Below are 115343 nucleotides of genomic sequence, written 5' to 3' on the forward strand. Positions count from 1 at the left end.
GAAGCAGATGAAATATTATTGGCGAGATTTTCAAGTCATGACAGCTGATAAAATAGAGCAATGGGTGGAGAAAGTATCAAACCAATTCGGAAAAGAATACATGTTTACTTTTTAATGACAACTTATAGTCTGATAAAACGTGCTTATGTTATTGCTAGTTCCAAAAATCAAGAAAACTTAGTAAAAGAAATTATTGACCTAGCTATACAAATAGAATCTCAAATTGCTGAAGATGACTTATGTAGAACTTGGGGACTCTGCTTTGATCTTTTTATAGTAGGGAAAAGCAAATATTTAAATAAAACACTTAAACAGAAAATTATTGATGAGATGTTCGATCGATTAACTCGTCTAAAACAGTTAAGTGTGAGTGAAACGCCACTAAGAGGTACTGAACCTTATGTAAGCGAACAAGCCGTGAATTTTCTTTTAAGCTATTACCGAAGTATTGACGATCAATCTAAAATTACTGAAGTATTAGCTATATTTGCCGAAATTGTAAAGCTCAGAACTAAAAACAAAAATGTTCTACTCCAAGTTAGTGACTATGAGATTTTATATGGTCAATATATAAAAAATAGTAGGAAGGCCGAAGCATCTGTGATTATGGAAAAAATTCAAAGAATATCTCCTCAACAAACGCAACTCTTACAGAAAATATCTATTCCAGTCAGAATTCCTTACCATTTAATCGATCAGTTAATGATTCAACTCAAATCAGATAACTTGATAAAATGTTTGGACAATACACTTTTGTTTTTTATCCCTAAAAAACACCAAACTGAAAGCAATCTACAAAATAAAATAAGTGGCTCTTTTTTTCAGCAGTTGTTTTTTCAAAATAAAATTTACTTAGATCATAATGGAAGAAAGGTGGCGACTGTGAAGTCATTGGAAGAAGATCCAAATGGAAATCTATTTCAGCAACAGGCTGAAGATATTGCTGCTCCAACAATTTCCATTGCATTACATACAGCTATAAATCAATTAAAAGAAGATCATCTTAAAGATACAGATTCATTTTTAGATCATTTATATACTCTTCCTTTATTTACAGAAGACAATAAAGAAATCTTGAGATTGGGTATAGATGCATATTATAGAGAGGATGCAATCACATTTATACATTTAATAATTCCTCAAATTGAATTCCTAGTCAGGAAAATTTTAGTGAATTATATTGATGTTTTTGAATCCAATAATCATACAGGTGGATACAACTTAAAAACATTAGATCGATTATTAGCTAATGCTAAATTTATAGAAATTTTTGGAGATGATTTTTCATTTTATTGCAGAACTGTTCTTACGGACCAAAGAGGTTGGAATCTTAGAAATGATATTTGTCATGGAATAAGCACGAACAAGTTTACTCAAACATCATCTGATAGATTAATCCATATTTTATTATTAATTATTTATCAATATGATAAATATTTAAAAAAGACCGCCTAAGCGGTCTTTTTTTCCTATATCATCAAGCCACAGGCGCCAAGGTAAACAACACCTGCCCCGTTTTCACCGTCTGCCCTTTTTCAATGGTAATTTCAGAAACCTTCATACGTTCAGGCGCAATAATGGGGATCTCAATTTTCATCGCTTCAATCACAGCAAGTGTTGCACCTTCTTCAACAATATCACCTGACTTGCATTCAATTTTCCAAATACTGCCCGGCATGTGCGATTCCACTGCACAGCCACCATCAGGTATTTGAATATCGCTATCATCAGTTACAGCATCTAAACTTTCAGAAATATACTCTGCAAGCCCTGCTTCATGCCAACGGCGACGTTCTTCATCAAAATTGGCTTGTTGGACATATTTAAATGCTGAGATAGATTCGGCATTTTCAGTCAAAAAGTCATTGTATTCTTTTAGGTTCAGCACACCTTCTTCTACACGCAGTTTTAAGCGACCTGCTTTAAAGTCCTCACGCATTTGCATAAGTTCAGACTCAGAAACTTCATAAAACTTAATTTGATCAAAAAAGCGTAATAACCACGGCATACCTTGCTCAAAGTCAGGGTTTTTACGGTAACGAGACCACATTTGCGTAGTACGACCCACAAATTGATAGCCCCCCGGACCTTCCATCCCATAGACACACATATATGCACCGCCAATACCGACAGCATTTTCAGGTGTCCATGTCCGTGCAGGATTGTATTTCGTCGTCACTAAACGCTGGCGAGGATCAAGAGGTGTTGCCACAGGTGCGCCTAAATACACATCGCCCAAACCCATGACCAAATAACTCGCGTCATAAACCACATCTTTGACCGCTTGTTTGTCTTTTAAACCATTAATACGACGGATAAACTCAATATTGTCAGGACACCACGGTGCATCTGGACGCACGGTTTGCATATAGCGTTCCGTTGCCAATTGCGTTTGCGAATCTTCCCAAGCGAGTGGCAGATATACGGTACGTGATGGGACTTGCATTTCAGTCACATCAGGCAGTTCAGCTTCAGCGACTTGTAATAAACGCAGTAAATCAATTTGATTAAGTTTGATTGAATCAAAATGGATTTGTAGCGAACGTATTCCCGGTGTCAGGTCAATAATGCCGGCAATATTTTGCTTTTGAACCCATTGCATTAAGGCATGAATACGGAAACGTAAGTTCAGATCTAGCACCAACTCGCCATATTCCACCAACATGTAATTATTGCCAGCAGGACGATACACTACATCAGGCGCACCATTTTCACCTTTTAAGGTAGCGAGAACTGCATTTTTCAGTGTTGATAGCTCAGGATAGAACGACTCATCAAATGCCACCGCTTCTGTATCTAAAGCTTCTAATTGCACATGATATTTTTCATTTAAAAGTTTCGCTTGATGATAACTCACAGGTATAAATTTGACTTTGTCTCCTGCTTTCAATTGACCGAGTTTCCAAAGCTCAGAATTAATCACCACGGCAGGACAAACAAAGCCTCCTAAACTTGGACCATCTGGACCCAAGATAATCGGCATATCACCCGTGAAATCAATCGCACCAATCGCGTATGCATTGTCATGAATATTGGATGGATGCAGACCGGCTTCACCGCCATCCTCACGTGCCCATTCAGGTTTCGGACCAATCAAACGAATACCGGTACGGCTTGAGTTAAAGTGAATCTCAAAAGTATTGGCAAAGAAAGTATCAATGTCATTTTTGGTGAAGAAATCAGGCGCACCATGTGGGCCATACATCACCGCAATTTCCCATTCATGGCTAAATGACGGCACTTGTTCAGGCGCAAGCGCTGTCACTTGTACAGATGTAAATGCCGTGATTGGCAACATATCTCCAATCAATAAATTACGACCGGCATGACCACCAAACTGACCCAAGGTGAAGGTTGCTTGTGAGCCGAGATATTCAGGTACATTTAAACCGCCTTTAATACCAATATAGGTACGGCAACCTGTCGCAATTTTGCCACATTTGAGCACCTGACCTTTACGCACATTCACGGTTTGCCACATTGGCACAGACATACCATCAAGGGTTGATGGCATATCACCACCGGCAAGCACGATTTGACTGTCACAATGGAATTTTAAACTTGGCCCTTGTAGCGTACATTCCAAGCCTGCGGTATTAAATGTATTACCTAATAATTGGTTAGCCACATTTAAAGACAATGGATCAATCGCACCTGATGGAGGCACCCCGACATCCCAATAACCCAAACGACCTGTCACATCTTGCACAGAAGTTTGAATGCCTGATTGCAACACTTCAATTTTTTGGGTTTTCCACTCAAATGTATTTAAGAATCGTGTGGTTTGCGTACCAGCTTTAAATACATCGCAGTCGATAATATTTTGTAGATATTCAAGATTGGTTTCGATACCTGCAACCGATGTTTTGCCGAGTGTTTCGGTCATTGCAGCAATTGCCAAGTCTCGATCATCCGCTGTCACAATGATTTTCGCAATCATCGGGTCATAAAATGATGAGACATTTGAACCCGTTTCAACCCAAGTTTCATTACGTGCATTCGCATCAAAATCAACATGCGTTAAAAGCCCTGCACTCGGTTGGAAGTTTTTGATTGGGTCTTCAGCATATAAACGCACTTGAATTGAATGACCTTTCGATTCAAGTTGTTCTGTTGGGGCAATCCAATCGCCACTGCCTAAAGTAACCATCCATTCCACAAGATCTACACCAAAGACTTGCTCCGTCACGCCATGTTCAACTTGCAGGCGGGTATTCACTTCTAAGAAATAGAATTCTTGTGTGTCGGTATCCATCACAAATTCTACTGTGCCTGCCGAACGGTAATTCACCGACTGCATCAACCCAATCGCAACCGATTGAATATAGGCACGTTGATCATCATTGATATGCGGTGCTGGGGTTTCCTCAATCACTTTTTGGTTTCGGCGCTGCACCGAACAATCACGCTCACCGAGTGCTAAAACTAAGCCATTGCCATCACCAAAAATCTGCACTTCGATATGACGGGCATTTTGTACGAATTTTTCGAGGTACAAGCCTGCATCTTTAAAGTTGGCTTGGGCAAGATATGAAACCGTAGAATAAGCATCTTTCAACTCTTCTTCATTCCACACCAAACGCATACCAATACCGCCACCGCCTGCGGTACTTTTCAGCATCACAGGATAACCAATACGTTTAGCTTCCGTTAAGGCTTCGGCTTCATCTGCCAAAAGCTGACTGCCCGGAAGAAGTGGTACATTGGCTTGAATTGCAAGTTCACGTGCAATATGTTTTAAGCCAAATGATTTCATTTGTGCCGAATTTGGCCCTAAAAATACTATGCCTTGAGCTTCACAGAGATCACAAAATTCTGCATTTTCAGACAAGAAACCATAGCCCGGATGAATCGCTTCTGCACCTGTTTGTTTTGCGACTTCTAAAATTTTATCGACATTTAAATAGCTTTGGCTGGCAGGACTATCACCAATAAATACTGCTTCATCCGCCAAGGTCACATGCAAAGAATCACGGTCTGCTTCGGAATACACAGCAACAGATTGAATGCCTAATTTTTTGAGTGTACGGATCACTCGACACGCGATTGCACCACGGTTGGCAATGAGGACTTTATTGAACATGGTATTACTCCTCACCGTCACGGATGATCAATTGAATTTTTGTTGGGTTATAGGCATTACATGGGTTATTCAGTTGCGGACAATTGGAAATGAGGACAATGAGATCCATTTCAGCTTTAATTTCAACATATTTACCCGGTGCAGAAATACCGTCATCAAACTTTAGATGACCATCCGCAGTCACAGGTACATTCATAAAGAAGTTAATATTTGGACCGATGTGACGCACGTTTAGGCCGTGTTTTTTGGCAATTGGATGCTGAGACAGTGCAATCATGAAATTGTTACGGCAACTATGCATTGGATAATTGTCATGTGCATAACGAACCGTGTTACTTTCACATGAACAAGCACCGCCTAAAGTGTCATGGCGACCGCAATTATCATCATGAATGGTGGCAATTTTGTTGCCAAAGTTGGTGTATAAGGGTGTACCTTTTTCTAAATAGATTTGTTGATTAATCGCTAAGGTATCGGTTGCGCTATAACGCTCTTCAGGGTTTGATGTCGAGATAAAGAGCGTATCCACCGCTTGGTTGCCTTCTAAATCCACAATACGGAAATATTGTCCTTTTTTGACTTCGCACATCCATGCTTCACCGGCAGAACATACTTCGCTTAACACTGATTTTTCAGAATGTTGTGTTGGATTTACTAATGCAGTCATGATCATTCCCCTCAAGCCGTTAAAGCGTAATAGCGTTTATTATTTTGAAAAGCACGTTGATTTTGCGGACATGAATCTCGGCAAACGTCGCTATCGCCTAAAGGTAGTGCTTTAAACAGTGAAAGTTGAATATCTGCAGGTGCATACACTGTGCTGTTATCCAAGCCATGCGGTGCGGCAGATAGAAAGACTAAACAATCCATTTCAAAGCGAAGTTCAATAATTTGATTTGTATTGTTCGATGCAACATAACTTAAGTTGCCATTGTCATCAGGTTGAACTTTAGAGAATAAATTTAAGGTACTGCTCAGGTCGGTTGCAGATAAACCAAATTTGGTCATTTCAAGCAGCAAGCTATCCTTACCACTGCGGTACATATCGTTACGGGCATCTTGGAAAGTTTTTGAACCAAATTGTTGTTCGATTTGTTCTGCTGTACTTGGTGCACAAAAAGCATCATTCCAAGCGTGATCATCTTTCACAATAGAAACCATAGCACGACCTAAATCTGATGCCAAAATATGACCCGTACTTAAATATGCCGTATGCTGCCCTTTAAGGCTGTCTGGCATGTTGTAGCGCTCAAGCTTATCTTCACTATTTACACAGTACAGCGCCACATTGGCATTTTGCCCTAGCGATTTAAGCTGTAATACTGCCCCACGCTGAATACGCGCTGACCAGTGGTGTCCACCCGGTAAAAGTTCAGTCCATAGTGCTTTATCGTCATGATAATGTGTTGTGCTCATTGCAGCCTCTGCCTAATTCTTAACTGTTTACCTCCCGGGCTTTTATCCCTCCGTGCAGCTTTGCTTTGAATTAAAACGAAGCCGTGAACTCTCGGTCGCGGTCATACATAGAAATGTATCGGAACCCTAGATCACTTTATGATATAAGTAGAAAAGCAAAGGCTATGCCAAAACAGTAATACGATTTATATAACTGGTAATACTGCTAATTCGGGAAGTTTGGCAAAGAATCAAAAGAGGCCTGAAACTTTCAGGTGCAGAAAATGCGCTTTGCCTGCAAAATGCACCAAAATAAACAGATGCGCCAACAGGCAAACAGAAATGAAAAAAGCCCAGATAGCATCTGAGCGCTTATATATGGTAAGGAAACCGCTTATTCAGCTTGATCTTTCGGTGAGGAAGTCTTCAGTAATCCGCGTTATTTACGGTCTGCATCTTTGAACCGGTTGATCCATCTTACTGCAGGGGGAAATCCGCTTGCTGCGGCTTGACGGTAATAGCTTGCAGCCAGCGCCGGATTTTTTTCGACCCCCATGCCCTCATAATAGGTCATCGCTAATTCATGCTGCGCTTCTGGAACACGTTGAGCGGCTGCCGCTTCAAAATAAGCCAGCGCTAATTTATGACTAGCAAACAGACTGCTGTCAGATGCGTCCTTCGCAGCCGGTACATATTCACGTGAATAGAGCCAGCCTAACTTATAAATGGCATGGGCATTTCCTTGCGCAGCTGCTGCTTTAAATAGCTTTTCCGCTTCTGCATAATCTTGCTGCAAATATTTAAAACCTTCGGATCTAAATATCGCCAGCTTATACTGCGCCGATGCGCTTCCGCGCTGCGCTTGCTCGGTCAGCTTTTGTATGCCTGCTTCTGTATAATCTTCCTCAGTCAATTGATCCCTCGGCTGTGTCTTTACCCAGCGCTGAAAGGCTTCAGGCCCTATATTTTCTTCTGGATTGAACCAGCCGGGTATATCAATCGTGTGTCCAGAGAGCAGCGCGGCATAATTCATGGCGCGGCTGTCCCCTTTGCGCGCTGCGCTCTCAAACAGCGGAAGCGCTTTTGCTCTGCTGACCGCGTCATTTTGATCGAGATACAATCGGGCTAAACCAAACTCAGCCAAAGTAAAGCCTTGAGCGATAGAAGCCTGATACAGCTGCACTGCCTGCTGCAGGTCTGTTTTTACACCCAGCCCGGTTTCATATTTTTTAGCCATATTGAATTGGGCAGCCGGATGCTTTAATTTCAAAGCCAAAGCAAAATAATGATTAGCCAAATCACGATTTAAAGCTACCCGCGTAGCGGTATTTTCCAAGCGCTTTGAATCGGTTAAAGAGGATCTGTAATGCTTAATCGCCTTGTAATAACCCGGATCAAAATTTTTAGCTATGAACTCGCCGGAACCGTCATACAGCACAGCTAAATTATTCATCGCTTCAGGCAGCTGCTGTTTTGCAGCTTGCTCAAACCAATAGAGCGCCTGCTGTGAATTTTTTTCAGTTCCAAATCCGATCGCATACATATAGCCCAAATCATTTTGCGCTATGGCGCGGCCTTGCTTGGCGCGTTCCAAATTCCGCTGCAGCATTTGCGGCGCCTCTGTTTTAACTGCAGTCAGGTAATAGCCGAATGCAGAAGGCAAGTACATTTCAACGCCAATGCCTTGCTCAGACATTACCCCCAAGTTGTAGTGCGCATCTGAAAGGCCTGTTTGGGCAGCTTTGCCGAATAATTCATAGGCTTTTAAAGTATCCTTTTTTACCCCCATGCCGCGAAGATACATCTTGCCTAAATTATTTTGCGCTTTTGGATTGTTTTTTGCTGCGGCTGCATTGGTCCATTCATAGGCCTGACGCAGATCTTTTTGAACAAAATCTCCTTGCAGATACATTTGCCCCAGATTGACCTGTGATGGTGTATGGCCTTCTTTTGCCCATTGTGTCAGCTGGTTGATATAAGGCTTCTGTTTGCCGGATGGCGCATTTTTCAGCTCATCCATCGTCTGATCAAACTGCCCCTGTGAAGGCAAAGCATAGACCGCTGCCGGCGCGGCTAAAACCAGCATACTGATCGCAAGCGGAATGATTTTCTTTGAAAATATGTGCATTTTTAGTGATACATCCTGTAATTCAAATTTATGCAGGCTTTAGTAGCTCGAATCTCTTAAGCGTGAATCAAGGTCATCAGCCTGTATTTTTTCTTCCGCTGCGGCGGATGGCGTTCTCGCTTCTTCTGCGCGGGGCGCCGGATTTGCGCGTGTTTCAGCAATAACCGGCGGCGGATTCTGCTCTCCGCGCTTCGGCTGCAGTATTTGTTCTGCTGCCGGCTGCTGCTTCGGTTTTTGCACCGCAGGTTCGATCAATTGGACCGCTGGCGCGGGCCGTTCTGCTTCCGGCCGCTCAAGGCTTCTCGGGCGGTTTTCCCAAAAATCATCCTGCTGCTGTGTCCGCTTCGCCGGCTTTTCATCCGACCATTTCAGTTCTGCCTGAGGCTGGTCTGAGGATGCGTCCGTTTCTGCACGGCCCCGAGTGTCCGCGGTGCTTTGATGCAAAGTTTCACTGACAGCGCTTTCGGTTTTTTTGCTCATCATTTGGATGAAAATATTCCCGATTTTTTGCCATGCGGCTGGAATAAGCAGCAGTGATGCAAGAAACACTATCGGCCAAAATTTACTCAGCGCCGGCTGCCGGCTGCTGCGCGGGGGCTTTATTTGCGCCGGCCGCTTTTTCACCTGCAGCGGCGCTGCTGTATCCGGCACAGCTTTAGGCGTTAAATATGCATGCGCAACAGCATCAACCGGCGGTTTTGGCTGCCATTCATAGGGCATTAAGTTCATTTTGCCCATCAGTTCGGACACCCACTGCTGCTCTAAGCGGATACCAGCGCTTTTTTTAGCCGCAAAATATGCGCTGCAATGCGCGATATCCGTAATGCCCATCCACTTCCGGGTTTTTTCACTCAGCTGATCTTCGACATCTGTTAATGCCGTAAACACCGTGACGGCGCCGATATGCCCCAGTTCACAGCGGCTGAAAGCCGGTTCATTGCTTAAAAAATTCAGCAGGGAAAATTTATTATTGCGCAGCTGGCGGTAAGGGTTGAACTGATTGCCGCCTTTGACTTCAATCAATTCGTTATTATGATTCAGCAGCTTCCAAGGGCCGTTCTCACCGGCTGTCAGTGCGCCGGTATAGCTTTTAAAGTCGCCCACTATAATTGAAAAAGGGCTAAAACAGACAAAATCTACATCCTGCCCATTCCACATGGCGTTATAAACGATATAAATCCATTTTTCTGGACCATCCCAGTCCAGCTGCAGCTGTGATAAAAAATTCTGAAGCATGCGCTCTTCATGGGCATGATCGGCTTGATTCCCATAAAAGCAGTAAATCATAAACAGTGAACCCCTAAACCCCAAAAAGTAATAAATAATTGTAAAATGCAAAGCTAAAACAGCATCTTATTATGCATATTTCTTATAAATAAGAAAAGTTTAAATCAATACAGTAAATAAGCTTGCCTGCCTGCAGCCGGAGCGGAGTAGGCAGCAAACAGAATTCGCCGGCGCAGCTATTTCACTAAGATTTCATGGAACATATGACGCAGCCATTGATGGCTGGTTTTATGATGGCAGGACATATGCCAATATTGCTTCACGCCATAGGTTGGAAATGCAATCGGTGCGTCAAATATTTTTAAGTTGCCGCGCGAAAGCAATACTTCACTCAAGTAGTACGGCACAGTAGCAATCGCATCAGTGTCTTGCACAACCAAGCCCACACCTAAATAACTAGGTAATCGCATCAAAATATCACGTTTTAAATCAAGGTTAAGCAACTCATTTTCAATATGGTAGTGCCCCATCCCAGCATCAATATCAATATGCGACTCTGATAAATATTGCTCAGTTGTAATGGTGTCACCCGTTAATCGTGGATGATCCTTAGCTGCAATCACCACATAATATTGCTCAAACAGTTTTTGCTGATAAAAGCCGCTTTCCAAATGCGGTAAAAACCCCAGTGCTAAATCAATTTCACCATTCGCCATCTGATAACTGGTTTCAGTGGTAATCGGGCGTACATTCAGACGTATTTGTGGCGCGTGTTTTTTTAGATATTGGCTGATTTTGGGCAATAAAACCAAATGCGAAACATCGGTCATGGCCAAAGTAAATTGTTGATCTGAAATGGCTTGATCAAAATTAATCGTAAAATTATTAATAGCTTCGACTTTACTCAAGGCTTCGCTGACTAAAGGAAATAATTGACGCGATAACTCCGTAGGCACCATTTCATTGCCGATACGTAAAAATAAGGGGTCGTTATAATGCTGTCGTATTTTATTTAAAATATTACTGACTGTAGGCTGACTCATCTGCAAGTGTTCAGCAGCTTGCGACACATTTTTGTACTTATAAACATGAAAAAAAATGCTAAGAAGTTTACAGTCCAATTCAAACACGAAAGATTTAGTCCCTAATTAAATATTGCAAGTTATGCTGTGCATCATCTGCTGAATTATACAAAAAGCCAATAACGAAATATTACTTTTATTGCAGATGAAACGCCAGTTTAGCCTGCTCAGTTGCATTTGGCTTTTCAACACTCCAATCAGTCCGCATAATAGATACAGCTCGAATTTGGATATAAACATGCTTCAAGGAAAAAAACTGGTTTGTTTTGATTTAGATGGCACACTTATTGACTCTGTTGGCGTGTGGAATCAGGTCGACGCAGATTTGATTCAACAGTTAACTGGACAAACCATCCAACTGGGTTTAATTCAACGTGAACGTGACATTCAGCTGCAATTATTTAAAAACACACCAGACCCTTACTTAATGTACTGTAACTATCTAAAAGATACTTATAATATTGAACAACACACAGCAGATCAAATCAAACAGCAACGATATGCCATTTCACAGCATTTTTTAGAACATATCATCTTGCTTAAACCACATGCAGCATTATTTGTTCAACAGCTCATTCAGCAAGGCATTCAAGTGGCAATTACCACCACGACTAGCCTGCAAAATATTTATCGATATCAAAAAAATATCAACATTTATCCAAAGCTGCATTTTGAAAATAGCTTTGATCTGATCCTGACCCGTGAAAATGTCAAAAATATTAAGCCGCATCCAGAAGTCTATTTACTGGCGATTCAACATTTTGCCGTTCAACCTGAAGAATGTTTAATTTTTGAAGATTCACTCATTGGTGTAGAAGCCGCAAATGCCGCAGGTATTGAAGTGGTTGCCGTGTATGATGCATATTCAGAACACGAAATTGAGCAAATCAAAAATAAAGCGGATTATTTTATCCATGATTTCTCTTCGGTTTTGAACTAAGTTAAAGCAAAAAACATTCGCTTTAAAGTTAAAAAAGCAGCCCAATTTAGAGGCTGCTTTTGATATTTTTGCATCAATAGATAATTGATCTATTTTACTTTTTTATAAATGGATCCAGACCCGACTAAATTTCCTGTTTTTTCGTCAATTGCAAATTCAACAGCACCTGTACCAGAGTTTACAGCGAGTAAACCAGATTCAGCCACAGATGCAGGTACTGGATTTTTCTTTTCAGATTTACCACTTTGTTTATCTTTTAAAGTATTGGTAATGAAATAGTTTTCACCATTTTTACTAATAATCAGCGCATTTTCAAGTTGCGGATCTACTGCGGTATTTTGCCATGTTCCTGCATAATCGGGCGCTGGGCTTTGTTTACATGCAGTGAGGAGAGCTGCGAGCAACATCGCAGAAAATAATTGAATCTTTTTCAAAATACTGACCTTCTTTGTCAATGAATTTTGCATTATAGAAAGCCTTAAATCGAACTTAAGAGCGTTCGTGTTGTGCAAAAGTTGCAAACCAAGTCCTGCTGTTTTTCTTTTGTCATGTTTTGAAACATTTGTAGTCTTTCATAATAAATAAGCCCACTTGATCGTGGGCTTATTTAAATATTTTCAATCTTTAGATTTATACGATTTGACGCATTGAACCTGTTTCTTCAAAAGTGGCATGCCAAGACAAGGCCTCTTTTAAAATATGCGGCGTTTGACCACCACGCTCACATGCACGTTCAAAGTAGCTCAACAATGCTGCGCGATAATCTGGATGCGCACAGATTTCAATGACTTTACGTGCACGCTCACGTGGTGAAAGACCACGTAAATCTGCCAAGCCCTGCTCTGTAACCACGATATCAACGTCATGGTCAGTATGGTCGGTATGACTCACCATTGGGACTACAGATGAAATCGCACCGCCTTTTGCAATCGACTTGGTTACGAAAATGGCAATGTGCGCATGACGAGTAAAGTCTCCAGAACCACCAATACCATTCATCATTTTGGTACCCGTCACATGGGTCGAATTTACGTTTCCGTAAATATCAAACTCAAGCGCCGTATTAATCGCGATAATGCCTAAACGTCGAATGATTTCAGGGTTATTGGATAGCTCTTGTGGACGTAACACAATTTTGTCTTTGTACTGATCAAAATTGTTCATCACGCGCTGTGCGCAAGGCTCAGACAACGTCATTGAACAGCCTGAAGCAAATTTCATTTTTCCAGAATCAATTAGCTGGAAAGTACAGTCTTGTAGTACTTCTGAATACATTTCCAAATCATGAAAATTAGAATGCTCAAAACCTGCGAATACAGCATTGGCAATCGAACCCACACCTGACTGTAGCGGGCCTAAATTTTCAGGCAAACGCCCTGCTGCCACTTCACCTTCAAAGAAATCAATCAGGTGCTGAGCAATCGCTAGGGTTTCAGCATCAGGTTCATCCATTTTAAACTGGGTATCTGGCAGATCATTCAACACAATAGCTGAAATCTTATCGGGGCTGACATTGATCCCAATTGTACCAATACGTTCACCGACCTGAGTCAGTGGAATTGGCCCACGGTTTGGTCGCGCTTTCGGAACATATATATCATGTACACCTTCGAGCACTGGGTTAATCGTGTTATCAATTTCAATAATTACATGATCTGCCATTTCAATGAAATTTGCTGAGTTACCACATGAACCTGTCGGAATAATTTGACCATCTTCGGTAATTGCAGTCGCTGCAATAACTGCCACATTAATGCGCGGTAAATTATGATGACGAATATTATCGGCCATTTCAGACAAGTGTTGGTCAATATACATGACCTCGCCAGCGTTGATGGCTTTACGTAAACCTGGATCTGCCTGATACGGATAACGACGTTCTATCGCATGTGCCGCATTGAGACGACCATCGATACTATTTCCTAAACTAGCACCCGTTGCCAAAGTGATACGAAGAGGATGTGAAACTGCATGATCTGCAAGCGCCAAAGGAACCGTCTTTGCCTCACCTGCACCACCAAAACCACTTAAACCAACCACTGAACCATCTTGAATTAACTCAATCGCTTTTTCAGCAGACATCACTTTGTCGCGAAGGGAGAGTAAGCGAATGCGATCTAAACCATTCATAATTAAATCTCAAAAAATAAATATCTCAAAATAAACATCTTTTTTCGCCATCCCAGCGAACTGAGATAGCGTTTGTTATTGCTTATCTAAAAACGTACTTATCTAAAAGCTTACTTATATAAATTGAGGCAAATTAAATCAGTTCAACCGCAATTGCAGTTGCTTCACCGCCACCAATACACAGTGCTGCGACACCTTTTTTACCGCCAGTGCGTTTTAAGGCATGAATCAGCGTCACAATAATACGTGAACCTGATGAACCTAGTGGGTGACCAAGTGAGCAAGCACCACCATGAATGTTCACTTTTGCTTCATCTAAGTTAAATCCATCAATCGCCAGCATTGTAACCATAGCAAATGCTTCATTGACTTCCCACAGGTCAACCTCTTGTGCATCCCAACCCGCTTGTGCAAGCACTTTCTCAATAGCACCGACTGGAGCAATCGTGAACTCTGACGGATGCTGTGAATTTGTGGCATAAGCAACGACTTTTGCTAGTGGTTTTAAACCACGTGCTTGAGCCGTTTCTTCTGATGTAACCACCAAAGCAGATGCACCGTCAGAAATTGAGCTGGCATTGGCAGCTGTGATCGTGCCGTCTTTTTTGAATGCAGGACGCAGTGTTGGGATTTTTTCAGGCTTAGCACTTAATGGCTGTTCATCTGTGTCAACAACGACGTCACCTTTACGGCTTTTAACAGTAACTGGCACGATTTCATTTTTGAAGAAACCGCCTTGAATCGCGGCAACGGCTTTATTGAGTGAGTTGATGGCAAAAGCATCTTGCTGTTCACGGGTATAGCCTTTTTTATCTGCCATATCTTGTGCCAGAATACCCATCGATAAACCTGTCTCAGCATCTTCTAAGCCTTCTTGGAACATGTGATCTGTGGTTTTACCATGACCCATACGATAGCCTGAACGCGCTTTTTCAAGTAAATATGGCGCATTTGACATCGACTCCATACCACCAGCAACCACAATATTAGCAGAACCGGCTTTAATCGCATCAGCTGCTTGCATCACCGCCTTCATGCCTGAACCACAAATTTTATTAATCGTGGTGGCACCCGTTGTATCTGGTAAGCCTGCTTGACGCATCGCTTGGCGTGCAGGACCTTGTTTAAGACCAGCCGGTAATACACAGCCAAAAATAACTTCGTCAATATCTGTAGGTTCTAAACCTGCACGTGCAACAACAGCCTGAATCGCTGCAGCACCTAAGTCTGGGGCTGTACAAGATGAAAGTGAACCCTGAAAACCACCCATCGCTGTACGTACGCCATCTACAATTACAATCATTTCTTATTTCATCCTGTTTTAAATCTTTTAACCCCAAGGAACCATGACTGGTTCCTCAGATTTTCCATCTTAATGTTTTTCACAGTGGTTTCGATGAAACCTTAAGATTGAGCGGTGAAGTATTCTTCAGATAGCTGCATGATAAGTTCAGAACCTGCTTTAATGCGTTGAGCACGGGCAGCAAGGTCAGGTAGAACTTTCTCAACATAGAAATCTGCGAGTACCAGTTTGTTTTGGAAGAAGCTCTCTGGTTTTGCAGCAGCAGCTTTGCTAATACGCGCAAACATATACACAAAGCTGAGTAAACCAACAGCGTGCAGGTAATCGACTGCCACCGAACTGCTAAAGTCTGGGGTGGTCTTAGATTGTTCAATAATGAATTGCGTTAATGCTTCAACTTCGTCAGAAACTTGCAATGCTGCAGATTTAACTTTTGAATCAGCCATGGTTGCAGCAAAGTCACGAATTTCAGCAATGTATTCGGCAATAAATGCACCATTACATTTCGTGGTTTTGCGTCCAATTAAATCAATCGCTTGTACGCCATTTGTGCCTTCGTAAATCTGTGAAATACGTAAGTCACGAATGCATTGCTCCATACCCCATTCACGGATATAGCCATGACCACCAAAGCACATTTGCGCTTCTAAAGTAGCTTGTAGGGCTGTATCTGTTAGGTAGGCTTTTGCAATAGGTGTCAATAAAGCCACGCGGTCATTGGCTTTTTTCACAGCAGCTTCATCAGTTGAATATTTTGTAATATCCAGTTGCTGACCAACATACACAGCAAATGCACGAGATGCTTCGTTGTTGGCGCGTACATTCAACAACATACGACGTACATCACCATGTACCAAAATAGAGTCTGCTGGTTTTTCAGGAGATTTCACACCTGTCGCAGAACGACCTTGTAGACGATCAGTCGCATACTGTGCAGCATTTTGGTAAGCAAATTCTGCAGCACCAATCCCTTGGATACCCATCGATAAACGTTCATAGTTCATCATGACAAACATCGCCGCAAGACCTTCGTTTTCTTTACCAACGATATAACCTTTGGCGCCATCAAAGTTCATGACACACGTTGCAGAACCTTTAATACCCATCTTGTGTTCAATTGAACCCGCTGAAACAGCATTGCGTTCACCGACTGAGCCATCGGCATTGACATGGAATTTTGGAACGATAAACAATGAAATACCACGTGAACCCGCAGGTGCATTTGGCGTTTTTGCTAACACAAGATGGATGATGTTTTCACACAGATCATGTTCACCACTGGTGATGAAAATTTTCGTGCCTGTAATGTTAAATGAACCATCTTCATTCGGCTCTGCTTTGGTTTTAATGATCCCCAAATCAGTCCCTGAATGTGGTTCAGTTAAACACATAGTGCCTGACCATTCACCCGTATAAAATTTTGGAAGATAGGTTTCTTTTTGCTCTTGCGAAGCACGGTCATTAATCGCCATACCTGCACCCACAGTCAGTAGTGGATACAACATAAATGATGGATTGGTACTCCAAATCATTTCGTCAGCAAGTACCGTCAACATTTTCGGCATGTTTTGGCCGCCCCATTCTTCAGAAGCGCCTAAACCAACCCAACCACCTTCGGCGAATTGTTTAAAAGCGTCTTTAAACCCTGTAGGCGTAGTAACAACACCATTACTAAACTGCGCACCACCTTCTTCATCGGCTGTACGGTTCAAGTCTAGAATAACGTTTTTAGAAAACTTAGCCATTTCTTCTAAAATAGCATTTGCAGTCGCCATATCAATATGAGCTAAGTTTTCATTTGACTGCCAGAACTCATCTGCATTGAATACATCATTTAAGATGAAGTCCATGTCCTTTAACGGCGCATTGTATATTGGCATTGTACTTTCCTTTTCTACAGGCTTTGTCAGCGTCTTTGACAAAGTACTTTTTTAAAGTTGCACGCTCCCGCACAAAATCATCAAATCAATTTTGTGTGGATTTTTTAAAGATCTGTTTTTTCAGATAGATATCTAAAAAGAATATAGATAATGTGTTTTTACCGACAAGTGAAAAATAACCACCTGATATTTTGAGCAGCATTATTTTATTACACTTAAATAAATTTATTGAGTTGACTAAATTTATAATTGGTAATTGATTAAAACCAAACATAATAGTACCCATAATCATGTTTAATTTAGGTTGTATTAATAACATAACAACCAAGACCGTTTTGTTAAATGCTGCTTTTGTTGTAAAAGCGAAAAGACAATAAATTAAAAAAAATAAAAATGGAATTTTATTTCAAAAAAATGACCTCAAGGGTTCAGTTTTATTGACATTAATTTTATGCTATGAATTCTATATGCTTTACGCACTCTACTAATGTGTTTATTTTTAAACCAATTTATGTAATATTTGAGACCATAGTGGAATGTAAGATTCACAAGATTTAGCTTAAGCTAGGCTTGTTCACCCTCAAGCTGTTTATGGAACAGGTATCATGAGTTCAGTACGCCAACAAAATTTTATCCTTCGCAAGGAAAAAATTTTAGCCATGGCAGAAACCCTGCTATTAGATAATAATCAAGACATCACCTTAAGTGAGTTAGCTTGTGAACTAGATATTGCCAAAGGCACGATTTATAAACATTTTAAAAGTAAAAACCAATTATATTTAGAACTGATTATCTTAAATGAAAAACGATTATTAGAAATTTCAAAAAAATATAATCATGATATTAAAACTTATGTTTCACAATATATGCTTTATAATATGTTGAATTCTAATAGAACTATATTATTACATGTCATTGAAGAACGCTTAACTAATAATGAACGTAAATTAAAAGAGTTATTTGAAGAGCTCTATCGTGTTCGTGAAGAACGTATTATTGAAATTAAGGATATGACCAGTGATTATTTAAAATCACTTGAAAGCGCAATGTCGATTCGTGATTATTTATCCTATATTTGGACGGTCACTTATGGTGCGTCCCTACTCCTCAATTCAACGCATTATCAAAAATCAATCGGTTCACGTGAACGTTTAATCAAGCTATATATTAATCAGGCGCTGATGACGCCAGATAAAATTTCAGCCGTATAAAATTGATTTATAAATAAAAAAATCCGAACAATTGTTCGGCTTTTTTTATACATTAGACAATATCTAAGTTATGCAATCACAGGTGGGAAACCATCTTCGGTTAAAGCGCTAATCAATTGCTCTGCACTGGCACTGGATTCAACCTCAACTAATTTAGTGGCTACATCAATAGTGACCGTTGCATTTTCATCTAAGTCTTTAATCGTTGCTGTCACGCTACGTGCGCAACCACCACATGTCATATTATCAATACGAAATTTCATGCTGTTCATCCTTCTTTTCTAATAACAACACTATAAACCTTGCCACGATTGTAAGGTCAAGCGGGTTTAAATCTTTGCTGTATGGCAGCACTCAGCCATGCCCGTTTCGATTTGATTTAAAATCGTACAATCGGCTTGATCATTACCGGCACAGCCATCGACGGACTGTTGCAAGATCTCAACCATGGCCTGTAAGTCTGCGATTTTTTGATTTAAGGTCTGGATATGTTTTAACGCCAATGATTTAACTTCAACACTTTGCCGACTTTGATTTTTCCAAAGTCCAAGTAAATCTTTCATTTGTTCAGAAGAAAAACCTAAATCACGTGCATGTCTCAAGAAACTCAAGGTTTTAATATCGGCTTCCGAGTAAATTCGATAGCCTGCATCGGTGCGCTGCGCATTATTTAACAGCCCAATCGATTCATAATAGCGGATCATTTTTGCAGAAATGCCCGATGCTTTCGCTGCTTGTCCAATATTCATCTCAAGACTCCTGAAAAACTGGCCCTTTAAATGCTTTTAAACGTAAGGCATTCGACACAACAAACACCGATGAAAGTGCCATTGCACCTGCTGCGAACATAGGTGAAAGTAGTATGCCAAAGAATGGATATAACACACCTGTAGCGACAGGAATCAATGCTGCATTGTAAATAAATGCCCAAAATAGGTTTTGGCGAATATTATTCATCGTCGCTGTGCTCAGTGCGATTGCTGTCGGCACCATTTGTAAATTACCCGACATAAGCACAACGTCCGCGGCCTCTATCGCCACATCTGTCCCTGTACCAATCGCCATGCCCACATCTGCTTGCGCAAGTGCAGGCGCATCATTAATACCATCGCCAACAAAACATACAACACCATGTTCTTTTTGCAACTGTTGTACAGATTGCACTTTTTGATCTGGCATCACTTCAGCAATCACATGATCAATTTTCAACTGTCGTGCTATGGCAGTGGCAGTGTGTCGGTTGTCGCCTGTAATCATGGCCACTTTCAGCCCTAAATCATGCAAAGCTTGAATGGCTGCGAAGGTTGTGGCTTTGATCGGGTCGGCTACAGCAACAATGGCAGCAAGCTGTTGATCGATCGATACATATAGCGGGGTTTTCCCTTCATTGCCCATGCGTTCTGCCAGTGCTGAAAAGATTTGTGTTTCTAAACCAAGTTTATGCATCAAATGATCTGCACCAATATAAATGCTTTGTCCTTCAACAACCGCCTGAATCCCAGCACCAGTCACGGAATCAAACTGTTCAACTTCTAAAAGTTGCACTTGCATCTCTTTCGCAGCTTGTACAATGGCATAGGCAATCGGATGTTCAGATTTCTGCTCTACAGAGGCCAATAACTGAAATACGCGATCTTTATCAAAAGCTTCAGTGACTTCAAAATCTGTCAGTTTCGGTTTACCTTCCGTCAATGTCCCTGTTTTATCGACTGCAACCACTTGCGTATTTTTGAGTTGTTGTAAGGCTTCACCTTTACGGAACAATACTCCAAGCTCTGCACCTCGCCCTGTACCGACCATGATAGATGTTGGCGTTGCCAAACCCATTGCACATGGACATGCGATGATCAGTACTGCTACAGCATTGACTAAGGCATAGGTTAAACTCGGTTCAGGTCCAACTACATACCAAACTAAAAAGGTGATCAACGCCAACGCCATTACCACCGGTACAAACCATAACGTGACTTTATCCACCAAAGCTTGAATCGGTAATTTTGAACCCTGAGCCTGTTCGACCATATGGATAATTTGTGCCAAAACAGAATCTTGACCTACCGCAGTGGCTTGTATTTTCAATGCCCCATTTTGGTTAATCGTTCCACCGACAACTTGATCACCGGCTTTTTTCTCGACAGGAATTGGCTCGCCACTGATCATGGATTCATCAATATAACTGTTCCCAGACACTACAGCACCATCGACTGGGCAACGTTCACCAGGCCGTATTTCAATCAACATACCTGTTTCAACATCACTAATCGGCAAATCTATATAGCTACTAGATTGCTCAACACGTGCTGTTTTGGGTTGCATGCCGACTAAGTATTGAATAGCTTGCGAGGTTTTACCTTTGGCTTTCGCCTCCATAAAACGACCCAAAAGAATCAACGCCACAATTACTGCGGCTGCTTCAAAGTACACATGAACGGTACCTTGCGGTAATAATTGCGGAGCAAACGTGGCAACACAAGAAAAACTATAAGCAGATAAAGTCCCGACTGCGACCAAAGAATTCATATCTGGGGCAAGTCGCGCAAGTGCTGGTATGCCATGCTGATAAAAGCGTTTTCCGGGTAGGATTAACACCAAAGTGGTTAATATAAACTGAATATACCAACTATTTTGTGTCCCTAAATTATGTGCAATAAAATGATGAAAAGCTGGAATCATGTGTGATCCCATCTCCAAGATAAAAACAGGAACAGCGAGTACCAATGCGATGATTAAATCACGTTTGAGTAACCGAGCTTCGTCGGCTTTTTTTTCTGCCATTGTCGGTTGTTGCTGCGTAGCAATGCTAGCACTGTATCCCGCTTTTTTAACTGCCGCGATCAATTCTTGTGTTTTTGAAGCGGGAGCCTGAACAAAGGCTTTTTCACTGGCTAAATTTACCGTTGCTTTATTGACACCGTCTACAGCGTTTAAGGCTTTTTCAACCCGTGCCACACATGAAGCACAGGTCATTCCATCAATATTTAATTCAATATTGGGCTGTGCAATATGAAAACCTGCTTTTTCTACAGACTTCGCCAATGCAGAATTTTCAACAATTGCCAATGCCGTAATCGTGGCTTTTTCAGTTGCCAAATTCACTTTTGCATCGATGACTTCTGGAACTATCTTTAAGGCTTTTTCAACACGTGCAACACACGATGCGCAAGTCATTCCTTCAATTTCAAGTTCAATCTGCTTTTGTGCAACGCCAAAACCTGCCTTTTCAACGGCCTGAATTACAGCAGAATAATCCACATTTTTATCACTCTGAACATGTGCTGTTTCAGTGGCTAAATTCACTTGAGCATCAGTGATGCCATCGACTTTTTTTAAGGCTTTTTCCACCCGTGCCACACAAGAAGCACAGGTCATCCCTTCAATAGCAAGTGTGCCATCAAAAAGTTTGCGTTCTGTCGAATCTGTCATGGCAAAATCCCAATCATATGTGCTTGTTTTAGGCTATAGCTTAAACTTTACCACAATGGGAAGGTCAAGTTTTTCTGACTCACAGCAAGGCTTTTCTTTAAGGTATAAAGAATTGCGAAGATTTAAAAACATAATCAATAATATTGAATAATGATTATTCAATTAGTTTGTTTTTCTGATATTAAAACCACACATTTCCTCATTATTCAGTAAGATAGAGATTCGTGACCACCAAACGAATTACTCTCTTTCGTATGTACAAACTGTCGAACATTTGCTTTAACTGCGCATATTTATGTGCTTTTTTATTTTTAATTTTAAGTTGGAGTCTAGATCATATTGATGTTTGGCTCACTCAAGTGGTTATCCCTGCTGTCACGATATGCATACTCTTAGGCTTCCTGTTTAAATACATCGCTCGAAAGTTAGGACATGAACCACCTAAAAGAAAAATTAAACAACAAAATGCCAAAAACGATGATCAAGACGCGGCTTAAGACAAGTATAAATAACAAAATCATCAATAAAAAAGCCCATTCAAATGAACGGGCTTTTTTTCATGTCAGACCTATTAGTCAGCACTAATATCTTCAAATAAAACTGACGAAAGATAACGTTCACCACCATCCGGTAAAATGACCACAATAGTTTTGCCTGCATTCTCAGGACGCGCAGCAAGTTTTGCCGCCGCAGCCATAGCAGCACCGCTAGAGATACCCACTAAAATACCGTCATGAGTAGCCGTTTTACGTGCCCATTCGATCGCTTCAGCACTTTCAATACCGATCACTTCATCAACAAGGTCTAGATCCAAGTTACCCGGAATAAAGTTAGCGCCAATTCCCTGAATTTTGTGTGGCCCAGGAGTCAGTGTTTCGCCTTTTTTCGCTTGGGCAATAATCGGAGATTCAGCCGGTTCAACCGCAACAGAATAAAGTGGCTGATTTTTCACTTTTTCAAAATAGCTTGAAATGCCTGAAATCGTACCGCCTGTACCTACACCTGAAACTAAAATATCCACTTTACCACCGGTCGCTTCCCAAATTTCTGGGCCAGTGGTCAATTCATGAATTTTAGGGTTTGCAGGGTTTTCAAACTGTTGTGGTAAATAATACGTTTCAGGATGTTCGGCAACGAGGCGCTGTGCTTCTTCGACCGCACCTCTCATGCCTTTAGCAGGTTCAGTCAATACGAGATTTGCACCAAAAGACTTCAACACCTTACGGCGTTCGATACTCATACTTGCTGGCATGGTTAATGTAATTGCATAACCTTTCGCTGCTGCAACAAATGCTAAAGCAATCCCTGTATTACCACTTGTAGGTTCTACAATATGCATACCCGGTTTTAATAAGCCTTTTTCTTCTGCATCTGCAATGAGAGCTGCACCTACACGACATTTCACTGAAAATGCTGGGTTACGGCTTTCAACTTTAGCCAAGACCGTTGCTTCTGACTGAATCGCACGATTAATACGAACTAAAGGTGTATTACCAATCGCTTCAGCGTTATTACTATATACTGCGATACCTAAATTACTCGTTGCTGGAAAAGCTGAATCTGTTGTCATGACTATTTATCCCTTGTGTATTTATTGAATACGATCTTTAGATGATACAATTATTTTCAAAGTGTGCATGATGTTTTAAGCTAATGTCTTATATTTATGTGCATTTTGTGAAAGCTTGCACTAAAATCAAGCAATAAATTTAACTGATTAACTAAATTTAAACTTATAAAAATTAATGATATTTGATTTCATAAAAAACCATAGAAATTGTCTTATTTATTCAATGTATTAAGCCGTGATATCCGTATACTTGAGCTGTTGTTAATCGTATGGACATATCCAATGAATACCGATCTGGAAATCACTACTATGCGTGATTCTGCCGAATTAGTCGTGGGCGTTTTAAAGTCGCTGGCAAATACGGATCGTCTACTAATTTTATGTCATCTAGCACAGCAAGAATTGAATGTGTCTCAGATTGAAGAAATCACTGATATTAAACAGCCAACCCTCTCACAACAACTGATGATGTTACGCAAAAGTGATGTTGTGACCACGCGTCGTGATGGAAAGCAAATTTATTATTCAATTAAAGATGCAAATTTAGTTCAAGTTCTCAATACTCTTTACCAATTGTATTGCAACCAATCTTATAAATAACACTCAGTTATTTTAAAATTTCAAGCCAGACATGCTGTTCTTGCACCACTATAGATGAATTATCGCAATGGGCAGCAATTCAATATCTCAATTTACCCTCCAAACTTCTTCAAAATATCTATATTTATATCGAATATCCAAAGCTTTAAATCAGCTCATACTTTTCATTAATTCATTTAAAATGATGGCTTCTTAAATATCCCCTTAAATTTCCTGCAATGTTGTACGCTCAAAATTTATTGCACAAGACTTCTTAGCATTTTTTATGCATAATATATATGAAATTGTGATTTAGATAAGTTTATGTCAGATTTAAAACCTCATTTCTTACAGAAATTTCCTGCTTGGCAGTGGTTACAGCACTACAGCACTGTGAAATTTAAATCTGATGTACTTGCTTCGCTAATCGTGATTGCCATGTTAGTCCCTCAAGGTATGGCGTATTCCATGCTGGCAGGTTTACCCCCAATCATGGGTTTATATGCCAGTATTTTACCTATGATTGTCTACGCCCTCATTGGTGGAAGTTCAACCTTATCTATAGGCCCTGTGGCAATCATTTCGATGATGACCTTCGCCACGCTCAATCCGCTATTTGAAGTTGGTTCGCCTGTTTATATTGAAGCCGCTACACTTTTGGCCTTAATGGTCGGGCTGATTTCTCTGCTGCTAGGTGTACTACGTTTTGGTTTTTTAATTCAGCTGATCAGTCATCCTGTCATTAAAAGCTTCATTATTGCCTCGGCTCTGCTCATTGCGCTCGGTCAGTTTAAGTTTCTTGTCGATGTCCCGCTAAAAGCCAACAACATCCCTGAGTTTGTTTTAAGTCTGTGGGAATACCTGAGTTTAACTCACTTTGCTTCACTCATCTTTGGTGTGCTGGCCATACTGTTTTTAATCTATGTACCAAAAATGTTGGCCACTCAATCGATCCAATCTCGATTCGGCTCTACTGCCTTTCTAAGTAAAGCACTTCCATTGATACTAGTGGTGATCTCAATTGCATCGGTGATGTTATTTGACCTGCAAAATGTCGGCATTAAAACCGTCGGTGAAATTCCTTCAGGATTTCCACCCTTAAGCTTTCCACATTGGAACTGGGAACTGGTACAAACCTTACTGCCCGGTGCAACAATGATTGCCATGATCAGTTTTGTTGAGTCACTGTCTATTGCCCAAGCCACTGCCTTACAACAACGCAGCCAACTCAATAGTAACCAAGAGTTGATCGCTTTAGGTTTAGCCAATCTAAGCGCTGGGGTTAGCTCTGCCTTTCCAGTGACGGGTAGCTTATCTCGTACAGTGGTTAACGCAGATGCAGGTGCAAAAACACCGATGGCTGGCGTGTTGTCGTCATTGCTGATTATCGTTGTCAGTCTCTACTTCACTGGTTTTTTCCAAGACTTACCTTTAGTGATCTTGGCGGCCACGATTATTGTTTCCATTTGGAAATTAGTCGACTTTAAACCTTTTGTGGATACATGGCGTTATTCAAAAGCTGACGGGATTGCGATGTGGGTGACCTTTTTCGGTGTGGTGTGTATCGATATTTCTACAGGTCTCATTATTGGCATCATTTCTACTTTTATTCTGTTGTTATGGCGCATCAGTCGTCCACACATTGCGGTGATCGGTTTGGTTGAGGGCACACAGCATTTCCGTAATGTACAGCGCCATCATGTCTATACCGCACCACATATTCTCTCGCTCCGTATAGATGAAAATATCTCGTTTTTAAATGCCAATACGCTTAAAGGTTTCCTGATCAATGAAGTCAGTCAAAATATTGACCTAGAGCATGTTGTTATCAATTGCTCAAGCGTCAGTTCAATTGACTTAAGTGCCTTAGAAATGTTGGAAGAGTTAAATGCTGAATTATCAAAATTAGATATTCGACTGCATTTTTCTGAAGTCAAAGGTCCTGTCATGGATAAATTGCAGCACTCAAAATTACTCACTCATTTGAGTGGTCAAATTTTTCTCACCCATTATCAAGCCATGACAGAGCTTGCTACAGCCAGTTCTGAATACCAAATTTAAAGGTGTATTCGCTCACTGTTTAATCAAACCAAATTTGATAAACAGTGAGTTTTGAAAGGCTTACATTTTAATACACAAAAATAGATTATAAAAAACAAAGATTTATTTTTAAATAAAATTATTTTATAAGCATTCTATATTTTCGTATAAAATACAGCACTAATTTTCATCATTTTGTCATTGTAATTCTGACAAGGCTCTCCTATGTTTTCAGCATTTACACGCTTGAGTTTAGTAACCCGAATTATTATCGCCATTATTTTAGGTGTATTGGTTGCTGTTGTGGCTCCGGGCGTTGCACCCTATTTAAGTTTGCTTGGTGATTTATTCATTAAGGCATTGAAATCCGTAGCACCGATACTGGTCTTTGTACTTGTACTGTCATCCATTGCAAATTTCAAAGTGGGTAGCAGTAATTCTTACATTAAACCGATTATGTTGATGTACGCTATTGGTATGTTCCTTGCTGCTTTAAGTTCAGTAGTAGCAAGCCTTTTATTCCCTAGTACATTAATTCTTGATGTTGCTGCAGAAAACCTTGTGCCGCCAGGCAGTCTTGCTGAAATATTGAAAAACTTATTATTAAGTTTTGTCGCAAACCCTGTTACAGCAATTTCTGAAGCAAATTTCATTGGTATTTTGGCTTGGGCTGTTGCCTTAGGTATTGCATTTCGTCATGCATCAGAGAACACCAAAGTCTTTTTATCTGACGCTGCTGATGCAGTGAATAAAGTGATCCGTTTAGTGATTAACTTTGCACCTATTGGTATCTTCGGTTTGGTTGCTGTTACATTTGCCGACTCAGGTCTAAAAACGCTTGTTAGTTATGCGCACTTACTTGCGGTATTACTCGGTACCATGTTTTTTGTAGCTTTGGTCATTAACCCACTAATGGTGGCATTTATGACTCGCTCAAACCCGTTCCCATTGGTTTTCCAATGCCTACGCGAAAGTGGTATCACTGCATTCTTTACACGTAGTTCAGCTGCAAACATCCCAGTTAACCTAGACCTTGCAAAGCGTCTTGGTGTCCCTGAATCAACTGCAAGTGTAGCAATTCCTTTAGGTGCAACTGTCAATATGGCAGGTGCATCAGTCACAATTACAGTCCTCACTCTAGCAGCAGTTCATACTTTGGGCATTTCTGTTGATTTCAGCACCATGTTGATTTTATCAGTCGTTGCTACCGTTTCTGCATGTGGTGCTTCAGGTGTTGCTGGTGGTTCATTGCTGCTTATTCCAGTGGCTTGTGGCCTGTTTGGTATTTCAAGCGATATCGCGATGCAAGTTGTTGCCATTGGTATGGTCATTAGTGTACTTCAAGATTCAACTGAAACAGCTTTAAACTCTTCGACTGACGTATTATTTACAACTGCAGTAGACCGTGGTTTAAGATAATATCCTGATATTGGATACTTTTTAAGGCGAGGCCATGCCTTTTCAGACTTTACCGCTGTGGATACAACTGGGTGCTTTTTTTCTCGCAGTGAATGCAGGAATGATTAATGTACTCGGGCTGGTGACGATCTTGCACCAGTCGGTATCTCACATGACGGGTAATGTCAGTATGTTAGCCATGGCTTTAATTGCATGGCAGCCGGCTACAATTATTTATTTGATTTTAGTGTTGCTCTGTTATGTGATTGGCTCATTTTATAGTGGGCTTATTCTTGGAAATAGTCACTTTAGCTTAACCCGACGTTATGGCGTCCCATTAAGCTTGGTGGCTTTTTTTATTGTCCTGTGTTGGCTGCTATTACCCTATTTTCCACGTTATGCTTTGCTTTGGGCATGCGTGGCGATGGGTGTACAAAATGCAATGGTCAGCCACTATAAAGGCACCATTATTCGTACCACACACCTCTCTGGTGTTTTGACGGACTTAGGTTTGGCTTTGGGTTATAAAGCTCGTGGACTTTCGGTTGAGTCTAAACGTGTGGTCTTACATTTATTAATTTTAGCGGGATTTATCGTCGGTGGCATACTTGCCAGTTGGCTTTATCCTTATTTAAAATTAAACGCATTCCTAATTCCTGCCGCACTCAGTGTAGTTATGAGCGCAGTATATTGGATCATCTATTTTCATTATCGACATATACACGATTAGTTGGAACGTACTATGGTTAAAAATGCATTACAGGCGCAACTGCTTAAAGCAGGTCTGGTCGATAATAAAAAGGCAAAAAAATTGTCTAAACAAGCCGTACATGAAAAACGTACTGGTGAAAGTAAAGATGCTGAAATCAAGGCGAAAATTGAGCAAGATCAGCAGCAGAAAATGGCCAAAGATCATGCTTTAGAGCAAGATCGTAAAGCAGTGTTGCAAGAAAAAGAATTAAAAGCTGCCATCATGCAAATGATTAATCAGCATAAAATTCGTGATACCGATGGCGAATCGACCTATCAATTTATCGATGATGCCAAGATCAAAAAGCTTTATATCAATCAGCAAATTTATAATGCCTTGGTTGCTGGCAGTCTTGTTATTGCACGGGAAAATAGCAACTATGCTTTTTTACCAAAAGAATTAGCCGACCGTATTAATGCGAAAATGGAAGGCTTTATTATTGTGAATAATTCTGAAGTGAATGAACAAACCACGGATGAAGAAGATCCGTATGCAGCTTATGTAATTCCTGATGATTTAATGTGGTAAGCACTTCAAATCGCCAATGAAGCTCCCGATTCGGGGGCTTTTTTTTATCAACATTAATCTTTTTCAGTCCATAAATATCGGTTATACCTTCAAAAAATCATTCCTTAGCACCCAATAAGTAACATTATGGACTATACATGTCGTAACTCCGTAAATTTTACGAGTATAAAATTGCTTATATAATCACCACAATTACAATAGTTTGATCATTAACCCTTTCATTTACTTCAATAAGAGTAGGATAATTTTGGAAAAATTTCAGTTCATTAAAAATATTCAAGATTGGTCAGATCAATACCCTTGGTTAGAAATGCTGACATCGCTCAGTTTCATTATTATTTTTGCCATCATTGCAAATTTTATCGCCAAGCAAATTGTGGTACGTGGTATTCGTAAGCTCGTGTCTAAAATGGCCTTTAGCCACAGTCAAATTTTGTCAGAACATAGTGTGATTAAACGCTTTGCCAACATTGTTCCAGCAATTGTAATCTTAAATGGCATAACCACAGTCCCACATTTATCTGTGAAGTTTATCTCAATCGTTCAAATGGCTTGTCAGGCCTTTATCTTCCTGACCATTGCTTTAGCCATTTCTGAATTACTAAATATTTTTAATCTGATTTATCAACGTAATCCAAAATCTAGAAACAAACCAATTAAAGGCTATTTGCAGTTGGTCAAATTGATCATCTTTTTGGTTTGTGGCCTAATGATCTTAGGTACTTTTCTGAAAAAAGATGTATTTACATTACTCGCAGGCTTCGGTGCTATGGCGGCTGTACTGATGTTGGTCTTCCAAAATACCATTTTGTCACTGGTGGCTTCGGTACAAATTTCTTCTTATGACATGGTGCGAATTGGTGACTGGATTGAAATGCCCTCGCTCAATGCGGATGGCGATGTCATTGATATGTCATTACATACCATTACTGTACAGAACTTTGATAAGACCTTTACCACGATTCCAACCAATAAACTGGTGACAGACACCTTTAAAAACTGGCGTGGTATGGCACAGTCCGGTGTACGCCGCATCAAACGCTCACTTTATATCGATCAAAGCTCTATTCATTTCATGACTCAGGATGAGCAAAATAAACTCAAAGAATTTTTATTATTAGATCAATATCTTGATCATAAGCATGAAGAGCTTGCTCAGTTTAATCAGCAACTTTCCAATCAGTCGCAATATAATCAGCGCCGTTTAACCAATCTTGGGACCTTTCGTGCCTATGTAGAATTTTATTTACAACAGCATTCAGGCATTGCCCAACACCAAACGATTTTGGTGCGTCAGTTACAACCCACGAGTGAAGGCATTCCTTTAGAGATTTATGCTTTTAGTAAAACTATTGCATGGAAAGATTATGAAGCGATTCAATCGGATATCTTTGACCATCTGATCGCAATCACACCTGAGTTTGGACTTAAAATCTATCAAGCCCCTTCTAGTGCCGATTTTAAAGCCCTCATCCAACCAAATGCCGATAAAATCTAAGGCCTAAACGTTCGTCTTCCCATGTATATTCGAAGTAGAAATTCTGTAAATTAAAAAAGTCACAATGGCTGTTGAATATATATGGGACTTTCGTTTAAAACCTACTCAACTATCACAAATGATTATTGATCATGCGTTGCAAGGAATGAGAGCGAACCAGATAAATGCCCAGAGCAATATTTCCTTAAACATATAATTCATCTGAAACAGCTAAAATAATTAAAAAAACCAGAACAAATACTATACAAATGTAGACATTTTTAGATACTATTTGTTAACAGTTGCATAAAAACGCTTCTAAAATAGGAACTTGATCATGGAAGGCCCCAATCAACCTTCTCGGAAATCAGTTAAAAACGAATCACAATTACTCATAGAATCGATGAATCGCACTTCTGCCAAACATACGCTCATACAGGCAGAAGCATGTGACTTAGAGAATCGTGTCCGTATTGAGCGTGCTTTATCCGACCCGATTGCACGTATCCCGGCACAGTTTAAAAATGCTTATTACAAATTTTTGTACTACAACCAGAAAGACTATTTAAAGCAGGTCAACTATTTCGCTCAATTGGCATTTTTAATCTATTTTTGGGCAGATCGCTATGTTCTGCCTGACATAGAAGTACTGTCAGGTGTGATTCGTATCATTGCTATTATTGGTGCATTTAGCCTGAACTATGTTCTGTTTAAATATATCAAACAGATTAAATTGCTCGATTTAATATTACCACTAGCGACTTGCCTTTCTGCAATCCTCTGGTTTGAGATATTACTTCAGTCGAAAAATGAACTGGTTCATAGCTATCAATATGCCGCCATTATTTTGATCGTATTGGGTAATTTAAGTATTCATGTGCATTTTCGCCCTTCGATTATGACCTCAGCCATGATCACGGCAGCGATCCTTTTTGGCGCATGGCGCATTAATGATTTTGGTGATTTTACAATATTTTTATTGGTGTACGTTCCTGTGCTGCTGTTCAGTATGTATATCTGCTGGAACTCTACGCTCAACTCTCGTAAAACCTTTCTAAGAGCGCTGCTAGATGACTGGAACTTTCATACCCTGCGCAAAATTGCCCATACGGATGAATTAACCCAGTTAAGCAATCGTCGCCAATTTGTACATGCTGCCAATAAAAAAATCCAAGAAACCCCAATGACGGTCTGTACCAGTCTTTTGATTTTTGATGTCGATCATTTTAAAGCGATTAATGATCAATACGGACATGATGTCGGCGACCAAGTGCTATGCCAAATTGCTGAAATTGCACGGAAAGAAATGCGTTTTTACGATATGTTGGCACGTTTTGGAGGTGAAGAATTTATTGTACTTTTACCTTTTACTGTCCCAGAAGATGCATTAAAAATTGCTGAACGGTTAAGACATAAAATGGAACAATATCAATTTCATATGGATGGTCAATTGGTGAAATTTTCGATCTCCATTGGTGTTTCCAAAATTGACCCTGACCACGCCAAACTTGATCAGTTAATTAAACAAGCCGATATTGCTTTATATGAAGCAAAACGCCAAGGTCGTAATCGGGTTGTGCATTTTAATTTTATGAATTTTTGCAGCCAAGCTTTTTAAGTAAATAAACAAATCAAAATGGAGAAAAATTAGCGAATCCATTACACTCAGAGCTGAAGAAAGAAAGATTAATTACAGTAAAATTCTCAGGTTATCTGCATGCTTAAATGGTTTGAAAATTTAGTTGACGCTTATCCTGAACAGGACTTGAATAAACCATTGCCAACAAAATTTTTCCCCTTTGTATGGCAAGCTGCAACGGGTGTAAAAAAATACCTCTTGTTATTGGTACTCTGTACAGCTGGTGTAGCGAGTTTTGAAGCATTGCTTTATTCCAAAATTGGCGAATTAGTCAATTGGATCAGTAAGTCTCAGCCTGAAACCTTTTTACAGCAGCACCAGACGAATCTAACTATTTTAAGCTTTATTTTATTGGCAAATATCTTCTTTTCTTGCCTTCAAACCATTATTAAACATCAGATTTTATATAGTACCTTTCCAATGCGCCTACGTTGGAGATTTCATAACTTATTATTGAAACAAAGTTTAGATTTCTTCCACAACGACTTTGCTGGTCGTTTATCTGCCAAGGTTATGCAAACTTCACTGGCTGTACGTGAGTTTTGGATTATTCTTGGTGACATGTTGGCCTATGTCTTCATTTACCTGATTTCGATCACTGTCATTTTAGGTGCTATATCGCCACTGTTGATTATTCCTTTATTACTTTGGCTGGCTTTATTTATTGGTTCTGCATGCTATTTCATCCCAAAATTAAGCAAAATTTCAAATGAACAAGCCAATGCACGCGCAGTAATGACTGGTCGTGTCACCGATGCCTACACCAACATTCAAACGGTGAAATTGTTTGCCCATGCAGGACGCGAAAGCCAATATGCTAAAGCCTCTATGAAAGAGTTTATGGTGACGGTGTATAAGCAAATGCGACTTGCTGCAAAATACAACATCGCGACGAATTTGCTGATCATTGTTTTATATGGTGGCGTACTGGGAACAGCCGTTTGGCTCTGGATGGATGGTCAAGCTGAGCTTGGGGTCATTGCAGCAGCGACCGCCATGATTTTAAAACTCAGTAGTATTTCCGAGTTTATGATGTGGCAAACATCTGCCCTATTTGAAAATGTCGGGACCATTCAAGATGGGATGAAAACCATGGGCCGCCCAATTCATATTCAAGACAAAGCTGATGCAACCGACTTAAAAGTACCGCAAGGCGAAATTAAATTTGAGGACGTCAGTTTTGCTTATAATGATAAAAATGTCATCGATCAATTTAATTTAACCATTCGACCAGGCGAAAAAATCGGTATTGTCGGACGTTCGGGTGCCGGAAAATCGACATTAATTCAACTTTTACTCCACTTTTACGATATCAATCATGGTCGTATTTCGATTGATGGCCAAAATATAGAAGATATTACCCAAGATAGCTTAAGAAAAAATATTGCATTGGTGACCCAAGACACCTCGTTATTGCATCGTACAGTTGAAGAAAATATTAAATATGGTCGCCCGAATGCAACCGATGAAGAAATGTATGATGCAGTGCGTAAAGCGAAAGCTGACGAATTCATTCCTCAATTGATCGATTTACGTGGCCAACGTGGCTATGACGCATTTGTCGGTGAACGTGGCGTAAAATTATCAGGTGGTCAGCGTCAACGTATTGCGATTGCTCGAGTATTTTTAAAAGACGCACCGATTTTAATTTTAGATGAAGCCACAAGTGCGCTCGATTCAGAAGTCGAAGCCGCGATTCAATCGAGTTTAGATGATTTGATGCAAGGTAAAACTGTGATTGCCATTGCGCATCGACTTTCAACCATTGCGCAAATGGATCGCTTGATTGTCTTGGATCAAGGACGTATTGCTGAGCAAGGCACCCACGAAGAGCTTGTTGCTTTGAATGGTATTTATGCACACTTGTGGCAGCGTCAAACCGGTGGATTTTTAATAGAACAACATAAAGTAGAATCAAAGGAAGATGAAAATGCTGTATCTGGAAGACCTTAAAGTTGGTGATCACTTTAGCAGTCGTGAATATGAAATGACTGTTGAAGAAATCAAGCAATTTGCCAACGCTTTTGATCCTCAGGAATTTCATACAGATGAAGTCAAAGCCCAACAGCACCCGATCTTTCAAGGGCTAGCGGCAAGTGGTTGGCATACTGCTGCTGTAACAATGCGCTTATGGACTGAATGTTTCCCTGTGGCTTATGGCTTAATTGGCTCAGAGTCAAGTCTGCGTTGGCCGCGCCCAACACGTCCGGGGGATAAAATTCGTGTAGAAGTTGAAATATTTGCAATTACTCCGTCGAAAAGTAAGACAGACCGCGGCATTGTGACCTATGTTACGCAAGCGCTCAATCAGCACAATGACGTTCTGTATATGTCTACGACCAAAATTGTGGTCTTTTCCAAAGAATTTAAAGCGAATTAATCCTTAATGGCCTACTTTACAATGCTAAGGTAGGCCGCTATAAATAGTTGAGCCTAGTCAGTTTGTCCAACAATTTTTGTGGGATACAACACGGAATCATGCCAATATAACCTTGAACAGAAGAAAAACCCGCATTGCAACGGAACGCTATGAAAACAATTAATTCCCGTCAGGATCAGGGTATTCCCGGAGTGTATGGATTGCTCCTTTTAGATGTGGTCTCTCGATGGGGCTACACTGCAGAAACATTATTTAGTCCCTTCGGATTAAACAGCGAACAATTGGCTGAACCAGATTTCCGTATTCCAACACCCATCGCCAATCAATTGGTAGAGCACGCACTACGTTTAACTGGTGAGCCAACATTAGGTTTTCATTTAGGCAACCAAATGCGCATCTCGATTCATGGTTTTATTGGCTATGCCATCATGACGGCGAAGGACATAACCGATGCCTTAGTCTTGGCAAACCGTTTTATTCAGTTACGCATGCCCTTTTTACAGCTTTTTTTCTCGACTTTTGGAACCAAAGCGACTGTTCAACTACAAACCGACGTTACGATAGAGCCTTTACGTACTGAGATTTCAATTGCCTTAATTTTTGGCATGATCAGCATGGGCAAAGCAATTACCGGTGTGGATTATTCTGCTGGTGAAATTGATTTTGATTTCCCTCAACCTGAAGGTTTTGAGCGGTTTATTGCCAAATATCCACGGCACCAATTTAGATTTGATCAGCCACACCTTTTACTCAGTTTTGATAAGCAATATTTAACCAATAAATTGGTCCATGCAGACCCGATTGCCAGTCAAATCGCGATTAATCAATGTGAAGCTGAACTCTCCGCTTTGGGCGAACGTCACCGTATTGCCATGCGCGTTCGTGACATTTTAACCAACTCTGAGCAGCACTATTTAAGTATTGAAAGTGTTGCTGAACGGCTACACATGTCCGATCGAACTCTTAAACGCCAACTTGCTGCCGAAGGGACTTCATTTTCAACATTGGTTGACGAAGTTCGCTACCGTCATGCTACTTCGCTCCTGTCACGAACTGATTTTACCTTAGAGCAAATTGCTGATGAATTGGGCTATAGCGATGTCGCCAATTTTAGCCGTGCTTTTAAGCGTTGGAGTGGTCGTAGCCCAAGCAATTGGCGTAAAGATCCGTACTTATAAGTCTTTTGTTTTACCTAAAAAGCATGTATAACTCATGCCAAAAATGAATTTAATGGATTTAAGGAGTTATCAATGAATCATCCTTCAGATTTAAAGTACGCAAGTACACATGAATGGGTGCGAATTGAAGGTGACCTTGTTGTTACAGGCATTTCTGATCATGCACAAGACGCATTGGGTGATTTAGTTTATGTTGAAGCACCAGATGTTGGTCAACATATCACTGCTGGCGAACAAGCGGGTGTGGTTGAGTCGGTAAAAACCGCTTCTGATATTCATGCTCCGGTTTCTGGTGTGGTTGTTGAAGTCAATCCAGACCTTGAAGATGATCCAGATTTTGTAAACGATGCGCCTTATAGCAAAGGTTGGATTTATAAAATTAAACCAGACAATATGGCTGATGTAGATGCTTTATTGACCAGCGAACAATATGAAGCTGGCCTGTAAATATTTCTAATATCTAAAAAATCAGCCCTCAGGCTGATTTTTTTATTTCAATATGATGGCTGAATTGGCTTATATACCATTTGCATGAATATGCAGCTTATATTTCTTCCGAAACTTCGGTACTTTCAGGTTCTTCTTTCTTTTCTTCAACCATACTAAACGATTGCGCAGCCGCTGAAGTACCATTTGCACGTGAACTTTTTAGTTTAATTTGCAAACGTAGTTCATTGGTTGAATCAGCATTTCTTAAGGCTTCTTCATAAGAAATTGCGCCGTCATTATATAAATCAAATAAAGCTTGGTCGAAAGTTTGCATCCCAAGTTCACGAGATTTTGCCATGATCGCTTTTAATTCATGAAACTCACCTTTCAAAATCAAATCTGAAATAAGCGGCGTGTTTAACATGATTTCAACGGCTGCACGGCGTCCTTTACCATCTTCAGTCCGGATTAAACGCTGAGAAACAATCGCTTTCATATTGCTCGATAAATCCATAAGCAATTGATTTCTTCGCTCTTCTGGGAAGAAGTTAATAATCCGATCTAGGGTTTGATTGGCGTTATTTGAATGTAGCGTACCTAAACATAAATGTCCTGTTTCAGCAAAGGCAATTGCATGTTCCATAGTCTCGGTATCACGAATCTCACCGATTAAAATCACGTCTGGCGCTTGTCGTAGTGTATTTTTTAAGGCGTTATGCCACGAATGACTATCTACACCAACTTCACGATGCGTAATCATAGATTTTTTATGTTTATGGACATATTCCACTGGGTCTTCAACAGTGATGATATGCCCTGCGCTGTTTTCATTTCGATAATCAATCAGTGCCGCTAAAGAGGTTGATTTCCCTGAACCTGTTCCACCAACGACTAAAACCAAACCACGTTTTTCCATAATTACATGCTTAAGCGAAGCCGGTAATTTAAGTTTTTCAAAGTTTGGAATTTCTGCGGTAATGGTACGAATGACCATACCTACATGTAACTGTTGCTGAAATACATTGACACGAAAACGTGAAACGTTTGGCACACTAATCGCAAAGTTACATTCTAATTCTTTCTCAAATTCTTTGCGCTGCTTCTCATTCATCAGACTATAGGCGAAAAGCTTTGTTTTCTCAGCATCAAGCTCTTGCTGCCCAAAGGGTTTCATCATGCCTTGATGTTTAATACTTGGTGGAAAATCTGCCGTAATAAATAAATCAGAACCACCATATTCAACCACTTTTGTTAACATGTGGAACATAAAACGGCGTGCTTCTTCCAGCAATTCAGCAGTGTACATCAACTTCCCCAATATAAAATTTCAAACACCCAAGCACAGATTGTCATTATTTCAGGCGCTGTATTGGGCTTAGATATTATTGTGCATAAAAAGTGTGATTCACTCAAACATAAAATACTGAATTATCAGTATATATTTTAAAATATAAGCCATATTTCAATTTTTATATCACAGTAAACAACAAAGGATTTTTCAAAATAAAAGCCTTAGAACAATCAATATTCTAAGGCTTTGGGCTACATCAATTCAGACTGAGTATGCTCTGGATTGTTAAGCACTACGTTTGATTTGTGATACACGAAGTTCATTCGCAACCTGTTGAATCAAATCAATGGTTTTGTCCCAACCTAAGCATCCATCTGTTACAGATTGACCATAAGTCATTTCACAACTAATTTTTTGATTACCATCCACTAAATGACTTTCTAACATCACACCACGCACTTGGGTATGCTCACGCTCCGCAACAATTGTGCGTAATACTTCAGGTTGCTTCATTGGGTCTTTATGGCTATTGCCATGACTACAATCGATCACTAAAGCTGGTAAATCGCCTTTTACTTTTCTGCGAATTTTGTCTATTTCAGCCAAACTATAATTTGGACCTGTATTGGAACCACGTAAAATCAAATGTGCTTGCGGGTTGCCGACCGATTCTAAAATACACGGTAAGCCAGTTTGGCTCATACCTAAAAACTGGTGTGGATGCGAAGCAGATTGAATAGCATCTAGAGCAATTTGGATTGAGCCATCTGTTCCGTTTTTGAAACCAATACTGTATGGCATATGACTCGAGATTTCACGATGAATTTGTGATTCGCTGGTACGCGCACCGATTGCACCCCAAGCCAAAAGGTCATCAAAATAACCCGTCGCCATTGGGCTTAAAATTTCAGAGGCAATTGGCAAACCCATTTCAATAATTTGTAAGTACAGCTCACGTGATTTTTCTAAGCCCAACTGCATATTAGATGAACCATCTAAACTTGGGTCATACATATAGCCTTTCCAGCCCACTGTAGTACGTGGTTTCTCAATATATGCGCGCATCACAAGAAAAATTTGATCTGAAACCTGTGCCTGTAATTGTTTTAATTTTTCTGCATATTCCAACGCAGCAATCGGATCATGGATTGAACATGGACCGGTAATAATCATTAGACGCGGGTCTTGACCCGTCAAAATATTTTGAATAGTAGCACGATGTGAAGCAATTTGTTCTGCAGCATGAACTGATAAAGGTAATTGTTGTTTCAGTTGATGTGGCAAGCTCAAAAGCGTTTCTTTTGGCCGTGTAGATTTCTGAATTTCTGAATTTTGAGTTTGTTGTAAAGCTGTATTTAGCGCATTCATTGGTTCTATTCCTTTGGACTGTACGTATAAACAGTCCGATCTTTTATCTGAGCGTTATGGGACTTTGGGACTTCAAGGCTTTAGACATAGACTGACTAAAGTAAAACCAATAACCGTTGCTAAAATATGAATTATTTACTGTAAACATGAGATTTCTCCAAAAATATTATAAAAATCAAGACATAAAAAAACCTGATCAGGGTTGCCGATCAGGTATAAACTTGGTGGGCAACCTTTTTCATGCCCGAACGCGTTCAGGCAATTATCTAAACTGCCAGAAGTAATAATATGCGTTTGAGATTAAAGGTTGCTTTAACATCTTGATTTCATCAAAAAGTATCTGTCTGAAAATTAAAATACGCTGTATTCATCGGTTTGACAATAGTTTTTTGCTATTTTGTTGTATTAAATAACGCTGCTGTAAATAATTGCGACCTATTTTTAAAATTTGATGTATTGATTAATAAATAAACATTTATTAGACTGCACAACATTAGGCTGTCTTAAGATTTTTTCCACTTATTTTTAATTCGAGTATTTGCCAATGAAGTAAGCCCTGTTTTTTTCATCATCAAATCCATTTTTTGATGTGCAAACACATGGCTAATGACTTCGACTGCATTTTCTCAAATATTGTCTTTTTTATAGAATAAAATTAGTTATTTGTATTGCGCATCTTTGCTATCGCAAGGTGCATCTATGACTCAAACGGCTTGTACAATTTCCAAATTTAGCTTGGAATTTCCATCCAAAACACTTTTTAAAAACCTGAAATTTAACCTCAATCAACAACAACTTTCGGCATGTGTTGGTCGCAATGGTTTAGGAAAATCCTGCATCCTTAAAATCTTACATGCGCAAAATCTGAAAGATCTCCCCTATGAAGGTGAAATTTCATGGAATGTACCACATGCCTATTTATCACAATTTTCTCGACTAGAAGCTGACACGATTGCTTCTGCACTAGGTGTGGAAGATTTATATGACGCATTTCAACGTATCGAAATAGGCAATGCCAGTTTTGAAGACTTTGAACTGACTGAAAACCAGTGGCACCGTCCTACACTTTGGCCGCAACAACTTAAGCAGGCGTCACTTCCGACAGATTTAAATTTCCCAGTCGCTCAGCTGAGTGAAGGTCAAAAAACCAAATTGGCTTTGTGTGCATTATTTTTAAAAACCGACCATTATTTACTTTTGGATGAACCAAGTAACCATTTAGATGCATCCTCACGCTTATGGCTCATCGATCGCTTAAAAAACCATCCTGCGGGTGCATTCGTCGTCAGTCATGATCGAGAGTTGCTGCAACATGTAGATCATATCTATGCTTTAAATGAGTTTGGACTCAGTCATGTTACTGGTAACTATGAAGACTACGCTCAACAAAATGATCAGCAAAATAAAGCCATACAGCGTAATGCTATACAGCATCAGCGTGAGTTAAAACAACTCAAATTACAACAACACGAAACACAGACGAAAGCGCAAAAAAGAGAACAACAAGGTCATGCACTACGCAAGTCGAGTTCCCAAGCTAAAGTATTACTCGATTTTAAAAAGGAACAAGCAGGTCAAAGCCTAGCGACAGTTCAAACGCAACAGCAGAAGCAATTGGAAGAAAAGATATCTCAACTGATTCAGTCACAGCAACAACTTGAGCATGTCAAAGAGCAGAAATTCGTTTTTCAACATCACGCTGAAAAAACAGGAGAAATTTTAAGAGTTAAACATTTTCATCGCAAAACATCTCAGCACCTTCCTTTCGATTTGGCCTTACAGGCAGGTGAAAAAATTCATTTAAAAGGAAAAAATGGTATTGGTAAATCTACATTTCTAAAGTATTTGAGTCAGACCACATCACAGTCTAACCATGAATTATTTTTGTCTGTGCATACCCTGTATTTAGACCAAAACTTGAATGATTTATCACCTGAATTGAGTGTTTTAGACAATCTAGCAAAGTTTAATCATGAGGTTTCATCAACGGAATGGCGTAATCAACTCGGTCAACTTAGAATCCGTGGTCAAAAAGCGGAACTGCCATTTCACTGTTTAAGTGGTGGTGAGCGTTTAAAAGTGACCTTATTGGGCTTAAATTATTTAACACCGAATATTGAGCTTTTATTGTTAGATGAACCTGAAAACCATTTAGATATAGAGTCTAGAATGTTATTGGCTCAAGCCATTCAGCATTATACAGGTGCAGTGATCCTCGTTTCACATGATGCATATTTTGTAGAATCTTGTGGCATTCAGAGTAGCGTGCAATTCGTAGAATAGCTCTTATTTTTTTAGAAATATCTAAAATTACCAAAGTAGATGAAAGCTACTTTGGCTAATTTAATGCTTTAAAAATCATCCATTCGATACTGTGTTTTAACGCCCGATTTTCTTCATGATTTTTTGTTTAAGGCGCTGCTGAAGTGATGCTGAGCGTTCCTTGAGCTCGGCTCTCCAGTCATTCGGCACTGAGCATTTCGCGAGGCGGACCCAAACGCTGGCAAACTGTTTGATGAAACTGGCTTCATTATAGTGAATACCATATTCCTCACAAAGTGCTTTAATTTTAGGTGCGGCTTCTGCATAGCGGTTTGCAGGCATATCAGGGAATAAATGGTGTTCAATTTGGTGACTCAAATTACCACTGAGTATATGCAACCATTGTGTTCCACTAAAATTACTTGAGCCACGAATTTGACGGAGATACCACTCTGCTCGAGTTTCATTTTCGGTATTATCCATCTCAAAGTTTTCCGCATCTTCTGTAAAATGGCCATTAAAGATGACAGCGGAAGCCCATAAGCTACGAATCACGTTGGCTACAGCATTTCCTGCAAATACCGGAATCGCATTGGGACCTGCAATAAGCGGGAAAAACACATAATCTTTAATCACTTGGCGCTTAATTTTCTGACGTACATCGGCCGCTTCATGCCATACATCTTTCCAAGTTTTGGTTTTATACGCAATAACATCTTCTAAATGTAAACGTTGAATGCCGACATACCACTCAAAGAAAACCATGAGTTGGGCAGCCAGTGGAATATTAAAAAGGAAACGTGGCTCCCACTTTTGCGATTCACTCACACGAATTAAACCATAGCCGACATCATGGTCCATCCCCACAATATTGGTATAGGTATGATGCACATAGTTATGGGTATATTTCCAGTCTTGGCCCGTGGCAATGGTATCCCAATCATAATTAGCACCATTTAAACTCGGGTCATTTAACCAATCAAACTGACCATGCATCACATTATGACCGAGTTCCATGTTCTCTACGATTTTAGAAATACCCAATAAACCAGTACCCAGTAACCACACCGGTGGAATCCAGCCTGCAAACATCAACATGCCACGAGATGCGATCTCGCTATAACGGACAAAATTGCGAATTTTGTAAATGTACGCTGCATCTTTTTCACTCACACTCTGCATGATTTCACGACGAATTTGCTCAACTTTTTCGCCAAATTCAGCAGTTTGTTCGGGTGATAAATAACGTGACTTACTATTCGGACTAATATATATCGATTGATTCATGATGATGCCCCTGATTTGTTTTTATGCGGCTTGGATTAGAGTTGAATACGTACAGGTGAAATTGCCTGAGAGACACATAATTTGATTTGTGTGTTATTCACATGATCAATTTCGCCAGTGAGTAGGTTTTTCACTGAACCCTGTAATTTGGTACACGAACAGGTATTACAAATACCCATCCGACAGCCATGCGCAGGTTTTAAACCAGCTTTTTCAGCACTTTCCAGTAAATTACCCTCTGCCAAAAAATCTTGCTGGGCTAAACTAAAAGTGACAGGTTGAGCAGGCACTGAATCATCAGCAATCATCTGAAAATATTCAGTATTTAAATATTCTGAAAGCTTAAACTCACGATACAGTTGCTCAATGCTTTGCATCATTGGCGCTGCACCACAGGCATAGCAATCTCGCTGCTTAAAATCGGGGACCATGTGGTTTAGCACCTCTGGTGAGATATGTAATTTAGTTTTCAGCGTATTAATCGCATGTAAATGTGCATGGTTTGATTGCTTCGCCAGTTGAATCAATTCATCCAAATACGCATCATCTCGATTGAAATAAATCAGGTCAACCGTACGCCCAAGCTTAATCGCTTGTTTAAACAAAGTCATGATTGAGGTAATGCCACTACCAGAAGCAAGCAGTAAAATTGGTCGATCCGAATTTAGCTTTAGGCCAAACTCACCTTGCGGTTGCGATAATTCAACAACATCACCTGTTTTTAATTGCGTCAGGCAATTGGACACTTTGCCTTGCTGTTTAACTGCAATCACCACATGACCAGATGTATTAATTTCGACGACGCTATAGCTACGTTGATGACGTACACCATCTTTGACAACTGTCACCAGAACACATTGGCCTGGTCGATAATTTACAACTTTAAAATTGTGATTCGCTAAAAAACTCAGTTCATAAAACCCGATCCCCACACAACGTGATTTGACCAATTGTGCTTTTATACGTTTGTAGGCCCAAATTGCATCAAATTTTTCTGAAATAAAATCAATAAAATCTTCCCGAATCCACTCAGGCTTGTAACTTGTAGTTGTCATTTTTTGCCTCGGATAATGCATTAATATACATTTGTTTTTAAATTATGCTTACCTTATGTTTAGTGCTAATTTCCCACCATGTGAATTCGGGACAAAATTTATCATTTGGCATTTTTTATCATTTTATGTCTAACAATCTGTCACTTTTTGCAAATCCAAATTTGAAGTTCTGATTTGTCGTAACAACACAAATAAAAAAAACTAGGCCAAAGCCTAGTTTTTAAAACAGTGAAAATTAACGCATTAATATTTAATGATTAGTAGATAAATCAATAATATTTAAATCAATGTTTAGTCTTCAAAATGCACAACAGAGCGAATTGATTTACCTTCATGCATTAAATCAAACGCTTCATTGATTTTATCCAACCCCATGGTATGGGTCACGAATGGTTCAAGTTTGATCTCACCTGACATGGCTTCTTCTACCATACCCGGTAATTGTGAACGACCTTTAACACCACCGAAAGCAGTGCCTTTCCAAGTACGACCTGTAACCAATTGGAATGGACGGGTTGAAATTTCTTGACCTGCACCTGCCACACCAATAATCACAGATTGCCCCCAACCACGGTGAGCACATTCCAAAGCAGAGCGCATCACATTGGTATTGCCAATACATTCAAATGAATGGTCGACGCCCCAACCCGTCATTTCTACAATCACTTCTTGAACTGGACGATCATAGTCTTTTGGATTAACAAAATCTGTAGCGCCAAATTCTTCAGCCAGTTTGAATTTGTCAGGATTGGTATCTACGGCAATGATACGACCTGCTTTGGCTTTTTTAGCACCTTGTACCACAGCCAAACCAATACCACCTAAACCAAAGACTGCAACTGAGTCACCTTCCTGAACTTTAGCGGTATTTTTAACTGCACCAAGGCCTGTTGTTACGCCGCAACCCAACAAACATACATGTTCGTGGTTCGCTTCAGGGTTAATTTTTGCCAAAGACACTTCTGCAACCACAGTATATTCAGAGAATGTTGAACAGCCCATATAGTGATAAATCGGCTGACCATTATAAGAAAAACGTGTTGTGCCATCCGGCATTAAACCTTTCCCTTGTGTCGCTCGTACAGATACACAAAGATTTGTTTTACCCGATTTACAGAATAAACATTCACCACATTCTGCGGTATAAAGTGGAATAACATGATCACCTGGTTGCACTGAAGTCACACCTTCACCGACTTCAACCACAACACCTGCACCTTCATGCCCTAAAATTGCTGGAAATACGCCTTCAGGATCATCACCCGACAATGTAAATGCATCTGTATGACACACACCTGTATGGCTAATTTTGACTAAAACCTCACCTGCTTTAGGTGGTGCCACATCAATTTCTACAATTTCTAAAGGCTGACCCGGTCCAAAAGCAACGGCTGCACGTGATTTCATGTCTAAAAACATCCTGTATGGCTTATATTAACAGATGAGTTACAGTAACCTCTTTTTAAGCCTAAATACAACCTTAAAACATGATGTTATGATGAATTTTTCAAGGAATGATTAATGCTATTCGAATGATACAATTACGTGAAATAAGTTGTACTGTCGGTTTAACTGTTTCGATCAGCCTATTAACTGGATGCAGCTTACCTAGCAATCAGTCAAAAAAAGATGTCCCTATACAATCACATGCAGAAAAATGGATTACGTCTGCTACGGATTTTGAAAAATTAAAACAAAAACAAACGGCTTATTTAGCCTTAGATGATGCTTTCTTAAGCATTGCTTCTCGCCTACATTTAATTCGAAATGCAAAATACACCATCGATTTGCAATATTACATTTGGGGAAATGATGCTATTGGGCATCTGATGTTTCGAGAATTACTGCATGCCGCTGACCGTGGGGTAAAAGTAAGGCTATTAATTGATGATCAAAACGGGACGAAACTCGATCCGACCTTACAATCCCTTTCAGCTCATCCCAATATTTCAATCAAACTGTTTAATCCCTATAAATTCAGAAATTTACGTGTCATTGATTATGCATTTCGCTTAAAGCACATTAACCATCGTATGCATAATAAATTAATTATTGCCGATGGTTTTATGGGCGTAACTGGCGGTCGTAACATCAGTAATGAATATTTTGATGCCAGTGAAAGTTTTCAATTTACAGATTTGGACATCCTTTTCTATGGCGAAGCCATACAACAAGCCAATCAGGTGTTTTTGAACTTTTGGAATGATGATTTGAGTTATTCTGTCCAGCAATGGATTGGTGCAGGTACAAAAGAAGAATTAAATCAATTAAGACAAACATACCAAGAAAATTCTACAACGTTAACTAAAGATCAGCAGCGCATTAACTATGCACAGCAACAACTGGCGGCTCAGCTTAAACTAATACCGGTGAATTGGGCCGAAGCACATTTCATTGCGGATAGTCCGAATAAAATACGTGGTGAAGCCAAAGAACAAGAATTGATTTATAACCAATTTTCGACCTTGATGGGACAGCCCAAAGAACGCATGGAATTGGTTTCAGCTTATTTTGTTCCCACACAACAAGGGACTGACTTTCTGACAGGCCTTGCAGGTAAAAATGTAGAAGTCCGCGTCTTAACCAACTCATTTTTAGCCAATGACGTCGCTGTCGTTCATGCGTTTTATCAAAAATATCGCAAAGACTTACTCGAAAATGGCGTGAAATTATATGAATTTAAACCCTATATAGAACGCTCTAAACGCACATGGTATGAAGTCATGACTGGAAATATCATCCCTGCGAAAGGCAAAAATGCCTCTAGTTTGCATGCAAAATTTTTCGATATTGACGGTATGGTGTTTATTGGATCGTTTAACTTTGATCCACGTTCCGCAAATTTAAATTCGGAAGTTGGTCTAGTCGTTAAATCTGATCGATTACAAAACGATATTTCTGCCGCATTAAACCAATACTTACCGCAAATTGCATATGAGCTAAAACTGGATAAAAACGGCGAAATCATTTGGTTAGAGCATCAAAAAAATGGAAAAATCAAAACCTATATTCATGAACCAGAAACAACTCGATTCCAAAGATTTAGCATAAAAGCAGTGTCATACCTCCCGATTGAATGGATGATGTAATGACAATGCACTGCTAAATGATTAAATTTTCCTCATCGAGGCTATTTATTGAAATAATCTGAAAAGTTCGATCAAGTCGAAGATGTTCTTGGTCAGTCTCGTTTATATGAGTGCTGGCTTTTGAAAATAACCAAACCATTGATTTCGCCAAGACATTCCACTTGGCCATAATTGGCTGCTTTAAGCGCTGCTAAATGTTCCTCAACTGACTTATACAACTCATGATTTTGCTGAGCATGTGCTGCATATAAATGATCACATACAAAATACACGCCTTGTGTATTTAACAACGTTTTTACAGTCCGATGAAACTCTGCTGCATACGCCTTATGTCTCAATTCATGTAAGGCCTGATGAATAATAATCACATCAAAGGTACTTTTTTCATTGAAGTGAAGAGATTTTTCCCAATCCGATTGTTTGAAATCCCCTGTTATAAAATTGCATTTTAAGCGTTGCGCTACACTTAGTTTTCCTTTTGCCAAGTCATGCATAGCTTCGGAAAAATCAAATGCTGTGTAGTGAATATTTGGACAATGATTAATTAAAAATTCAGCCAAATAACCTGGACCTGAACCTAGTTCAAGTACACGGGCATTCGGGTTGAAAGCCCAAATAGAGTCAACATACATTTGAAAGATGTCATAACGCCACGGTCGTTTAAGATTCACTTCAGCGGCCCATTGTTTAGCTTCGATTGGATCTTTTAAGTCTATGGGGCTGCGCACATCCGTTGTGTGTATATTATTTTCGCAATTCATTTTTCTTAGACTTAATTTAGATAGATTGAATGCTATTTATACATAAAATATCTCAATAAAAGCAAAGGTTTTACTCAAACTTGATGATGCTTTAACATCCACCTCTTATTTTGTTTTATCTCCTCCTAAAGTTTTCTAATGCAATTTTTTGATTTAAGCCGCCAATTTAATTTAAGTGATATTTTAACGCCTTTTACGACACTTCCTGAACTTGGTCATCAAGAATGGTTTTTGTCAAAAGTTCGGGTTGAGCATGACTGCTTATCTGACAATGACATGATTGAAGGCCAAGCTGTACTTAAATCTAATCACAATATCCAAATTGAGTTGGAATGGTTAATTCAAGATACAGGTCATGAATTACAGCTTTTATTTAAAGGCATTGAAACGACGGCAAGCGAAGAAACTTTGGTGATCGTGAAAGGCGCGCAAATTGTTGATGATGCAAACAAAAAAGTTTCGTCTCAGACTCTGAGTTTATGGATCGATGGCACTTTACTACCTATGCTACCGAATATTCGCAAAGAAATTAAAGCGCGATTAAACCTTTGGGATTATGTTGAATATGATGGCTAAGGAGTTGATATTTATCCATAAGATGCCACGTTTTGAGTATTGAATGTTTGCCTGTTTAAAAGGGACATTTTCTTCAAGGTATCTCACAATAACGTAAACTTCCCTAAAGTAAGCCTATATCTTTAAATAAGCTTTGGTAGGCTTCAGCTTTTTTTTCCAGTGCTAGTGGATATGCTCTAGATGATGATGGCATGCGGTATAAAGTCAAATCTCTGCCTGCAAATTCGGTACGAACAGCATGCCCAATGTGTGGTTTTTCCGTATTTTCTGGCATCGAGAGCATCAAAGTATCAGTCGCCTTGTCTCCCGTCGTCATAATACTGTGGCAATTCGGCATTTTTTGAAGCAGCTTCGCAATATCGGTTGGCTGATGGAGCTGTAAAAACTTGTCTGATGCATTTCCTTTCAAACGAATCACTTGATAGGCCGTATCAAAAATGCCTATGCCTTTTTGATTTAAAAAATCTCGAATGCGCTGTTCTTTAAAAGTCTTGCTATCTAGATTGAGAAAATGATTTTTATCCTGAAAAAAACATAGGCCAAAGATTTTCCACATGTCATTTTGGAAATTTGGATAGTAAAAATCCATTTTCCAGCGTGTTTTGGGTGGCGGAAAACTCCCTAGCATCAAGAGTTTCCCATTTGATGGCAAAAATGGCGCTAAAGGATGCGTTTCGATTTGCGGATTTGCGTCGGAAATGTCTTTGCTCATGTAGATTTAACTTCGCCCAGTGTTTGAATCATTATTGTCTATGAAAATTCTTCAGTGATGTGTTTCGCTATTATTTCAGCCCATAACTGATAAATTTCTTTACTCGGGTGAAAGCCGTCTTTGGCCATTTGTAAATTTTTCTCACGATAATCGTGTAAATCGTATTGAATTAACCGCATATTCGCTTGAGTATTAACATAATTTTTTAACAGCGCATTCATCTTCTTTGAATATTGTCCAAACAGCCATGACAATGGAAACGGTAAAGCTGGAAACTCATCCATTGGTGGCACACCTGAAATAATCAATAGCTGTGGATGAAACTTTTCCTCAACAGCTTGATATAAGCGCTGCTGGAGCTTCAACCACTGGTCTGGTTGTTTTAATGCTGTGACATCATTGACACCAACAGAGCTGATCACGACATTAAAGTTCTGCGTAGTGACATTGTCCAAAGCATTGATGATTTGCTGGCTGTTATGTCCCGTTGTGGCTTCAAGGCAATAGTGAACTTGATAATCAGGCGATAAAATTTTAAGTAATTGTCCCAATAACGCATCCGACTGATGCTCGACGCCGACACCTGCTGCTGCTGAATCACCTAGTATTAATAGCGATAATGGCCGATTACCCTGACCAATCATTCCACAGCGCTCTCCCACCGGTTCTGCTAAACGTGGGGTATTTTTTTTCACACGGTAACCTTGGATCAGTAATGCAGGTAACAGCAGCAGTGTTGATACTTTGAGTAGCATAATATTTGGGTAATGAATTAAAGCTTGTCGACTGCATTATTTTAATTATTTTAAAAAACAAAGCATTGACTCTATTGTTATTTTTCTACATTTTCTTTTTTTAAAAGCACCATTCTGCGGCATATTGCTAGTTTTTTATATTAATAATGATTATCATTTATCTGATTTCATTCTACCTATTTTATTATTTCAATGAAAAAACTTTCCCTACTTTTTTTGGCTTGTTCTATGAGCTTTGCAGTTTCTTCTGCTTTTGCCCAAATTCAAAATTCACCCGCTTTAACCGATACAATAGAAAAAAAACATTTCCCCTATGCTGCTGCATGTGAAGATGTCAAAGCGCAAAGCCAAATATTATTAAACCTACAACATCAGTTAAATCAAAATCCAAAACAACGTGCTCAAATTCTTGAAGATTTTTGGAAGCGTGTAGAGCTTATGGGTACACCAATCATTGAAAACTATGATGAACAACATAGCCGCATAGTTTTCTTATGGAAAGGTGCGCAGCATAATGTTCGTCTTATTGGTGGCCCAAGTAATGACCATGAATGGTTGACACGCCTACCGAATACCGATATTTGGTTTAAAGAATCGATTATTGATCATCGTTACATTGGCAGTTATAGCTTTGCTGTCGACTTACCAAACTTAGAAGGCTATCTGTCAAATTATTGTCCGCATCTGAATCCTAAACTTAAAGAATCAAGAACGCAGCGTCGTGCTGTGATACAGATGCAACGAATTGATCCTTTCAATGAAAAAACTTATCTCGCAAGTGATGACACATCAGGCTTGCGTAATGAAAATTTTTTGGCTCTTAAAGATGCCCCACCATTTATTGATCCAAAACAATATCCAAATGTGCACCAGCCCCAATTACAAGAGTTTGTTCTAGACAGCAAAATTTTGAATAACTCACGTAAAATCCAAATTTACCAATCTAAAGCTAAGAAAAATCAAAGCTATATCACCGCTATATTTTTTGATGGTCAGCAATATAACGAGTTGCTGAATGTTCCAAAGGCATTAGATATATTAGTTGAGCAAGGTCAGTTACCGGCAATTCAAGCCATTTTTGTTTCTCCACCGAACGATCAGGAACGACCTAAAGAATTAACACCAAATATAAAATTTTCAGCATTTTTTAGTGCTGAATTGATGCCTTGGATTCAAAAAAATGCACCTGCAAAAGTCGATTCGAAAAAAACGGTACTACTTGGGTCAAGCCTTGGTGGTTTAAGTTCAGCTTATTTAGCCTTAGACAATCCAAATCAAATTAGTCACGTCGTACCTTTATCTGGATCATTTTGGTGGCAAAATGAAGCGACAGACCTCCCAAATGGCATGAGTAAAATCATTCGTGATAAAACCTCGCAACCTAAACAGCATTGGTTTATTACCGCCAATAGTTATGAAAGCTCACGCAATAATAATGAACTGAGTATTTTAGAGACTTCGCCTATTGTTGCAGCCGATTTAAAAAATAAAGGTCATGATGTGCATTACCAATCATATATCGGCGGACATTCCTACGCGGTATGGCAAGTTGCCTTGCAAGATGCACTCAAACATTTTTTTGCACACAAGTAGTTTATAAAAGTTTAGATCATAAAAAAGCCCTCAATTGAGGGCTTTTTTTGAAGCTAGTACTGATTTAATTCCAGCGATTTATGCGTTTAAAGGTTCCAAAATCATTGAAACGTACACCAACCTCACGCATGACTTGGTGTGCAGTTTTTGCGGTTAGATGACGAATATAAAACGGCTCTTTGACCACAAAATGGTGGATGGCATGGGTCGAACCAAAGTTAAAGCAAAATAATTGCATTGGGAACAACCACCACGGATTTAACACCTGAGTTTGTTTAATGACATCGCGTGGGTCAATATCGCCATAATAATGCATATTTGAGCTGATAAATTGTAAGCAGAAAGAACGTATAAAGTTCGGAATAATCCAAATCACAGCTAGAAAATTAATCGTTGGAATTAATTTCACTAAATTGACTGACCAACTAATACTTTGTCCTAACATTGGAGCAATACCATTCACCACATGATAAATGACAAATACATACCAGATGCCGTAATAAACAAAACTTAAAGGGAAAAATCCAGTCAATTGAGAGAACAATGCCGTTTTACGTTCTTTTTCAGGTTGTTTTTCAATGAATTTCCCAATCATTTTGAACATTTGAAATGGGCGTAAATACACCGTCATCAATTGATCGCTCATGACCAATAGACGACGTAATCCCCAAGGCATGCCATTACTAATGCCCCGTTCTTCCAAATCGTATTCTGAACCTGAATACTTATGATGATTGAGGTGCAAACGACGACGTGCCCAAGGACTAATAGTATTCGGACGTGCTAACCACACCAAGGCCAACATGAGATGGTGAGCCCACGGCGTCTTTTTAAAATACATATAATGAATCAGGTCATGTTCTAATTCATGTGTCAGTGAAGCAAACATCGCCACCAAAATCACACAAGCCCATGCCGGTAAAATGCCAACGGCAAACGCCCAAGCTGAACCCAACATTCCCAGTAGCGCAAAAATAAGGATGGAAGCGCCAATAAAGTTTTGATGTTTTAAAATGGGATACTGCTGACGTAAGTCTTCACCAGCTTTCGTTACGACAGTTCTGACTTTGTTAATTCGCTGTTGATCTGTCATATCGGAAGACATAGACATAGTACAAACCTAAAAATTAATGAACAGTTGTACATTAAAGCAAATTAAAAAAAAGGAAATCGCTATTTTGAGTACAAATCATCGTCTGTTCAAATATTCAACATTTTATTTATTTTCAATATCTTATTTATAAATAATCTGAGTAATTACTCCATTTTTTCTTTGCAAAATCGGCTGCTTTTAATGTCTTTTCATCACAGGTTTTATGTATTCCTTTTTAACCTACAGAGGATGGCGAATATCATTTGAGAATAAAAAAGCCCCAATATTGGAGCTTTTTTATTATATAAAGAATTAACCTAATTTATTCACGATCTTCAACGGCAATACTTTCATCGCAAGACCTAAAGGCAACCACGGCCATTGTGGTACATAAGCTTTAACTGGTGCTTTCTCAATGGCTTTTGCTAAAAGATGTGAACCAGTTTTTTCATCGACTTCAAATGGCAGTTTTTTCGCACCTTCATTGATCTCCGTACGAATATAACCAGGGAAAATAGTCGTCACTTTAATTGGGGTATCAATCAGCTCTGCACGAATACCTTCAGCTAGAGCAGCAACACCTGCTTTACTTGCACCATAAGCCGTTAAATGTTTAGGCATACCACGCATAGCACTCATCGACGAAATCACAACCAAATGCCCTGCATTTTGGCTACGGAAAATTTCAACCGCAGCTTCGCATTGCGCCAAAGCAGAGATAAAGTTAGTTTCAACTGTGGCGCGGTTAATTTCAAAATTACCTTTACCAATACGACGACCTTCACCGACACCTGCGTTGACAATAACACGGTCAATACTGCCAAAATCTGCTTTAAAGGCACGGAACACTTCAAACACTTGATCGTAATTTGTGACATCGAGGGTTTTCGCAATCACTTTGATGCCATATTGGCTTTCCAGTTCATTTTTTAGCGTTTCTAGACGCTCTAAACGACGTGCACAAATGGCTAAGTTGTAGCCTTTTTGTGCAAACTCGCGTGCCATTCCTGCACCAATCCCTGAGCTTGCACCTGTAATTAAAATTGTTTTAGCCATGATAATTCCTTTGTTTATCTTAGATCCAAGTCAATAAATTTGGATCAACTGCTTTTATAAAATGATGTTCATTTAAACTGAGTAATTGCGGTTCATTTCCAACCAAACGCAGTGTTGTCATACTGGTATTGGCAATGGCCCAATTAAGTGCAAATGTTTTTTCAGGACTCAGCCCTAAAATTTTACCGACTGCAACGGAGATCACTCCACCTGAACTAAACACAACGGCATAACGCGGTTTGGTTTCAGCCAGTTGAGTGCATAACTTTTCTAGCGCTGTTTCGACTCGATTTTTAAAATGTGGCCAAGATTCATCGTATTCATGATGAAATTCTCCGCCTGTCCAACGTTCAATGGCACCTTCAAAAATTTTAGATAAATAAGCACGCGGGTTTTCATGCTTAGATACATCTTCTTTTAATAAATGCGGCTGGTTAAATCGAGGTTCATACTGAGCAAAAACTTGCTGATGATTAAATTCATTCCATGCGTTATCTGTATCAACTTGTGCTTCTGGAAAGCATTCAGCCAATGCAAGATTGGCTGTTTGTTGATGACGTTGCATGGAGCCCGCAACCACATAAGGACTTTCTTTTAAAATACGGTCGAAATACTGTCCCAGCACCTTAGCCTGTAGCTCACCGTTGGGAGAAAGCTTGTCATAGCTTTCTGCACCAAAAGAAGCCTGACCGTGCCGAATTAAATATATCGTGGTCATTTCCCTAAAATATCCTTCATTTTTTCAATATATTTTTGTGCCACATCATTGGCTTCAAGTTTTTGCAAACCGATAAGTTTTAAGGCACGAATATGTAAAGCATGGATCACAATCCAAAAATCTTTGAATGCCGGATTATTGGTTTGTTTGTGGTAAAAGCGGTAATAAATTTGCTGTGCGATCACGGCTAAACGGAAAATGCCGAACACTTCATAAAATGTCCAGTTGTCTGTTTGTAGACCAGTTTTTTCTAAGTAATATTCAACGACTTCTTTACGACTAAACATACCTTTCAAGTTAGTCGGCTGGCGTCGAGTCGCTTTAAAAATTGCGTTATCGCCACTTTCAACCCAATACGCTAAAGCTGAACCTAAGTCCATCAGTGGATCGCCAAGCGTTGCCATTTCCCAATCTAATACGCCAATCACTTGGGTAGGATCATTTGGATCTAAAATGACGTTGTCAAAACGCCAATCGTTATGAATTACACAGGTTTTAGAGTCAGCAGGAATATTGTCTTTGAGCCAATTACGGACATATTTAAAAGAAGGAACATTTAAGGTTTTGGCTTTTTCATAGCGTGCGTCCCAACCTTCCACTTGACGACGACAGTAGCCGTCGCCCTTGCCTATTTTTTCTAAAGCTGTGCCTTCATATGGCACTTGATGCAGTTCAATTAACTTGTCGATGACGTTGGTACATAACGCTCGAACTTGGCTTTCATCAAAATTTAATTCTTTGGGTAAGTTTGCACGTGGAATGATGCCTTCTACGCGCTTCATCACGTAGAAATCACAGCCAATAACTGATTCATCCTGACATAGCGCCACCATTTCAGGGAGTACAGGATAAAATTCAGATAATGCTTTCTGTACGTTAAATTCACGTGCCATATCATGTGCAGACTTGGCTTTGGTACCTTTCGGTGGACGACGTAAGATTAAATCAGCATTGTCGTATTTTAAGCGATAAGTCCAATTTGATGCGCCACCTGAATATTGAGTGACTTCAACAGGCCCTTCTATTTCAACGCCATGTTCAATCAACCAATTGCCTACGGCACGTACATCCAGTTCTTCACCCTCACGAACTGAACCGCCTACATCAATCACTGACATGCTTTTCTTCCTAAACTTGAATCTATCATGATGATAAAAATATAATTTTCTATAGTTTTATAGCATGGACAACTCGGGGTTGCCATGCCAAATATGTGACTACAACTTGTTTATTTTTTACGACGGCTGCTGTAACCGCGCTTAGCCAATTCTAATTTAGCAATCATGCCTTTATGTACTTCATCAGGGCCATCAGCTAGACGCAGTGAACGTGCTTGGGCAAAGAAACCTGTGAGCGGTGTATCTCGAGAAACCCCAGCACCACCGTGAATTTGAATCGCCATATCAACGACTTTTTCTAAGACACTTGGCGCAACCACTTTAATTGCCGAAATCTCGGTTAATGCAGCCATATTCCCTAGAGTATCCATTTTATATGCTGCATAGAGGGTCAGTAAACGTGCTTGATCGATCGCAACACGTGCTTCTGCAACACGCTCTAAATTGCCACCGAGTTTTAAAATTTCTTTACCAAAAGCAGTACGGCTCATACCACGGTCAATCATCAGTTCTAGCGATTTTTCAGCTGCACCAATACACCGCATACAGTGATGAATACGGCCTGGGCCTAAGCGACCTTGTGCAATTTCAAAACCTTGACCAGCGCCGCCAATAAAGTTTGCAACAGGAACACGTACATTTGTGAAGCTAATTTCTCCATGTCCATGAGGTGCATCATAATCACCAAAGACTGGAAGCATACGTTCGATTTTCACTCCAGCAGTTTCAACTGGTACTAAAACCATAGAATGCTGATGATGACGGTCTTTGCTTTCATCTGGTGTATGTGCCATAAAAATAATGATTTTGGCATTTGGATCACCTAAACCTGAAGACCACCATTTACGGCCATTCAACACAATTTCGTCGCCTTCAACGACAGCTGTTGCTTCCATATTGGTGGCATCACTTGAAGCAACAGCAGGTTCTGTCATGCAAAACACCGAACGGATTTTGCCTTCTAGTAATGGTGTTAACCACTGCTGCTTTTGTTGTTCCGTACCATAGCGCCAAATCACTTCCATATTGCCGCTGTCTGGTGCATTACAATTGAATACCGTGGGTGCAAGTAAGCTACGGCCTGAAAGTTCTGCGATGTGTGCATATTCTTGTACAGATAAGCCTTGCCCAAGTTCAGGACAAGGTAAGAACATATTCCATAAGCCTGCAGCTTTGGCTTTATCCTTTAAAACCTCTAACTGTGCCGGCCATTGCCATTTGGTCCAATCACCACCTTGGTTCAACTCATGAACTTCTGCCCAAAACTCAGTTTCTACAGGCTCAATTTCATCTTTAATAAATTTTTTTGTTCTTTCAATATAATCTTGTGCACGTGCTGAAAGTTCAAACATGACAATATCCTTTAAATATTATGTTCTTTACGCTTTACAACACCATAACCTGAAATCTAATATGAACAAAATGATTTAATTCAATAGATGAACATGAATAGTATTCATAAAAACACCGTCATTGATATGGGTGTTTTCCACCGTATGGATATCAATTTATATCCACTGTATATCGCAGTTTATGAACAAAAAAGCATTTCAAAAGCAGCACAAATTTTGTGTATTACTCAGTCTGCAGCGAGTCATGCACTTCAACGTTTAAGACAACATTTACAAGATGACTTATTTGTACGTGCTGGGGCAAAAATGCTCCCGACTCCATTTGCTGAACAGATTTATCCCGTAATTAAAAATGCGCTTATTGCGATTCAAAGTATTTCTATCCAAAAACAACAATTTACTCCTTCAATGGTACAGAGCTTAAAAATTGCCGTACATGATGAAATTGAACCGATTATTTTTCCTAAGTTAGTTGAACACTTTCAACAGCAACAGTTTCAGATCCAATTTTCCAGTATTAAATTAGACCGCAAAACCATTGTGGCTGACCTTGCTGCACAGCAAATCGATTTTGCGATTGATCTTGAGCAAAACTTTGGTGAAAAGATCAATTTTCAAACCTTAGTTGAAGACCAATTCGTGGTTTGTAGTCAACATTCCAAGATGGATGAATCTATTTATCTTTCTGCTCCTCACATTGGGGTTTCTTCCCGACGTGCAGGTGTATTAGTTGAAGATATTTATTTAAATCGTAAAAAACACTCTAGAGAGATTTTTTTACGCTGTCAGCATTACTCTACTGCGCTACAAATTTTGGCACAGCAACCCAAGGCGATATTGACGATTCCGCAAAATATTTTGACGCATTTACAGGTTGCTCCCGAACTGAATATTTTTGATGTACCTGTAGACTTGCCGAAAATTAAATTAGGGATGTATTGGCATAATGATTTGGAATTAAATTCACGGCATGTTTTTTTGCGAAGCGAAATTTCTAAAATATTTGCTTAGGCTATTTTCAATGGGACACCACTTTACTTAGGCTATTTGCATGTATTTAGATAGAGTTTTGCGTGATGAAACTTGCTGTATATTTATAGATCAAATGCTGATTATTTAAGGTATTTTTAACTGACCGTCGGTTTGTTCGACAGCCATATATCATGAGTTCTTATAAAATCTAAACTCCTGTTTTTATGCGATATGACCTCGTTCATATCATTGTGTATGCTTTCAAATCTCTCCGCGAATTGGCTCATGGCTTTAGGTGCAGTACTGTGCCTGATCACAGTCTATGTTCTTTATAAAGTCACCATTTTCTTAAAGGATTTTTTCCAGCCTTTTAAGAAAGGAAAATCTTACCTCTGCCGTGTATCCGATATTAGTGATGGCGATACCCTCACCTGTTATCGGATGAATCTAAGACGTTCTAAAACCAAACTTCGCTTTGCTTATGTGGATGCGCCAGAATCGACACAAGCCTACGGTAAAGAGTCAGCCCGCCTGATCAAATCCATGGTTTATAAGAAATTTGTCCGCGTAAAAATAACTGATGTAGACCGTTATGGCCGCTGCGTTGGGGTTATTTATCGCTACCGTAAATGTATGAATGAAGAGATGGTAAAACGTGGGGCTGCATGGGTATATGAAGAATACATCCGTGACCAAAAGCATTTGAACTATATGATGAATTTACAAAGCAAAGCACGTAAACAAAAGAAAGGTTTGTGGAAAGCCAGTCGTCCAATGCGCCCTAAAGAGTATCGTAAATTACATAAATAACAGACCACATTACAGCATGGCTAAGGAATATTTGATGACTTAGCCATGTCTAATATTTGACCTTTTTTTACTTCGCTATACAATAATGCTGCCCTTTTGGGCATAGAAAATAAATTAGATAATTAAAATTGGAATAATAATGACTGAACTTACTTCAAGCGAATTGAATCCGTTTCAACAAGATCAAAATATTCAGCCTCAAATTCAAAAAGCCGATCATCCCCTGTCTCCTGAGGGACGTTTTGGCCGCATGTCTTATTTAGCGTGGTTATTTATCATTAGTATGATTTATACCTGCCTATTGGGCATCAGCGTCGCGCTGGGTCTTTTTGCATTTTTCAATTCAGCAGAACGTAGTATTGATGCACTTTTTAATTCATTCTTAGGACTCAGTGCGATCGCTCTGATTGTCGTTTCCATCGTTGCAATGTTTGTCGCAATGATCTGCATTACGATTCGTCGTTTACATGATCTAAATAAAAGCGGTTGGCTCTGTTTAATTTTTCTCATCCCACTGGTCGGAACCATCTTTAGCATTTATGTGATGGCTTCAAAAGGCACTGAAGGTGAAAATAAATATGGCATAAAACGTCCAACGGAACAAACAGAGAAAGTTATTGGGTCATTGTATCTAATCCTGATGATTGTTTATTTATTGGTCATGATCCCATTGATGTTCAATATGCAAAGTATGATGAACAATTTAGAACAAGCGCAATTACAAGAACAAGCGATGATGTCTGATAGTGAACCTGAATTAACGGATGAACAAATTGCGGCTTATTTAGAGCAAGCTGAATCAGAAGGTGAAGAACTTGCTTATGCAGATGGTGAAAGTGTAGAAATTTCAGAAAATGCAGACAGTTCAGCGGAAGATGCTGCAATTGCAGCTGCAGAAGCTTCTGTAGAATAAACTCGCATTGTTTAAGTTATCAATTCAATGATATGCATTGAACGATAAGCTTTAAATGAAATGTTATACAAGAAAACCTGTGTGCGCGCAGGTTTTTTTATACCTGTTTTTTATGCTTTGAGTTGTTCACTTGAATTCAAAATAAATTAGGCGTACAGTTGCGATAATTTAGTTACCCTAGTTAACTATCATGAATACCTCATTAGGTTTCCGCTCTTCACTTCTGCGCTGTGCGCGTCTGATGAGTGATGAAATCAACACGATTTTATTGCCCTATCAATTGAACAATTCGCTTTGGCAAGTCATGTTTGTCATCCGTGAAAAAACCGCTTGTACATCTATTGAAATGGCTGAATATTTAAACGTATCCAAGCCATCCATCACTAAGCGTGTCAAAATTCTTGCGCAGATGGATATTTTGAGTCATGTACAAACTAACGATAAACGTCAAAAGAAAATGATGCTCAGCGAGACTGGACGTGAGTTATTTCAGCAATGTGCAAAAGACATAGATGCCTTTGAGCAGCGCCTGATCGCGCCAGTAGCAAGCCAAGATATCCAACACTCCATTCAAATTTTACACCGTGTCATGCAAGAACTTGAACAAAACACTATAGGTGATGATCATGCAAGATAACGCACCACTTTGGACTCGAAATTTTATTTTAGTCAGCGCCATTAACTTCCAATTGGTTTTAACCTTTTATCTCTTGGTTGTGGTGATCGTGGGCTATGCGGTGGCTGAATTGGGTGCGACTACAGCCCAAGCAGGTTTAGTTTCAGGCTTGTTCATTGTCGGCACATTGGTCGGGCGTTTATTGGTGGGTAAGTTCCTAGAACGTTTTGGTCGTAAAACAACACTGATCGTTGGTTTAATTGGCTTTTTAGTCTTTTCTGGTTTTTACTTCATTCAGTTTGGCGTCGGCATGTTGCTTTTCATACGCTTTATGCATGGCTTTATGATGGGTATGGCATCAACAGTGCTGGGTACCTTAATTGCTCAAATCTTACCGGCTACACGTCGCGGTGAAGGCATTGGCTACTACAGCATGAGTAGTACTTTAGGTACAGCTATTGGGCCATTTCTTGCCATTTGGATGATGTTACACATTGGTTATCACGCGATTTTTATCGTTTCTACGATTATCGCATTGAGCTGCCTATTGGTTGCCTTGCTGATTCAAGTGCCCGATTTACCCAAAATCAATAAATCCCTCGATACTGTTGAAGCTGTCAAAAAACCGAGTTGGATTGCTCAATTTGTAGAACCTAAAGCATTACCGATATCGTTCATCATGCTTTTCGCTTCAATCTGCTATTCAGGCGTATTGTCTTTCATTAACTTCTATGCCAAAGAAATCGATTTGGTTGAAACAGCCTCGTTTTTCTTTTTGATATATGCCATTGCGATTTTAATTTCTCGCCCATTTACAGGCCCGTTGATGGACCGTAAAGGTGAAAATGTAGTGATCTACCCTGCTTTTGTGATTATGGGCGTGGCATTGGTATTACTCAGCATCACTCAGAGTTCATGGATGCTTTTACTTTGTGCAGGCCTACTTGGACTCGGTTATGGCAATATTCAGTCGGTCTGCCAAACAGTTGCCGTGAAAAGTGCACCGCTTGAACGTATGGGCTTTGCCACTTCGACTTTCTTTATATTTTTGGATGCAGGCTTAGGCTTTGGACCATACTTTATCGGTAAATTGCTCGACCATATTGGTTACTCACAATTGTATTTGTATAGCGCATTTGCTGCCTTTGCATGTATTGGTGCTTACTACATTTTACATGGTCGTTATACCGTTCGAACGGCTTAAACTATAACTAAACATCAAATCGTCGGCTGAAACGTCGACGATATTCTAAGGGGCTCAGCCCCGTTTTTTTTTGAAATAACCGTCGAAATGAGCTTGGGTCATTATAGCCGACATCTCGCATAATCAGATCTAAAGCATGTCCCGTTTCTTCTAAACGCTTTCGTGCAGCTTCAATCCGTATTGATTGTAAGTATTGATTGGGAGGCATATCCAAAGCCGCTTTAAAATGACGAATCAATGTCCTTGTTGTCACATTAAACTGCGCCGCAAGTTCATCTAAGACTATATTTTCATGATAATGCTGTTCTAACCAATCTTGAACTTTTTGCACCAAACCATCCTGATGCGGTTTAGATATTTTCAATAATGAATAGGACAACTGACTATCACGACGATAATCCAATACAAATGATTTTGCCGTGTGGATTGCCGTTTCAAAACCATAAAAACGTTCTATCAGGTGCAGTCCCAAATCAAACCATGCTAAGCCACCTCCAGCACAGTAAATATTTTGATCATGGCTAATGAGCTGATCTGCATTCAGTCTTACCAAAGGATAGCGTTCACGAAACATTTGCTGAAAGCCCCAATGCGTCGTTGCCTGCTTACCATCTAAAAGCCCTGCTTCTGCCAGAAAAAAGTTACCCGTACAATTTCCTGCGATCAGTCCGCTTTGCAATTGCCGAGTTTTTAATAATTCGATCAGTGCTGCGTTTTGCGCTAAAACATCTAAGATCGGCGCACCTATCGTTGGGACAATGATGACATCTGCATCTGTTATTTCAGAAAATGCTAAATCTGCAAAAAGCTTGATGCCATTGATACATTGCACTGCTTGACTATGTTGTGAGGCAATTTTGACCTGAAATAGCCGCTGCACATTTTGTTTTTGGATCCGGTTCCAACTGACTCCCGCCATTGCAAATAGATCAACAACCCCTGTAATCGCAGAAGCCAAAGCACCATCAAATGCTAAAATTATGATTTTCTTCATTTAAAGTTCAAATTATCAAAATGTCATTTTTAACTTATTAAGTGTCATTATTGACAATTCTATATCTAAAAATCAACTGCTAGGCTTAAGACATAAAATTCAACCCGATTAGAGATTGAGCAATGGCGCAGTTAATCAATGACAAAGATTTAAATTTTTTGCTATTTGACGTGTTTAAAGCGCAAGACTTAACGCATTACCCACGTTTTGCTGAGCATGATGCTGAAACCTTCAAAAGCATCCTAGAAACTGCACAAGGTATTGCTCAAGACTTTTTTGCCCCGCATAACGCAACAGCCGATCAAAACGAACCTACGTTTGATGGTCAACAGGTTAAAACCATTACAGAAGTCAAAACGGCATGGAAGCAATTTGCAGATGCCGGCCTACTTTGTGCGCAGCATGATTATGATGCAGGCGGTATGCAACTTCCGACTTTGATCAACATGGCTGCAAATGCTTATTTCATGTCAGCAAATCCATCGTCAGTGGCTTATTCATTTCTAACCGCTGCGGCTGCAAATGTGATTCAGGCTTTCGGTACGACTGAACAAAAAGCTATGTTTGTACCGTATATGTTTAGTGGTCGCTTTGCAGGAACGATGGCCATGACTGAACCTGATGTGGGTTCATCTTTAGGTGATTTGACCACAAAAGCCATACCGCAAGCCGATGGAACCTACCTCATCAAAGGCCAAAAGATGTTTATTTCAGGGGGTGACCAAGACATCACTGAAAATATCGTCCATTTGGTCCTTGCTCGCATCCAAGATGCACCTCAGGGCGTAAAAGGTATATCTCTGTTTATTGTTCCGAAGTTTAAAACCCTGAGCGATGGTTCACTTGCAGGCGCCAATGACGTTCAACTGGCTGGCTTATTACATAAAATGGGCTACCGAGGTACAACATCGACAGTACTGAGCTTTGGTGAAAAAGACCAATGTACTGGCTATCTGATTGGCGAAGCAGGTGCTGGTCTTAAATATATGTTTAAGATGATGAATGAAGCGCGAGTGGGTGTCGGCTTAGGTGCAGCCATGATTGGATACCGTGGCTATTTAGAATCGCTCGAATATGCCAAAAACCGCCCACAAGGTCGCTTAGTATCAGATAAAAATCCTGCTGCGAAACCTGTCTATATCATTCAACATACAGATGTGAAACGAATGCTTTTGGCGCAAAAATCCTATGTGGAAGGCGCACTTGCATTATGCCTATTTGCTGCACGTTTAATTGATGAACATCAAGCCGCTAACAATGAAGACAGCGCGCTGTTATTAGATTTAATTATCCCTGTCGTCAAATCATTCCCTTCTGCCTATGGACCAAAAGCCAATGATTTAGCCATCCAAGTTTTAGGTGGCGCTGGCTATACCCGTGAATATCCGCTTGAACAATGCTATCGCGACAATCGCTTAAATCCGATCCATGAAGGCACATTTGGTATTCAATCTTTGGATTTGTTGGGTCGTAAGCTTTGGCAGCACAACAGCAAAGGTTTAATGCTGTTATTACAACGTATGCAAAATACGATTGATCAAGCTCAACATCCAAAAACTCAAGCGCTTGCAGCAATTTTTTCAGCGCATTTAAACACGGTGAAGAAAACCACACAAAGTTTGGGACAAGTCCTCGCCCAAGGTCGTGTCGATCAGGCACTGGGAAATTCTGCGTTGTATCTAGACATGATGGGCAAAGTCATCATTTCATGGCTATGGCTTGAAATGGCCAATCAAGCCCTTGTGAAATTTGAACATTCAGATTTAGCTGAAGATCAACAATACTTAGCTGGTAAATTACAAGCCGCGCAATATTTTATCCGCTGGGAACTACCTGAAATAGAGCACCAAGCCAAGTTATTGCTAGAACTTGATGATACTTGTCTCAACATGCAAGAAAGTTGGTTCTAGCCACTCGTTTAGCTCAGTCCTCAATGGGCTAATCTGGACAAGATTTTCACGGATGAAAATCTTGTCCAACCCTATCTATTTCAATAAAACTGCCATAAAAATAGGAACTTAGTTTTCGTTCCTTTTTTATCAAAATTGAGTGCTATACGTTGTAATTATTGAAAGACTTTAAAACGATCAGCATCATCCATATAGCCTTTTTCTTTCGCTTCACCTTCCACTGAACCAAAAACCAATTGAGCACGAAGTTTCCAATGCGCAGGAATGTCCCATTCAGCATGCACTTGTTCATCCACAATTGGGTTGTAATGCTGTAGTGATGCGCCTAAACCTTCGGTATGCAATGCGGTCCAAGTCGCAAATTGGGCAATGGCAGTTGAATGTTCGGCCCAAATCGGAAAGTTTTCTGCATAAGAAGGAAACTGTGCTTGTAGGCCACTGACCACATCCAAATCTTCAAAGAACAGAACTGTACCTAAACCTGCTGCAAAACTTGCCATTTTAGCCGTCGTCTTCGCAGCACTTTCTTCATCTTTTGCATAAGATTTTAATTTGTCAGCGACTAAGCCCCAAAATTTTTCACTTTCAGCATTAAATAAAATAACAGCACGAGAAGATTGTGAGTTAAATGAAGACGGGCTTTGTTTAATCGCTGTTTGGATCAAATCAGTTAAATATTCTGTGCTTTGGCTTACATTGTCCCCAATAGCATAAATAGTGCGACGTTTGCGAATCAGGTCAATAAACTGATTTGACATATAAAATGGTCCTTTAAAATAAAATGTGCAGATGAGTCAGAAACATTTGGAATGATAAGTCTCGCGACTTTCCAAATGTTTTGAATGCTTTACTTGCTTGATGGGTCACTATGAAACAGTCACTTGTCGAAGTAAATCTGAAGTTCTGCTGTACATATAAAAAATCCTCCTAAGCGGAGGATTTTTCGACTAACTTTTTGACGTTTAGAATTTTGCTTCTAGTACATTCGCTGACACTTGGTTTTTCCAAAGCTCACGTAAAGTCGGTAGATAGAATTTTTCACCTAGCTCGACCAACTCTGCATCAATCAAACCATGAACTTCGTGCATGAATAGATAATCCAGTTCAACAGTTTGTAATTTTGACTGTGCTTTTTTATATTCTTTGCGCTTTTGCTGTGCTTTTTTTACCAAGTTATCTGCATAAGCACGGTCTTTATATTGGGCAATAGCATTCAAACGTAGTTCGATTACGCCCCAACCACTGAGTAGCAATTTAAATTTTTCAAAATCTGTCGTTGTCGATTCCCAGCTCATTTCTTCTAGATTTTCATTTTCAGGCAAAACTGGTAGCAAAAGCTCCATAACACTTGGGAAAATCTTTTTAAAATTCAAAACAAATTTAACAGGATGCTCGCCCGGATAGTCTTTAAATTGAACGTTCTTTTGGACATCTGTCAAATAGATGGTGAGCATTGGGGGAAATCCTTAAATAAAACACTGTCTTGCAAATATTTATTCAAACAAATGTCAAATAGCAACGAAAACAGAAAAAGAAAGGCATTTTAACAAGTGTGCCAATGAATTCAAAGCCCAATCCAATGAATTACTTGCTTCATCATCAGGCCTTTCTTCATTTTGTTCGTTCCCCTATTTTTAATAAATCGTCTGGTTTCTATACATACATTTCAAGATGAATATGAATCCAAAGAATCTGTATTAGGTAGGATCCAGCTGAAAAATAAAGCAATCATATATCTAATAAAAAGAGAAGCTAAGTATGAGTTAGCTTCTCTTTTTATTTTCAAACACTCTAGATGAATGATCTCAAAAAATTTATTTGGTATTTGGTGAAACCATTTGCTCAGGACGAACCACTTCATCAAATTGCTCAGCAGTGACTAAACCGAGTTCTACCGCAACTTGTTTTAAGGTTTTTCCTTCCTTATATGCAGTTTTAGCAACTTTTGCAGCATTTTCATAACTAATTACAGGATTGAGTGCCGTAACTAACATTAAAGAATCATGTAAGAAATGGTCGATTTTTTCACGGTTTGGCTCAATGCCTACTGCACAGTGGTCATTGAAGCTATTACATGCATCGCCGAGGAGTTGAATAGATTGCAATAAGTTAAAGGCAATAACAGGCATAAACACGTTTAATTCAAAGTTACCCGATGCACCGGCAACATTAATGGTTGTGTCATTTCCAAGTACTTGAGCAACCACCATTGTCATGGCTTCACTTTGAGTTGGATTGACCTTACCTGGCATGATGCTTGAGCCTGGTTCATTTTCTGGAATACGTAGCTCACCAAAACCACAGCGTGGGCCACTGGCTAACCAGCGCACATCATTGGCGATTTTATTTAAACTTGCAGCAAGTGTTTTTAAAGCACCCGACGCAAATACAGCTGCATCACGCCCTGCTAGTGCTTCAAATTTATTTGGCGCAGTGACAAATGGCAGACCCGTTTGTTTCGCAAGTTCTGCTGCTGCTTTTACAGCATATTCAGGATGTGCATTCAGACCTGTACCGACCGCTGTACCACCTAGTGGTAATTCATACAGTCCTTCTAAAGCTTGATTTAAACGCTTCAAACCATGATCGAGCTGTGAAACATAGCCGCTAAACTCTTGGCCTAATGTTAAAGGCGTTGCGTCCTGTAAATGTGTACGGCCAATTTTAACAATATCTTTAAAATCGTTAGATTTAGCTTCTAAGGTATTACGCAGTTTTGTTACTGCAGGAATTAAAAGCTCATTGATTTGTAGACTTGCAGCCACATGAATTGCGGTTGGGAATGAATCGTTGGTCGATTGAGCACGATTGACATGATCATTGGGATGGACAGGTTTTTGTGAGCCCAACGGATTACCCAGTTTTTGATTGGCAATATTGGCAATGACCTCATTACAGTTCATGTTACTTTGCGTGCCTGAACCAGTTTGCCAAACTACCAGTGGAAATTGTGCATCCCACTGCCCTGAGATCACTTCTTCGGCTGCATTGACGATATAACCAGAAAGTTCCTGAGGGATTTGACCCAATGCTGCGTTAGTAATCGCTGCTGATTTTTTAACGAGACCCATTGCACGAATCATTGGACGTGGTAAACGTTCACCACCAATTTTAAAGTTTTGCAAACTACGCTGTGTTTGTGCACCCCACATCGCATCGCTAGGTACTTCAACATCGCCCATTGTGTCATGTTCAATACGTGTTTGCATAAATGACCTCATATCCTTATCTATAAAATTGAACGTCTGTGCAGAATCAAATTCTGCTGATAAATACAGTTTAGGTAACTTTTTTAGCCTTGTAAATAATAACCATTATCAATTATAAGTGTTTTATTTGATAATCTTTATCGTGATTTTATAAAGAAAATCATGCACGACGATTAAATTTACCCAATACAAGACGAGTTAATTCCCTCTTAATGTTTGTTGATAGAAACGCCATTCATCTTCTAGCATTTTCTTTAAATCTTGTTCAGGCTGCCAATCAAAAGTACTTTTCGCTTTCTGTGTACTTGCCCCAAGCTGGTCATATTCATGGCTTGGGTAAAAACTAGATTCGACCGTCTTAATCTCCGCCTGTGTCACTTCTGAAAGCGTATCCAACAGTTGCTGTATCGAAACCAACTCACCTGAAATATTAAAGGCCTCACAGGCGAATTGCTGCTGCGACAACCATTGCAAACATTGCCACACCGCCTTACAGCAGTCGAGTACATGCAAGAAACTCCGTTCCACAGTACCATCTTCAGTTTTGGCTTGTTTGCGAAGTTCGATAAAGTCTCGTTGTAAAGCCCCGACTTGCATCGCAAGCGGCACAATATTTTTTGGCAATGGCGCAACAAACTCACCTAAAACTGCATGTTCGAATGCACCTGCGACGTTTCCTAAACGCAAAATCGCAATTTTCCACTCATTATCAGTACGTGCCGTATCCCGTATAATTTCTTCCACCATTTGTTGAGATTTCACATAGGGATTTGGATAGGTAAAATTGATTTCTGTGTCTTCTGTTAATTCTGCCGACGACTGTCCATATACCGCTAAACTTGATAAATGGATCAGTGTTCGTACACCTGTTCGCTGCATAGCACGCAGCAAACTCATGATACAACTGACATTATCATTATAATATTCAAGTGGTTTAAGGACGGATTCTTCCAATGACTTAAAGCCTGCCGTATGAATGACAGCATCGACGGTATATTGTTCAAATACTTTATTGAGTGCGGGAGTATTGCGAATATCGAGTTTGACAAAAGGCACATACATGCCTGAAATAAATTCAAGTCGTTCAAGTGTTTGTAAATTTGCATTGGATAAATTATCCACAATAATGACTTCTTGACCTTGAGCCATTAAACTCAAGGCTATATGTGAGCCTATAAAGCCTAAACCACCAGTCACTAAAATCATTGTTTAGATACTCCTTATAGTTATCAAGCTTTTACAACTCTTTGGCATCATCTTGGTGTCGTCACCAACTTATCTACAGATCTAAATTTTGAAACTTCGCCTCAGCATTTTTCATGAGCCGAACAATCTGCAAGAGCATTCTAGTTTTATCTTACTGCTTTGGAATTTTGACTGTGTTGCAGTTATGAATATTAACTGTATTTGATTTACGACAAATGACCTCGCTAGCCAATCAATTTTGAAGAAATCTCAAGATTACGTGGTATTTGAGCGAACAACTTTTAGAAGAAGAAATTTAAAAATAGTCGCACGGCAAAGCATATTTCACAGCAATAAAAAGTATTAGAGGTGATCTACTCGAATGAGCAAACAGCATTGAGCAGTCTGACTATTTTTTGAGGTATAGGATCTGGATGTGAATGCCAGATGAATCATTAGAATTATTCATCTAGCAAGATGTTGGCAATGTAACTATAGCAGCAGCAAACTTTAGAAATCGCAGATATCTAAGGAACTTAATTTAGCGGATATAGCCTTTTTTGATCATGGCTGAAAATAAAAATTCATAAACTTTTAAGATCAAGCTCACCAAATATGACCCATATTTTCGCCATAAAGACAGTCCAACAAAATTAAGCAAAACCGCAATGATCAACGCGCCTGCCATATCCATTGGATAATGCACACCCAAATAGACTCTCGACCATGCAACAAGAAAAGCGAATGCTAGAAATACATAGCCGACGGTTTTTTGCTTTGAAAATATATAAGAAAATGCAATCGTGCTAAAAAACAGCATGTGATCACTCGGGAATGATCCATTCGGTGAATGTTCTATAATCGTGCGTCCAACGTCCAAGACAAAGGGTCTAGGATAGTAAAAAAAACTTGAAATAACTTGGCTGATAAGAAATGCGACGATTGTAAAAACAGTGGCTTTAACGATTTGTTTTTTGGTGTCAAAACCGCCTTTAAACCAAGCCAAAAACATCAAGAGAATCACGATATAAAATAGATCATTGGCTATAAATATGGCGAAAGAAATAGTGAAATCTAAAGCATTGTCCGAAGCATTGATTGAATTAAATAAACTTAAATTAAATTTCTCTATATTCATGAGATGGTTTAAAAAATGAAAAGATCATAGCACTCTGCAAAATCAAAAATTGCGTTTTATTCATATAAAGATTTTTTCAGTATGTAACCGCACAGTTTATTTATGAAAAAGTGATAGCTTGAGGCTAGATCCCCAATAAACCAATACTCCTACTTAAAGAAAAATTGGCTATGACTTTGCTGCCTAATTAAGCAAAACTTTGCAAATATTCAGATCATTGAGTAAATCATTGTATACTAGCTTTTTCTTCTGAACTCAGAACAAACTGTCGATCTAGACCGTTTATTCATTTAGTGAATTTCGATGAGTACTCTATTACTAATTACCTCCTCACCCACTTCGATACTGGCTTGGCATGCTTTGGGTCTTGCCCAAGCGCTGAAGCAGAAAGGCGAAAACTTTCGGGTTTTTTTCTATCAAGATGCTGTAAATGTGGCGAATGCCCTGCAATGGGTGCCTGATGATCAACGCAAACTCAGTAGAGAATGGCAAAAACTCGGCATTCGTTTACCTGTTTGCGTAAGTGCAGCGCTCGCACGTGGGATCACAGATCAGGAAAATGCACAGCGTCACAATATTCAGCAACATAATCTAGCTGAGCAATTTGAACTTGTGGGCTTAGGTGAACTTGCCGATGCCGTACAAACTGCAGACCGTTTATTGCAATTCTAAGTATTTTTATTGCCGCGCATTTGTAGCATTGAAAAGGAAAATTACGTGAAATCTGTACTGGTTGTTTTAACCCATGCAAATCTTGCAAGCTTACAAGTACATGAAAGTCTTTCTGCGACCATGGTGCTTGCAACCTTCGGTTGTGACGTAAAAGTGTTGCTCAAAGATGCTGCGCTAAGCTTACTTCAAGCAGAACAAGAGTTTAGTCAGCTCAAGCATGCGTTTAAACTCGCATCCAACATGGTTGATAGCTTTGAGTTTTATGATCTCACTCCGATTTATATTGAACAAAAAAATTCACAGCATCCATTTGTAATCAACAGTGAACAAGAACTTGAGTTTGTTCAATTCAATACTGAATTAATTCAACAATTTGATCATGTGCTGTATTGGTAAAAGAGGAATGATGATGTCAAATTCTACGCTGTATTTAGTCCAAGCCAGCTATGCCAATACCCTACAGCACATCCAGCAGTTAGCCAGTTTAATCAACCCTGAAGATGTGATCATCTTGATGGGTGAAGCAGTCTTACATATTGCAGATGAACAAATTCAGCAATTTGGCACATGTTATGTACTTGAAAATGATGCTGAGATTTTAGGTAAAATTATGAATTATAGTCATATGAAAGTAATCGACTATGCCGCTTTTGCTGATCTATGCCTGAGATTTAAAAGATGTATTTCACTCAAATAATTTGAGTAAAAGCGATCCATTTCTACAATCTTCTCTTTTGGAATGAATATGAATCTTGAATTAGACCAAGATGGCCATTTGGTGGATTACACTATTTGGAATGAAACTGTTGCCCAAGAACTGGCTAAAAGTTTAGAACTTGAGTTAAGCCCTTGGCATTTTGAAGTTTTACAAGCTGTACGACAGTTTTATCAACAGTTTGGTCACTCGCCGGCAACTCGCCCACTCATTAAATTTTTAATGAAAACGGTGAGCGCTGATATTAATAATGCGGTGTTACAAGACAAATTTAACACCGGTTTGGTCGCTCGACATTTAAGTCGTTTAGCGGGCATCCCTAAACCTGCAAATTGTTTGTGATTTTAAAGCAATCCAAATACCGCTTAGGCTATTTTGGCTAAATAGATGTAAATCAGCATCTTGAAGAAAGCCATAAAACAGCTTAGGCAGGTTTTAATTGATTTAGAGCGATGTAATAGGCTTGGGTAAATATCGGTTTGACCTGTTTGGCTTGGATCGGTTCGGCACAACATGAGCACACTAAAACCGGTTTAAATTTTTGCCCACATGCCTGATGCACATATTCAACTGGTGATCCCAATCCCTGATCCATATATTGATCGGCCCAATGTGTCATGGCTAAAAGGATTGGATACAAGTCTAAGCCTTTTTGAGTCAGTCGATATTCAAAACGTTCCTGACGCTCGACATAAGCAACTTTGGTTAAAATACCTTCTTCAACCAAACGCTTTAATCGGTCAGATAACACATGACGCGTCACACCGAGATTTTGTTGAAAGTCATCAAAACGTCGAATGCCCATAAATGCATTACGGATAATCAACATGGTCCAACGATCCCCTAGCACTGAAAGTGCACGAGCGATTGAACACGGTTGTTGACCAATATCATCCCATTTCATTTTATGAACCATCAAAAATAACGACCAACACCCAATTTAATTCATGCCTGTTGATTTTGCAAAATCCTTTTCAATAATCTTTGATGTACAAATCATAAATCCACCATCGTTTCAACGCATTCATTTTATCTATTGATCTGTAAATGAACTAAAAATGTATTTTGTCTTTATTGTCCTCAATTATTTCTAGCCATGCACGCGTTGCGGGACTCATGGCAACAGTGGTATTCCAGGCCATACTGAGTTTCCAGTCTAGGTTTGGATTTTCTAATTCAGCCATATGGTATTTTGCCGCATCAAGTTGTTCACAATAAATTTTAGGCAGGAGTGCAATCCCGACATTTGAATCTACCATTTTGGCGATAAAGTCCCACTGGCTACTTTTACACACCACATTTGGCTCAAATCCGACGTAATTTGCCGCCTGTATAATGATGTCATTGAGTGTGAAGGTATCGTCATACAATAAAAAAGATTCTTCTTTTAATTCAATCAACGAAACGGTTTTTCGCTTACGCCACTGTGAGTTTTTTTTAGATAATAAACATAAAGGTGACTCCATCACTGGAATACCACTTAACACCGGTTTCAAGTGACCCAAAATAATTCCCACATTGACCTGTTTTTTTAAAATGGCATTTTCAATACCCGTCGCCCCTACCTCAAAAAAGCTCAGTTCAATATTGGGGTATTTTTTATGAAACAGCGCAATTAACTGACTGAACAATACCGATGCCAATGGCGGTAAACCTAGAGTCAATTTACCTTGTTTTAAGGCGCGAACTTGGGTGACAGTATCAAGCATCCGTTGTTGTTCATTCAAAATCACTAAAGCATGCTGATAAATCTGCTCTCCCATATAGGTGAGCTGTGCTTCCCTTTTTCGACCTGCTTCTCCTTTATGAAATAAAGGCACGCCGATCTCATCTTCTAACTGACGAATTAATTTACTAATGGTCGGCTGAGTGACAAAAAGCGCTTCAGCTGCATGACTGAAACTCTGTTTTTGTACGATGGTCACAAAGACTTTTAGGCTTTTAATGTCCATTATTATTCCATTTAAGCATAATTAATAATTAATTATTCATAATTATACAGGGTATGCACTTTTAAAATAGCGTCATCTCCTATTCTGCTGTTGTCTCATGGATACGTTTCCACAATCTACTTCCAAATTTACCCAGTTTCTTAAGACTTTAGCGCAGCTAAGTTTATTGATATTGATCTGGTGGATCGGCTCTTGCATTCAATCATGGTTTAACTTGCCGATCTCTGCTGGCGTGATCGGTTTATTGCTCCTTTTAGCTGCATTGTTGAGTGGTTTATTTAAAATGCAATGGGTCAAACAAGGCTCAGATTTTATTTTGGCTGAACTGGTTCTATTCTTTATCCCCTGTGTAGTTGGATTAATTAAATATCAAGATTTATTACTCAGCTCTGGCTGGCAGTTAATTTTAGCCGTGGTACTGGGTACCGTCTGTGTCATGGTGTTTACAGCATTTACGGTTTATTGGGGCTTTAAACTCGAGGCAAAACTTAAAGCGAAACACCAAACTGCGACAGATCATGATGTCAACACAGCAGGAAAAACCTTATGAACGATTTTGGGTTGAACAGTATCTCAGTGTTGTTTTTCGTCCTGACCCTTGTCGGTTATATTTTGGCGAAAAAGCTACATCGTAAGTTACCGTATATGGTTCTTTCCCCTGCACTATTCGTCCCGTTTGTGCTGATTATACTCATGCTTTGCTTTCATATTTCATATGACACCTATATGCAAGAAAGCCAATGGATTGTATGGATGCTCGGCCCGGCCACTGTGGCCTTTGCTATCCCCATCTATGAATATCGACAAATTATCCGTCAGCATGCGCTGAGTATTAGTTTAGGCATCGTGATTGGCATGTTAGCTGGGATTATTAGTGCTTTTTATTTGGCACAGTTATTTCAATTTGACCAAGAAACGTCTTATAGCTTGATGGCACGTTCCATTTCTACGCCATTTGCCATGGAACTTACCTCAAATATTGGGGGCTCAGTAGAATTGGTGATTCTATTTACCATGATTACTGGGATTGCCGGCGTGGCTTTGGCTGACCTAGTTTTGGCTGGGCTTAAATTGCATTCACGCTTTGCGCAAGGTGCGGCTCTTGGCAATGCCGCACATGGATTTGGTACAAGTAAAGCATTATCACGTCATAAAGAAGAAGGTGTTGCAGCCTGCTTGAGCATGGTACTTGCTGGGGTCTTTATGGTATTGCTTGGGCCATCACTTATTCATTTGGTCATTTATCTATTGGGATAAATAGAAAGCCCAGTGCAATAGCTGGGCTTTTTAAATGATGATTTAAACTGTTTCATCTGTAAAACTATGCAGCTAAATAATGTAGTGCAATGACAAACGCTAAAAGACTAGATACCTCAGTAATTTCAATCGCAGCACCAATTGTATCGCCCGTCACGCCACCAATACGCTGAATAAATTTCCATCGCAAATACAGTAAAGTACAAATAAACGCGAATATACTCACCACTCCAAGCCAGCTAAAATACAAACATGCACTTAGGCAGAGTATAAAGACCAGGTATGCCGACTTTCGTGGAATAGTTGCTGCTATCGATGAGCCCAAGCCTTTTTCACGAACATACTGAGTTGTTAAAAACAAAAATAAAGGGGCTAAACGACCTAATACTGGAAATACAATTAATGCCAAATACATTTGCTGTTGTAGCAAAACATAAAGTGCCGACCATTTGAGTAAGCAAATCACGACGAGGCTCAAAACACCGATCGGCCCACATGCAGGGTCTTTCATGATTTTAAGTGTACGCTCGGCATCACCAAAGCCACCGACCCATGCATCTGCCGTATCAGCTAAACCATCTAGATGTAATCCACCTGTGAGCCAAATCCAAACTACCAGCAAAATACTGCCGAGTAAGATGATTGGCAGGCTGTGAAATATAAAAGCAAGCAAGGCAAGAATGCCACCGATCAACAATCCCACCATAGGATAAAACAACAAAGACTGTCCATTTTGCTGTTTCGATGGCATCGCTTTAAGTTGAATCGGGAAAGTCGTGAGAAACTGTAGAGCAATCCAAAAAGGTGTCATTCTCTTTGCTCCAAAAGACGAATATTTGCACGATTTTGCACAATGAATGAATTTAATTGTCCCAATTCAGCCGTCATTTTTAATAAATCATCTAAATGACTTTGCTGTGCCATACATTTTAATAATTTAATCACGCCACCATGGGAAACCAATAAAACGCGTTGCCAATGATGCTGTTGAGCCTGCAAGACTAGCTCATCTAGACCGCTTAAGATCCTTTGTTGAAATTGTTGAAGACTTTCTGCATTCGGTGGCGTAAATGTGCTAGGACTTTGCCAAAACTGTCCGAGTAACTCTGGGGTGTTTTCATAGATATGCTTGGTTGATACCGCTTCCCAGTCGCCAAAATGCATTTCTTGAAACTTCGCATTTTCAAACATTGGACATTTGAGTTGTTGAGACAAATCTAAAGCAAATAAACGGCAGCGCTGTAAGTCAGAAGTGATGATGACATCCCAGTTCGCTAAACCGTGTGTATGTATGACGTTCAATACATCATCTATGGTCTGCTGCATCTGCTGCCAACCTTTTTGCGTCAAAGTATCATCTGTAGAGCCACGTAAGGTATGGCTCAGTTCAGTCTCACCATGACGCAATATATCTAAACGGAAATGTTCCATTTAAACTTTTTCACCAATCACAGCAGCTTGCGCGAAAGTTGCCATGTTGTTATGTAAACGACATGCCAAACGAATTAAACCTAATGCCGCACCGGCACCGCTACCTTCACCTAAACGTAAATTCAACTTCAAAAGTGGTTCAGCTTCAAGGGCTTGGAGTAAACGTTGGTGCCCATATTCAGCCGATTGATGACCAAAAAGCATCCACTCACGTACAGCAGGATTTAAACGAACAGCGACCAAGGCAGAAACCGTACTAATAAATCCATCCACGACCATTGCCAGACCCAATTGCGCACAGCGAATGTACGCTCCAACCATCGCGGCAATTTCCAAACCACCTACAGCACATAGAGCTTTAAAGACATCTTGGCCGACATAGTCCTGATGTAAAGCTAAAGCTTGATCAATCACTTGTTTCTTATGTGCCAATTGTTCAGCACGAATACCTGTACCAACACCTGTCAGTTTTTCGGCCGGCTCATTAAATAAAAAACATGCAACAGCAGAAGCAGAACAGGTATTGCCAATGCCCATTTCTCCTGCGACATAAATTGACGCACCTGCAGCGATAGCATCTTCAACACTTTTACGGCCGAGATTCATCGCTTCAATACATTGTGATTCGCTCATCGCAACAGTTTTAGCAAAATTTGCTGTACCCGCTGCAATACAGTAGCGCTCTACCCCTGCATATTCATAAGCGTCACCTACCGAACCACAGTCAATCACTTGTAGTTTGGCTTGATACTCACGTGCAATGACACTAATACATGCACCACCGGTCGTGAAGTTTTGTAGCATTTGGCGTGTGACAGCTTGAGGATAGGCCGAAATATTTTCTTCCATCACGCCATGATCACCTGCAAAGATGGTGATCCATGGGAAATCGATATTGGGCTGATCTGTGTTTTGTAATGATGCAAGTTGCACCGCTACATTTTCAAGTTCTGAAAGTGAGCCCGTAGGTTTAGTTAGCTGTAACTGGTGTTTTACCGCCTGTTGCTTAGCTTCGATACTCGGATTTTGACAGGGTTCTTGCCACCAGTTCATGCTTTATCTCCTTTTAAGATTATTGGAAAACCTGCAACACAAAACACCACATGGTCAGCAATTTGACCAATTTGTTGATGTAAGCGCCCAGATTCATCGACGAATTTTCGACTGATTTGTCCCATGGGAACAACGCCTAGTCCAGTTTCGTTACTGACTAAAATAATGTCTGATTTTAATGTTGGCAGCACCTTAAGTAATTTTTGGCATTGATGCTGTTGAAAGTCTGCTTGTTCATGCAGCAATACATTACTCATCCACAGCGTTAAACAATCGATAAGAATGGTTTGATGCGCTTGGTCTATTTCAACTAAGCGGTCGGCTAAATATAGAGGCTCTTCAATCAGCCCCCAATAGTTAGGACGGTCAGCTTGATGATGCTGAATTCGCTCCTGCATTTCCTCATCATATGCTTGTGCTGTAGCCACATAGATGACGGCTTGAGCACTTTCTTTGGCTTTTTGTTCTGCAAGTCGGCTCTTACCTGAACGTGCCCCACCCAAAATGAAATGAATCATGACTGTGCCATCTCTATATTTTGTCTGAACTGATGTTGATAATAAGGACTTAATGCCCCTTGTAGTACTTGAGCCTGATAATGACCCAAAGTCAGTTGCTCGCTTTCAAAATCAAAGCTGTGCTGTTCAATTTGTTGGATTCTTTCAAAAATATCATCGCTATTCCATGCCTGTTTATACAAGCCCAATGTAATATGCGGACAATATTCGATCGGTGCAATTTCATTCGAGCTTACATTGAAAGCTTGACGTAGATGATCAAACTTACGATCTAAATCCAAAATTTCAATAAACAGTGCGCTTTGAAAGCTATGGATCTGACCTGTACGTAGCCGAATATTAGATAGCGATAACTGTCGAAGTTGTTGTTGATGCAGTGCCAACTCATCTGCTGAGAAATTATCATTCCATCGTTGTTCAGAATGATCGATTAATTGGGTTTTATTTAACTCTTCAATAAAGCCACAAATAAACACGGTAATATGAAATTGGCGCGTATTTGGCGTGTATAAAAGATCTGAAAACTGCGCTCGAAGTGCTGCGAGATACGCCAATAATTCAGGATCCTGTATTTCTATATACCACAAAGCATAGTGCTGACGACCTTGATGCCAATCGGGATAATCCTGATTGAGCGTCGGTACGACTTGCATTGAGGGTTTTAAAAACACAGATAAATCACTTTAAATTTAATCTGCTTTATTAAAGCATGAATCAAAACAGACTTTGCCCAATTTTGATTTAGTAATATTCATTTAAAGCTGAAATTCATTCATCTAAAGCTTCTTTGTAAGAAAAAAATGCCGAGTCATACTCAGCATTTTGATTCAATATACATTGCGCACAGATAAGCATTATATTTTAGGCAAATTTCGCAGTATCTTTCTGATCTTGCGTTACAGCATGGTTTTTCCAAGATGTAAACTGCTCTGTGGACTGATCAGAAAAATGCTGCAACTGTATCATTACATTGGCCTCAATCTGTTCAATACGTTCCAGTTGTTCAAGCTCGTTGGTCTTTTTCAGTTCTGAAAATTGCAACTGGATAAAGTTGATAGCCTGATCCATCGTACATTGATTTACACTCACGGCATACATCAAACCATAGACAATCCCTTGTTGTAGATGTGTTGTCTCCAGTCCATATTTCACATTGGTCGCCAACGAGCCCAACACTCGTTCATTAATTGCAAGTTTACGTAAAGGATCTCGTGCCACACGCGCACATGGATCTTTATACGCATGTTCACAAGAGTTTATAAAGCTTTCTGCCAGTCGTGTTAGATCAAAAGCACGATTTGGTAAGCATCGTGCTAAACCAGCCTGCACCTCGTCAATGAGTTCATGCATAAATTGATCAACACGATGATCTGCAAGTGCCACACCTATGGTTTGATGATTGAACAGTGCAGATTGCCAAGCCAACATGGCATGTACGCCATTCCATAAGCGATTTTTGATTAGCTGAATATCTTCAATATGATCGACCAAAATCATTTGACGCATTTTTTCTAACAAAGGACTGTTATTTTCTACATAGATCGGCATGTCAGATTCTGCGTTAAATAAAATTAAATCCATGCTTTGCAATATATGACTTGGGTGGAAATTTCGGCGCATATCCTCAACATATAAAGTGGCTTGACGTTCCTGATCAGGATTTAATTTCGTCGCATCTTCTAAGTCTAATTGAGCATCCACTTCAACTTCATCCAATTGAAATTGTTTGAAGATATTATATTTTATACGGAGCTGACGATATAAGTTTTGGTCACTTAACTTAGACACCATGCGGTTGACCACGGTATCGCAAAAATAGTGTTGTTGCATGATTTTCTCTGCAACAACCGCTCCAGCAAGCTCAGTTAAAGCCTGTTTTAAATGTGACATTAATAATTGTTTTGCTCCGACTTTGTTCAAAATGATCAGCATCGTTAGAGGTTCGATGGCTTTCTCATCATGTGCAATATGTCGTGCATACAGGCCTTGTGCAATGGTTTTGGCCTCTTCTGCAATCGCTTTTTCAGGCAAACAGATGGCAACCAAACTTGACTCTGTGTACATCTCTTGCATCTGCTGAATATTTTCAGCATCAATGACTGCCATGTTTTCAATGCGTTCGTCATAAGACAATTGACCATAGCGAATACAATAGGTACCAAATGCATTGACCGCAGAGCGATATAAAGGGTTACGAGTCGATGCATAAATTTTTTTCGGGCGTGTATAACCATCCCAATGCGACAAAATTTGTGCTAAATAACCACCACCAATCGCCCCAAAACCATGAATACCAACAGTGAGCTGATTAAGGGTTTGTGGAAAAGCCTCTTGCACATGCGGCATCTCTAAATGCGCAGTGAACGGGTCAAGTTCCGTCAAACAGTCATACATACATTCATAATAATATTTGGCTTTGGACAGCATGTTTTGATTGGGCGATTTAATATCTTTAAACAGTACGGTAATACCGCCAGCGTCAAAGGCCGAAGTCACACCATTTTCCGAGTCTTCAAACATCAAACAATCAGCAGGATTTAAATTCAGCTTTGCGGCAGCACGCATAAATATTTCAGGATGTGGCTTACCATTTTCAACTTCATCGCCACAGACTAAGACATCAAAGAACTTATACACATTGGCATTGATGAGATACTCTTCTGCGATTGCACGGCGACTCGATGTTGCCACGGCCATCCTCAGTCCTGACTTACGTAAGCGTTCTAATACTTGAACCAAGCCTTTTTTGATCGGTACACCAAACTGACGAACATGCTCCAACTCTAATTCATCTGCGAGTTTGCGAATATCTGCGTATGGAATGTTTTCATCATATTCAGCTTGGGCCAATCGATGCGCGCTTTGTGCACTTAACCCCAAACAATTCATCAGATACGATTCGGAAAACTCAACACCGGTCAATTCAAGAGATGCCTGTTTCAATGTTTGAAACCGTAAACGTTCAGTATCAAACATTGTTCCATCCATATCAAAAATGGCGCCCAGAACCAAATCATTATTAAATTTAAGCATTTAACCTCCGTTATTTTTTATGTGAAAAGAATAACGGAGAAAACTATTGATTCAGTACTTTGAGAATTAATGAAACAATTGTGGTTATTTTTTAATCAAAAAGCTTGCTTTTAAAATCTATTTTGTAAAATCAATCGCTGATTAAGTAACATCATGTAATCAAAACCCACTGTTGTCAGGATAGGCCTATCTTCACACCGACCTATTGAAGTAAGTATACAAGTCTCTGCATATTTCACTCAGTTACTCGCTTCACGGTTTGAGTTTTGGTTTGAAATAAAAAGAATACGATTAAACCAAGCATCACTAAAAATAAAAAATAATACGGAAATTCTTTGTGCCACTGGTATAAACCCGTACTAATCAGTGGCCCGACAACAAAACTCAAAGCCTGAGTGGCTGTACACCAACTTGCCACCTTAGTCTGTAACGCACTGGGCGCCGTTTGCGCTGCACCCGTTGTAAATGCAGGGATTAAACATGCTACCGATATACCATATAACAGGTACGTGGCTTGAAATATCCGTAATTCATTGGTGAAAACCGAAATCAGCAAGGCTACTGCCATGCTAAACAGCCCAACCCACAGTAAGCGATATACGGACCAATTTAAATACTTAGAAATCAGCGTTTGCATAATCACCAAAGCAATACCGACGACAAGAGAACATTCTGCAAAATGCACTGCGCCTTCTGCAGCAGTCATATTAAAGCGGTCTTGAATATAAAACCCGGCCGTTAAATTTACGGTCACGATGGCAAGATAGAGACTAAATCCCAACATTAACCATGGATAGCATTGCTGAATGCTCAAATCCGTAGATGCTGCCTCATGCTTTTCTGTCACTAGCTTTTCAACGCTATGCTGTTCGGTATGTCGGTCAAAGCTGAACACCAAGACCACAGAAATCAACGCTAAAATAATGATTGCTGCCCAAAGCGGCGTCATGATTCCACCAAAGCCCAGCAGCAAGGTGGTTAGAAATGGACCAATGATCACGCCTGCACTATTTAATGCACCGAATTTTGACATTGCTTGTGAACGCTGCTGCTCATTGCTAAAACGGGTCATCACATAAGTTTGCAAGGCAATCTGTGGCATCGCCATAAATACCCCAGTCGCTGCGCGTGACAACATTAATAAACTAAATAGCAGCAACATCCCTATATGAACAGTAAGGCCATACATCAACACGGCTGTAAATAGCCCCCATGTCACAGCCATGCCCACAAAACCGATACTCAAGAGTTGATAAATCGAAAACTTAGATTGATTTTTTGAAATGTAAATGGCACCGACAGCCATCAGCAGCGCACCGACGGAAACCATCGCGCCACCTTGTAGCTCAGTAAGTTTTAACTCACGAACCAATGGCGCCAACAGCGGCAATATCATCGAGAAACTTGCACCATTGGCAAGACTGGCGGCAATAAACAGTTTGTTATTTCGATCCATTATTTTTGTTATCCATTTTTAATGGCTACGTTATAAACAATAGAGGTGACTTAAGCCACCTCTATTTTGTAAGTCACGATACCGTGCTTTAAACCCGATTCAGGAGTTAAATTAGTATTTCACCGTATAACTTAAACCGTAGGTACGACCTTGAGCAGCTAGGCTAGAAATTGGGCCATAGACAGTTTCAACCGACTGGCTGTATACCGATTTATAATCCGTATTCCACACGTTGTAGACACCAAAGCCCACATTACCCGGTCCTACTTTTGCATTGGCAATCACGTCCATCGTTGCAAAGCCTTTAATTGCCGCTGCTGGAGCAGATCCATATTTCACAGCGTCTTTTTGGGCTTTGTCTGTACCGCCAATCGCTAAAGCTTGAACACGTAGGCTCATGTCATTATCAAACTGCCATTCTGAAAATGCTGTTCCTTTTAAAGGTGCTACACGAATAGCATCCAACTCTTGCCAGTCACCTTGGGTATTTTTAAATTGGCCCGTGGTATATGCAACTGTGCCCCCAACCGTCCAATTTGGTTGAACTTCATAACTGGCATTGGCTTCGACACCATAGATACGCTCATCGGTATCAATAACATCAATGGTGTAATTCGGCGCACCAAATTTCAGGCTTTTATCTGAGTCATTATAAAAAGCTGTCACTCCTGCATTTAAACCACCGGCATTTTGTACACGCCAACCGAGTTCATAGTTATTGACTTTAATCGGGTCAATGGTTTGGCTATTAATCACAGAATTTGCTGGCACATCACGCAGCATACGTTGCACATCGGGCAAGTTTGAACCTTGTGAGAAATTGGCAAACACTTGCTGTGCATCAGTTAAGTGATACACCGCGCCAACATTAAACAGCGTTGCATCATGTTTTACATTGCCGCCATTCAGTGTTTTCGCCACATAGCCTGGGGTTAAATCTGCAGTAATGGCTTCCATATAAGGCACAGATGAATCGACATCGCTTTCTACACGTTCATGGCGAATGCCAGCTTGTAAGCCAAGTTGGTCGGTTAATTCATATTGCGCTTGGGCAAATACCCCAAGTTTTTCTGTTTCAACATCTGGGCCAAAGGCATAGTAGTTAAACGGCTGATAACTCAAACCATTACTTTGAATAAACGTTGCGCTGTCATACATTTGGATATTTTGTTGATCTTTTTCATTTTCATAATCCACACCATAGGTTAGCCCCAGTTCACGACCATTTAAGTTAAGATCTTTTTGTAGAGCAACACGTGCGCCTAACACATCAATATCGGTTTCTGACTGATACACCAAGAAGAGTTCAGGTGCCATTTGACGTGCAGATGGGAACCAACGCGCTTTTTCATTTCGATAATAGGTTTCAGCGTTTAGACGATGGCCTAAAATATCTTGATTTTCATATTGTGCACTGATGCTGTAGCGTTCAGTTTGTGGTTGTTCAGCAAGTTGTAAGCCTTTTACCGCATTTAATGACAATGGCAGCTTGCCACCCACGGGCTGTGAGCGCAGCGCATTTAAATTTGGACCATAGTCAGGGCCATAGTCACTATCTTGCTCATCATTATAATATTGCGCACCGAAACTCAGCGTTTGACCATCGGCAATTTTCCAACTGACACGACCATTTAGATCTAAAGTGTCGGTATCTTGGCGGTCTGTTTGCGCAATTTCAGGCCCAATACGATTGCCATGACTATCTTGTATTTCACCACGTTTGGTATAGCTTGCACCTAAAGTTCCGCGTAAATTGCCTTGATTAAAATTCATGGTTTGTGCAGCTTCATAAGCCAGCGCATCAGACTTAAAGTTATTACCAGAAGTGACACCGACTTTTGTTTCAAAACTCAGCGGTTCCGATCCACCTCGTTTGGTGATGATATTGATAATACCGCCTGTCGCACCTGAACCATAAATACTACTTGCGCCAGAGACCACTTCAATTCGTTCAATCATCGACGGGCTAATACTTGCCAGTTGTCGAGATCCATCACGATATCCCGTTTGCGGCACACCATCAATCATGTATTGCACCACACGTCCACGCATGGTCATCCCATAGTTAGACGTTGTACCACTTGAAGGAGTCAGTGATGGCACCAATAAACCGACAATATCAGCTGTGCTTTTACCAGCATTGGCTTGTTTTTCAATTTCTTCTTTGGGAATGCTGTATACCGTACCCGCAATATCGGCAATGCTTTTCGCAGAACGGGTCGCCGTCATGACAATCGGTGCCATTTTAGTAGCTTCTGCAGTTTGCGTTTCGACCGCAGCATTTTGTGCTGTGTCTGATGTGACGTCTTGCGCATAAAGCTGAGTACAAATTGCAAGGCTGAGACAAGTCATTTGCATCGGTAGAGCTAAACGTTTCATATTCTTTTCCATTTCTTAGAGTTCCGATTGAGTCGGAAGTGTTTGAGTTTTTAAATTTTGTGTTTTTAAAACAATGCATTGACTAATTAAGACACTGATCGCGGAGCCGATTGCCAGTACCAAGTAAAAATGTCCATAGCCTAATGATTTTGCGAGAAAGCCTGAAAATGCGCCGCCAATAAAGTAAACGAGCAATTCAAAGCAAACTAATATGGTGAAATCGGTACCTGCCTGTTCTTTAGAACTGGTCTGCATGAAATAGGCATAGAGTGATGTCATGGCGATATAACGAATGGCTAGCATCAACACGACAAATAGACCTAAAAGCAGATGCCATTGATTCAACCACTCCAATACAACGGCTGCCCCAATGACGGCATATAGCAATGTACGTAACCATCCTGCCCAGACCAACAATTGCGTCGCTTTGATTTTTTTCAGCAATACAGCTGCACTAACAGCTGCAATCAGACCGACACCGGCACCGACCACAGACATCAACACCCCGATCTGAGACAGTGACCATTTTTGATCGATCAACATGGGATTCAGCATTGCCATAGCGGGTGCTTCCACCACGCGATAACAAACGATGAGCAGCAAGGCCCAACGAATCGCAGGTCGTTTAAACGCTTGTCGTAGGCTTGGTTTGGCTTTGGCAATTTGAGTTTGTGGTTCTTCTTGAATAAAAAACACAGCAAACATGGTTAAAAATGTCAGCAGCGCTAAAGTTGTGAGCGCTGACTGCCAACCCCAATATTGGTAAATCCATAAAGTTGCAGCGCCACCAAGCATGCTACCGACGGCCACCCCAATACTCTGTGCCATACTGCCCAGACGGTAATTGCCTTCGGTAAATTTCTCTACGGTATAACCATCAATCGCAATATCTTGCGTTGCCGCAAACGTTGAAATCCATAAACCAACAATGACAAATAAAGTCAGCCCATAAGAAAACTGCGTAAAGGCTAAAACCAGTACCCCCAGTACCAATGCGATTTGCGTAAACAACAGCCATGTTTTACGTTTACCGAGTTTTTTGACATAGAGCTGATCGATCCAAGGCGCCCAAAAAAACTTGAATGCCCATGGAATATAAAGCAGCGATAACATGCCGATCCAGCGTAAATCTACCCCTTGATGTCGTAAAATGGCAGGCAAAGCCACATTGTAAAAATACAAAGGCAATGCATGTGCTAAGTACAAAATAATCACGACGCTCAAACTCAGGACTGAAATTTGAGATGGTGAAATTGCATGATTTAATTTTCTTGGGTGTTGTTGCATATCCACCTCTGCACTGCCCATTGCAGCGCATCAGACTGTTCTAATGAAACGTAATAAGGCACACGCCACGCTGCATGCAGCGCGGGTGTATTTAAACGTTTGAAGTCATCTGGATCTTGCGCAATACGCACCAGACCCAAACAATATTGAAAAAAGAGATGTTTAAACTTCTTGTACCAAACGGCCTGTATTTGCCGATATTCTTCAGGAAAAGTCGTTCCCTCAGCCGTTTGCATAACCAAAACAAAGGGCTGACTTTTCAGAAAAAAGCGCTCAACTTGAGTCAACCATTGTTCAAACTCTTCCACTGAAACATGCGCTGAAAAGCGCATGTCCAGTATGTGCATGTGGGTGCAGCGATAACTCATGACACCGCCTTAGCTAGTTGCTGATGCTGAAATGCCTTGGAGTCGTTTAAGTAATGACCAAATTTTGAATAAAATGTTTCTCTAAAGCAGTAATACAACATGGTGGTCTTTTCAGGCATTGGGATTAGGCGCTGTGCTTCATAGCACATGTCTTCAACCACGACGGCATAAGGCTTCACACTATGATCAGGCTCTCCCACAATCTTGGCTGATGCGGCATTTTCAAAGATATAAAAACTCAATAAACGCATGACAGGACGTAAATAGCCTTTACCAAAAACGGACTTTTCACCAAATAACAAATGCCAACCTAGATCAAGCTCATCACCGTCGTAGTACAAACCTAAACGATCCCGTTTTCCCTCGTAAATCTCTGTGTAGCCCACATCTTCACCATTGACTCCTACAATCAAAATTCGGTGATGATCATCTGCCAGCATTTTTTCGTAATACACTTTTAGTTCAGTTTCTGACTTATTGAGCTGCCACTGTGGAATAACATGCGGTTCATGCATCCATTTATGAACCAAAGCCATATCTTCTGGATATTGCATTTGTCGTAAGTAGTATTGCGTCTCATTCTCATGGTATTCATAAAAATCAGGTAGTTGTCGTGATAACGTTGTCATGATGTCGTCCTTTAAATTTGTTTAATCTTTTCTGTTCTTAGCTCAAAAATCTGTTTATGACGCAATACGATTAGTTGTCGTTTTCTGTTCGGCGGTATGCTGTTGTTTCGCCCACTGATTTAAAGTGCTTGGACTCACAGGGTTTGCAATAGGATCTAAAAATACAGGTACTGGTCGTTCTGCTTCGTCGTTATAACTGGTGGTAAACAGTCGAACACGGTTCAGACAAATTTTCTCGAAACGTGGACGGAACATACTGAATTTTTCAATACGATCTGCCAATTCAGGATGTGCCTGATGAAATTCGTCAATCACGGTGGAGATGGTTTGCCAAAACTCAAGTTCTGTATGCTGTGGATAATCTTCAAGGAAGACATTAGAGATATAGCGGTAATGCACCATGAACAAACCTGTAAAGATAAAGTGACTAAGTTCTTCAGCAGGATGGCGCAGTAAAATTTGCCCTTCAGTTGGTAAATTTTCGAGTTCAGGAAAATCTTCATCAACTAAATTGACATCATCAATAAAGTCCTTCAGCACCATTTTTTTCGGTAAGCCATTTTCATGGATCAACATGGTGTTTTCACCGTGGGGAGAAAAAGCCAAACCATATTTGTATAAACAAATCAGTAGCGGTGTTACACAAACTTCAGCAAAACGTTTCAGCCATTGCAAAGGGGTAAAACCTGAAGCCTCAATCAACACGGATAAAATAGACCGACCATTTATGTCTCGATGCAACAATGCTGCTTGGGAAAGTGCTAACTGGTGTTCACCAATACATGGCTCGACACTTTCACGCCATAAACAACCAAACAATTCTTTAAATTGGTAAGGCGCACCGTCTATCTGATCAAAACATGGCTGTTGCAAAGTGAGACTCGCAATTTCGCCCAAAAATGCCACCTGTGTTTTTTGCAGGTCTGCATCATGATGTTGAATGTCCTTCAGCCAAGCGGTCACCGCAGGTGCAGCCAAATTTCGTTTTGAAGGCAACCCTCGATATACCGCCGTATTAAAGATACTGACAGGTAACTTCACATAATGACGGTCAGGATGACTGGTATTGCATAAGGTACGAATTGATTGCATTGGCACATAATCATCTTGTCCAATCTCCAATTCGACAATGCGCTTATCGACGATTTCATTGGCATAGGTCGGGATTAACCACTGATGCCATTGCCATGCATGTACAGGAATAAAGTAATATTCAGCAGCATCTAAGGCTTTGTCCGCTAATTGCTGTTGAAAATCGTGTAATTGCGCTGAGTTCAATTCATGGCGATATAAACTTTGCGCATCCCAAGCCTCGGTCGAACGAAACTCAGCTAAATCACGATGAACAGCTAACCACAAGACTTTGACTGTTGGAGAAATCTCTGGTGCGGAGCTTAAATAATCATCATAGCCAAAACCCATACGGCCTTTACTCATAATGAGCCATGGGTGTCCACGCAACATGCCTTCAATTTGATAGTGCGGTGCTGACAGCACAGCCTGACTTAGCAATCTCTGTTCATCAAAAACATGTGCTTCAGCCAACCATGTATTGTTCATTTCTTTAATCAAATAGGCCTTGGTAAAAGGTTTCACCTCAGCTTGAGTTGAAAAGGCACGAATAAATTCATGCAGATTCCATGCGGGCTGTGCTGTCGAATCACCTAAATCTCGAACGCTCCCTTCAACAATACGCCAATGCCCAAGCAGAAACTGTGTCGCTTCAAATTGATACGTTTTGTCATCCAGATTGAGTTGCCATGTGTTATTTTCCACTGGCTGAATCTGAATAATTTCTTCATATAAAAATTCAGCAATCGCCATTTCAATCAGTCTTTGCCCTGCACGGCGCCACTGCGTTTGATTTATCTGTAATTTTGCAAATGTCATTATAATTTCTCGAGTTTAACCGCATTCTGTTCTTGCTTATTCGGCATTGTTGTATTGCGGTTCATTGCATAGTTGGCAATGGTTTTTTTTACGGAAAATGGTCTTTGGATATTGGTTGGCGCTGATTTCTTTACAATGCCCATACTGTGCATTTCAGCATTTTCACTGGGTGAAAAATGTTGGAAACTTTGCGCTTGATCACCTAAATCGTATAAGTTAAAACCCAATAATTGATTGGCAATGACCGCTGCACGGTGAGCACCAAGTCCTAAATCTGGTGTACCGACACCGTGACTGTGCATTTCCTGATTTTGAACAAAAATTTCACCGACAGCGTCATGCTGTACTCGGTAGTCCTGGCTGATTTTCCAATGACCGAATTCATCACACTGGATCAGTGGTTTTAGATATTTGAGATATTGCCACTCGGGACTGTGATATCCCGTTGAAGCCACGACAAAGTCCGCATCCAGATAGAATTGTTCTGCCGTGACTTTATGCTGAAACTGCAAACGGATGCCCGCACCATGCGGCTCAGCAGCAACCAAACCCACCTGAGCATGTAAATGCGTCTGTTGAATATTTTGACCAATGCTCCGGTGATATAGTTTTTGGTAAATATCACGGATGGTTTTTGCACTGATGCCCTTATATAACAAGCCTTGTTGCTTCAGTTGTTCGGCTTTATTTTCGGGGCTTAGTTGATAAAAATGCGCGGTATAATCTGGACTAAAATGCTCTAAACCCAGCGGTGCATATTCCATCGGGAAAAACCCATTAGAACGAGTCAGCCAATGCAATTTAAACTGCGCTGTTGTGGTTTGATCCTGCATATATTGACGATCAAACAAATCCATAAAGACTTCGGCCGAAGACTGGCCTGATCCCAGTACAACCACATTCCCTTTCAAGTGATTTAACGCTGCATTGCAATAATTTGCAGAATGTAAGCAGCGCTCCGGATATTGCTGTTGTATGTCTTTTAGACACTGTGGTAAATGCGGAATATTGCCCGAACCAATGACCAGATTTCGACATTGATAACGTCTAAAACGTCCATCTTGCTCAACCATGACCTCAAAGCCTTGCTCTTGGGCATAAATGGCTTTTACGGTTGATTGATATTGAATATGCTCTAGTTGGTCTGCAACCCATTGACAATAATGGTTATATTCACGTCTAGGAATCTGCGCTTGTTCTAAAAAATAGAATTTGTATAAACGCTGCTGTGCCTTTAAATAGTTTAAAAAACTAAAAGGACTGGTTGGATCGACCATGGAAACCAGATCGGCCATAAACGGTACTTGCAGCACAGTATTGGGCAATTGCATACCCGCATGCCAGTCGAACTGTGGTTTCTTTTCAAAAAATTGATACTGCAAATGATTTTGCTTATGTAGCAAACTCGCCAAACTGAGGTTAAATGGCCCTAAGCCTATCCCAATAAAATCAAGCATATTGCACATCCTTCTGTTCCACACATAAAGGATTTGGCAACTGTACATAAACCGATTGCTGATCGACTGGGGCAATCAATTCATCCAGCTCATACAAGCGTGTCAACAGATTGCCCTTATACGGCAAGGTCGGCTGATAAAGTAATGAATGAATCAATGAACTTTCTGGATATGCCCGATGTAAGTCCAACAGTTCATTTTGCAATATCGATATCAACACTTGCTCTGTGACATATCCAGTTGCACCAATTGCATTGATAATGCCGAATAAAGTATTACCAAAGAAATAATAGCTAAAGCGCTCATCGACAAAGGCTTTGGAACCCACGGCATGCGCTTTTTCTTGCAACTCTGGAAATGCGCTTAAGACCTCACCTGCAAGTTCTTCGATATAGTAAAAGCCTTGATTGTCGCGCAGCCATAGATATTTAGGCATTGCATGTTCAAGCTCAAGTAAGACATTTTGCTGATGTGATTCAAAAGCCATTCCGTATTGATGGTACATATACATCAGTGGTTTCAGACTAATTGCCAAAAATTGTTTAAACCAATTGATCACAATGGCGCTTTGATCAAGTTCAGGTTGTTGTTTTGCGATTTGTTCAAATAAGGCATTAAAACGGTTTTTGGGCTGTGCAGGATGATCTTGGCACAATGATGCAATACAACTCACCTGCTGCTTTTCACTGAAAGGCTGATCACGGAAAATACAAATAGTTTCTTCGACGATTTCATCATCTATACTCAATGCCATCCAAGCAGGATCATTCACCGCTTTGAGCGTTGGGCATTGCTGTAAAATACGCTCACCAAGACTTGAATGCCAAAGTCGATGGGTCATTTCACCACGGTGGCATTCTTTGGCAAGATTGACTCGGATTGAATTGGTGATCATTACAGATAGTGACGGTTTTAACATCCACGGCGCTGCAAAACTTGCCATGGTGCGTACCGAAGTTGTTGGGGAAAATGCCCAACCTTTCTCGCCAAAATCGATAATTTTTAATTTGGTTTTTAAGTTTTTAAACCATGTTTTTGACTGTAAATAACGTGCTTGCCAAGGATGCAAAGGCAATAACTTATAATGCGAATAAGCATTCAGTAGCGCTTGATCTGTTTCTGATAAATGCCATTGCAATTCGCTTTTCAATTGCGCTGATACAGCTTGATCTAAAGCTGAACCTTCTTGAATATATTCTGGAGCTACCAACCAATAATGCAGTTGGCTTAGACCTTTGGCTTCTGGCGAATACCTTTCCCAATCTTCATGCACAAAACCAACCCGACTTTTCGGTGCAGGATGCATGCTGTGCCCTAAAATTAAGGCCTGTTCTGATTCAATGAAACTTTGTTCCGCTTGGACCAAGGCCTCTAAATCATGTTCACGTAGTGTCAAAAATTGTGTAAGCGCTTCACGACTTTCGATCCAACGCTCTAATAATGATGAAGCATCCAGTGTATAACCTGACTCTTGTACGAGCTGTTCAAGCAATAAACTCGCGATCGCGGTGATACTAAATGACAGTTTCTGTCCTTTATTAAAAACGTATGGGAGATCTGCAAGACGATGTCTACCAACAAGGCTGACATAAGATAGTGGTACAAATAACTGTGATTGAATGCAATCTAAAGGGATGCATAACAACGTCAAGCCTTGGCTAAACGTCAATTGTGATGAATTCTGTTGATACTTTTCCAGCAAAATACCTTTACCGGTTTCTTGTGAGTATGCATTGACAAGATGCTGCATCGCCAAGCGATTAGCAAGCTCTTTCATCTGACCATATCCTCTATTTTTAAGCTTTTCCAAGCTTTGTCATGTAATTATGTTTCTTTAACTGTGCAAGTCATGCTTAGTACGCTGGCCAGCGTGAAACTATGTTAATGATAATCATTATTGTTAATAATTGCATTTTTGTGAAGATTTGCTACCGGCTTGCAAATTTGGTCTTATCTCTATGTATTTAAAAATTAATTTTTTTGATATGAACTTTTCTGTTTTTATTTATACAATTTTCTGAAATGGAACTAAATGATAATTTTCTCATTTAGCATAGAACAAATGAATCGAATTGTTTATTTTTTAGCCAAATTATCACATTGTGCAACTTAAACTAAAAACCCATGTCTTTTACATGGGTTTTTATATTCTGCTTTGAACCAAGCTTTTATTTAAATCAAAGAACGAAATGTGCAGTTAAATTTTAATCATTGAAGACTTTACTGGCATCATACTGATCATGCATCTTTATTGACTATAAGCATGTATTTCATAACAAACACCTACTGATTTCTGATCCATATCTTCTATTCAGACTGGCTATACAGCATGAATGATGAATATGTACTCAAACGATTGGGTTGAAATCAATCAATTGATTTAACAACCCAATCCAAAAACTTGTGCTTATCAAAAAAGTCTGGCGCAGCATTCGCAAATACACTTTTTTCTCTGTTGTTAAATATTCCTTTGTAATAAAAAGACCTATCTGCGGTAAATTTTGACTCATCCCCTTCATGTAATTCTTTAAAAAAAATCGATAACTGCATAAATCGACTTTTAGACGCTAAACCATGTTTTTCTAATACAAAATTATAGATTTGCTCAATAATCGCTTTAGTATTTGAATAAGGCATTTTGTTGTCTCTTTATTAGATCGCTCTTTCAAATTACAGCTTTTAAATTAAAATACAACTGTTCTAGTCGGATTTTAAATACCTATTTTTTATAGGTATTTTTACATTTAAATATAATTAAGCACTATTAATGAATGAGCCTCTAAACATGAAGTTTTACTAAATTTTGCTTCTGCAACTTCATGGATTTTCGTTATTCAAAGCTAAAACGGAAATAACAAAAAAGCCCACCTGTTTCCAAGTGAGCTTACAACTACTTCCAATGGCAGGAGTCATGACTGTATTAGCAGAAGGAACTTGTCTGCTTAGTGTGTTACTAACTAAATTAACAGTTGGAAAAGGAATTTGGGATACAGATGAAAAGAAAGCACCGCTTGGAAGTTGCGATATCACTTTACCAGAGCCAAACTTACAACTCGTTGAGGTTGAATTAACATTAGGATACACAGTGAAACCAGCAGATAGTGTGGGATACGTAACCCCTATTCCTCCATATAAGAAATATACTTTTAAACTAAATTCAGCAGCTAAGCGTGTAAACTAATGAAACAAATAATATTTCCATTATTACTATCAATCCTTCCACTTTCAGCTTGTGGTAATTCAAGTGAAACAGCCCCCCCCCTTGCACAAAGTTCAGCAACTAAAGTTGATGCTGAGCTTTCTCCAGAAAGTAAAGAAATCATCAATGAATATAATCAGATACTAATTCAATCTCAAAGTGAGTTAGACCCTCAAATAACCAATCAAAAGCTCAAAAAAATTCTACCTAAAATTTCTAAAATTAACTCAGAGAATGAACGAAATAACCTTTTACTAAACATCAATATGCGTCTTGGCAATTATGAAGAAGCCTTTGCTATTACAAATACAATTTTAGAAAAAAAAGAAACAACCAATATGAAAAATTTTCAATGTTTACTCATTGAAGTTTTAAACAAACCAAAAAAGGATATTGAAGACTGTTATTTATACAATGCTAATTTATATAAAAAACAGTTAGATAATATGCCCAAAAATGATCCCTATTACGATCAAACAGAATGGGCTTACTATGCGAGCTTATTCCATGCAGGTAAAACAGAATATAAATCTAAATTAAAGCAGCTTGTGGACTCAAAAAAATTTTCAGAAGACAAAGAAATATATGAGTCGCTCTATGAAATAGAAACAATTCCTGATGGTAGAAAATCTATCTTAGATAATTACAAATCCCAAATGTAATGCAAAAAAAACCAGCCCATGGTTGGTTTACAACATTATCAATATATATATGCAAAGCTGCCAACCCTCATTTCACATCAAATTTGGCATCAATTTCTGCGCGCTCGGTATTTCTCATATCAATTCAAGAAGCACCATAAATATACCTTCTAATAATCATATTTAGCCTACAATCCTAAATTTAGTACCCTGTATATCGAATATAAAAAGCTGCACCATGTCCAATAAATCCGTGACACTTGATGCGTCATCGAACCACAAAGCCGCTCAATGCGGCTTTTGTTATTTTATAGATTTTGAAGTGGAAGGTATTCCCTCTAAATTCACTTAAATTTAAGTAGTCAAAAACCACATTTAATCATCAATCACATCAGCAAAGATTGCGCCCAAAACTTTTGCTAAATCTTCGGGTTTTAAACCAATGTCCAAACCACGCTTACCACCACTCACATAGATTTTAGCTAAGTTCTGTGCAGAAACATCGATCACAGTTTTTAAGCGTTTTTTCTGTCCAACTGGACTAATACCACCAACCAAATAACCGGTTAAACGCTCTGCATCTTTTGGGTCTGCCATTTTTAGTTTTTTACAGCCAAATGCTGTGGCCACTTTTTTCAAATTCAGCTGAAACTCCACAGGCAATACGGCAACAAAGTAATTTTTATCGTCCGTAACCATCAAGGTTTTAAACACTTCTTCGACGGTTAAACCAAGTTTTTCCGCAGCTTCTAAACCAAAACTTTTTGCTTCTGGGTCATGATCATATTCATGAATTGTAAAGTCGATTTTATTAGATTTTAAGAGTTTACATGCAGGTGTCATTGCTTTTTCGTCATTCCATTCGGACAACTAGGAAAACTCGATTATAAGCCTATTCTAGAAAGACCGGCGAAGACTTTTATATTTTTCATGAACATGACTTGTGCAATAAGTTTGAGTTGAATACATTTAAACAAAGCAAAAATTTCAAAAAAATATGACAACGCTGACTCAAGACCTCATCCAATTATTAACTGTAGTGCCCAAAGATCAGGGCTACTTTTTGGCACAGAGCAAACCTCTGTTTGGTGACCATATTTTTGGTGGACAATTACTTGCTCAGAGTATAATCAGTGCATCCTATACCTGCACGCTCCCACTTCACTCTTTACATGCCAACTTTATTTCTGCGGGTCATGCAAATCAGCCCGTCTTATTTAAAGTCGAAAATTTACGTGATAGCCATAGTTTTTCTACACGACAAGTGACCGCCATACAGCATGGCAAACCAATATATGGTGATGTTGTCCTATATGAATAACGAAACGGGTATGGAGTATCAAATACCTGAACCAGATCTGATCCCACAGTTTCCACCAATTATGCTCAAAGAAGAGCAATTCTATAAATCGCAAATCCAATCATCTATTTCACCTGAATATCTATCCACATTTTTACAGCCTTTTCAGCTTATATCTAAACCAATTGAATACGTGCTGACAGATTTGCCACCGTCCGGTCAAACTTCTGTCTTAAATCAAAATCAATATGCAGAATATTTAAAACTCCATGATGCCTTGGATGCACAATTTGACCAACTTCATATACATCAGGCCATTGCAGCATACTATTCAGACTATAATTTATATTCTGCGGCGCTCAAAACACATGGTTTAAATTATCTGTCTCCTGAACTCATCGCAACTAGTCTTGATCATTCGATGTATTATCATCATGCCTTTCGGGTGGATGATTGGGTTTTCTATGACATGAATACCACCCGAACCTCCCAATCACGTGGGCTTAGTCATGGACAAATGTGGCAAGATGGAAAATTAGTCGCAAGTACTACACAAGAAAACTTAATGCGTTATACAGGCGAATCTTGAGGCCTGTGACAATCTTTAACATTCAAATTCTTGTTAAGTTAAGCATCAATCGTATAAAATTCATGCAAATCATACCGCTATAACAATAATATGCCTTCGATCTACCAGCTTAAGCCTGCATTTCAAAACCTGCTTCGACCTTTGGTTAAATCACTTCATCATCTTGGTATTACAGCAAATCAAGTAACACTACTGGCAATGTTCATTTCGCTAGCTGTGGCATTTTTTATTTATATCTATTTTTCTCACAACGGTATTGGCATTTTACTGTTGATTTTCCCCGTGTGGATGCTTATTCGAATGGGCTTCAATGCCATAGATGGCATGCTGGCACGTGAGTTCAACCAACAATCCAAACTCGGTGCTTTTTATAATGAATTATGTGATGTGATTTCCGACTCAGCACTCTATTTTAGTTTAATTTGTTTTGCTTTTATTCAAGCTGAATTACTTATTTTAACCTGTTTTCTCGCCATACTTGCCGAATATACCGGTGTGATGGCGCCATTAGTGGGGCAAGAACGTCGTTACGATGGTCCAATGGGAAAAAGTGACCGCGCTTTTGTATTTAGCATCATCTGCGTCATCATCGTGACCTCTTCTATATTGAATGTTGGCTTAAATACATTGTCTCTTATCTGCAATAGTATTTTGATTATTACCATCTTTTTATTATTTATTACGATTTATAACCGCATTAAAAATAGCATTATCAACCCACAATAAATTTCAGTTTAGATCGTCAGTCGATTCATTATTTTGAGAACAACACAATGTATAACAATACTCAGCATACCTTTACGATCCATGATGGAACATCCTTGTTTTATCAACATTGGGAAAATAGCAGTTTAAAAAGCAACCGTAAGAAAAAAGCGGTGATCTTATTTCATCGTGGCCATGAACATTCGGGACGAATGGCGCATTTGGTCAATGAATTGAATTTGCCTGATTTTGATTTTTTCGCTTGGGATGCGCGAGGTCACGGTAATACTCCTGGTGAACGAGGAGATGCACCGAGCTTTTCTGCATGCGTTCAAGACATTCAATATTTTGTTCAGCATATAGAACAAAATTACCAAATTCGATCAGAAAATATAGCAATTGTAGCTCAAAGCGTTGGCGCTGTTTTAGCCGCGACATGGGTGCATGATTATGCCCCTAAAATTCGTGCTTTATGCCTTGCCTCGCCTGCATTTGACATCAAACTCTATGTGCCTTTTGCAAAACCCGGCTTAACACTCCTCAACAAATTCGCCGGCAACTTTTTTATCAATAGTTATGTCAAAGCCAAAATGTTGACGCACGATACTGCACGTGCGCAAAGTTATGAAACAGACCCGCAGATCGCTCGGGCCATATCAGTCCGGATGCTGCTGGGTCTATATGCAGCGTCAGATCGAATCGTTAAAGATGCACAAAATATTTTTGTTCCTACTCAAGTCTTATGTTCAGGATCTGACTACGTGGTGCATCAAAAACCGCAATTGGCGTTTTATCAAAAACTCCCTCATCCATTGAAGGAATTTCACGTCTTAGATGGTTTTTATCATGATACTTTGGGTGAAAAACATCGCAAAATCGCCACAGATAAAATCCATCGCTTTATTCAACAATGTTTTAAACAACCCTATTCCGCACCTAAACTTTTAGATGCAGATAAAATTGGCCCGAGCTGTGCTGTAGCAGAAACCTTAAGTTCAACGCTTCCAAAACATTCTTTAAAACATGCATTTTGGAGCTTAACCAAACAAAATCTTAAAATTGGTAGTCTCTTTTCCAAGGGCTTAAAAATTGGTGAAGAGACAGGATATGACTCTGGCAGCACCTTAGATTTTGTTTATCGAGATCAATCAGAAAGCCAAAATGCTCTTGGTAACATCATCGATCGACAGTATTTAAATGCGATCGGTTGGCGTGGTATTCGCGTTAGAAAACAAAATATTGAAGCACTATTAACGAAATATGCTTCTAAGTTACATGATGCCCAACACGCAGTACGGATTATGGATATTGCAGCGGGCCATGGCCGATATATTTTAGATGCTGTACAAAAACTGCCTGAGCATCCTGAATCCATCCTGCTTAGAGACTACAGCTCGATCAATGTACAAGCAGGTCAAGTAATGATTGAGCAAAGAGGTTTAAGCCAGATTGCCAAATTTGTAGAAGCGGATGCCTTTGATACCACATCACTAGCCAGTGTTGAACCTAAACCGACTTTAGCCGTGGTCTCAGGTTTATACGAATTATTTAGTGATAATGATTTGCTTAGACAGTCTTTAACCGGCTTGAGTCAGGCCATTGAGAAAGATGGTTATCTCATCTACACAGGTCAAATTTGGCATCCGCAACAAGAGTTTATCGCCCGTGCTCTGACCTCGCATCGCCAAGGAGATGCATGGGTCATGCGTTTACGCTCACAAGCAGAAATGGATGCCTTGGTTGAGCAAGCTGGTTTCAAGAAAATCGATCAAGTTATTGATGAGTTTGGCATTTTTACCGTTTCCGTTGCACAAAAAATTTAAGCTTGGATGGTCAATCTTATGCATAAACTGGATACGGAAACAGGAATTTGGAAATACGGCCTACTGTGTTTGGCATTTCTGGCACCTTTTTTCTTCTTAAGTTATGGTTTTGCCAACCAATACGCTGCGGGTTTAGCGTCTGTACCTGTTATCGTCTTTGAATGGGAAAAATATATTCCACTTTGGCCATGGAGTATTGTGCCTTATTGGTCGATTGATCTGTTCTATGGTTTGTCTTTATTACTTTGTTGGAATAAGTTTGAATTAAAGCAACATGTACTGCGACTATTTTCAGCACAAATCATTTCAATCAGCTGCTTTTTACTTTTCCCGCTACGTTTTAGCTTTGAGCGCCCCGAACTCACAGGTTTTTTCGGGTTGTGGTTTGATGTCTTGATGGGCTTTGATAAACCGTTTAATCAAGCACCCTCTCTGCATATTGTGCTACTGGTGATTCTTTGGGATTTTTTCCGTCGGCATAGCGCAGGCAAACTGAAATATCTGGTAGATGGTTGGTCCTTTTTGATCGGTCTCTCAGTTCTAACCACTTGGCAGCACCATTTTATAGATATCCCAACAGGTTTATTGGTCGGTGCCTTATGTTTATGGCTATTCCCGATGTCCTGTCCTGCGCCATGGGCTAAAAATATACAGAGTCGGCTAAGCTTAAAACACTTTAAAATCGGTATCCTTTATCTGTTTGCTGCCTTATTTTGTAGCGCAATCGCACATGCAAAAGGTTGGTGGCTTTGGCTGCTTTATCCTGCAAGCAGTCTGCTTTTAGTTTCGTTTGCATATTTATTCAATAGACCCCGTTTTTTTCAAAAACTCAGTCATGGTGATATGACTATTGCTGCAAAAATGCTGTTCGCACCCTACCTTATATTTGCTTGGATCAATAGCCGAATCTGGACCTATCGCCATCCTGAAGATTCTAAACTCATCAAAATCAATCAGAGTTATATTTATTTAGGTCGCTATCCGTCCAAACAGGTCATGCAGCAATATGATGCTTTACTCGATTGTTGCGCAGAATTACCCACTTATCCAAAGTGCTCCTATGCTCAACACTTGAGTTTAGACCTGATTCCTTTACAGGCCAATCAGCTGCATAACGCTGTAGAGTCTTTAGAACTATTCTTGAAATCTAATAACAATGATGAAGCACAAAACATCTTGGTCTTCTGTGCTTTGGGATATTCACGAAGTAGTGCTGTAGTGGCCGCATTATTATTGAAACAACATCCTGAATATTCAGTCGAAGATGTTTTAAGGATTATTCGCCATAACCGCCCTTGGGTCGTGCTTAAAGCACCGCAAATAAAACATTTAAATACTTATCGTTTAAAACTTAAAGGACTTGCACCATGAATTTACAACTTGTGGTGCTGTCAAAGTTGTTGCAATCCACCACTGGATTGCTCATCTCAGCGTATGTGGCAGCGATTCTCACGCTCTGGCTCATCATCCAGTTTGGCAATGTGATGCTATTCGATTTGCTATATGTAGTGATTTGTCTAGTTTTGCTTGGAATACAACATTATTTAAGCCTGAAAATCAAATTTGATTCGGCACTTTTAGCCACTGTCGCTGAATACAGCCAAACTCAAAACCTTGAACAAACCACCAAGGAGCTGGACTTAAGTTTAATCAACTTAAAATTAATGCCTGCAAATAAATGTGGTCGCGCATGGGAGCTGCGTGAATTAGGTTGTCTGGCTTTATTTAAATGGCAGATCTTTGTGCTTTGCTTGCAATACATCGCATTCCTCTGCATATTTTTACTGTATAAATAATTCACAATAATTTGAAGCTATGCCAACTCCATTAGACACTTCAAGGAATGCTCACTCACCAATGAAAGGTAATTTTTTAAGCCGTTCAATTGCTCGCTATATTGCCTTTCTCACTCGTCGTGGTGCGCGGCTGCTCACGGGCGCGCGGAGTCTATGGGTCGGGTGTAAACCTGTAATGAAGCAGCGTATTTATTATGCAAATCATAATAGCCATATCGACTTTATTTTGCTTTGGTCATCACTACCGACAGATCTCAGACGGAATACGCGTCCTGTAGCGGCTTCGGATTATTGGCTAAAAGATGGCTTTCGACGTTTTCTCATTCAAGATACGTTTACTGGCGTCACTATTCAGCGAAATCGAGAGCAAAATCAAGACCCCTTAGAACCGATCAAAACCGTATTAGCTCAAGGTGACTCGATTATTTTCTTTCCTGAGGGTACTCGAAATTTAAATGATGACGTTGAATTATTAGCCTTTAAAAGCGGCTTATTTCATCTCAAAAATCAATTTCCTGATGTTGAAATCGTACCGGTATGGATCTCTAATTTAAAACGTGTCATGCCTAAAGGCGCGCTTATACCATTGCCATTATTATCTACCGTTATTTTTGGCAAACCTTTAGAAGCCCATAATGAACAGAGTAAAACTGAGTTTTTAAACTACGCTCAGGACGAATTACTCAAATTAAAAGCATTGGAGTATCAATAATGGAATTCACCAATGCGCAAATGACCTATGTATTGTTTGGTATCTTTGCGGTTATTTTGATTATTGCCTCAACCATTGGCTCAATACTAAAATTTAAAGCGGGTTATGCGCCGGCACCGGTCATCGACAATTTAAATGCGCGGATCAATGCATGGTGGGTCATGTTGTTGGTACTTGGTGTAGCAATTTCATTAGGCAAAATTGCCTTTGTGATCCTGTTTGCGTTGATTTCACTCTTTGCTTTACGTGAATTTATCAGCTTACTTCCAACCCGTCGCGGTGATTATCTTCCTTTATTGATCGCTTTTTATTTTGTCATCCCTTACCAGTATTACTTGGTGTATATCGACTGGTACGGGCTATATTCGATTTTTATTCCGCTGTATGTATTTCTTCTTATCCCTATCGCTACACTCAAAGCCGAAGATACCACGCGATTTTTAGAGCGCAGTTCAAAAATTCAATGGGGTCTGATGATCAGCGTATTCTGTATTTCGCATGTGCCTGCGCTATTAAACCTCAAACTTCCCGGATTTGAGGGTGAAAAAATTTGGCTAGCAATCTGGCTGATCATGGTGGTACAAGCCTCCGATGTCTTGCAATATGTCTGTGGCAAGCTATTTGGAAAGCACAAAGTCGCACCGATACTTTCACCATCTAAGACCGTAGAAGGATTAATCGGAGGCATTGCTTTAGCCACTGCATTAGGTGTTGCTATGTCATGGCTTACACCCTTTAGCTATCTACAGGCTGCATGTATTGGATTTATTGTTTGCATATTTGGCTTCTTTGGTGGTCTTGTCATGTCAGCCATTAAACGCGATCGTGGTGTAAAAGACTGGGGACAACTTATCCAAGGCCATGGTGGCATGCTCGACCGAATTGATTCAATCTGCTTTTCTGCACCGATTTTTTTCCATATTTTGCGCTATTGGTGGTCTTAAGAAGAGACTCTATTTAAAACAATCATTTTTAGATTTTGAAATTAAGCACAATAAAAAATCCCAAGCAAACAAGCTTGGGATTCTTCTCATCAGGTATTCGATTTAAACGTCTGAAACCGCAAACTTTTTAAAAAGTCTTGCACGACGTTTAGGATGAATATTGGCTTTAGTTAAATCGCCTTGGTAGTGATCATAGACCCGTTTATCCATCATCTTAAACCATATAGAGGGTACTAAAGCAGGAATTAGCATAGTGGCATAGCCACTAGGCAACTCTGGCGCTTCATCAAAATGTCTTAATGCCTGAAAAGGGCGAGTCGGATATGCATGATGGTCTGAATGTCGCTGTAATTGATACAAAAATAGATTGGTCACAATATTATTGTTATTCCAACTATGTTCAGGCATGGTTCGCGCATAACTTCCATCCGCTTTTTGCTCACGTTTCAGGCCATAATGTTCAATATAATTAATAATTTCAAAAAGGCTGATTCCATACAAGGCCTGTGTAACTAAATACGGTGTCACGCCTTTACCAAACATTTTCAGCATCGCGGCATGAAAACCTGCACTCATCGCCCAACCATGAAACAGTTCATTTTCCTTCGAAAAGAAACTTAAACCTTTACGTTTTAAACGTTGTTTTTCAATCTGTACCGCCGATTTAATTCCACCAAATACAGTGCGTGGCCAAAACTCATAAAAGGTTTCGCCCATTTTTGAGGATGCAGGATCTTCAGGTGTTGCCGCACGTTTATGGTGTCCATAAGGATGTTCAATGCGGAAATGGCTATAACCCAAAGGTGCGAGCGTCGCATGTGCCCAATAATGGTCTTTTTTATGAGGTCGATGGCAGAGTTCATGTGCTGTATTTACACCGACGCCATTGATGGCACCCATCGAAATCCCAAGTAGAACTTGATCTAATAATGAAACATCTTTACGGGTAACCACATAGCCAGCAAAAGCATTCGCTGCCATTTGCAGTGGAATAAATAATTTGACAATACGATCATAATAAGGATCATTCACTAAAACTTTAATGTCATCATCTGTCGGGTTATTGGCATCATCACCGATCAGTGCATCCAGTGCAGGAATAATGACATGCAATAGAAGCGGCCCGCCCATGGCAAATAGTTTTTTTGTCGGTTTTGGACCAAAATGATAACCCGCCAAGATCCCCATACCAATGACTGGTAAACCTGGACTCAATAGCCAACCATAACGTTTTTTATCTAAAACACTACCGATTTTGCTTTCTAACTGAGCGAGCTGCTGTTCATTTAATTTTACTGGTGCATTCATGCGCTAGACTTCCCTAATTACTTCTTCTGTGTTTATATTCGTAAAATATGGGCAGCCAGAACAGTTTTAAGCGTCCAAAAAAACTATGCGATCGTCTTTGGCATTTAAGGATAAATGTTGACCTTTAAACACATAGTGACCATCTATAAATAGAAAATTAATATGAGTAAATATTTGAAATATGGATGCTTTAAGTAAAATTTTTGATGATATCCATCTCCACCGATCTGAATATATTTATTTGAGATCAAAGCATCCTTGGGCTTTTCATTTTCAAGATCACAATGCCATGGTTGCGTATGTGGTGATTCAAGGTCAGTGTGTTGTGCATATCGATCAAGAGCAGGTCTTACTTGAAGCTGGCGATCTTTGCCTTATTCCCTCAGGGCAAAACCATCACTGCAAATCTATACAGTCTGATGTCTTGGTCGAATCAGTGAACATCACGCCACTGTTTCAAGAGCAACGAAATAAAACCATTGAATTAAATTCTACCGAATCTCATGAAGCAGAAGAATTATTTGTACTGGCGATCCGTGGGCATGTCGACAGCATTATGGCAAAGCCCTTAGTGAATGCACTCCCCACGCTGTTACATACACCACATATCATGAGCAGTACCGCACCTGAATGGTTGCAAATTGGCTTACATTTTCTGGCCGTTGAAGCGCATCAGATCCGTCCAGGCCGCGACAAAATTTTGGATCATTTGGTGAGTATTTTATTTATCGAATGTGTGCGTGATTATATTGCAGCCTTGTCAGATTCAAGCAGTTGGTTGCATGCCTTGAGTCATCCTGAATTATCCAATGCTTTGGCCGCGATTCACGAACAACCCCAGCAAGCTTGGACTGTCGAAAGTTTGGCAGAACAATGCTGCATGTCGCGTTCTAAATTTGCCAGTTTATTCACCCAAATGCTCGGTGAATCACCACTCGCCTATTTGCAGCAACATCGTTTGCGACTGGCGACACAGCACTTACAAATGGGGCAACTGACTATTCAGCAAATTGCCCATCGTATCGGCTACTCATCTGAAACGGCATTTAGCCAAACTTTTAAAAAGTTTTATGATCTAACACCGAGCCAGTATCGACAGCAGCATCAACTCGCAAAAACTGAGTCACCTTAAAGGTTTAATCTAAAAGCTTTAAAATCGCTTCCACAGGGTTTTCACTGTTACCTGAAAGCAGTTGTTTATGCATGGTAATGTGCTGCATCACTTGAATTTGCGATTTTTCAACATCCATCAAGCTTTCAATTTCTGCTGCTAATTTTTCAGGTGTTGCATCATGTTGAATAAGTTCCTGAATCACCTTTTTGCCCGCAATAATATTTGGCAATGAATAATACGGAATTTTGATCAGCAATTTCACCACATGGTAAGTCAGCCAATTTAACTTATAAAAAGTCACCATTGGACGATGTAAAAGCATCGCTTCTAAAGTCGCTGTACCCGAAGCCAAAGCGACAATATTCGATGCGTTCATCACCTGACGGCCAATTTTAGATTCGGTATCGGTGTTTTCCATCAAGCGAACTTTGGCTTGTAATGTTTTAGGGTACTGCTTGAGCAACAATTCGATTTGCTGTTTACGGGCATCATTGATTGCAGGAATCAGGAACACATAGTCTGGATGCTGCTCCGTCAAAATCTGTGCGGCAGACAGTACCAAAGGCCCTAAGCGCTCAATTTCACCGCGACGGCTGCCCGGAAGTAATGCAATGTGTTTTTGATGCTCATCTAAGCCTAACTCGTGTTTAGCCGCAACGAGTGGATTATCTAAAGGCAACTGACTTGCCAATGGATGTCCGACAAATGCAGCCGGAACTTGCCATTTTTGGAAAAACGCTTTTTCGAAAGGAAATAAACAAAGGACTAAATCGATACTCGCCTTGATGCCATGTACACGGCCTTGTCGCCATGCCCACACTGAAGGGCTGACATATTGCACTGTTTTAATTGGTAGCTGTTTTTGCTTTAAGCTCTTAGATAAACGCAAATTAAAATCCGGTGCATCTATCCCTACAAAAACATCGACAGGGTTTTCAGTCCATTTTTCAACCAGACCATCACGTACAGCAAAGAGTTTTTTAATATCTTTTAAGACTTCAACAATCCCCATCACCGATAAAATATCCATCGGATAATAGCTGTTAAAGCCTTCTGCAATCATTTGCGGACCACCAATGCCTTCAAATTCCGCATCAATCCCTTGCTCTCGAAAACTACGGATAAGCTTGGCGCCTAATGTATCCCCCGATACTTCCCCAACCACGATGCCAATTTTAAGTTTCCGATTTTGCAAAAGTCTGTCCTTTTAACTCAATTTTCTTTAGCTATAGATTCTATACGAGTCCTTCGCAAAGTTAATAGATTTCCTAAAAAAAGCTGCACGTCTTTAATTCACCATCTTAGAAATATTCATCACTGCTACTTAGCTTCTGATTAAAATTTTTCCGCCAATGGTTCGGATTTGTGCCGTATTTATTCTTAAACATTTTACGAAATAGCACTGCGGTATTAAAACCAGAGGCTTCCGCAATTTTATCAATTGAGTAATCCGTCACTTCGAGCAATTCAGCCGCATATCGCAGTCTTTCATTATTTAACCATGTGACAATTGGTAGCCCTGTCGCATGGTTAAAATGTCTAGTTAGTGTCCTTCTACCCATATTCGAATAATGGCGAAACCTTATCTTTTTAAGGAGTATAGATTTTGCAGGAATGGACTTTAAGTTCACAGTCGCATATATCGATAAATAACTAATTAAAGACTAGGAAAATAAACCTACGGTGCGTTTTTTGGTATTAGAGATGCATTTCAGATAGTCATCACCTTATATTCTAAATACATGATTTCACTGCAGCATAATCTCCATTTGAGCTATCAACCACTTGCAAAAACTACAATCAATAACTTAGCTTATTTAAAATCCATTATTTTCCAAATTAAAACCACTCTTTATCTATTTTTTTCACAAGCAAATCACTAATCGAGACAACGACTTATATCAATTAGTCATAAGATATGCACGTTTTTTGATATTTGGCATTCAGCGATGGTCGGTCCTTTAGAGTTCATTCTGGCAGGTGTAATTGTAGGTTTCTGCGTAGGTATTACCGGTGTTGGTGGTGGTTCATTGATGACCCCGATCCTGATTAGCCTATATAAAATTGAACCCCACATTGCGATCGGTACAGATCTACTGTATGCCGCAATTTCAAAATTTTGTGGTTCTTTAGTCCATGCCCGTAAAATGAATATCGTTTGGACCATTGTCATTTGGCTTGCAGTCGGCAGTATCCCTGCGTCATTTGCGACCCATTGGGTACTTGAAAACTATTTAAGCCAATCGACACATTACAAAACCGTGTTAACCATGTTTTTGGGTTTTATGCTGACCATTACAGGGATCTCAATTATTTTCCGTGGTCATATCGAAAAATTCTTTAATAAATTTCGAAAAACTGATCAATTGGATGATATGAGTGCGGATCTTGAACGTATCAATTTCCAAGCTAAAAATAAGCGTGCATATATCATCATCATGGGCATTATTTTAGGCGTATTCGTTACCCTATCGTCTGTTGGTGCAGGTGCTTTCGGTATTATGGCATTGGTACTCATGTTCCCTAATTTACCAATGATTCGAATTATTGGTTCAGACGTCGTACATGCCGTGCTTCTTACACTGGTTGCTGGCTTGGGTCATATGAGCTCAGGTAATGTCGATTTTCATTTATTGGGTTGGTTATTGGTGGGTTCTATTCCCGCGATTGTGGTCGGAACTTTAATCAGCTCACGTTTACCTGAAAAAGTCATTCGTAAAGTCTTAGGCATTACCTTGTTTGTTTTAGGCATGAATTTCATCATTAATCCAGTAAAATCAAAACCTGTCGAAAAACCAACAACAGCAATGTTGATCGCACCGACGGTGAATAGTCAGCAGGTTTAAATTAACTGCCCGATTCATCACTTTTTTTTCAGAGACTTATTGATCTTTTTTATAACATTTGAATGCTATATTCATGTTATATTCGGCTCACGAAACAACCTTTTGTATAATCAAACCAGTGACGGCAATGAATACTTTACAGTCAAATTCTATTACCCAAAACGACATTGATGACGTGAATGTAAAAAGCATTCAGCCTCTTGTTACTCCTGCAGAACTAAAAAAAGAGCTACCTCTGACTGAAACTGCCTATCAAACAGTCCTTAAGGGCCGTGAAACTGTACGTAATATTTTAGATGGAAATGACAAACGTCTTTTTGTTGTCATTGGCCCATGTTCAATTCACGACACAGTCGCTGCACATGATTATGCTGACCGTTTAAAAGTTTTAAGCGACAAAATCCAAGATACGATCTATGTCGTGATGCGTGTGTATTTTGAAAAACCACGTACCACTGTTGGTTGGAAAGGTCTAATTAATGACCCTGACATGAACGATTCTTTCAACATCGAAAAAGGCTTACGTATTGGTCGTAAACTTTTACTTGAATTGAATGAAAAAGGTTTGCCTTGTGCAACTGAAGCGCTCGATCCAAACTCACCACAGTACTACCAAGATCTTATCTCTTGGTCAGCGATTGGTGCGCGTACCACTGAAAGCCAAACACATCGTGAAATGTCTTCTGGGCTTTCTTCACCTGTGGGCTTTAAAAATGGTACAGATGGCGGTTTAACCGTTGCGACCAATGCCATGCAATCTGTTAAACATGGTCATAGCTTCTTGGGCTTAAGCGACCAAGGTCAAGTTTCAGTTATTCGTACCAGTGGTAACCCTTATGCACACGTTGTACTTCGTGGCGGCAACGGTAAACCAAACTACGACGCAGGTTCTGTTGCAGATGCCGAAGCGGCATTAGCCAAAGCAAAAGTTAGTGGCAAAATCATGATTGATACCAGTCATGCAAACTCAAACAAAGACCCGTACCTACAACCCCTTGTTCTGAAAAATATTACTGAACAAATCCTTGACGGAAACAAGTCAATCGTGGGTATTATGGTAGAAAGTCACTTAAAAGGTGGTCGTCAGGATATTCCTGCCAACTTATGTGACCTCGAATATGGTAAATCAGTGACTGATGGCTGTATCGATTGGGATACGACTGAAAAAGTCTTGTTAGAGATGCATGAAGCACTTAAAGACGTGTTACCGACACGCTAAGTGAATGAAAAACGCCATCTTCGAGATGGCGTTTTACTTTGAAGGATTATTTGTCAGATGAATGAAATCGAAAATGCGTTAAGTCACATTGAAAACTTCCAATATATACATGAACACTTATTAACGTCAGGACAACCATCTCCTTCTGAGCTTCAAACGATTAAAGAATATGGTGTTTCAACAGTTATCAATTTAGCATTGACTGATGCATCCAATCATATCGAGCATGAAGACCGCATTTGCCTAGATCTAGGCCTGAACTACATCCAAGTTCCGATCTCTTGGGATACCCCTTCAGATGATCAATGCCTTTTAGTACTCGATATGATTGACCATTTGGTTCAAGGTCAAACTGTTTGGCTACACTGTGCGAAAAACTTCCGTGTCAGCAGTTTGATGTATTTATATCGTCAATACTATATGGATGTTGATGTGCCAAAGGCTCAAGATTTGATGCATCAAATTTGGGAACCCAATGAAACATGGACAGGTTTAATCCATGCGGTTGCCTTACAACTCCAAGGCCGTAAAGCAACTCAAGATTTACAACATGCGCTGATCCATCCAGATCATTTTGCGTGAGAAATCAGTACTGTTGCAGTAGAAAGAATACCTTCTTGGCGACCAGTAAACCCTAATTTTTCGGTGGTGGTCGCTTTGATGCTAATTTGTGTGACTTCAACATCCATAACATCTGCGATGCTTTGACGCATTTCTAAATTATGTTTTGCTAGTTTAGGACGCTCACAAGCCACAGTAATATCAGCATTATTAAGTACGTATCCACGGTCTAAAATCAGTTGATAAACGTGTTTTAAAAGTACTCGACTATCGGCACCTTTAAATTTTGGATCTGTATCTGGAAAATGCTGACCAATATCTCCAAGTGCCAAAGCACCTAATAATGCATCACAAAGCGCATGTAGTACTACATCACCGTCTGAATGTGCTTTGAGTCCATGTGTATGTGGAATTTGAACACCAGCAAGCGTTACAAAGTCACCTTCTTCAAATGCATGCACATCCATGCCCTGACCGATACGAATTTGAGCTATCATGCTTGAGTTCCTTGAGAAAATAATGATTGAAATCTTGTATTCACGCTTTCTATTTCGCTATAGTGTGGGCAAGCGCAACATAGTGAAAGTATAAGCGATCATGCTGTTGAAAACTGAAATAAATATCATCAAAAAATTCGGACTGGTTCTGCTAATAGGTTCTGGCCTAGCGACGTTTACGCATGCAGAAAAGATAGACTGTGATCATGCCAATACTCTGGCAAAAAAAAATTACTGTTCTGACGGTTTTGAAGAACAGCGTGAAAAGCTAGATGGGCTATTTTTAACAGCGCAGTTGATTACTGATGCCCCTGTACGCTTACTGATAGATACACAAAAATTATGGTACAGTCGTGTTCAGCAATGCAAAAATTTGGATTGTTTCAAACAACAATTTGAGCTTCGCCACGAAGATTTGAATATCTACACCTCGATGAACCAAAGTTTAACGCAGCATTATCTGAAATTTGAAAATGGTCATTTTGCGACATCACCTGTACATTTAAAGGTGCATCAACTGGGCAAAGACAGCATCAAAATTGAAGGCATTGCCTATCGTAATCCGAACAATCGAGTTGAAACACAAACCATTCCCTTTTTAGCTTACACAACACCCGAACAAAAAAATCAAATCACCGATAATGAACACGACTGCAAATATCAGTTCAATTACAGTAAAGCCTTACTCTCAGTAAAAACTGAACAAAAAGGCTGTGAACGGTTTGCAGGGATTTATCGTTTATATGATTAAGATCAAATTCGAATGACTTAGAAAAAAAAGCCTCAAGGTTGAGGCTTTTTTATGTCTACAATATGTCTATTAAATTGGATGTGTTTGCCGCACTTGCTGGCTAATCATTGCAGCTGTTGCCGCAGATAAGGTCCATCCAAGATGACCATGCCCTGTATTATAAAAAATATGATCACGCTTACCTGCATGCACCACAGGCATCATATTGGGCATCATTGGTCGTAAACCCGCCCACGGCACCACATATTCTGTTGATAGATTAAAGTTACGATTTGACCAATCAATTAAGGGCTGAATGCGATCTGCACGAATATCTCGGTTATAGCCATTAAACTCTGCCGTGCCTGCAACACGGAGTCGATTTGCACCTAAGCGTGAAGTCACAATTTTGGCACTTTCATCCAACAGACTCACCCAAGGCGCATTGGCCTGACTTTGTTCATCATTTAAATTAATGGTGATTGAATATCCTTTGACTGGATAGACATTTACGCGGTCACCGAGTTTATGTGCAAGTTCATAACTACCTACACCACCACAGACCACCACAGCATCTGCTTCAAGTATGGTATCAGCATCAGGATGTTCCATATTTTCATCACTGGCTTTTAACTGAACATTGACACCTTTTGCATGATGTTCAAAGTCAGTCACCTCAAAACCCCACATATATTTCACATCAAAGCGTTCTGTTGCTTTAGCAAGCTGCGTCGTAAATTTGTGGATGTCGCCCGTGGCATCCCCCGGACAATAAAAGCCACCATAGTATTCACCTCTCAAACTAGGTTCAATATCACGGATTTCAGCTAATGTCACAGGATGACGTTCTAAGCCCCCCTCACAGAGCATATTATTAACTTGAGTCGCCACCTCATAATCATGTTGATTATGAAAAAAATGTAAAATGCCGCGTTTTTCTAAATCAAACTGCAAGTTTTCATGCTCAGCTATTTCAAATAAACGCTGACGTGCCATCAAGGCGAGACGAACGGTCTCGTGAGTATTTTCACGATAATCTTTAATATGCCCCATAAACTCAAAGAGCCATGAATATTTGTGTAGATTAAAACTTGGATTTAATAATAATGGCGCGGTTTTTTGTGACATCCATTTGATGCCTTTCACCACCGTTGCTTTTTGGTTCCAGACTTCAGCATTACACGCTGATAATTGTCCACCATTGGCAAACGACGTTTCCATCGCAGGATAAAGATGTTTATCGACCACAGTGACACGATAACCGAGTAATCCGAGTTCGTAAGCTGTCGTTACCCCAGTAATACCTGCACCAATCACAACAATATGACACATATAGGCTCCTTGGAAATTATATTTCCTATGTTCGCCCCATCTGTCATTGTTACCTGAGAGCTTTGGTTCCTTGCGAAGCAACGTGAACCTTCCCCTTCGGTGAGTAGGTCCAGCCTACTTCTCTCCAGATTTTTTATATGATTACAGTCCTTTTGCCTGAGAGTTTCCTGGGGGAACTTGCTCCTTCGGCGAGCACGATCTGTGCTTCTCTCCTGCAATCATCCATTCGTTTTTTTATTCGGCATTCATCTTGGTATTGCCTTAGTTAGATATGAGCAATATTTGTACCAAATCTCAAGTCCTATTTGGGTCAATATTGTTAAATAATATTTTTATATCGATTTAAGTTGTTAGGTTATAAATTTAAAATCAATTTTTTTATACCTAAATACTTCATCTTTAAAATAAAGGTTTAAAATACTGAATGAAATTTATATCTAGAAAGATTGAAGTTTTATGTCGGATTCTACCCTTTTCTCTTGCTTTGCATCTGTGATCAAAACACATTCTATTGAAGAATTAACTCAAAGTGATTTACTCCGTCTTAAAACTCTGGGAACTATTCAAAGCTTTTATGCACCATTCGAGGCCATAAATCATGATGCAAAAGTGGTCATCGTCGGCATCTGCCCAGGCCAACAACAATGGCGTAATGCATTAATTGCAGCGAAGGACGGCGTAGAGCAGCAATTATCTGAGGAAAACATACTTAAACTTGCCAAGAATAGTGGTGCTTTTAGTGGTCCTATTCGTAAAAATTTAACTCAACTGCTAGATCATATTGGATTACAGAATCAATTAGGCATACAGACCACTGCAGAGCTATTTAGCAATCATCAAGATATGGTGCAAATGTGTTCGGTCTTACAGCAATGTATTTTGGTCAATGGAAAAAATTATGCAGGCTCAATGCCCGCAATGTTGAAAAATGAATTATTAAAACAACATATTGATGATTATTTTATTCCTATGATTCAACAGCTTCCGAACGCAATTTATATTCCGCTAGGCAAAGGTGTAGATGAGGTTTTAAATTATGTAAGCAGCTTAGGCTATTTAAAAGATCAGCAGATTTTAGCAGGACTTCCCCATCCATCGGGTGCGAATGCTGAACGGATCAAATATTTTTTAGGCGAAAAACCACGTGACCAATTGTCTCGACAAACCAATCCCGAGCAGATTGATAGCGCAAAATCACAGATCTTACTTAAGTTATCTAAATTTCAATGAAATAAGATTTACATCACTTAATAATATTTTTTATTTGAATATCGACCACTTATATCAAAGCAGTGCTCAAACAAAACTAGAAAAGTGTGATGTATTTTACTTTTTTGTTTTTTCTGTGTGAATATGCGCCAAAATAAATATTGCTTATAAAAATAACGCTAACATGGAAAAACACATGAAAAATTATTTAGTTCTAGGATTTACACTCCTACTACTCACAGGTTGTATTACCGTACCTAAAAATAAACCTGAAACCAGAACATTAAAGCTGAATGGTGTGAATACCGTTGAAAACAGTAACGTAATCCAACGAACCATTACTCGAGGTCAATTACTGTGTGAAACTGGACAAAAATGTCCTGAACTTGCAATTGATTAGCAAAAGAATAAAGGTGAGTATGCACTTTCACTGCATTCTTATGATCAACAGCAGCTTGATATGAATGAAATATCTTTTGTGATCGACGGCAAAGTATTGTCTTATCCTGCAATAGGTCAAACAAATTATCGTCGCTTAGATAATTCAAATGTGATTGATTCTTCTAATACCGTGATGATCCCAGATGCTGTGCTTAAACAATTTCGGGACGCAAAAAATATTGCTGTGATTATGATTACCAACCAAGGTGAAATCGCACACTATATGTTAAAAAATCAAAAATCTTCAGATGCCTACCGACTATTTTTACGTGCTTACTCTTAAGCCCAAATAGTCTAAAATAAAAATCCCAAATGTTAGTGTATGTTTTCTTTTGGGATTTTTTATTCATCTCGCTTTATAAATTGATCAAATACATCACATGGTCTTTATTTTATTCGTTTAATTAATTGTTTAATTGTGAGTTCACAAATCGGTTGACCCACCTCTAAATGAAGTGGATAAGCTTGATTTTCATCTGTTAGCTTATAGCCACGTCGTTGATAATATTTTATTAATTCTAAACGCTGATCAATCACATACATGACAAATTCTTCAACATTGGGTTCAATCAACATCGCTTGCTGTTCTGCAAATTGCAATAATTTTTTTCCTAAGCCCTGAGCTTGCTCATTTGGATGAATTGCAAAATGACCAATTTCACAGCTCATCCTCTGCATTTGAATACCAATACACCCCTTGATCTGTGTATTTTCTGACTCCATCACATATAGATGAAAATCCTTTTTTTTGTAAGATTTGACTGAGTTGAGATACATTTATTCGATTTCCTCGAACAATATGATGTTCCGTGGTCCAACTCTTGGGATGATTTTCCCGATAGGCTATATTCATTAAGCTTTCAAGCTACTGAATATCGTCAAGTAAAGCTTTTCGTATATTCATATTTTTAGCTATTTATTTTCATGGGTCTATTTTACTGAAATAAAAAAACCAGACAATTGTCTGGTTTTTTTATGCAATTTGCTCATCAGTGTAGCTCGCTAGCGCTATTCACCAACCGCATCGGAACAAAAAGCAGCGCTTTGTTATTTATCCACTGTGACTTGCTAAAGCTATTCACTAACCGCGTTCGAAAAAAAGCAACGCTTTGTTATTTATACACTGTGACTTGCTAAAGCTATTCACTAACCGCGTTCGGAACAAAGCAACGCTTTGTTATTTATCTACTGTGACTCGCTAACGCTACTCACCAACCGCGTTCGGAACAAAGCAGCGCTTTGTTATTTATCTACTGTGACTCGCTAACGCTACTCACCAACCGCGTTCGGAACAAAGCAGCGCTTTGTTTCCTCACTTGGGTTCAATTGGGGCAAATGGTGCAACAACCTCTGCATTTTGTGCACGGTTACGCATGAAGTGATCCATGAGCACAATTGCTAACATTGCTTCCGCAATTGGAGTTGCACGAACACCGACACAAGGATCATGGCGACCTTTGGTCAACACATCAGTATCTTCACGATTAATCGTAATGGTTTTACCCGGCGTAGTAATGGATGCTGTTGGTTTTAAAGCAATCGCAACACGAATGTCCTGACCACTCGAAATACCGCCCAAAATGCCGCCAGCATGGTTTGCCAAGAAACCATCCGTAGTTAACTCATCACGTGTTTCATGACCAAACTGCTCAGCAACACCAAAGCCATCACCAATTTCCACACCTTTTACAGCATTGATGGACATCATGGCATGTGCAATATCTGCATCTAAACGATCAAATACAGGCTCGCCCCAACCGACTGGCACTTGCGTCGCAATAATTTCCAGTTTGGCGCCACAGCTCGTTCCTTGTTCACGAAGTGACGTTACGAGAGCTTCGAAACGTGGGACGGCATCTGCATCACCACAGAAAAATGGGTTATTCGGAACTTCATTCCAGTCCAATTTCTCTGCTTTTTCGGTACCAATTTGGGTTACATGACCACGAATTTCTATGCCGAATTTCTCAAACAAGAATTTTTTAGCAATCGCACCCGCAGCAACACGCATCGCAGTTTCACGAGCACTCGAGCGACCACCACCACGATAATCACGGAAACCATACTTATGTGTATACGTATAGTCTGCATGACCCGGACGGAAGGTTTGCGCGATGTTGCCATAATCTTTTGATTTTTGATCTGTGTTACGGATCAATAGACCAATCGATGTACCGGTCGTTTTGCCTTCAAATACGCCTGAAATAATTTCAACTTCATCGGGTTCTTTACGCTGAGTTGCAAACTTAGATGTGCCCGGCTTACGACGATCCAGATCCTTTTGCAAATCGGCTTCAGTCAGTTCAATACCCGGTGGAACCCCATCCACAATGGCCATCAGACCAACGCCATGAGATTCACCACAAGTCGTTACACGGAAGAGTTGCCCTATACTATTACCTGCCATGTCAAACGACTCCTTATGCTTGAACAGATTGAATGAATAAATCTCGGTATTTGCGGCATTGAGCAGCAGTCAATGCAAAGATACCTGTACCGCCTTTTTGGAATTGTAACCAGTAAAAATCAACGGTATTGAAGTTTTGACGCATTGCCCATTCTGAGTTACCCACTTCGATCACAATTAAGCCATCTTCAGTCAGGTAATCTGCAGCTTGTGCCAACATTTTACGGACAAGATCCAAACCATCTTGACCCGCAGCAAGCGCCATTTCAGGTTCATGGTGGAATTCTTCTGGTAAATCTGCCATGTCTTCAGCATCCACATATGGTGGATTCGACACGATCAAATCATATTGATTTTCTGCTGGAATTTTGGCGAATAAATCAGACTCAAGTAAAGCCACTTGATATTGTTTATTGTGGTGTTCACAGTTAATTTGTGCCACTTCAAGTGCATCTTTAGACAAATCTGTTGCATCAACTTCAGCGTCAGGGAATGCATAAGCTAAGGCAATCGCGATACAACCCGAACCCGTACACATATCTAAAATGCGCTGAGGTGTTTTTGGATTGGCATTTTCAGGTAGATTATTAACTGCAGCACCCATTTCGCCATTTTCGCCTAAGCAATACGGCGCAAAACGGTTTTCAATTAACTCTGCAATTGGAGAACGTGGAATCAGTACACGTTCATCGACATAAAATGGCTTACCAAAGAAATATGACAAGTTTAGTAAATAAGACGTCGGAACTTTTTCATTAATACGACGTTCTAACAATGCTAAAAATTCTGCAACTTCACTTGGCAATAATTTCGCATCTAAGATTTCCGCATCTGCATTCCAATCTAGAGATAACGTTTGTAAAACCAATGCTGAGCTTTCAGCAAAATAGTCTTCTGTACCTTGTCCTAAGTGGGCATCATATTGACGTAAAGCTGTTACCCCAAAGCGGATATAATCACGAATTGTTGATAGGTTTTCAGCTGCTTCCTGTAAATGTTCAGGGCTAATAGTCGGTCGATCCACTTAAGGCGTCTCCAGTTCATAATTTTTTAAACGCCCTATGA

The 115343-nt window shown here is 39.8% G+C and carries 107 protein-coding genes, 2 pseudogenes and 2 riboswitches; of the genes and pseudogenes, 49 read left to right on the top strand and 60 right to left on the bottom strand.

Features of this window, described 5'->3' with window-relative positions; genetic code table 11:
• A pseudogene (locus FTU65_RS05985) lies at nt 1–115 on the top strand (transposase); the annotation flags it as partial.
• Complete coding sequence (locus FTU65_RS05990) at nt 115–1455, top strand: DUF4209 domain-containing protein (RefSeq protein WP_180065080.1); 1341 nt, start codon at nt 115–117, stop codon at nt 1453–1455. The pseudogene FTU65_RS05985 and the gene FTU65_RS05990, both read left to right, overlap by 1 nt.
• A 22-nt stretch (nt 1456–1477) precedes the next feature.
• Here FTU65_RS05990 and uca read toward each other — a convergent pair whose 3' ends face one another.
• From uca to FTU65_RS06020, 6 genes are all read right to left on the bottom strand, one after another.
• The gene (uca, locus tag FTU65_RS05995; protein ID WP_180011702.1) at nt 1478–5083 is read right to left on the bottom strand and encodes an urea carboxylase; all 3606 of its coding nucleotides are present in this window, start codon (nt 5081–5083) and stop codon (nt 1478–1480) included.
• A gap of 4 nt (nt 5084–5087) precedes the next feature.
• Entirely contained in the window at nt 5088–5750 is a 663-nt protein-coding gene (locus FTU65_RS06000; RefSeq protein ID WP_180011705.1) for an urea amidolyase associated protein UAAP2, read from the bottom strand.
• Nucleotides 5751–5761: 11 nt separating this feature from the next.
• The gene (locus FTU65_RS06005; RefSeq protein ID WP_180011707.1) at nt 5762–6499 is read right to left on the bottom strand and encodes an urea amidolyase associated protein UAAP1; all 738 of its coding nucleotides are present in this window, start codon (nt 6497–6499) and stop codon (nt 5762–5764) included.
• Nucleotides 6500–6528: 29 nt separating this feature from the next.
• Nucleotides 6529–6640: riboswitch (guanidine-I (ykkC/yxkD leader) on the bottom strand.
• Between the two features lie 277 nt (nt 6641–6917).
• The gene (locus FTU65_RS06010) at nt 6918–8606 is read right to left on the bottom strand and encodes a tetratricopeptide repeat protein (RefSeq protein WP_180003668.1); all 1689 of its coding nucleotides are present in this window, start codon (nt 8604–8606) and stop codon (nt 6918–6920) included.
• Nucleotides 8607–8645: 39 nt separating this feature from the next.
• Nucleotides 8646–9893 (bottom strand): NERD domain-containing protein, encoded by a 1248-nt coding sequence (locus tag FTU65_RS06015; protein WP_180003670.1) that lies wholly within the window; start codon nt 9891–9893, stop codon nt 8646–8648.
• Between the two features lie 176 nt (nt 9894–10069).
• Nucleotides 10070–10963, bottom strand: coding sequence for a LysR substrate-binding domain-containing protein (locus FTU65_RS06020; RefSeq protein ID WP_078190935.1), 894 nt, complete (start codon nt 10961–10963; stop codon nt 10070–10072).
• A 190-nt stretch (nt 10964–11153) separates the two neighbouring features.
• On the opposite strand from FTU65_RS06020, the gene FTU65_RS06025 reads away from it, so the two are divergent.
• The gene (locus tag FTU65_RS06025) at nt 11154–11855 is read left to right on the top strand and encodes an HAD family phosphatase (RefSeq protein ID WP_180011709.1); all 702 of its coding nucleotides are present in this window, start codon (nt 11154–11156) and stop codon (nt 11853–11855) included.
• Nucleotides 11856–11944: 89 nt separating this feature from the next.
• On the opposite strand, the gene FTU65_RS06030 is transcribed toward FTU65_RS06025, so the two are convergent.
• From FTU65_RS06030 to FTU65_RS06045, 4 genes are all read right to left on the bottom strand, one after another.
• A complete protein-coding gene (locus tag FTU65_RS06030) occupies nt 11945–12262 on the bottom strand; it encodes a hypothetical protein (protein ID WP_373683449.1) in 318 nt (105 codons plus the stop codon).
• A 223-nt stretch (nt 12263–12485) separates the two neighbouring features.
• Entirely contained in the window at nt 12486–13985 is a 1500-nt protein-coding gene (locus FTU65_RS06035; RefSeq protein ID WP_180008859.1) for a succinate CoA transferase, read from the bottom strand.
• A gap of 133 nt (nt 13986–14118) precedes the next feature.
• A complete protein-coding gene (locus FTU65_RS06040) occupies nt 14119–15288 on the bottom strand; it encodes a thiolase family protein (protein ID WP_180008861.1) in 1170 nt (389 codons plus the stop codon).
• 101 nt (nt 15289–15389) lie between these two features.
• Complete coding sequence (locus FTU65_RS06045; protein ID WP_180011711.1) at nt 15390–17168, bottom strand: acyl-CoA dehydrogenase C-terminal domain-containing protein; 1779 nt, start codon at nt 17166–17168, stop codon at nt 15390–15392.
• Nucleotides 17169–17773: 605 nt separating this feature from the next.
• On the opposite strand from FTU65_RS06045, the gene FTU65_RS06050 reads away from it, so the two are divergent.
• Entirely contained in the window at nt 17774–18379 is a 606-nt protein-coding gene (locus FTU65_RS06050; RefSeq protein WP_078190941.1) for a TetR/AcrR family transcriptional regulator, read from the top strand.
• Between the two features lie 68 nt (nt 18380–18447).
• Here FTU65_RS06050 and FTU65_RS06055 read toward each other — a convergent pair whose 3' ends face one another.
• The 5 genes and pseudogenes from FTU65_RS06055 to cysK all read right to left on the bottom strand — a co-directional run bounded on the left by FTU65_RS06055 (nt 18448) and on the right by cysK (nt 23372).
• Complete coding sequence (locus FTU65_RS06055; RefSeq protein WP_180003680.1) at nt 18448–18642, bottom strand: heavy-metal-associated domain-containing protein; 195 nt, start codon at nt 18640–18642, stop codon at nt 18448–18450.
• 66 nt (nt 18643–18708) lie between these two features.
• Nucleotides 18709–19128, bottom strand: coding sequence for a Cu(I)-responsive transcriptional regulator (gene cueR, locus FTU65_RS06060; RefSeq protein ID WP_168377524.1), 420 nt, complete (start codon nt 19126–19128; stop codon nt 18709–18711).
• A 1-nt stretch (nt 19129) separates the two neighbouring features.
• Nucleotides 19130–21568 carry a copper-translocating P-type ATPase gene (locus FTU65_RS06065; protein ID WP_373683450.1) on the bottom strand — a complete coding sequence of 813 codons (2439 nt, stop codon included), beginning with the start codon at nt 21566–21568 and terminating at the stop codon, nt 19130–19132.
• 24 nt (nt 21569–21592) lie between these two features.
• Nucleotides 21593–21802: pseudogene (locus FTU65_RS16535) on the bottom strand (heavy metal-associated domain-containing protein); the annotation flags it as partial.
• 571 nt (nt 21803–22373) lie between these two features.
• Nucleotides 22374–23372 (bottom strand): cysteine synthase A, encoded by a 999-nt coding sequence (gene cysK, locus FTU65_RS06070; RefSeq protein WP_180011715.1) that lies wholly within the window; start codon nt 23370–23372, stop codon nt 22374–22376.
• 282 nt (nt 23373–23654) lie between these two features.
• Between cysK and FTU65_RS06075 the strand changes: the two genes are divergently transcribed.
• The 11 genes from FTU65_RS06075 to gcvH all read left to right on the top strand — a co-directional run bounded on the left by FTU65_RS06075 (nt 23655) and on the right by gcvH (nt 35789).
• On the top strand, nt 23655–23972 hold the full coding sequence (locus tag FTU65_RS06075; protein ID WP_078193801.1) for a helix-turn-helix transcriptional regulator: 318 nt from the start codon (nt 23655–23657) through the stop codon (nt 23970–23972).
• Nucleotides 23973–24275: 303 nt separating this feature from the next.
• On the top strand, nt 24276–26012 hold the full coding sequence (locus FTU65_RS06080) for a SulP family inorganic anion transporter (RefSeq protein ID WP_180065082.1): 1737 nt from the start codon (nt 24276–24278) through the stop codon (nt 26010–26012).
• 204 nt (nt 26013–26216) lie between these two features.
• Nucleotides 26217–27410 (top strand): serine/threonine transporter SstT, encoded by a 1194-nt coding sequence (gene sstT, locus FTU65_RS06085; protein WP_180065083.1) that lies wholly within the window; start codon nt 26217–26219, stop codon nt 27408–27410.
• Nucleotides 27411–27444: 34 nt separating this feature from the next.
• Nucleotides 27445–28119 carry a YoaK family protein gene (locus tag FTU65_RS06090; RefSeq protein ID WP_180065084.1) on the top strand — a complete coding sequence of 225 codons (675 nt, stop codon included), beginning with the start codon at nt 27445–27447 and terminating at the stop codon, nt 28117–28119.
• Between the two features lie 12 nt (nt 28120–28131).
• The gene (locus FTU65_RS06095; protein ID WP_168377529.1) at nt 28132–28668 is read left to right on the top strand and encodes a DUF2058 domain-containing protein; all 537 of its coding nucleotides are present in this window, start codon (nt 28132–28134) and stop codon (nt 28666–28668) included.
• A gap of 247 nt (nt 28669–28915) precedes the next feature.
• Complete coding sequence (locus FTU65_RS06100; protein ID WP_180011725.1) at nt 28916–30166, top strand: mechanosensitive ion channel family protein; 1251 nt, start codon at nt 28916–28918, stop codon at nt 30164–30166.
• A 316-nt stretch (nt 30167–30482) separates the two neighbouring features.
• Nucleotides 30483–31763, top strand: coding sequence for a GGDEF domain-containing protein (locus FTU65_RS06105; protein ID WP_257222619.1), 1281 nt, complete (start codon nt 30483–30485; stop codon nt 31761–31763).
• A gap of 99 nt (nt 31764–31862) precedes the next feature.
• The gene (locus FTU65_RS06110; RefSeq protein ID WP_180011727.1) at nt 31863–33737 is read left to right on the top strand and encodes an ABC transporter ATP-binding protein; all 1875 of its coding nucleotides are present in this window, start codon (nt 31863–31865) and stop codon (nt 33735–33737) included.
• Nucleotides 33715–34164 carry a MaoC family dehydratase gene (locus FTU65_RS06115; RefSeq protein ID WP_180065085.1) on the top strand — a complete coding sequence of 150 codons (450 nt, stop codon included), beginning with the start codon at nt 33715–33717 and terminating at the stop codon, nt 34162–34164. Before FTU65_RS06110 ends, FTU65_RS06115 begins: the two co-directional genes overlap by 23 nt.
• A gap of 149 nt (nt 34165–34313) precedes the next feature.
• Nucleotides 34314–35342: an AraC family transcriptional regulator gene (locus tag FTU65_RS06120; protein ID WP_078190954.1), complete on the top strand. Its 1029-nt coding sequence runs from the start codon at nt 34314–34316 to the stop codon at nt 35340–35342.
• Nucleotides 35343–35414: 72 nt separating this feature from the next.
• Entirely contained in the window at nt 35415–35789 is a 375-nt protein-coding gene (gcvH, locus tag FTU65_RS06125) for a glycine cleavage system protein GcvH (RefSeq protein ID WP_078193810.1), read from the top strand.
• A 97-nt stretch (nt 35790–35886) separates the two neighbouring features.
• On the opposite strand, the gene FTU65_RS06130 is transcribed toward gcvH, so the two are convergent.
• Together FTU65_RS06130 and FTU65_RS06135 are read right to left on the bottom strand one after the other, a co-directional pair.
• A complete protein-coding gene (locus FTU65_RS06130) occupies nt 35887–37077 on the bottom strand; it encodes a PilT/PilU family type 4a pilus ATPase (protein ID WP_180065086.1) in 1191 nt (396 codons plus the stop codon).
• Nucleotides 37078–37347: 270 nt separating this feature from the next.
• On the bottom strand, nt 37348–38430 hold the full coding sequence (locus tag FTU65_RS06135; protein WP_180065087.1) for a 3-deoxy-7-phosphoheptulonate synthase: 1083 nt from the start codon (nt 38428–38430) through the stop codon (nt 37348–37350).
• Nucleotides 38431–39129: 699 nt separating this feature from the next.
• Between FTU65_RS06135 and FTU65_RS06140 the strand changes: the two genes are divergently transcribed.
• Entirely contained in the window at nt 39130–40713 is a 1584-nt protein-coding gene (locus FTU65_RS06140) for an ATP-binding cassette domain-containing protein (protein ID WP_180065088.1), read from the top strand.
• Nucleotides 40714–40809: 96 nt separating this feature from the next.
• Here the strand turns inward: FTU65_RS06140 and FTU65_RS06145 are convergent, their stop codons facing one another.
• The 3 genes from FTU65_RS06145 to FTU65_RS06155 all read right to left on the bottom strand — a co-directional run bounded on the left by FTU65_RS06145 (nt 40810) and on the right by FTU65_RS06155 (nt 44441).
• Nucleotides 40810–41979 (bottom strand): acyl-CoA desaturase, encoded by a 1170-nt coding sequence (locus FTU65_RS06145; protein ID WP_180065089.1) that lies wholly within the window; start codon nt 41977–41979, stop codon nt 40810–40812.
• Between the two features lie 35 nt (nt 41980–42014).
• Nucleotides 42015–43034, bottom strand: coding sequence for a flavin reductase family protein (locus FTU65_RS06150; protein ID WP_180065090.1), 1020 nt, complete (start codon nt 43032–43034; stop codon nt 42015–42017).
• A 291-nt stretch (nt 43035–43325) separates the two neighbouring features.
• Nucleotides 43326–44441, bottom strand: coding sequence for an S-(hydroxymethyl)glutathione dehydrogenase/class III alcohol dehydrogenase (locus tag FTU65_RS06155; protein WP_078193885.1), 1116 nt, complete (start codon nt 44439–44441; stop codon nt 43326–43328).
• Between the two features lie 125 nt (nt 44442–44566).
• Here FTU65_RS06155 and FTU65_RS06160 point away from each other — a divergent pair, with 125 nt between their 5' ends.
• Nucleotides 44567–46123, top strand: coding sequence for a phospholipase D family protein (locus FTU65_RS06160; RefSeq protein ID WP_168377539.1), 1557 nt, complete (start codon nt 44567–44569; stop codon nt 46121–46123).
• A gap of 92 nt (nt 46124–46215) precedes the next feature.
• Here the strand turns inward: FTU65_RS06160 and FTU65_RS06165 are convergent, their stop codons facing one another.
• Nucleotides 46216–46884 carry a class I SAM-dependent methyltransferase gene (locus FTU65_RS06165; RefSeq protein ID WP_180011446.1) on the bottom strand — a complete coding sequence of 223 codons (669 nt, stop codon included), beginning with the start codon at nt 46882–46884 and terminating at the stop codon, nt 46216–46218.
• Nucleotides 46885–47022: 138 nt separating this feature from the next.
• On the opposite strand from FTU65_RS06165, the gene FTU65_RS06170 reads away from it, so the two are divergent.
• Nucleotides 47023–47460 (top strand): hypothetical protein, encoded by a 438-nt coding sequence (locus FTU65_RS06170; protein ID WP_180011444.1) that lies wholly within the window; start codon nt 47023–47025, stop codon nt 47458–47460.
• Nucleotides 47461–47563: 103 nt separating this feature from the next.
• Here FTU65_RS06170 and FTU65_RS06175 read toward each other — a convergent pair whose 3' ends face one another.
• Together FTU65_RS06175 and FTU65_RS06180 are read right to left on the bottom strand one after the other, a co-directional pair.
• Nucleotides 47564–48172 carry a uracil-DNA glycosylase family protein gene (locus tag FTU65_RS06175; protein WP_180011442.1) on the bottom strand — a complete coding sequence of 203 codons (609 nt, stop codon included), beginning with the start codon at nt 48170–48172 and terminating at the stop codon, nt 47564–47566.
• Nucleotides 48173–48210: 38 nt separating this feature from the next.
• Nucleotides 48211–48927 (bottom strand): SGNH/GDSL hydrolase family protein, encoded by a 717-nt coding sequence (locus FTU65_RS06180; RefSeq protein ID WP_180011440.1) that lies wholly within the window; start codon nt 48925–48927, stop codon nt 48211–48213.
• A gap of 228 nt (nt 48928–49155) precedes the next feature.
• Here FTU65_RS06180 and FTU65_RS06185 point away from each other — a divergent pair, with 228 nt between their 5' ends.
• Complete coding sequence (locus tag FTU65_RS06185; RefSeq protein ID WP_180065091.1) at nt 49156–50520, top strand: alpha/beta hydrolase-fold protein; 1365 nt, start codon at nt 49156–49158, stop codon at nt 50518–50520.
• 64 nt (nt 50521–50584) lie between these two features.
• On the opposite strand, the gene FTU65_RS06190 is transcribed toward FTU65_RS06185, so the two are convergent.
• From FTU65_RS06190 to FTU65_RS06210, 5 genes are all read right to left on the bottom strand, one after another.
• Nucleotides 50585–51631: a fatty acid desaturase gene (locus FTU65_RS06190; protein ID WP_180065092.1), complete on the bottom strand. Its 1047-nt coding sequence runs from the start codon at nt 51629–51631 to the stop codon at nt 50585–50587.
• 294 nt (nt 51632–51925) lie between these two features.
• Nucleotides 51926–52669: an SDR family oxidoreductase gene (locus FTU65_RS06195; protein WP_078193819.1), complete on the bottom strand. Its 744-nt coding sequence runs from the start codon at nt 52667–52669 to the stop codon at nt 51926–51928.
• Between the two features lie 19 nt (nt 52670–52688).
• Nucleotides 52689–53387: a histidine phosphatase family protein gene (locus tag FTU65_RS06200; RefSeq protein WP_111884351.1), complete on the bottom strand. Its 699-nt coding sequence runs from the start codon at nt 53385–53387 to the stop codon at nt 52689–52691.
• The gene (locus tag FTU65_RS06205; RefSeq protein ID WP_168377545.1) at nt 53384–54505 is read right to left on the bottom strand and encodes a phosphotransferase family protein; all 1122 of its coding nucleotides are present in this window, start codon (nt 54503–54505) and stop codon (nt 53384–53386) included. The genes FTU65_RS06200 and FTU65_RS06205 overlap by 4 nt, the downstream gene beginning before the upstream one ends.
• A gap of 110 nt (nt 54506–54615) precedes the next feature.
• Nucleotides 54616–55857, bottom strand: coding sequence for an acyl-CoA dehydrogenase family protein (locus tag FTU65_RS06210; RefSeq protein WP_168377546.1), 1242 nt, complete (start codon nt 55855–55857; stop codon nt 54616–54618).
• A gap of 93 nt (nt 55858–55950) precedes the next feature.
• Between FTU65_RS06210 and FTU65_RS06215 the strand changes: the two genes are divergently transcribed.
• From FTU65_RS06215 to FTU65_RS06235, 5 genes are all read left to right on the top strand, one after another.
• Nucleotides 55951–56868: a LysR family transcriptional regulator gene (locus FTU65_RS06215; protein WP_168377547.1), complete on the top strand. Its 918-nt coding sequence runs from the start codon at nt 55951–55953 to the stop codon at nt 56866–56868.
• 216 nt (nt 56869–57084) lie between these two features.
• Entirely contained in the window at nt 57085–57639 is a 555-nt protein-coding gene (locus FTU65_RS06220; protein ID WP_078190973.1) for a thermonuclease family protein, read from the top strand.
• A 139-nt stretch (nt 57640–57778) separates the two neighbouring features.
• Nucleotides 57779–58552 (top strand): DUF805 domain-containing protein, encoded by a 774-nt coding sequence (locus FTU65_RS06225; protein ID WP_180059602.1) that lies wholly within the window; start codon nt 57779–57781, stop codon nt 58550–58552.
• Between the two features lie 190 nt (nt 58553–58742).
• Nucleotides 58743–59189 carry a MarR family winged helix-turn-helix transcriptional regulator gene (locus tag FTU65_RS06230; RefSeq protein ID WP_180011432.1) on the top strand — a complete coding sequence of 149 codons (447 nt, stop codon included), beginning with the start codon at nt 58743–58745 and terminating at the stop codon, nt 59187–59189.
• A complete protein-coding gene (locus tag FTU65_RS06235) occupies nt 59173–60372 on the top strand; it encodes an MFS transporter (RefSeq protein WP_373683446.1) in 1200 nt (399 codons plus the stop codon). Before FTU65_RS06230 ends, FTU65_RS06235 begins: the two co-directional genes overlap by 17 nt.
• 7 nt (nt 60373–60379) lie before the next feature.
• On the opposite strand, the gene FTU65_RS06240 is transcribed toward FTU65_RS06235, so the two are convergent.
• Nucleotides 60380–61366 (bottom strand): GlxA family transcriptional regulator, encoded by a 987-nt coding sequence (locus tag FTU65_RS06240; protein ID WP_180011429.1) that lies wholly within the window; start codon nt 61364–61366, stop codon nt 60380–60382.
• Nucleotides 61367–61488: 122 nt separating this feature from the next.
• Here FTU65_RS06240 and FTU65_RS06245 point away from each other — a divergent pair, with 122 nt between their 5' ends.
• Nucleotides 61489–63276, top strand: coding sequence for an acyl-CoA dehydrogenase (locus tag FTU65_RS06245; protein ID WP_180065093.1), 1788 nt, complete (start codon nt 61489–61491; stop codon nt 63274–63276).
• 155 nt (nt 63277–63431) lie between these two features.
• Here the strand turns inward: FTU65_RS06245 and FTU65_RS06250 are convergent, their stop codons facing one another.
• The 5 genes from FTU65_RS06250 to FTU65_RS06270 all read right to left on the bottom strand — a co-directional run bounded on the left by FTU65_RS06250 (nt 63432) and on the right by FTU65_RS06270 (nt 68808).
• A complete protein-coding gene (locus tag FTU65_RS06250) occupies nt 63432–64034 on the bottom strand; it encodes a nitroreductase family protein (protein WP_180054843.1) in 603 nt (200 codons plus the stop codon).
• Between the two features lie 204 nt (nt 64035–64238).
• Complete coding sequence (locus tag FTU65_RS06255; protein WP_078193829.1) at nt 64239–64730, bottom strand: hypothetical protein; 492 nt, start codon at nt 64728–64730, stop codon at nt 64239–64241.
• Nucleotides 64731–65090: 360 nt separating this feature from the next.
• The gene (gene fumC, locus FTU65_RS06260) at nt 65091–66485 is read right to left on the bottom strand and encodes a class II fumarate hydratase (protein WP_180065094.1); all 1395 of its coding nucleotides are present in this window, start codon (nt 66483–66485) and stop codon (nt 65091–65093) included.
• Between the two features lie 198 nt (nt 66486–66683).
• Nucleotides 66684–67691, bottom strand: coding sequence for an SDR family NAD(P)-dependent oxidoreductase (locus FTU65_RS06265; RefSeq protein WP_180011423.1), 1008 nt, complete (start codon nt 67689–67691; stop codon nt 66684–66686).
• Nucleotides 67692–68211: 520 nt separating this feature from the next.
• On the bottom strand, nt 68212–68808 hold the full coding sequence (locus tag FTU65_RS06270; RefSeq protein WP_180011421.1) for a phosphatase PAP2 family protein: 597 nt from the start codon (nt 68806–68808) through the stop codon (nt 68212–68214).
• Between the two features lie 303 nt (nt 68809–69111).
• Between FTU65_RS06270 and tusD the strand changes: the two genes are divergently transcribed.
• The 4 genes from tusD to FTU65_RS06290 are packed head-to-tail and all read left to right on the top strand — an operon-like array spanning nt 69112 to nt 70537.
• Complete coding sequence (gene tusD, locus FTU65_RS06275) at nt 69112–69480, top strand: sulfurtransferase complex subunit TusD (RefSeq protein ID WP_180011419.1); 369 nt, start codon at nt 69112–69114, stop codon at nt 69478–69480.
• A 45-nt stretch (nt 69481–69525) separates the two neighbouring features.
• Nucleotides 69526–69876, top strand: coding sequence for a hypothetical protein (locus FTU65_RS06280; RefSeq protein ID WP_078193833.1), 351 nt, complete (start codon nt 69526–69528; stop codon nt 69874–69876).
• Between the two features lie 13 nt (nt 69877–69889).
• Entirely contained in the window at nt 69890–70177 is a 288-nt protein-coding gene (locus FTU65_RS06285) for a DsrH/TusB family sulfur metabolism protein (protein ID WP_180011417.1), read from the top strand.
• A 48-nt stretch (nt 70178–70225) separates the two neighbouring features.
• The gene (locus FTU65_RS06290) at nt 70226–70537 is read left to right on the top strand and encodes a TusE/DsrC/DsvC family sulfur relay protein (protein ID WP_078190987.1); all 312 of its coding nucleotides are present in this window, start codon (nt 70226–70228) and stop codon (nt 70535–70537) included.
• An 82-nt stretch (nt 70538–70619) separates the two neighbouring features.
• On the opposite strand, the gene FTU65_RS06295 is transcribed toward FTU65_RS06290, so the two are convergent.
• On the bottom strand, nt 70620–71099 hold the full coding sequence (locus tag FTU65_RS06295) for a helix-turn-helix domain-containing protein (protein WP_078191046.1): 480 nt from the start codon (nt 71097–71099) through the stop codon (nt 70620–70622).
• A gap of 148 nt (nt 71100–71247) precedes the next feature.
• Nucleotides 71248–72147: a LysR family transcriptional regulator gene (locus FTU65_RS06300; protein ID WP_180066516.1), complete on the bottom strand. Its 900-nt coding sequence runs from the start codon at nt 72145–72147 to the stop codon at nt 71248–71250.
• Between the two features lie 97 nt (nt 72148–72244).
• Here FTU65_RS06300 and FTU65_RS06305 point away from each other — a divergent pair, with 97 nt between their 5' ends.
• Both FTU65_RS06305 and FTU65_RS06310 read left to right on the top strand, forming a co-directional pair.
• Nucleotides 72245–72697 carry a CidA/LrgA family protein gene (locus FTU65_RS06305; RefSeq protein WP_111884333.1) on the top strand — a complete coding sequence of 151 codons (453 nt, stop codon included), beginning with the start codon at nt 72245–72247 and terminating at the stop codon, nt 72695–72697.
• Nucleotides 72694–73404: an LrgB family protein gene (locus tag FTU65_RS06310; protein ID WP_171262654.1), complete on the top strand. Its 711-nt coding sequence runs from the start codon at nt 72694–72696 to the stop codon at nt 73402–73404. Before FTU65_RS06305 ends, FTU65_RS06310 begins: the two co-directional genes overlap by 4 nt.
• 64 nt (nt 73405–73468) lie before the next feature.
• Here the strand turns inward: FTU65_RS06310 and FTU65_RS06315 are convergent, their stop codons facing one another.
• From FTU65_RS06315 to FTU65_RS06385, 15 genes are all read right to left on the bottom strand, one after another.
• Complete coding sequence (locus tag FTU65_RS06315; RefSeq protein ID WP_180066518.1) at nt 73469–74215, bottom strand: adenosylcobinamide-GDP ribazoletransferase; 747 nt, start codon at nt 74213–74215, stop codon at nt 73469–73471.
• The gene (locus tag FTU65_RS06320; protein ID WP_180066519.1) at nt 74212–74835 is read right to left on the bottom strand and encodes a histidine phosphatase family protein; all 624 of its coding nucleotides are present in this window, start codon (nt 74833–74835) and stop codon (nt 74212–74214) included. Before FTU65_RS06320 ends, FTU65_RS06315 begins: the two co-directional genes overlap by 4 nt.
• The gene (gene cobT / locus FTU65_RS06325; protein WP_180011406.1) at nt 74836–75888 is read right to left on the bottom strand and encodes a nicotinate-nucleotide--dimethylbenzimidazole phosphoribosyltransferase; all 1053 of its coding nucleotides are present in this window, start codon (nt 75886–75888) and stop codon (nt 74836–74838) included. It abuts the gene before it with no gap.
• Entirely contained in the window at nt 75885–76406 is a 522-nt protein-coding gene (gene cobU, locus FTU65_RS06330; RefSeq protein ID WP_180065095.1) for a bifunctional adenosylcobinamide kinase/adenosylcobinamide-phosphate guanylyltransferase, read from the bottom strand. The genes cobT and cobU overlap by 4 nt, the downstream gene beginning before the upstream one ends.
• On the bottom strand, nt 76403–77077 hold the full coding sequence (locus tag FTU65_RS06335; protein ID WP_373683447.1) for a 2'-5' RNA ligase family protein: 675 nt from the start codon (nt 77075–77077) through the stop codon (nt 76403–76405). Before FTU65_RS06335 ends, cobU begins: the two co-directional genes overlap by 4 nt.
• Before the next feature lie 190 nt (nt 77078–77267).
• Complete coding sequence (gene mtlD / locus FTU65_RS06340; protein WP_180065096.1) at nt 77268–79439, bottom strand: bifunctional mannitol-1-phosphate dehydrogenase/phosphatase; 2172 nt, start codon at nt 79437–79439, stop codon at nt 77268–77270.
• A 235-nt stretch (nt 79440–79674) separates the two neighbouring features.
• On the bottom strand, nt 79675–80895 hold the full coding sequence (locus tag FTU65_RS06345; RefSeq protein WP_180065097.1) for an MFS transporter: 1221 nt from the start codon (nt 80893–80895) through the stop codon (nt 79675–79677).
• 111 nt (nt 80896–81006) lie between these two features.
• A complete protein-coding gene (locus FTU65_RS06350) occupies nt 81007–83274 on the bottom strand; it encodes a TonB-dependent receptor (RefSeq protein ID WP_180065098.1) in 2268 nt (755 codons plus the stop codon).
• Nucleotides 83275–83289: 15 nt separating this feature from the next.
• Nucleotides 83290–84561 carry an MFS transporter gene (locus FTU65_RS06355; protein ID WP_257222626.1) on the bottom strand — a complete coding sequence of 424 codons (1272 nt, stop codon included), beginning with the start codon at nt 84559–84561 and terminating at the stop codon, nt 83290–83292.
• Nucleotides 84537–84929 (bottom strand): hypothetical protein, encoded by a 393-nt coding sequence (locus tag FTU65_RS06360; RefSeq protein WP_078190999.1) that lies wholly within the window; start codon nt 84927–84929, stop codon nt 84537–84539. The genes FTU65_RS06355 and FTU65_RS06360 overlap by 25 nt, the downstream gene beginning before the upstream one ends.
• The gene (locus FTU65_RS06365; RefSeq protein ID WP_180066521.1) at nt 84926–85558 is read right to left on the bottom strand and encodes a GNAT family N-acetyltransferase; all 633 of its coding nucleotides are present in this window, start codon (nt 85556–85558) and stop codon (nt 84926–84928) included. Before FTU65_RS06365 ends, FTU65_RS06360 begins: the two co-directional genes overlap by 4 nt.
• A gap of 54 nt (nt 85559–85612) precedes the next feature.
• Nucleotides 85613–87448, bottom strand: coding sequence for an IucA/IucC family siderophore biosynthesis protein (locus FTU65_RS06370; RefSeq protein ID WP_180011390.1), 1836 nt, complete (start codon nt 87446–87448; stop codon nt 85613–85615).
• Nucleotides 87448–88905 (bottom strand): lysine N(6)-hydroxylase/L-ornithine N(5)-oxygenase family protein, encoded by a 1458-nt coding sequence (locus FTU65_RS06375; RefSeq protein ID WP_180065100.1) that lies wholly within the window; start codon nt 88903–88905, stop codon nt 87448–87450. Before FTU65_RS06375 ends, FTU65_RS06370 begins: the two co-directional genes overlap by 1 nt.
• Nucleotides 88898–90682: an IucA/IucC family siderophore biosynthesis protein gene (locus FTU65_RS06380; RefSeq protein WP_180066523.1), complete on the bottom strand. Its 1785-nt coding sequence runs from the start codon at nt 90680–90682 to the stop codon at nt 88898–88900. Before FTU65_RS06380 ends, FTU65_RS06375 begins: the two co-directional genes overlap by 8 nt.
• A gap of 590 nt (nt 90683–91272) precedes the next feature.
• Nucleotides 91273–91542, bottom strand: a complete 270-nt coding sequence (locus FTU65_RS06385) for a hypothetical protein (protein ID WP_168378663.1) — start codon at nt 91540–91542, stop codon at nt 91273–91275.
• Between the two features lie 274 nt (nt 91543–91816).
• Between FTU65_RS06385 and FTU65_RS06390 the strand changes: the two genes are divergently transcribed.
• A complete protein-coding gene (locus FTU65_RS06390) occupies nt 91817–92086 on the top strand; it encodes a hypothetical protein (protein WP_180003768.1) in 270 nt (89 codons plus the stop codon).
• Complete coding sequence (locus FTU65_RS06395) at nt 92086–92766, top strand: hypothetical protein (protein ID WP_180065101.1); 681 nt, start codon at nt 92086–92088, stop codon at nt 92764–92766. Before FTU65_RS06390 ends, FTU65_RS06395 begins: the two co-directional genes overlap by 1 nt.
• Nucleotides 92767–93120: 354 nt before the next feature.
• Here the strand turns inward: FTU65_RS06395 and ybaK are convergent, their stop codons facing one another.
• Nucleotides 93121–93588 (bottom strand): Cys-tRNA(Pro) deacylase, encoded by a 468-nt coding sequence (gene ybaK / locus FTU65_RS06400; RefSeq protein WP_180011910.1) that lies wholly within the window; start codon nt 93586–93588, stop codon nt 93121–93123.
• A gap of 154 nt (nt 93589–93742) precedes the next feature.
• Here ybaK and FTU65_RS06405 point away from each other — a divergent pair, with 154 nt between their 5' ends.
• The 8 genes from FTU65_RS06405 (at nt 93743) to FTU65_RS06440 (ending at nt 100614) form a co-directional block, all read left to right on the top strand.
• Nucleotides 93743–94066, top strand: coding sequence for an acyl-CoA thioesterase II (locus FTU65_RS06405; RefSeq protein ID WP_180011871.1), 324 nt, complete (start codon nt 93743–93745; stop codon nt 94064–94066).
• Entirely contained in the window at nt 94059–94634 is a 576-nt protein-coding gene (locus FTU65_RS06410) for an acyl-CoA thioesterase domain-containing protein (RefSeq protein ID WP_180011873.1), read from the top strand. Before FTU65_RS06405 ends, FTU65_RS06410 begins: the two co-directional genes overlap by 8 nt.
• 90 nt (nt 94635–94724) lie before the next feature.
• A complete protein-coding gene (locus FTU65_RS06415; protein WP_168378667.1) occupies nt 94725–95360 on the top strand; it encodes a CDP-alcohol phosphatidyltransferase family protein in 636 nt (211 codons plus the stop codon).
• Between the two features lie 47 nt (nt 95361–95407).
• The gene (locus FTU65_RS06420; RefSeq protein ID WP_180011875.1) at nt 95408–97162 is read left to right on the top strand and encodes a bifunctional alpha/beta hydrolase/class I SAM-dependent methyltransferase; all 1755 of its coding nucleotides are present in this window, start codon (nt 95408–95410) and stop codon (nt 97160–97162) included.
• Between the two features lie 18 nt (nt 97163–97180).
• The gene (locus FTU65_RS06425) at nt 97181–98533 is read left to right on the top strand and encodes a phosphatase PAP2/dual specificity phosphatase family protein (RefSeq protein WP_373683448.1); all 1353 of its coding nucleotides are present in this window, start codon (nt 97181–97183) and stop codon (nt 98531–98533) included.
• Nucleotides 98530–98958, top strand: coding sequence for a hypothetical protein (locus FTU65_RS06430; protein ID WP_180011879.1), 429 nt, complete (start codon nt 98530–98532; stop codon nt 98956–98958). The genes FTU65_RS06425 and FTU65_RS06430 overlap by 4 nt, the downstream gene beginning before the upstream one ends.
• Before the next feature lie 61 nt (nt 98959–99019).
• Nucleotides 99020–99670, top strand: coding sequence for a 1-acyl-sn-glycerol-3-phosphate acyltransferase (locus tag FTU65_RS06435; protein WP_180011880.1), 651 nt, complete (start codon nt 99020–99022; stop codon nt 99668–99670).
• A complete protein-coding gene (locus FTU65_RS06440; RefSeq protein ID WP_078191012.1) occupies nt 99670–100614 on the top strand; it encodes a phosphatidate cytidylyltransferase in 945 nt (314 codons plus the stop codon). Before FTU65_RS06435 ends, FTU65_RS06440 begins: the two co-directional genes overlap by 1 nt.
• 102 nt (nt 100615–100716) lie before the next feature.
• On the opposite strand, the gene FTU65_RS06445 is transcribed toward FTU65_RS06440, so the two are convergent.
• Nucleotides 100717–101922 carry an alkane 1-monooxygenase gene (locus FTU65_RS06445; RefSeq protein WP_180065102.1) on the bottom strand — a complete coding sequence of 402 codons (1206 nt, stop codon included), beginning with the start codon at nt 101920–101922 and terminating at the stop codon, nt 100717–100719.
• Between the two features lie 181 nt (nt 101923–102103).
• On the opposite strand from FTU65_RS06445, the gene FTU65_RS06450 reads away from it, so the two are divergent.
• Nucleotides 102104–103054 (top strand): AraC family transcriptional regulator, encoded by a 951-nt coding sequence (locus FTU65_RS06450; protein WP_180022775.1) that lies wholly within the window; start codon nt 102104–102106, stop codon nt 103052–103054.
• 4 nt (nt 103055–103058) lie between these two features.
• Here the strand turns inward: FTU65_RS06450 and lpxB are convergent, their stop codons facing one another.
• Both lpxB and FTU65_RS06460 read right to left on the bottom strand, forming a co-directional pair.
• The gene (lpxB, locus tag FTU65_RS06455; protein WP_180041473.1) at nt 103059–104231 is read right to left on the bottom strand and encodes a lipid-A-disaccharide synthase; all 1173 of its coding nucleotides are present in this window, start codon (nt 104229–104231) and stop codon (nt 103059–103061) included.
• A gap of 106 nt (nt 104232–104337) precedes the next feature.
• On the bottom strand, nt 104338–104598 hold the full coding sequence (locus tag FTU65_RS06460) for a helix-turn-helix domain-containing protein (protein ID WP_180054895.1): 261 nt from the start codon (nt 104596–104598) through the stop codon (nt 104338–104340).
• 387 nt (nt 104599–104985) lie between these two features.
• Here FTU65_RS06460 and FTU65_RS06465 point away from each other — a divergent pair, with 387 nt between their 5' ends.
• From FTU65_RS06465 to FTU65_RS06475, 3 genes are all read left to right on the top strand, one after another.
• The gene (locus FTU65_RS06465; protein ID WP_078193863.1) at nt 104986–105882 is read left to right on the top strand and encodes a sulfite exporter TauE/SafE family protein; all 897 of its coding nucleotides are present in this window, start codon (nt 104986–104988) and stop codon (nt 105880–105882) included.
• Nucleotides 105883–106009: 127 nt separating this feature from the next.
• Nucleotides 106010–107101 (top strand): 3-deoxy-7-phosphoheptulonate synthase, encoded by a 1092-nt coding sequence (locus FTU65_RS06470; protein ID WP_143221612.1) that lies wholly within the window; start codon nt 106010–106012, stop codon nt 107099–107101.
• A 57-nt stretch (nt 107102–107158) separates the two neighbouring features.
• Complete coding sequence (locus FTU65_RS06475; protein WP_180011892.1) at nt 107159–107683, top strand: protein tyrosine phosphatase family protein; 525 nt, start codon at nt 107159–107161, stop codon at nt 107681–107683.
• Here FTU65_RS06475 and ispF read toward each other — a convergent pair.
• Nucleotides 107671–108159: a 2-C-methyl-D-erythritol 2,4-cyclodiphosphate synthase gene (gene ispF, locus FTU65_RS06480; RefSeq protein WP_168378679.1), complete on the bottom strand. Its 489-nt coding sequence runs from the start codon at nt 108157–108159 to the stop codon at nt 107671–107673. The genes FTU65_RS06475 and ispF overlap by 13 nt on opposite strands.
• 100 nt (nt 108160–108259) lie before the next feature.
• Between ispF and FTU65_RS06485 the strand changes: the two genes are divergently transcribed.
• Nucleotides 108260–108910: a hypothetical protein gene (locus FTU65_RS06485; protein WP_180066525.1), complete on the top strand. Its 651-nt coding sequence runs from the start codon at nt 108260–108262 to the stop codon at nt 108908–108910.
• 69 nt (nt 108911–108979) lie between these two features.
• Here FTU65_RS06485 and FTU65_RS06490 read toward each other — a convergent pair whose 3' ends face one another.
• Entirely contained in the window at nt 108980–110221 is a 1242-nt protein-coding gene (locus FTU65_RS06490; protein WP_180011897.1) for a D-amino acid dehydrogenase, read from the bottom strand.
• A gap of 134 nt (nt 110222–110355) precedes the next feature.
• Nucleotides 110356–110446, bottom strand: a riboswitch (glycine riboswitch).
• 231 nt (nt 110447–110677) lie between these two features.
• Between FTU65_RS06490 and FTU65_RS06495 the strand changes: the two genes are divergently transcribed.
• The 3 genes from FTU65_RS06495 to FTU65_RS16250 all read left to right on the top strand — a co-directional run bounded on the left by FTU65_RS06495 (nt 110678) and on the right by FTU65_RS16250 (nt 112154).
• Nucleotides 110678–111451, top strand: a complete 774-nt coding sequence (locus FTU65_RS06495; RefSeq protein WP_180011899.1) for a hypothetical protein — start codon at nt 110678–110680, stop codon at nt 111449–111451.
• 175 nt (nt 111452–111626) lie between these two features.
• Nucleotides 111627–111830 (top strand): hypothetical protein, encoded by a 204-nt coding sequence (locus FTU65_RS16245; RefSeq protein WP_257222271.1) that lies wholly within the window; start codon nt 111627–111629, stop codon nt 111828–111830.
• Between the two features lie 60 nt (nt 111831–111890).
• Nucleotides 111891–112154: a hypothetical protein gene (locus FTU65_RS16250; protein ID WP_257222623.1), complete on the top strand. Its 264-nt coding sequence runs from the start codon at nt 111891–111893 to the stop codon at nt 112152–112154.
• Between the two features lie 104 nt (nt 112155–112258).
• Here the strand turns inward: FTU65_RS16250 and FTU65_RS06505 are convergent, their stop codons facing one another.
• The 3 genes from FTU65_RS06505 to prmB form a co-directional block, all read right to left on the bottom strand.
• The gene (locus tag FTU65_RS06505; RefSeq protein WP_257222624.1) at nt 112259–112648 is read right to left on the bottom strand and encodes an N-acetyltransferase; all 390 of its coding nucleotides are present in this window, start codon (nt 112646–112648) and stop codon (nt 112259–112261) included.
• Between the two features lie 535 nt (nt 112649–113183).
• Complete coding sequence (gene aroC / locus FTU65_RS06510) at nt 113184–114278, bottom strand: chorismate synthase (protein WP_180011903.1); 1095 nt, start codon at nt 114276–114278, stop codon at nt 113184–113186.
• A 13-nt stretch (nt 114279–114291) separates the two neighbouring features.
• Nucleotides 114292–115302 (bottom strand): 50S ribosomal protein L3 N(5)-glutamine methyltransferase, encoded by a 1011-nt coding sequence (gene prmB / locus FTU65_RS06515; protein ID WP_168378685.1) that lies wholly within the window; start codon nt 115300–115302, stop codon nt 114292–114294.
• Nucleotides 115303–115343: the final 41 nt, after the last annotated feature.

The sequence above is a fragment of the Acinetobacter sp. YH12129 genome (assembly GCF_013418685.1).
Taxonomy (GTDB): domain Bacteria; phylum Pseudomonadota; class Gammaproteobacteria; order Pseudomonadales; family Moraxellaceae; genus Acinetobacter; species Acinetobacter amyesii.

Excerpts from the sequence above, each read along its gene's own strand:
- FTU65_RS05990 (WP_180065080.1), top strand. The coding sequence starts at position 115 with ATGACAACTTATAGTCTGATAAAACGTGCTTATGTTATTGCTAGTTCC.
- uca (WP_180011702.1), bottom strand. The coding sequence starts at position 5,083 with ATGTTCAATAAAGTCCTCATTGCCAACCGTGGTGCAATCGCGTGTCGA.
- FTU65_RS06000 (WP_180011705.1), bottom strand. The coding sequence starts at position 5,750 with ATGACTGCATTAGTAAATCCAACACAACATTCTGAAAAATCAGTGTTA.
- FTU65_RS06005 (WP_180011707.1), bottom strand. The coding sequence starts at position 6,499 with ATGAGCACAACACATTATCATGACGATAAAGCACTATGGACTGAACTT.
- FTU65_RS06010 (WP_180003668.1), bottom strand. The coding sequence starts at position 8,606 with ATGCACATATTTTCAAAGAAAATCATTCCGCTTGCGATCAGTATGCTG.
- FTU65_RS06015 (WP_180003670.1), bottom strand. The coding sequence starts at position 9,893 with ATGATTTACTGCTTTTATGGGAATCAAGCCGATCATGCCCATGAAGAG.
- FTU65_RS06025 (WP_180011709.1), top strand. The coding sequence starts at position 11,154 with ATGCTTCAAGGAAAAAAACTGGTTTGTTTTGATTTAGATGGCACACTT.
- FTU65_RS06030 (WP_373683449.1), bottom strand. The coding sequence starts at position 12,262 with ATGTTGCTCGCAGCTCTCCTCACTGCATGTAAACAAAGCCCAGCGCCC.
- FTU65_RS06035 (WP_180008859.1), bottom strand. The coding sequence starts at position 13,985 with ATGAATGGTTTAGATCGCATTCGCTTACTCTCCCTTCGCGACAAAGTG.
- FTU65_RS06040 (WP_180008861.1), bottom strand. The coding sequence starts at position 15,288 with ATGATTGTAATTGTAGATGGCGTACGTACAGCGATGGGTGGTTTTCAG.
- FTU65_RS06045 (WP_180011711.1), bottom strand. The coding sequence starts at position 17,168 with ATGCCAATATACAATGCGCCGTTAAAGGACATGGACTTCATCTTAAAT.
- FTU65_RS06050 (WP_078190941.1), top strand. The coding sequence starts at position 17,774 with ATGAGTTCAGTACGCCAACAAAATTTTATCCTTCGCAAGGAAAAAATT.
- FTU65_RS06055 (WP_180003680.1), bottom strand. The coding sequence starts at position 18,642 with ATGAAATTTCGTATTGATAATATGACATGTGGTGGTTGCGCACGTAGC.
- cueR (WP_168377524.1), bottom strand. The coding sequence starts at position 19,128 with ATGAATATTGGACAAGCAGCGAAAGCATCGGGCATTTCTGCAAAAATG.
- cysK (WP_180011715.1), bottom strand. The coding sequence starts at position 23,372 with ATGACAACAGATTCAGCTTTTCCAGCAACGAGTAATTTAGGTATCGCA.
- FTU65_RS06075 (WP_078193801.1), top strand. The coding sequence starts at position 23,655 with ATGAATACCGATCTGGAAATCACTACTATGCGTGATTCTGCCGAATTA.
- FTU65_RS06080 (WP_180065082.1), top strand. The coding sequence starts at position 24,276 with ATGTCAGATTTAAAACCTCATTTCTTACAGAAATTTCCTGCTTGGCAG.
- sstT (WP_180065083.1), top strand. The coding sequence starts at position 26,217 with ATGTTTTCAGCATTTACACGCTTGAGTTTAGTAACCCGAATTATTATC.
- FTU65_RS06090 (WP_180065084.1), top strand. The coding sequence starts at position 27,445 with ATGCCTTTTCAGACTTTACCGCTGTGGATACAACTGGGTGCTTTTTTT.
- FTU65_RS06095 (WP_168377529.1), top strand. The coding sequence starts at position 28,132 with ATGGTTAAAAATGCATTACAGGCGCAACTGCTTAAAGCAGGTCTGGTC.
- FTU65_RS06105 (WP_257222619.1), top strand. The coding sequence starts at position 30,483 with ATGGAAGGCCCCAATCAACCTTCTCGGAAATCAGTTAAAAACGAATCA.
- FTU65_RS06110 (WP_180011727.1), top strand. The coding sequence starts at position 31,863 with ATGCTTAAATGGTTTGAAAATTTAGTTGACGCTTATCCTGAACAGGAC.
- FTU65_RS06115 (WP_180065085.1), top strand. The coding sequence starts at position 33,715 with ATGCTGTATCTGGAAGACCTTAAAGTTGGTGATCACTTTAGCAGTCGT.
- FTU65_RS06120 (WP_078190954.1), top strand. The coding sequence starts at position 34,314 with ATGAAAACAATTAATTCCCGTCAGGATCAGGGTATTCCCGGAGTGTAT.
- gcvH (WP_078193810.1), top strand. The coding sequence starts at position 35,415 with ATGAATCATCCTTCAGATTTAAAGTACGCAAGTACACATGAATGGGTG.
- FTU65_RS06130 (WP_180065086.1), bottom strand. The coding sequence starts at position 37,077 with ATGTACACTGCTGAATTGCTGGAAGAAGCACGCCGTTTTATGTTCCAC.
- FTU65_RS06135 (WP_180065087.1), bottom strand. The coding sequence starts at position 38,430 with ATGAATGCGCTAAATACAGCTTTACAACAAACTCAAAATTCAGAAATT.
- FTU65_RS06140 (WP_180065088.1), top strand. The coding sequence starts at position 39,130 with ATGACTCAAACGGCTTGTACAATTTCCAAATTTAGCTTGGAATTTCCA.
- FTU65_RS06145 (WP_180065089.1), bottom strand. The coding sequence starts at position 41,979 with ATGAATCAATCGATATATATTAGTCCGAATAGTAAGTCACGTTATTTA.
- FTU65_RS06150 (WP_180065090.1), bottom strand. The coding sequence starts at position 43,034 with ATGACAACTACAAGTTACAAGCCTGAGTGGATTCGGGAAGATTTTATT.
- FTU65_RS06155 (WP_078193885.1), bottom strand. The coding sequence starts at position 44,441 with ATGAAATCACGTGCAGCCGTTGCTTTTGGACCGGGTCAGCCTTTAGAA.
- FTU65_RS06160 (WP_168377539.1), top strand. The coding sequence starts at position 44,567 with ATGATACAATTACGTGAAATAAGTTGTACTGTCGGTTTAACTGTTTCG.
- FTU65_RS06165 (WP_180011446.1), bottom strand. The coding sequence starts at position 46,884 with ATGAATTGCGAAAATAATATACACACAACGGATGTGCGCAGCCCCATA.
- FTU65_RS06170 (WP_180011444.1), top strand. The coding sequence starts at position 47,023 with ATGCAATTTTTTGATTTAAGCCGCCAATTTAATTTAAGTGATATTTTA.
- FTU65_RS06175 (WP_180011442.1), bottom strand. The coding sequence starts at position 48,172 with ATGAGCAAAGACATTTCCGACGCAAATCCGCAAATCGAAACGCATCCT.
- FTU65_RS06180 (WP_180011440.1), bottom strand. The coding sequence starts at position 48,927 with ATGCTACTCAAAGTATCAACACTGCTGCTGTTACCTGCATTACTGATC.
- FTU65_RS06185 (WP_180065091.1), top strand. The coding sequence starts at position 49,156 with ATGAGCTTTGCAGTTTCTTCTGCTTTTGCCCAAATTCAAAATTCACCC.
- FTU65_RS06190 (WP_180065092.1), bottom strand. The coding sequence starts at position 51,631 with ATGTCTATGTCTTCCGATATGACAGATCAACAGCGAATTAACAAAGTC.
- FTU65_RS06195 (WP_078193819.1), bottom strand. The coding sequence starts at position 52,669 with ATGGCTAAAACAATTTTAATTACAGGTGCAAGCTCAGGGATTGGTGCA.
- FTU65_RS06200 (WP_111884351.1), bottom strand. The coding sequence starts at position 53,387 with ATGACCACGATATATTTAATTCGGCACGGTCAGGCTTCTTTTGGTGCA.
- FTU65_RS06205 (WP_168377545.1), bottom strand. The coding sequence starts at position 54,505 with ATGTCAGTGATTGATGTAGGCGGTTCAGTTCGTGAGGGTGAAGAACTG.
- FTU65_RS06210 (WP_168377546.1), bottom strand. The coding sequence starts at position 55,857 with ATGTTTGAACTTTCAGCACGTGCACAAGATTATATTGAAAGAACAAAA.
- FTU65_RS06215 (WP_168377547.1), top strand. The coding sequence starts at position 55,951 with ATGAATAGTATTCATAAAAACACCGTCATTGATATGGGTGTTTTCCAC.
- FTU65_RS06220 (WP_078190973.1), top strand. The coding sequence starts at position 57,085 with ATGCTTTCAAATCTCTCCGCGAATTGGCTCATGGCTTTAGGTGCAGTA.
- FTU65_RS06225 (WP_180059602.1), top strand. The coding sequence starts at position 57,779 with ATGACTGAACTTACTTCAAGCGAATTGAATCCGTTTCAACAAGATCAA.
- FTU65_RS06230 (WP_180011432.1), top strand. The coding sequence starts at position 58,743 with ATGAATACCTCATTAGGTTTCCGCTCTTCACTTCTGCGCTGTGCGCGT.
- FTU65_RS06235 (WP_373683446.1), top strand. The coding sequence starts at position 59,173 with ATGATCATGCAAGATAACGCACCACTTTGGACTCGAAATTTTATTTTA.
- FTU65_RS06240 (WP_180011429.1), bottom strand. The coding sequence starts at position 61,366 with ATGAAGAAAATCATAATTTTAGCATTTGATGGTGCTTTGGCTTCTGCG.
- FTU65_RS06245 (WP_180065093.1), top strand. The coding sequence starts at position 61,489 with ATGGCGCAGTTAATCAATGACAAAGATTTAAATTTTTTGCTATTTGAC.
- FTU65_RS06250 (WP_180054843.1), bottom strand. The coding sequence starts at position 64,034 with ATGTCAAATCAGTTTATTGACCTGATTCGCAAACGTCGCACTATTTAT.
- FTU65_RS06255 (WP_078193829.1), bottom strand. The coding sequence starts at position 64,730 with ATGCTCACCATCTATTTGACAGATGTCCAAAAGAACGTTCAATTTAAA.
- fumC (WP_180065094.1), bottom strand. The coding sequence starts at position 66,485 with ATGCAAACACGTATTGAACATGACACAATGGGCGATGTTGAAGTACCT.
- FTU65_RS06265 (WP_180011423.1), bottom strand. The coding sequence starts at position 67,691 with ATGATTTTAGTGACTGGTGGTTTAGGCTTTATAGGCTCACATATAGCC.
- FTU65_RS06270 (WP_180011421.1), bottom strand. The coding sequence starts at position 68,808 with ATGAATATAGAGAAATTTAATTTAAGTTTATTTAATTCAATCAATGCT.
- tusD (WP_180011419.1), top strand. The coding sequence starts at position 69,112 with ATGAGTACTCTATTACTAATTACCTCCTCACCCACTTCGATACTGGCT.
- FTU65_RS06285 (WP_180011417.1), top strand. The coding sequence starts at position 69,890 with ATGTCAAATTCTACGCTGTATTTAGTCCAAGCCAGCTATGCCAATACC.
- FTU65_RS06290 (WP_078190987.1), top strand. The coding sequence starts at position 70,226 with ATGAATCTTGAATTAGACCAAGATGGCCATTTGGTGGATTACACTATT.
- FTU65_RS06295 (WP_078191046.1), bottom strand. The coding sequence starts at position 71,099 with ATGAAATGGGATGATATTGGTCAACAACCGTGTTCAATCGCTCGTGCA.
- FTU65_RS06300 (WP_180066516.1), bottom strand. The coding sequence starts at position 72,147 with ATGGACATTAAAAGCCTAAAAGTCTTTGTGACCATCGTACAAAAACAG.
- FTU65_RS06305 (WP_111884333.1), top strand. The coding sequence starts at position 72,245 with ATGGATACGTTTCCACAATCTACTTCCAAATTTACCCAGTTTCTTAAG.
- FTU65_RS06310 (WP_171262654.1), top strand. The coding sequence starts at position 72,694 with ATGAACGATTTTGGGTTGAACAGTATCTCAGTGTTGTTTTTCGTCCTG.
- FTU65_RS06315 (WP_180066518.1), bottom strand. The coding sequence starts at position 74,215 with ATGACACCTTTTTGGATTGCTCTACAGTTTCTCACGACTTTCCCGATT.
- FTU65_RS06320 (WP_180066519.1), bottom strand. The coding sequence starts at position 74,835 with ATGGAACATTTCCGTTTAGATATATTGCGTCATGGTGAGACTGAACTG.
- cobT (WP_180011406.1), bottom strand. The coding sequence starts at position 75,888 with ATGAACTGGTGGCAAGAACCCTGTCAAAATCCGAGTATCGAAGCTAAG.
- cobU (WP_180065095.1), bottom strand. The coding sequence starts at position 76,406 with ATGATTCATTTCATTTTGGGTGGGGCACGTTCAGGTAAGAGCCGACTT.
- mtlD (WP_180065096.1), bottom strand. The coding sequence starts at position 79,439 with ATGCTTAAATTTAATAATGATTTGGTTCTGGGCGCCATTTTTGATATG.
- FTU65_RS06345 (WP_180065097.1), bottom strand. The coding sequence starts at position 80,895 with ATGGATCGAAATAACAAACTGTTTATTGCCGCCAGTCTTGCCAATGGT.
- FTU65_RS06350 (WP_180065098.1), bottom strand. The coding sequence starts at position 83,274 with ATGAAACGTTTAGCTCTACCGATGCAAATGACTTGTCTCAGCCTTGCA.
- FTU65_RS06355 (WP_257222626.1), bottom strand. The coding sequence starts at position 84,561 with ATGCAACAACACCCAAGAAAATTAAATCATGCAATTTCACCATCTCAA.
- FTU65_RS06360 (WP_078190999.1), bottom strand. The coding sequence starts at position 84,929 with ATGAGTTATCGCTGCACCCACATGCACATACTGGACATGCGCTTTTCA.
- FTU65_RS06365 (WP_180066521.1), bottom strand. The coding sequence starts at position 85,558 with ATGACAACGTTATCACGACAACTACCTGATTTTTATGAATACCATGAG.
- FTU65_RS06370 (WP_180011390.1), bottom strand. The coding sequence starts at position 87,448 with ATGACATTTGCAAAATTACAGATAAATCAAACGCAGTGGCGCCGTGCA.
- FTU65_RS06375 (WP_180065100.1), bottom strand. The coding sequence starts at position 88,905 with ATGCTTGATTTTATTGGGATAGGCTTAGGGCCATTTAACCTCAGTTTG.
- FTU65_RS06380 (WP_180066523.1), bottom strand. The coding sequence starts at position 90,682 with ATGAAAGAGCTTGCTAATCGCTTGGCGATGCAGCATCTTGTCAATGCA.
- FTU65_RS06385 (WP_168378663.1), bottom strand. The coding sequence starts at position 91,542 with ATGCCTTATTCAAATACTAAAGCGATTATTGAGCAAATCTATAATTTT.
- FTU65_RS06390 (WP_180003768.1), top strand. The coding sequence starts at position 91,817 with ATGACTGTATTAGCAGAAGGAACTTGTCTGCTTAGTGTGTTACTAACT.
- FTU65_RS06395 (WP_180065101.1), top strand. The coding sequence starts at position 92,086 with ATGAAACAAATAATATTTCCATTATTACTATCAATCCTTCCACTTTCA.
- ybaK (WP_180011910.1), bottom strand. The coding sequence starts at position 93,588 with ATGACACCTGCATGTAAACTCTTAAAATCTAATAAAATCGACTTTACA.
- FTU65_RS06405 (WP_180011871.1), top strand. The coding sequence starts at position 93,743 with ATGACAACGCTGACTCAAGACCTCATCCAATTATTAACTGTAGTGCCC.
- FTU65_RS06410 (WP_180011873.1), top strand. The coding sequence starts at position 94,059 with ATGAATAACGAAACGGGTATGGAGTATCAAATACCTGAACCAGATCTG.
- FTU65_RS06415 (WP_168378667.1), top strand. The coding sequence starts at position 94,725 with ATGCCTTCGATCTACCAGCTTAAGCCTGCATTTCAAAACCTGCTTCGA.
- FTU65_RS06420 (WP_180011875.1), top strand. The coding sequence starts at position 95,408 with ATGTATAACAATACTCAGCATACCTTTACGATCCATGATGGAACATCC.
- FTU65_RS06425 (WP_373683448.1), top strand. The coding sequence starts at position 97,181 with ATGCATAAACTGGATACGGAAACAGGAATTTGGAAATACGGCCTACTG.
- FTU65_RS06430 (WP_180011879.1), top strand. The coding sequence starts at position 98,530 with ATGAATTTACAACTTGTGGTGCTGTCAAAGTTGTTGCAATCCACCACT.
- FTU65_RS06435 (WP_180011880.1), top strand. The coding sequence starts at position 99,020 with ATGAAAGGTAATTTTTTAAGCCGTTCAATTGCTCGCTATATTGCCTTT.
- FTU65_RS06440 (WP_078191012.1), top strand. The coding sequence starts at position 99,670 with ATGGAATTCACCAATGCGCAAATGACCTATGTATTGTTTGGTATCTTT.
- FTU65_RS06445 (WP_180065102.1), bottom strand. The coding sequence starts at position 101,922 with ATGAATGCACCAGTAAAATTAAATGAACAGCAGCTCGCTCAGTTAGAA.
- FTU65_RS06450 (WP_180022775.1), top strand. The coding sequence starts at position 102,104 with ATGGATGCTTTAAGTAAAATTTTTGATGATATCCATCTCCACCGATCT.
- FTU65_RS06460 (WP_180054895.1), bottom strand. The coding sequence starts at position 104,598 with ATGGGTAGAAGGACACTAACTAGACATTTTAACCATGCGACAGGGCTA.
- FTU65_RS06465 (WP_078193863.1), top strand. The coding sequence starts at position 104,986 with ATGGTCGGTCCTTTAGAGTTCATTCTGGCAGGTGTAATTGTAGGTTTC.
- FTU65_RS06470 (WP_143221612.1), top strand. The coding sequence starts at position 106,010 with ATGAATACTTTACAGTCAAATTCTATTACCCAAAACGACATTGATGAC.
- FTU65_RS06475 (WP_180011892.1), top strand. The coding sequence starts at position 107,159 with ATGAATGAAATCGAAAATGCGTTAAGTCACATTGAAAACTTCCAATAT.
- ispF (WP_168378679.1), bottom strand. The coding sequence starts at position 108,159 with ATGATAGCTCAAATTCGTATCGGTCAGGGCATGGATGTGCATGCATTT.
- FTU65_RS06485 (WP_180066525.1), top strand. The coding sequence starts at position 108,260 with ATGCTGTTGAAAACTGAAATAAATATCATCAAAAAATTCGGACTGGTT.
- FTU65_RS06490 (WP_180011897.1), bottom strand. The coding sequence starts at position 110,221 with ATGTGTCATATTGTTGTGATTGGTGCAGGTATTACTGGGGTAACGACA.
- FTU65_RS06495 (WP_180011899.1), top strand. The coding sequence starts at position 110,678 with ATGTCGGATTCTACCCTTTTCTCTTGCTTTGCATCTGTGATCAAAACA.
- FTU65_RS16245 (WP_257222271.1), top strand. The coding sequence starts at position 111,627 with ATGAAAAATTATTTAGTTCTAGGATTTACACTCCTACTACTCACAGGT.
- FTU65_RS16250 (WP_257222623.1), top strand. The coding sequence starts at position 111,891 with ATGAATGAAATATCTTTTGTGATCGACGGCAAAGTATTGTCTTATCCT.
- FTU65_RS06505 (WP_257222624.1), bottom strand. The coding sequence starts at position 112,648 with ATGTATCTCAACTCAGTCAAATCTTACAAAAAAAAGGATTTTCATCTA.
- aroC (WP_180011903.1), bottom strand. The coding sequence starts at position 114,278 with ATGGCAGGTAATAGTATAGGGCAACTCTTCCGTGTAACGACTTGTGGT.